The 115,343-nt window shown below is 38.4% G+C and carries 108 protein-coding genes, 1 riboswitch and 4 other annotated features (1 of these 113 running past the window's edge); of the genes, 21 read left to right on the top strand and 87 right to left on the bottom strand.

Going from position 1 to position 115,343, the window contains the following annotated elements:
* Together sdhA and ACFFHF_RS02860 are read right to left on the bottom strand one after the other, a co-directional pair.
* Positions 1-959: the 5' portion of a succinate dehydrogenase flavoprotein subunit gene (sdhA, locus tag ACFFHF_RS02865; RefSeq protein ID WP_340904824.1), read on the bottom strand. 802 nt of this gene lie to the left of the window's left edge; only the first 959 of its 1,761 coding nucleotides appear in the window; its start codon is at positions 957-959; the stop codon falls past the left edge of the window.
* 69 nt (positions 960-1,028) lie between these two features.
* Complete coding sequence (locus ACFFHF_RS02860; RefSeq protein ID WP_066050245.1) at positions 1,029-1,637, bottom strand: succinate dehydrogenase cytochrome b558 subunit; 609 nt, start codon at positions 1,635-1,637, stop codon at positions 1,029-1,031.
* A 327-nt stretch (positions 1,638-1,964) separates the two neighbouring features.
* Here ACFFHF_RS02860 and ACFFHF_RS02855 point away from each other — a divergent pair, with 327 nt between their 5' ends.
* Positions 1,965-2,417: a YslB family protein gene (locus tag ACFFHF_RS02855; RefSeq protein WP_377057579.1), complete on the top strand. Its 453-nt coding sequence runs from the start codon at positions 1,965-1,967 to the stop codon at positions 2,415-2,417.
* Between the two features lie 69 nt (positions 2,418-2,486).
* On the opposite strand, the gene ACFFHF_RS02850 is transcribed toward ACFFHF_RS02855, so the two are convergent.
* The 13 genes from ACFFHF_RS02850 to zapA all read right to left on the bottom strand — a co-directional run bounded on the left by ACFFHF_RS02850 (position 2,487) and on the right by zapA (position 17,417).
* Positions 2,487-3,716, bottom strand: a complete 1,230-nt coding sequence (locus ACFFHF_RS02850) for an aspartate kinase (RefSeq protein WP_377057578.1) — start codon at positions 3,714-3,716, stop codon at positions 2,487-2,489.
* Positions 3,717-3,831: 115 nt separating this feature from the next.
* Positions 3,832-4,012, bottom strand: a riboswitch (Lysine riboswitch).
* A 64-nt stretch (positions 4,013-4,076) separates the two neighbouring features.
* Positions 4,077-5,849 carry an excinuclease ABC subunit UvrC gene (gene uvrC, locus ACFFHF_RS02845; RefSeq protein ID WP_160546680.1) on the bottom strand — a complete coding sequence of 591 codons (1,773 nt, stop codon included), beginning with the start codon at positions 5,847-5,849 and terminating at the stop codon, positions 4,077-4,079.
* A 116-nt stretch (positions 5,850-5,965) separates the two neighbouring features.
* Positions 5,966-6,280: a thioredoxin gene (gene trxA, locus ACFFHF_RS02840; RefSeq protein ID WP_160546679.1), complete on the bottom strand. Its 315-nt coding sequence runs from the start codon at positions 6,278-6,280 to the stop codon at positions 5,966-5,968.
* A gap of 215 nt (positions 6,281-6,495) precedes the next feature.
* Complete coding sequence (locus ACFFHF_RS02835; RefSeq protein WP_160546678.1) at positions 6,496-7,473, bottom strand: electron transfer flavoprotein subunit alpha/FixB family protein; 978 nt, start codon at positions 7,471-7,473, stop codon at positions 6,496-6,498.
* 49 nt (positions 7,474-7,522) lie between these two features.
* Positions 7,523-8,296: an electron transfer flavoprotein subunit beta/FixA family protein gene (locus ACFFHF_RS02830; RefSeq protein ID WP_377057577.1), complete on the bottom strand. Its 774-nt coding sequence runs from the start codon at positions 8,294-8,296 to the stop codon at positions 7,523-7,525.
* Between the two features lie 69 nt (positions 8,297-8,365).
* Complete coding sequence (locus tag ACFFHF_RS02825; protein WP_160546676.1) at positions 8,366-9,139, bottom strand: enoyl-CoA hydratase; 774 nt, start codon at positions 9,137-9,139, stop codon at positions 8,366-8,368.
* Positions 9,140-9,169: 30 nt separating this feature from the next.
* Positions 9,170-9,754 (bottom strand): fatty acid metabolism transcriptional regulator FadR, encoded by a 585-nt coding sequence (gene fadR / locus ACFFHF_RS02820; protein ID WP_160546675.1) that lies wholly within the window; start codon positions 9,752-9,754, stop codon positions 9,170-9,172.
* Between the two features lie 191 nt (positions 9,755-9,945).
* The gene (locus ACFFHF_RS02815; protein ID WP_377057576.1) at positions 9,946-11,649 is read right to left on the bottom strand and encodes a long-chain-fatty-acid--CoA ligase; all 1,704 of its coding nucleotides are present in this window, start codon (positions 11,647-11,649) and stop codon (positions 9,946-9,948) included.
* 249 nt (positions 11,650-11,898) lie between these two features.
* Positions 11,899-12,306: a DUF350 domain-containing protein gene (locus ACFFHF_RS02810; protein ID WP_160546673.1), complete on the bottom strand. Its 408-nt coding sequence runs from the start codon at positions 12,304-12,306 to the stop codon at positions 11,899-11,901.
* A gap of 17 nt (positions 12,307-12,323) precedes the next feature.
* Entirely contained in the window at positions 12,324-14,678 is a 2,355-nt protein-coding gene (locus tag ACFFHF_RS02805; protein ID WP_160546672.1) for an endonuclease MutS2, read from the bottom strand.
* Between the two features lie 29 nt (positions 14,679-14,707).
* Complete coding sequence (polX, locus tag ACFFHF_RS02800) at positions 14,708-16,438, bottom strand: DNA polymerase/3'-5' exonuclease PolX (RefSeq protein WP_377057575.1); 1,731 nt, start codon at positions 16,436-16,438, stop codon at positions 14,708-14,710.
* Positions 16,439-16,605: 167 nt separating this feature from the next.
* Positions 16,606-17,133, bottom strand: coding sequence for a CvpA family protein (locus ACFFHF_RS02795; protein WP_160546671.1), 528 nt, complete (start codon positions 17,131-17,133; stop codon positions 16,606-16,608).
* Between the two features lie 14 nt (positions 17,134-17,147).
* The gene (zapA, locus tag ACFFHF_RS02790; RefSeq protein ID WP_160546670.1) at positions 17,148-17,417 is read right to left on the bottom strand and encodes a cell division protein ZapA; all 270 of its coding nucleotides are present in this window, start codon (positions 17,415-17,417) and stop codon (positions 17,148-17,150) included.
* A 108-nt stretch (positions 17,418-17,525) separates the two neighbouring features.
* Between zapA and rnhC the strand changes: the two genes are divergently transcribed.
* Positions 17,526-18,464 (top strand): ribonuclease HIII, encoded by a 939-nt coding sequence (gene rnhC / locus ACFFHF_RS02785; protein WP_377057574.1) that lies wholly within the window; start codon positions 17,526-17,528, stop codon positions 18,462-18,464.
* 36 nt (positions 18,465-18,500) lie between these two features.
* On the opposite strand, the gene pheT is transcribed toward rnhC, so the two are convergent.
* The 3 genes from pheT to ACFFHF_RS02770 all read right to left on the bottom strand — a co-directional run bounded on the left by pheT (position 18,501) and on the right by ACFFHF_RS02770 (position 23,087).
* Positions 18,501-20,915, bottom strand: coding sequence for a phenylalanine--tRNA ligase subunit beta (gene pheT / locus ACFFHF_RS02780; protein WP_160546668.1), 2,415 nt, complete (start codon positions 20,913-20,915; stop codon positions 18,501-18,503).
* A 13-nt stretch (positions 20,916-20,928) separates the two neighbouring features.
* Complete coding sequence (pheS, locus tag ACFFHF_RS02775; RefSeq protein ID WP_160546667.1) at positions 20,929-21,966, bottom strand: phenylalanine--tRNA ligase subunit alpha; 1,038 nt, start codon at positions 21,964-21,966, stop codon at positions 20,929-20,931.
* 49 nt (positions 21,967-22,015) lie between these two features.
* Positions 22,016-22,263 (bottom strand) — a binding site (T-box leader).
* A 77-nt stretch (positions 22,264-22,340) separates the two neighbouring features.
* Positions 22,341-23,087 carry a TrmH family RNA methyltransferase gene (locus ACFFHF_RS02770; protein WP_160546666.1) on the bottom strand — a complete coding sequence of 249 codons (747 nt, stop codon included), beginning with the start codon at positions 23,085-23,087 and terminating at the stop codon, positions 22,341-22,343.
* A 117-nt stretch (positions 23,088-23,204) separates the two neighbouring features.
* On the opposite strand from ACFFHF_RS02770, the gene sspI reads away from it, so the two are divergent.
* Complete coding sequence (gene sspI, locus ACFFHF_RS02765) at positions 23,205-23,411, top strand: small acid-soluble spore protein SspI (RefSeq protein WP_377057573.1); 207 nt, start codon at positions 23,205-23,207, stop codon at positions 23,409-23,411.
* A 163-nt stretch (positions 23,412-23,574) separates the two neighbouring features.
* Here sspI and ACFFHF_RS02760 read toward each other — a convergent pair whose 3' ends face one another.
* On the bottom strand, positions 23,575-24,660 hold the full coding sequence (locus ACFFHF_RS02760) for a M20/M25/M40 family metallo-hydrolase (RefSeq protein WP_160546664.1): 1,086 nt from the start codon (positions 24,658-24,660) through the stop codon (positions 23,575-23,577).
* Positions 24,661-24,731: 71 nt separating this feature from the next.
* Positions 24,732-25,226, bottom strand: coding sequence for a dUTP diphosphatase (locus ACFFHF_RS02755; RefSeq protein WP_377057572.1), 495 nt, complete (start codon positions 25,224-25,226; stop codon positions 24,732-24,734).
* Positions 25,227-25,359: 133 nt separating this feature from the next.
* Here ACFFHF_RS02755 and ACFFHF_RS02750 point away from each other — a divergent pair, with 133 nt between their 5' ends.
* On the top strand, positions 25,360-25,740 hold the full coding sequence (locus ACFFHF_RS02750) for a sigma-w pathway protein ysdB (RefSeq protein WP_160546663.1): 381 nt from the start codon (positions 25,360-25,362) through the stop codon (positions 25,738-25,740).
* Positions 25,741-25,770: 30 nt separating this feature from the next.
* On the opposite strand, the gene ACFFHF_RS02745 is transcribed toward ACFFHF_RS02750, so the two are convergent.
* The 26 genes from ACFFHF_RS02745 to ACFFHF_RS02620 form a co-directional block, all read right to left on the bottom strand.
* Complete coding sequence (locus ACFFHF_RS02745) at positions 25,771-26,358, bottom strand: TVP38/TMEM64 family protein (protein WP_160546662.1); 588 nt, start codon at positions 26,356-26,358, stop codon at positions 25,771-25,773.
* A 77-nt stretch (positions 26,359-26,435) separates the two neighbouring features.
* A complete protein-coding gene (locus tag ACFFHF_RS02740) occupies positions 26,436-26,702 on the bottom strand; it encodes a DUF1294 domain-containing protein (protein WP_160546661.1) in 267 nt (88 codons plus the stop codon).
* A gap of 73 nt (positions 26,703-26,775) precedes the next feature.
* On the bottom strand, positions 26,776-27,135 hold the full coding sequence (gene rplT, locus ACFFHF_RS02735) for a 50S ribosomal protein L20 (protein ID WP_066050323.1): 360 nt from the start codon (positions 27,133-27,135) through the stop codon (positions 26,776-26,778).
* Positions 27,136-27,158: 23 nt separating this feature from the next.
* Positions 27,159-27,359 carry a 50S ribosomal protein L35 gene (gene rpmI / locus ACFFHF_RS02730; RefSeq protein WP_119709345.1) on the bottom strand — a complete coding sequence of 67 codons (201 nt, stop codon included), beginning with the start codon at positions 27,357-27,359 and terminating at the stop codon, positions 27,159-27,161.
* 16 nt (positions 27,360-27,375) lie between these two features.
* On the bottom strand, positions 27,376-27,879 hold the full coding sequence (gene infC / locus ACFFHF_RS02725) for a translation initiation factor IF-3 (RefSeq protein WP_119709346.1): 504 nt from the start codon (positions 27,877-27,879) through the stop codon (positions 27,376-27,378).
* Between the two features lie 79 nt (positions 27,880-27,958).
* Positions 27,959-28,088: a sequence feature (ribosomal protein L20 leader region), on the bottom strand.
* Positions 28,089-28,259: 171 nt separating this feature from the next.
* Positions 28,260-30,191 (bottom strand): threonine--tRNA ligase, encoded by a 1,932-nt coding sequence (gene thrS, locus ACFFHF_RS02720; RefSeq protein WP_160546660.1) that lies wholly within the window; start codon positions 30,189-30,191, stop codon positions 28,260-28,262.
* Positions 30,192-30,241: 50 nt separating this feature from the next.
* Positions 30,242-30,482 (bottom strand) — a binding site (T-box leader).
* A gap of 66 nt (positions 30,483-30,548) precedes the next feature.
* Positions 30,549-31,412, bottom strand: a complete 864-nt coding sequence (gene ytxC, locus ACFFHF_RS02715; protein WP_160546659.1) for a sporulation protein YtxC — start codon at positions 31,410-31,412, stop codon at positions 30,549-30,551.
* A gap of 147 nt (positions 31,413-31,559) precedes the next feature.
* Entirely contained in the window at positions 31,560-32,498 is a 939-nt protein-coding gene (gene dnaI, locus ACFFHF_RS02710; protein WP_340904853.1) for a primosomal protein DnaI, read from the bottom strand.
* 11 nt (positions 32,499-32,509) lie between these two features.
* A complete protein-coding gene (locus tag ACFFHF_RS02705) occupies positions 32,510-33,916 on the bottom strand; it encodes a replication initiation and membrane attachment family protein (protein WP_377057654.1) in 1,407 nt (468 codons plus the stop codon).
* A 36-nt stretch (positions 33,917-33,952) separates the two neighbouring features.
* Positions 33,953-34,408 (bottom strand): transcriptional regulator NrdR, encoded by a 456-nt coding sequence (gene nrdR / locus ACFFHF_RS02700; protein WP_119709350.1) that lies wholly within the window; start codon positions 34,406-34,408, stop codon positions 33,953-33,955.
* Between the two features lie 79 nt (positions 34,409-34,487).
* Positions 34,488-34,892, bottom strand: a complete 405-nt coding sequence (locus ACFFHF_RS02695) for a hypothetical protein (protein WP_160546657.1) — start codon at positions 34,890-34,892, stop codon at positions 34,488-34,490.
* A 142-nt stretch (positions 34,893-35,034) separates the two neighbouring features.
* Positions 35,035-35,415, bottom strand: coding sequence for an adenosylmethionine decarboxylase (gene speD, locus ACFFHF_RS02690; RefSeq protein ID WP_160546656.1), 381 nt, complete (start codon positions 35,413-35,415; stop codon positions 35,035-35,037).
* 286 nt (positions 35,416-35,701) lie between these two features.
* Positions 35,702-36,745: a glyceraldehyde-3-phosphate dehydrogenase gene (locus ACFFHF_RS02685; RefSeq protein WP_160546655.1), complete on the bottom strand. Its 1,044-nt coding sequence runs from the start codon at positions 36,743-36,745 to the stop codon at positions 35,702-35,704.
* Positions 36,746-36,862: 117 nt separating this feature from the next.
* Positions 36,863-37,468 carry a dephospho-CoA kinase gene (gene coaE / locus ACFFHF_RS02680; RefSeq protein WP_160546654.1) on the bottom strand — a complete coding sequence of 202 codons (606 nt, stop codon included), beginning with the start codon at positions 37,466-37,468 and terminating at the stop codon, positions 36,863-36,865.
* Between the two features lie 49 nt (positions 37,469-37,517).
* The gene (gene ytaF / locus ACFFHF_RS02675; protein WP_160546653.1) at positions 37,518-38,156 is read right to left on the bottom strand and encodes a sporulation membrane protein YtaF; all 639 of its coding nucleotides are present in this window, start codon (positions 38,154-38,156) and stop codon (positions 37,518-37,520) included.
* A gap of 65 nt (positions 38,157-38,221) precedes the next feature.
* Positions 38,222-39,049 (bottom strand): DNA-formamidopyrimidine glycosylase, encoded by an 828-nt coding sequence (gene mutM, locus ACFFHF_RS02670; RefSeq protein WP_160546652.1) that lies wholly within the window; start codon positions 39,047-39,049, stop codon positions 38,222-38,224.
* A 21-nt stretch (positions 39,050-39,070) separates the two neighbouring features.
* A complete protein-coding gene (gene polA, locus ACFFHF_RS02665; RefSeq protein WP_160546651.1) occupies positions 39,071-41,704 on the bottom strand; it encodes a DNA polymerase I in 2,634 nt (877 codons plus the stop codon).
* Positions 41,705-41,818: 114 nt separating this feature from the next.
* Positions 41,819-42,754, bottom strand: a complete 936-nt coding sequence (hflC, locus tag ACFFHF_RS02660; RefSeq protein WP_160546650.1) for a protease modulator HflC — start codon at positions 42,752-42,754, stop codon at positions 41,819-41,821.
* Positions 42,747-43,712, bottom strand: coding sequence for an FtsH protease activity modulator HflK (gene hflK, locus ACFFHF_RS02655; protein ID WP_160546649.1), 966 nt, complete (start codon positions 43,710-43,712; stop codon positions 42,747-42,749). The genes hflC and hflK overlap by 8 nt, the downstream gene beginning before the upstream one ends.
* A 222-nt stretch (positions 43,713-43,934) precedes the next feature.
* Positions 43,935-45,704 carry a two-component system histidine kinase PnpS gene (gene pnpS / locus ACFFHF_RS02650; RefSeq protein WP_377057569.1) on the bottom strand — a complete coding sequence of 590 codons (1,770 nt, stop codon included), beginning with the start codon at positions 45,702-45,704 and terminating at the stop codon, positions 43,935-43,937.
* Entirely contained in the window at positions 45,701-46,417 is a 717-nt protein-coding gene (locus ACFFHF_RS02645) for a winged helix-turn-helix domain-containing protein (protein ID WP_160546647.1), read from the bottom strand. Before ACFFHF_RS02645 ends, pnpS begins: the two co-directional genes overlap by 4 nt.
* Positions 46,418-46,541: 124 nt before the next feature.
* Positions 46,542-47,018 carry a MaoC/PaaZ C-terminal domain-containing protein gene (locus ACFFHF_RS02640; RefSeq protein WP_160546646.1) on the bottom strand — a complete coding sequence of 159 codons (477 nt, stop codon included), beginning with the start codon at positions 47,016-47,018 and terminating at the stop codon, positions 46,542-46,544.
* Positions 47,019-47,133: 115 nt separating this feature from the next.
* Complete coding sequence (mdh, locus tag ACFFHF_RS02635; RefSeq protein WP_160546645.1) at positions 47,134-48,072, bottom strand: malate dehydrogenase; 939 nt, start codon at positions 48,070-48,072, stop codon at positions 47,134-47,136.
* Positions 48,073-48,180: 108 nt separating this feature from the next.
* On the bottom strand, positions 48,181-49,449 hold the full coding sequence (gene icd / locus ACFFHF_RS02630) for an NADP-dependent isocitrate dehydrogenase (protein WP_160546644.1): 1,269 nt from the start codon (positions 49,447-49,449) through the stop codon (positions 48,181-48,183).
* A gap of 186 nt (positions 49,450-49,635) precedes the next feature.
* Entirely contained in the window at positions 49,636-50,754 is a 1,119-nt protein-coding gene (gene citZ / locus ACFFHF_RS02625; RefSeq protein WP_160546643.1) for a citrate synthase, read from the bottom strand.
* 241 nt (positions 50,755-50,995) lie between these two features.
* Complete coding sequence (locus ACFFHF_RS02620) at positions 50,996-51,454, bottom strand: DUF441 domain-containing protein (protein WP_160546642.1); 459 nt, start codon at positions 51,452-51,454, stop codon at positions 50,996-50,998.
* A gap of 248 nt (positions 51,455-51,702) precedes the next feature.
* Between ACFFHF_RS02620 and ytvI the strand changes: the two genes are divergently transcribed.
* Positions 51,703-52,782, top strand: a complete 1,080-nt coding sequence (gene ytvI, locus ACFFHF_RS02615) for a sporulation integral membrane protein YtvI (RefSeq protein ID WP_377057567.1) — start codon at positions 51,703-51,705, stop codon at positions 52,780-52,782.
* A 29-nt stretch (positions 52,783-52,811) separates the two neighbouring features.
* Here the strand turns inward: ytvI and ACFFHF_RS02610 are convergent, their stop codons facing one another.
* The 8 genes from ACFFHF_RS02610 to dnaE all read right to left on the bottom strand — a co-directional run bounded on the left by ACFFHF_RS02610 (position 52,812) and on the right by dnaE (position 63,670).
* Entirely contained in the window at positions 52,812-53,198 is a 387-nt protein-coding gene (locus ACFFHF_RS02610; RefSeq protein ID WP_160546641.1) for an FxsA family protein, read from the bottom strand.
* Between the two features lie 91 nt (positions 53,199-53,289).
* Positions 53,290-55,047, bottom strand: coding sequence for a pyruvate kinase (gene pyk, locus ACFFHF_RS02605; RefSeq protein WP_160546640.1), 1,758 nt, complete (start codon positions 55,045-55,047; stop codon positions 53,290-53,292).
* 33 nt (positions 55,048-55,080) lie between these two features.
* Entirely contained in the window at positions 55,081-56,040 is a 960-nt protein-coding gene (pfkA, locus tag ACFFHF_RS02600) for a 6-phosphofructokinase (protein ID WP_160546639.1), read from the bottom strand.
* A gap of 293 nt (positions 56,041-56,333) precedes the next feature.
* The gene (accA, locus tag ACFFHF_RS02595; RefSeq protein WP_377057566.1) at positions 56,334-57,314 is read right to left on the bottom strand and encodes an acetyl-CoA carboxylase carboxyl transferase subunit alpha; all 981 of its coding nucleotides are present in this window, start codon (positions 57,312-57,314) and stop codon (positions 56,334-56,336) included.
* The gene (gene accD, locus ACFFHF_RS02590) at positions 57,299-58,180 is read right to left on the bottom strand and encodes an acetyl-CoA carboxylase, carboxyltransferase subunit beta (protein ID WP_160546637.1); all 882 of its coding nucleotides are present in this window, start codon (positions 58,178-58,180) and stop codon (positions 57,299-57,301) included. Before accD ends, accA begins: the two co-directional genes overlap by 16 nt.
* 143 nt (positions 58,181-58,323) lie before the next feature.
* Positions 58,324-58,947, bottom strand: coding sequence for a FadR/GntR family transcriptional regulator (locus ACFFHF_RS02585; RefSeq protein ID WP_160546716.1), 624 nt, complete (start codon positions 58,945-58,947; stop codon positions 58,324-58,326).
* 13 nt (positions 58,948-58,960) lie between these two features.
* Positions 58,961-60,199 (bottom strand): NADP-dependent malic enzyme, encoded by a 1,239-nt coding sequence (ystJ, locus tag ACFFHF_RS02580; protein WP_160546636.1) that lies wholly within the window; start codon positions 60,197-60,199, stop codon positions 58,961-58,963.
* A gap of 111 nt (positions 60,200-60,310) precedes the next feature.
* Entirely contained in the window at positions 60,311-63,670 is a 3,360-nt protein-coding gene (gene dnaE / locus ACFFHF_RS02575) for a DNA polymerase III subunit alpha (protein WP_377057565.1), read from the bottom strand.
* 138 nt (positions 63,671-63,808) lie between these two features.
* Between dnaE and ytrH the strand changes: the two genes are divergently transcribed.
* Both ytrH and ytrI read left to right on the top strand, forming a co-directional pair.
* Complete coding sequence (ytrH, locus tag ACFFHF_RS02570) at positions 63,809-64,150, top strand: sporulation membrane protein YtrH (RefSeq protein WP_160546715.1); 342 nt, start codon at positions 63,809-63,811, stop codon at positions 64,148-64,150.
* The gene (gene ytrI, locus ACFFHF_RS02565; RefSeq protein WP_160546634.1) at positions 64,151-64,651 is read left to right on the top strand and encodes a sporulation membrane protein YtrI; all 501 of its coding nucleotides are present in this window, start codon (positions 64,151-64,153) and stop codon (positions 64,649-64,651) included.
* A gap of 33 nt (positions 64,652-64,684) precedes the next feature.
* Here ytrI and ACFFHF_RS02560 read toward each other — a convergent pair whose 3' ends face one another.
* The gene (locus ACFFHF_RS02560; protein ID WP_160546633.1) at positions 64,685-65,617 is read right to left on the bottom strand and encodes a DHH family phosphoesterase; all 933 of its coding nucleotides are present in this window, start codon (positions 65,615-65,617) and stop codon (positions 64,685-64,687) included.
* Positions 65,618-65,732: 115 nt separating this feature from the next.
* Between ACFFHF_RS02560 and ACFFHF_RS02555 the strand changes: the two genes are divergently transcribed.
* Positions 65,733-66,041, top strand: a complete 309-nt coding sequence (locus tag ACFFHF_RS02555; protein ID WP_160546632.1) for a YtpI family protein — start codon at positions 65,733-65,735, stop codon at positions 66,039-66,041.
* A 38-nt stretch (positions 66,042-66,079) separates the two neighbouring features.
* Here ACFFHF_RS02555 and ACFFHF_RS02550 read toward each other — a convergent pair whose 3' ends face one another.
* The 3 genes from ACFFHF_RS02550 to ACFFHF_RS02540 form a co-directional block, all read right to left on the bottom strand.
* The gene (locus tag ACFFHF_RS02550; protein WP_160546631.1) at positions 66,080-67,399 is read right to left on the bottom strand and encodes a CBS domain-containing protein; all 1,320 of its coding nucleotides are present in this window, start codon (positions 67,397-67,399) and stop codon (positions 66,080-66,082) included.
* 111 nt (positions 67,400-67,510) lie between these two features.
* Positions 67,511-67,753, bottom strand: a complete 243-nt coding sequence (locus ACFFHF_RS02545) for a hypothetical protein (RefSeq protein WP_160546630.1) — start codon at positions 67,751-67,753, stop codon at positions 67,511-67,513.
* 101 nt (positions 67,754-67,854) lie between these two features.
* Positions 67,855-68,535, bottom strand: a complete 681-nt coding sequence (locus ACFFHF_RS02540; RefSeq protein ID WP_160546629.1) for a metal-dependent hydrolase — start codon at positions 68,533-68,535, stop codon at positions 67,855-67,857.
* 116 nt (positions 68,536-68,651) lie between these two features.
* Between ACFFHF_RS02540 and ACFFHF_RS02535 the strand changes: the two genes are divergently transcribed.
* The gene (locus tag ACFFHF_RS02535) at positions 68,652-69,749 is read left to right on the top strand and encodes a M24 family metallopeptidase (protein ID WP_377057564.1); all 1,098 of its coding nucleotides are present in this window, start codon (positions 68,652-68,654) and stop codon (positions 69,747-69,749) included.
* A 409-nt stretch (positions 69,750-70,158) separates the two neighbouring features.
* Here ACFFHF_RS02535 and ald read toward each other — a convergent pair whose 3' ends face one another.
* Positions 70,159-71,277: an alanine dehydrogenase gene (gene ald, locus ACFFHF_RS02530; protein WP_160546628.1), complete on the bottom strand. Its 1,119-nt coding sequence runs from the start codon at positions 71,275-71,277 to the stop codon at positions 70,159-70,161.
* Between the two features lie 151 nt (positions 71,278-71,428).
* On the opposite strand from ald, the gene ACFFHF_RS02525 reads away from it, so the two are divergent.
* The gene (locus ACFFHF_RS02525) at positions 71,429-73,507 is read left to right on the top strand and encodes a transglycosylase domain-containing protein (RefSeq protein ID WP_377057562.1); all 2,079 of its coding nucleotides are present in this window, start codon (positions 71,429-71,431) and stop codon (positions 73,505-73,507) included.
* Positions 73,508-73,552: 45 nt separating this feature from the next.
* Here ACFFHF_RS02525 and ACFFHF_RS02520 read toward each other — a convergent pair whose 3' ends face one another.
* Positions 73,553-73,723 carry a hypothetical protein gene (locus ACFFHF_RS02520; RefSeq protein ID WP_377057561.1) on the bottom strand — a complete coding sequence of 57 codons (171 nt, stop codon included), beginning with the start codon at positions 73,721-73,723 and terminating at the stop codon, positions 73,553-73,555.
* 112 nt (positions 73,724-73,835) lie between these two features.
* Here ACFFHF_RS02520 and ACFFHF_RS02515 point away from each other — a divergent pair, with 112 nt between their 5' ends.
* Complete coding sequence (locus ACFFHF_RS02515) at positions 73,836-74,282, top strand: universal stress protein (protein WP_377057560.1); 447 nt, start codon at positions 73,836-73,838, stop codon at positions 74,280-74,282.
* 48 nt (positions 74,283-74,330) lie between these two features.
* On the opposite strand, the gene argH is transcribed toward ACFFHF_RS02515, so the two are convergent.
* Both argH and ACFFHF_RS02505 read right to left on the bottom strand, forming a co-directional pair.
* Entirely contained in the window at positions 74,331-75,704 is a 1,374-nt protein-coding gene (argH, locus tag ACFFHF_RS02510) for an argininosuccinate lyase (RefSeq protein WP_377057559.1), read from the bottom strand.
* On the bottom strand, positions 75,701-76,906 hold the full coding sequence (locus tag ACFFHF_RS02505; protein WP_160546625.1) for an argininosuccinate synthase: 1,206 nt from the start codon (positions 76,904-76,906) through the stop codon (positions 75,701-75,703). The genes argH and ACFFHF_RS02505 overlap by 4 nt, the downstream gene beginning before the upstream one ends.
* A gap of 211 nt (positions 76,907-77,117) precedes the next feature.
* Between ACFFHF_RS02505 and ACFFHF_RS02500 the strand changes: the two genes are divergently transcribed.
* The gene (locus ACFFHF_RS02500; protein WP_160546624.1) at positions 77,118-77,432 is read left to right on the top strand and encodes a hypothetical protein; all 315 of its coding nucleotides are present in this window, start codon (positions 77,118-77,120) and stop codon (positions 77,430-77,432) included.
* A 28-nt stretch (positions 77,433-77,460) separates the two neighbouring features.
* Here ACFFHF_RS02500 and ACFFHF_RS02495 read toward each other — a convergent pair whose 3' ends face one another.
* The 10 genes from ACFFHF_RS02495 to sppA form a co-directional block, all read right to left on the bottom strand.
* Positions 77,461-78,600, bottom strand: coding sequence for a metallophosphoesterase (locus tag ACFFHF_RS02495; protein WP_377057558.1), 1,140 nt, complete (start codon positions 78,598-78,600; stop codon positions 77,461-77,463).
* A 100-nt stretch (positions 78,601-78,700) separates the two neighbouring features.
* Complete coding sequence (locus ACFFHF_RS02490) at positions 78,701-79,213, bottom strand: MogA/MoaB family molybdenum cofactor biosynthesis protein (protein ID WP_160546622.1); 513 nt, start codon at positions 79,211-79,213, stop codon at positions 78,701-78,703.
* Positions 79,206-80,048, bottom strand: coding sequence for an EcsC family protein (locus ACFFHF_RS02485; protein ID WP_160546621.1), 843 nt, complete (start codon positions 80,046-80,048; stop codon positions 79,206-79,208). Before ACFFHF_RS02485 ends, ACFFHF_RS02490 begins: the two co-directional genes overlap by 8 nt.
* A 103-nt stretch (positions 80,049-80,151) precedes the next feature.
* Complete coding sequence (locus ACFFHF_RS02480) at positions 80,152-81,339, bottom strand: acetate kinase (protein ID WP_160546620.1); 1,188 nt, start codon at positions 81,337-81,339, stop codon at positions 80,152-80,154.
* 222 nt (positions 81,340-81,561) lie between these two features.
* Positions 81,562-82,545 carry a class I SAM-dependent methyltransferase gene (locus ACFFHF_RS02475; RefSeq protein WP_160546619.1) on the bottom strand — a complete coding sequence of 328 codons (984 nt, stop codon included), beginning with the start codon at positions 82,543-82,545 and terminating at the stop codon, positions 81,562-81,564.
* A 112-nt stretch (positions 82,546-82,657) separates the two neighbouring features.
* Positions 82,658-83,158, bottom strand: a complete 501-nt coding sequence (gene tpx, locus ACFFHF_RS02470) for a thiol peroxidase (protein WP_160546618.1) — start codon at positions 83,156-83,158, stop codon at positions 82,658-82,660.
* A 130-nt stretch (positions 83,159-83,288) separates the two neighbouring features.
* A complete protein-coding gene (gene ytfJ / locus ACFFHF_RS02465; RefSeq protein ID WP_377057557.1) occupies positions 83,289-83,744 on the bottom strand; it encodes a GerW family sporulation protein in 456 nt (151 codons plus the stop codon).
* Between the two features lie 12 nt (positions 83,745-83,756).
* Complete coding sequence (locus tag ACFFHF_RS02460) at positions 83,757-84,452, bottom strand: DUF2953 domain-containing protein (RefSeq protein WP_377057556.1); 696 nt, start codon at positions 84,450-84,452, stop codon at positions 83,757-83,759.
* Between the two features lie 83 nt (positions 84,453-84,535).
* Positions 84,536-85,003 (bottom strand): RDD family protein, encoded by a 468-nt coding sequence (locus tag ACFFHF_RS02455; RefSeq protein WP_377057653.1) that lies wholly within the window; start codon positions 85,001-85,003, stop codon positions 84,536-84,538.
* 46 nt (positions 85,004-85,049) lie between these two features.
* Positions 85,050-86,060: a signal peptide peptidase SppA gene (gene sppA / locus ACFFHF_RS02450; RefSeq protein ID WP_160546614.1), complete on the bottom strand. Its 1,011-nt coding sequence runs from the start codon at positions 86,058-86,060 to the stop codon at positions 85,050-85,052.
* A gap of 146 nt (positions 86,061-86,206) precedes the next feature.
* Here sppA and ACFFHF_RS02445 point away from each other — a divergent pair, with 146 nt between their 5' ends.
* Positions 86,207-87,007, top strand: a complete 801-nt coding sequence (locus ACFFHF_RS02445) for an NAD kinase (RefSeq protein WP_377057554.1) — start codon at positions 86,207-86,209, stop codon at positions 87,005-87,007.
* Between the two features lie 47 nt (positions 87,008-87,054).
* Entirely contained in the window at positions 87,055-87,567 is a 513-nt protein-coding gene (locus ACFFHF_RS02440) for a nuclease-related domain-containing protein (protein ID WP_377057553.1), read from the top strand.
* Between the two features lie 55 nt (positions 87,568-87,622).
* Here ACFFHF_RS02440 and rarD read toward each other — a convergent pair whose 3' ends face one another.
* The 6 genes from rarD to ezrA form a co-directional block, all read right to left on the bottom strand.
* The gene (rarD, locus tag ACFFHF_RS02435; RefSeq protein WP_377057552.1) at positions 87,623-88,549 is read right to left on the bottom strand and encodes an EamA family transporter RarD; all 927 of its coding nucleotides are present in this window, start codon (positions 88,547-88,549) and stop codon (positions 87,623-87,625) included.
* A 123-nt stretch (positions 88,550-88,672) separates the two neighbouring features.
* On the bottom strand, positions 88,673-90,259 hold the full coding sequence (gene mbcS / locus ACFFHF_RS02430) for an acyl-CoA synthetase MbcS (RefSeq protein WP_377057551.1): 1,587 nt from the start codon (positions 90,257-90,259) through the stop codon (positions 88,673-88,675).
* Positions 90,260-90,417: 158 nt separating this feature from the next.
* Positions 90,418-90,618 carry an alpha/beta-type small acid-soluble spore protein gene (locus ACFFHF_RS02425; protein ID WP_119709401.1) on the bottom strand — a complete coding sequence of 67 codons (201 nt, stop codon included), beginning with the start codon at positions 90,616-90,618 and terminating at the stop codon, positions 90,418-90,420.
* An 84-nt stretch (positions 90,619-90,702) separates the two neighbouring features.
* Positions 90,703-91,914: a tRNA uracil 4-sulfurtransferase ThiI gene (gene thiI, locus ACFFHF_RS02420; RefSeq protein WP_340904907.1), complete on the bottom strand. Its 1,212-nt coding sequence runs from the start codon at positions 91,912-91,914 to the stop codon at positions 90,703-90,705.
* Positions 91,914-93,056 (bottom strand): cysteine desulfurase family protein, encoded by a 1,143-nt coding sequence (locus tag ACFFHF_RS02415; RefSeq protein ID WP_160546988.1) that lies wholly within the window; start codon positions 93,054-93,056, stop codon positions 91,914-91,916. Before ACFFHF_RS02415 ends, thiI begins: the two co-directional genes overlap by 1 nt.
* A gap of 125 nt (positions 93,057-93,181) precedes the next feature.
* On the bottom strand, positions 93,182-94,873 hold the full coding sequence (ezrA, locus tag ACFFHF_RS02410; protein ID WP_160546987.1) for a septation ring formation regulator EzrA: 1,692 nt from the start codon (positions 94,871-94,873) through the stop codon (positions 93,182-93,184).
* Between the two features lie 219 nt (positions 94,874-95,092).
* On the opposite strand from ezrA, the gene hisJ reads away from it, so the two are divergent.
* Positions 95,093-95,884, top strand: a complete 792-nt coding sequence (hisJ, locus tag ACFFHF_RS02405; RefSeq protein ID WP_377057550.1) for a histidinol-phosphatase HisJ — start codon at positions 95,093-95,095, stop codon at positions 95,882-95,884.
* On the opposite strand, the gene refZ is transcribed toward hisJ, so the two are convergent.
* Positions 95,881-96,513, bottom strand: a complete 633-nt coding sequence (gene refZ, locus ACFFHF_RS02400) for a forespore capture DNA-binding protein RefZ (protein ID WP_160546985.1) — start codon at positions 96,511-96,513, stop codon at positions 95,881-95,883. The genes hisJ and refZ overlap by 4 nt on opposite strands.
* Before the next feature lie 148 nt (positions 96,514-96,661).
* Between refZ and msrC the strand changes: the two genes are divergently transcribed.
* On the top strand, positions 96,662-97,144 hold the full coding sequence (gene msrC, locus ACFFHF_RS02395; protein WP_160546984.1) for a free L-methionine (R)-S-oxide reductase MsrC: 483 nt from the start codon (positions 96,662-96,664) through the stop codon (positions 97,142-97,144).
* 25 nt (positions 97,145-97,169) lie between these two features.
* Here msrC and megL read toward each other — a convergent pair whose 3' ends face one another.
* From megL to ACFFHF_RS02380, 3 genes are all read right to left on the bottom strand, one after another.
* A complete protein-coding gene (gene megL, locus ACFFHF_RS02390) occupies positions 97,170-98,360 on the bottom strand; it encodes a methionine gamma-lyase (protein ID WP_377057549.1) in 1,191 nt (396 codons plus the stop codon).
* A gap of 118 nt (positions 98,361-98,478) precedes the next feature.
* Positions 98,479-100,347, bottom strand: a complete 1,869-nt coding sequence (locus ACFFHF_RS02385) for a sensor domain-containing diguanylate cyclase (protein ID WP_377057548.1) — start codon at positions 100,345-100,347, stop codon at positions 98,479-98,481.
* 64 nt (positions 100,348-100,411) lie between these two features.
* The gene (locus tag ACFFHF_RS02380; RefSeq protein ID WP_377057547.1) at positions 100,412-100,990 is read right to left on the bottom strand and encodes a hypothetical protein; all 579 of its coding nucleotides are present in this window, start codon (positions 100,988-100,990) and stop codon (positions 100,412-100,414) included.
* Between the two features lie 321 nt (positions 100,991-101,311).
* On the opposite strand from ACFFHF_RS02380, the gene rpsD reads away from it, so the two are divergent.
* Positions 101,312-101,914, top strand: a complete 603-nt coding sequence (rpsD, locus tag ACFFHF_RS02375; RefSeq protein WP_377057545.1) for a 30S ribosomal protein S4 — start codon at positions 101,312-101,314, stop codon at positions 101,912-101,914.
* A 39-nt stretch (positions 101,915-101,953) separates the two neighbouring features.
* On the opposite strand, the gene floT is transcribed toward rpsD, so the two are convergent.
* From floT to tyrS, 4 genes are all read right to left on the bottom strand, one after another.
* Positions 101,954-103,465, bottom strand: a complete 1,512-nt coding sequence (gene floT / locus ACFFHF_RS02370; protein WP_160546954.1) for a flotillin lipid rafts scaffold protein FloT — start codon at positions 103,463-103,465, stop codon at positions 101,954-101,956.
* A 203-nt stretch (positions 103,466-103,668) separates the two neighbouring features.
* Positions 103,669-104,202 (bottom strand): NfeD family protein, encoded by a 534-nt coding sequence (locus ACFFHF_RS02365; protein WP_160546953.1) that lies wholly within the window; start codon positions 104,200-104,202, stop codon positions 103,669-103,671.
* A 913-nt stretch (positions 104,203-105,115) separates the two neighbouring features.
* Positions 105,116-106,021 carry a nuclease-related domain-containing protein gene (locus ACFFHF_RS02360; RefSeq protein ID WP_377057543.1) on the bottom strand — a complete coding sequence of 302 codons (906 nt, stop codon included), beginning with the start codon at positions 106,019-106,021 and terminating at the stop codon, positions 105,116-105,118.
* A gap of 117 nt (positions 106,022-106,138) precedes the next feature.
* On the bottom strand, positions 106,139-107,398 hold the full coding sequence (gene tyrS / locus ACFFHF_RS02355; protein WP_377057542.1) for a tyrosine--tRNA ligase: 1,260 nt from the start codon (positions 107,396-107,398) through the stop codon (positions 106,139-106,141).
* A gap of 56 nt (positions 107,399-107,454) precedes the next feature.
* Positions 107,455-107,683, bottom strand: a binding site (T-box leader).
* Between the two features lie 144 nt (positions 107,684-107,827).
* On the opposite strand from tyrS, the gene ACFFHF_RS02350 reads away from it, so the two are divergent.
* Positions 107,828-110,707 (top strand): transglycosylase domain-containing protein, encoded by a 2,880-nt coding sequence (locus tag ACFFHF_RS02350; RefSeq protein WP_377057541.1) that lies wholly within the window; start codon positions 107,828-107,830, stop codon positions 110,705-110,707.
* A 39-nt stretch (positions 110,708-110,746) separates the two neighbouring features.
* Here the strand turns inward: ACFFHF_RS02350 and acsA are convergent, their stop codons facing one another.
* Positions 110,747-112,465 carry an acetate--CoA ligase gene (gene acsA / locus ACFFHF_RS02345; protein ID WP_377057652.1) on the bottom strand — a complete coding sequence of 573 codons (1,719 nt, stop codon included), beginning with the start codon at positions 112,463-112,465 and terminating at the stop codon, positions 110,747-110,749.
* Positions 112,466-112,670: 205 nt separating this feature from the next.
* Between acsA and ACFFHF_RS02340 the strand changes: the two genes are divergently transcribed.
* The 3 genes from ACFFHF_RS02340 to ACFFHF_RS02330 are packed head-to-tail and all read left to right on the top strand — an operon-like array spanning position 112,671 to position 115,166.
* Complete coding sequence (locus tag ACFFHF_RS02340) at positions 112,671-113,303, top strand: GNAT family N-acetyltransferase (RefSeq protein ID WP_340904921.1); 633 nt, start codon at positions 112,671-112,673, stop codon at positions 113,301-113,303.
* Between the two features lie 49 nt (positions 113,304-113,352).
* Entirely contained in the window at positions 113,353-114,000 is a 648-nt protein-coding gene (locus ACFFHF_RS02335) for an acetoin utilization AcuB family protein (protein WP_160546948.1), read from the top strand.
* Positions 113,997-115,166, top strand: a complete 1,170-nt coding sequence (locus ACFFHF_RS02330; RefSeq protein ID WP_377057540.1) for an acetoin utilization protein AcuC — start codon at positions 113,997-113,999, stop codon at positions 115,164-115,166. The genes ACFFHF_RS02335 and ACFFHF_RS02330 overlap by 4 nt, the downstream gene beginning before the upstream one ends.
* Positions 115,167-115,343: the final 177 nt, after the last annotated feature.

The raw sequence follows: 115,343 nt of genomic DNA, 5'->3' as shown, positions 1-115,343 counted from the left end.
TCTTTTGGATCTTTGTGAGAAAGATCCAGATAAACCATGTTTTCCCCATTAATACCAAGCTTCAAGTCAACACAGACGTGAAAGATTTCGCGAGTAGCAATATCACGCGGTACAAGATTTCCGTATGCTGGATACTTTTCTTCTAAGAAATACCAAGGCTTTCCATCCTTGTACGTCCATACTCGTCCACCTTCCCCACGAGCAGACTCACTCATAAGTCTCAATTTATCATCCCCAGGAATCGCTGTTGGATGAATTTGAATGAATTCTCCATTTGCATAGTACACACCTTGTTGGTATGCAATAGACGCTGCAGAGCCTGTATTTATCACTGAGTTTGTTGACTTACCAAAGATAATCCCAGGCCCACCAGTAGCTAAAATAACAGCATCTGCTGCAAATGACTTAATTTCCATTGATGTGAGGTTCTGAGCAACGATCCCACGGCAAACCCCTTCATCATCAATTACTGACCCAAGAAATTCCCAGCCTTCATATTTTGTAACTAAACCAGCTACTTCGTGGCGACGTACTTGCTCATCTAATGCATATAAAAGCTGTTGTCCTGTTGTTGCACCAGCAAAAGCGGTACGGTGATGCTGTGTTCCACCAAAACGACGGAAGTCTAAAAGCCCTTCTGGTGTACGGTTGAACATAACACCCATACGATCAAGCAAATGGATAATTCCTGGTGCTGCTTCTGTCATCGCTTTAACTGGTGGTTGATTCGCTAAGAAGTCACCGCCATATACTGTATCATCAAAGTGCTCCCATGGAGAGTCACCTTCACCTTTTGTATTTACAGCTCCGTTAATACCACCTTGGGCACAAACAGAGTGCGAACGTTTTACTGGAACTAATGAAAATAATTCGACCGGACTCCCTGCTTCTGCAACTTTAATTGTTGCCATTAAGCCAGCTAGACCGCCGCCGACTACGATCACCTTTCCTTTACCCATCGTGAGTCACTCCCTAACTAATATCAATGTATATCCCGTTCGTTTCTATGAGAATTAGATCCTATTAAATTATATGAATGCGATAATAGCGCGCACACCAACTATTGATAAGGCGATAAAAACCCCTAATGTAACATAAGTAGAAATAAGTTGAGAACGTGGTGTAACCGTAATTCCCCAACTTACAAAGAACGACCATAGTCCATTTGCAAAGTGGAAAGTGGTTGAAATCACACCGATGATGTAGAACCATAGCATGAATGGATTTGAAAGAATGCTTTCCATCATATCGAAGTTAACCTCTGCACCAAATGCTGCTGCAATTCTAGTTTCCCACACATGCCATGTTACGAATACTAGAGTTACTACTCCAGATATACGCTGAAGCATGAACATCCAATTGCGGAAAAAGCCATAATTACTAGTATTATTTTTTGCTGTAAACGCAATATAAAGCCCATAAATTGCGTGGAATAATAAAGGTAGAAAAATCACGAACGTTTCTAATACATATCGAAACGGCAAACTCTCCATAAAGTGAGACGCTTTGTTAAATGATTCTTCCCCCCCAGTTGCGAAATGATTGACTACAAGGTGCTGCACAAGAAATAGACCAACTGGAATGACTCCAAGCAGCGAGTGTAATCTTCGATAAAAAAACTCTCGGTTTCCTGCCATGAACTTTACCCCCCTAAAAATTAAACGGAATGATTAGATAGTATCCGTTTTTTTTACAATAATTTTTACAATTATGTGACATGTTCATTTTACTCCCAACATGAAAGAGCGTCAAGAAAACGGATACATAAAATGCACCTTAAATACGAAATATTTTTAATATATTGATATTACTCCAAACACCTATGTATAAACATTTTATAGAGCCACCTCTTATATTGGTATAATAATTAACGTGAAAAATTTTTAAAATCAGTTTTTTTTGTTTTCATGCGTATTTCCCCGGAAAATGTATATAATAGAATAATAGAAAGTGGGGGACATGCTTTGAGTGAATTGAAATTAGAACAACCTATTTCGGCCACAGATCCTGCACTTGTTCCATCCTTTGGGTATGAGTTGCTAAGAGAAGTACTTATTCCAGACATTCTAGGAAGAGAAACGGCTTCTATTTTATACTGGGCAGGTAAGGCTTTAGCCAGAAAGTACCCTTTGCAGTCGGTCGAAGATATCATTGCTTTTTTCCAACAGGCAGGTTGGGGCACACTACAAATTAAAACTGAAAAAAAGAATGAACTTGAATTTGAATTATCGAGTGACCTAATCAGAAATCGCTTTAAAGAGTATCCAGAATGTCACTTCCAGTTGGAAGCGGGATTCTTAGCACAACAAATGGAAACGCAAAAACAAGTGATTGCTGAAGCGTATGAACACCCCAAGAAAAAGCTTGCTACGGTTTCCTTCACCGTGCGTTGGGATAAAAAGGATTCAATTGATTAATACATAAAAAGCTTTCATATTTTTTTATGAAAGCTTTTTAGTTTGACCTTTTTTCTTCAAGTCGTTGGTTTATGCCTTAACAGACTTTCCAGACAACTCAAATGCTTCATGAAGAGCTTCAACTGCTTTCAGCATCTGTGCTTCCTCTATCACTGTAGAGACCTTAATTTCAGAGGTACTCACCATCTTTACCTGAATTCCCCCTGCGGCTAACACTTCAAACATTTCTGCTGCAACCCCAGGATTAGAGATCATCCCTGAACCAACAATGGACACTTTTGCAAGGTTTGGCTCTGCTTCAATACCTTCATATTGCAACTCACTTTTATGAGACTGTAAAACTGCCATCGTTTCTTCCAAATCAGAGCTTTTAATAGAAAAAGATAAATTTGTCGTCGATTCATTCGTCATACTTTGAATGATGATATCAACGTTTAAATGATTCTTTGCTAAAATGCTGAAAATGGTTGACAGATTGGTTAATCCATTTGGAAGTCCTAACACACTCACTCTCGTAATTTCATCTTCAAAGGCAACCCCACGTACAACTAAACTTTGTTCCATTGATACTTCCTCCTCAATTATCGTTCCATTTTCTCGCTCCATACTTGACCTTACTTCAAGTGGGACTGCGTAATTTTTTGCATATTCAACGGCCCTTGGATGTAACACTCCCGCACCTAAGTTAGCTAACTCTAACATTTCATCATAAGAAACTGACTTAAGCTTTCTTGCCTCTTTTACATAACGTGGATCTGTTGTAAATACTCCTGTTACATCGGTATAAATATCACATTTATCAGCTTTCAATGCGGCTGCTAATGCCACTGCAGTTGTATCGGATCCCCCTCTACCTAAAGTTGACACCGCTCCGTCAATCGCAATTCCTTGAAATCCTGCAACCACAACTATTTTCCCTTTATGTAGCTCTGTTTGGATTTTACTTGTATTAATGTGTAAAATCCTAGCATTTCCATGAACTGCCTCCGTCTCAATTCCCGCTTGCCAACCTGTAAAGGAGATTGCTTCATAGCCTTTTTCTATTAACACCATTGAGAGTAATGCAATAGTCACTTGCTCACCTGTTGTAAGAAGCATATCCATTTCACGTTTATTTGGACGACTTGAGATTTGACTGGCTAGACCCACTAATTCGTCTGTTGTTTTTCCCATGGCAGACACAACCACCACTACATCGTTCCCTCTCAACTTTTCTTCAATTACTCGATCGGCCACATGCTTAATACGATCTACATTTCCTACCGAAGTACCACCAAACTTTTGGACAACCAATCCCATATTTTCCCCTACTTTCTTTTCATCTCTTTCATGGGCTTTTTTTGAAAATACAAAAAAGCCATGAGAGATATCTCATGGCTGCGTGAATGCACGTACATAAATACGGACTTATACACAGTGAGATAGCTCTCCAAGACATACCGTCTTGACAATCCAGTATTTATTCAACACAGGACCAGCAGATATGGCAATTCAGAGACCTATCCACTTCGGCGAACATCCCCTTTCACAGCTTTTCATTGAATCTCAGTATTCTCAAAGCTGGTACTAATGGAGCTCGCACCTCTACCTTCACTTAACAATTAAGTGATTAATATAAAATTTTCCTAATTATAGCACAGCCTCCTGGTGACGGCAATGCTATTCTTGTAGTTTTCTCATTAATAAATCTACTGTATTTTGTGGAAGTCCTATGGATAAAAAGTCCTCTTTGGTTGCTTCCTTCATTTTTTTTACCGACCCAAAGGCTTTTAATAATTGCTTCTTCCTTTTCTCTCCGATTCCTGGAACGTCATCCAAAATCGACTGAAACACGTTTTTTCCTCGAAGTTGCCTGTGAAACGTGATGGCAAATCGATGTACTTCGTCTTGAATTCGTTGAAGCAAATAAAACTCCTGGCTATTCCGTTCAAGCGGAACCACCTCTAATGGCTTTCCGTACAATAACTGCGAGGTTCTATGTTTATCATTTTTCACCAGTCCAGTTATCGGAATGTCTAGACCTAGTTCATTTTCCAAAATATCTCTTACTGCTTCTACATGTCCCTTTCCACCGTCTATCATAATCAGATCAGGAAGCGGAAGATTTTCTTTTAGTACACGAGAATATCGGCGTCTTGTTACTTCCCTCATTGATTCATAATCATCAGGACCCTCAACAGATTTAATCTTGTATTTTCGATACTCTCTTTTGGCTGGCTTTCCGTCAATAAATACAACCATCGCTGATACAGGGTCTGTTCCTTGGATGTTTGAGTTGTCAAATGCTTCAATTCGGTGAGGGGTATAAATGGCCAGTTGCTCTCCTAGTTGCTCGACTGCTTTAATCGTTCTCTCTTCATCTCGCTCAACAAGTGAAAATTTTTCTTTTAAAGCAATGATTGCATTTTTAGTAGCTAACTCGACTAGGTCCTTTTTCTGTCCACGTTTCGGCTGCAAAACTTTTGTTTGTAGGAGTTGTTCCGCTAATTCTAGATCGACTTCATCACGTAACAAAATCTCCTTTGGTTTAAAATGACTAGATTGATCGTAAAATTGACCTAAAAACGTTAAAAATTCCTCTTCCGCTTCTCCGTAAATAGGGAACATGGAAATGTCTCTCTCAATCAGCTTGCCTTGGCGAACAAAAAATACTTGAACACACATCCACCCTTTATCAACCGAATAGCCGAACACATCTCGGTCTGTAAAATCAGTGGTTGTCATTTTTTGTTTTTCCATGGTTGCTTCGATGTGGGCTATTTTATCCCGGAAATCCTTCGCTCTTTCAAAATCAAGTTCTTCTGCAGCAGCTTGCATCTTAAGTGTAAGGTCTTTTTTTATGTCCTTGTAACCACCATTTAAAAATCTTGTAATTTCTTCTACAAGTTCTTTATAAGTGGATTCTTTTACTTCCTTCACACAGGGAGCCAAACATTGACCTAGATGATAATATAAGCACACTCTATCAGGCAAAGTTGAGCATTTTCTTAAAGGATAAATCCGATCCAAAAGCTTTTTGGTTTCGTTCGCAGCCGAGACATTTGGATACGGTCCAAAATATTTCCCTTTGTCCTTCTTCACCTTACGGGTTGTAATCAGGCGAGGATGCCTTTCTGCCGTTAACTTAATAAATGGATACGTTTTATCGTCCTTTAGCATCACATTATACTTTGGATCGTGTTTCTTTATTAAATTTAACTCTAGAATTAATGCTTCAATATTGGAAGATGTAACGATATATTCGAAATCCTCTATTTCAGAAACAAGCCTTTGCGTTTTTCCATCGTGAGACCCAGTAAAGTACGATCTGACACGGTTTTTCAATACTTTCGCTTTACCAACATATATAATGGTCCCTTGCCGATCCTTCATCAAATAACATCCAGGTTGATCAGGTAATAAAGCAAGTTTATTTTTTATCATCTCATTCAAAAGGGTCACCTCCAACTACAAAACTCTATGATTTTATTATAAAGTTTTTTTGAGGGGATAAATAGTAGGAGCCAACTGGAAAAGAAAAAACCACTCAGATGAGTGGTTTACGCATTTTATAAATGTGAGTTTAAGCGCTCTTCTAAAGCTTCTTTCGGTTGGAAGCCGACAACTTTATCAATTACTTCTCCATCTTTCATGATAAGAAGTGTTGGAATGCTCATTACTCCATACTTCGCTGCAGTTTCTTGGTTTTCGTCAACATCAATTTTAACGATTTTGACTTTGTCTCCCATTTCAGAATCAAGCTCTTGAAGAACTGGAGCAATCATCTTACATGGACCACACCATGGAGCCCAAAAGTCTGCAAGCACTAGGCCTGTACCTGTTTCTGTTGAAAAGTTTTGATCTGTAGCATTTGAAATAGCCATTTTCATGCCTCCTTAAGTATTGCTTCGAGAAGTAAATCTCGATTGCGTTTAGTAGTAAAATACTATCGTCAGTATATCACCGTTTTTCAGTCGATGCTAATAAAATGTCTCGCTGTTGTTTTCTTATGTAATTTGCCCAATTTATAAAACGATATTCTTTCATTGATACAGCATGAAAGTTGAAAGAGCGGCTCTTTTAAACCGCTCTTTGACCGTTACGCATTGATTTTCAATTTTTTAAATTCCTCTGTTAATAGTGGGACCACTTCAAACAAATCTCCGACAATTCCATAGTCAGCCACTTTAAAAATATTTGCTTCCGGGTCTTTATTGATAGCCACGATAACCTTTGAGTTAGACATTCCAGCTAAATGCTGAATCGCTCCAGAAATTCCACAAGCAATATAAAGGTCCGGTGTCACGACTTTTCCTGTTTGACCAATTTGTAAGGAATAATCGCAGTACTCTGCATCACATGCACCCCTTGAAGCTCCTACTGCTCCTCCTAATACAGTAGCAAGTTCTTTTAAAGGTTTAAAGCCCTCTTCGCTCTTCACACCACGTCCACCGGCAATAACAACTTTTGCTTCAGAAAGATCTACACCCTCACTTGCTTTTCGTACAACCTCTTTAATAATGGTACGTAGATCTTTTATGTCAACCGTTAAAGAATTGACTTCTCCTGAAAGCGATTCATCCTTTGGAAGGGCAGGAATGTTATTCGGTCGGACGGTAGCAAAAATAAGTCCTTCCGTCACTATCTTCTTTTCAAAAGCTTTACCTGAGTAGATAGGTCTGGTAAATACAACATTTCCACCAGCCACTTCAATAGCTGTTGCATCAGAGATTAATCCAGAATTCAATTTCCCAGCAATTCTTGGAGAAAGATCTTTCCCCAGTGCTGTGTGTCCAAACACAAGTCCCTCTGGCTTTTCTTCTTCAATCACAGCCAAGAGTGCTTGCGAATAACCATCAGATGTATATTGAGCAAGCTCGGCATGTTCAACCACCACCACGCGGCTAGCTCCATACTGAATGAACTCCTGTCCTAAAGCGCTTACACTTTTACCAACTAAAACACCAACCACTTCTCCACCTTCAGAAATTACCTTCCCCGCAGACAATGCTTCAAAAGACACATTACGTAAAGCTCCGTCTCTAACTTCCCCTAAAACTAACACTTTTCTAGCCATCAAGTTTCCCTCCTGTAAAATTTATTTCCGCTCGTATAAAAAAGAATGATTATACTACCTTTGCTTCTGTATGAAGAAGAGAAACAAGTTCTTTTACTTGATCGTTCAAGTCACCTGCTAACACCTTACCAGCTTCTTTTTTTGGTGGTAAGTAAATTTCAATTGTCTTTGTTTTAGCTTCTACATCATCTTCTTCTAAGTCAAGATCTTCTAATTCTAACTCTTCTAACGGTTTTTTCTTTGCCTTCATGATTCCAGGTAAAGAAGGATATCTTGGTTCATTTAATCCTTGCTGTGCCGTTACTAATAGGGGAAGACTGGTCTCAATGACTTCTGAATCGCCTTCAACATCGCGAACAACCGTTGCATTTGTCCCCTGTATGTCAAGCTTAGTAATAGTTGTTACATAAGGGATTTCAAGTAATTCTGCCACACGTGGGCCGACCTGACCTGAACCACCATCAATAGCTACATTTCCAGCGATAATTAAATCAACTTCTTGATCTTTTAAGTATTGAGCAATGATTTTGGCTGTTGTATTCTGGTCAGAAGCTTCAATCTCTTCTTCAATATTTATAAGTACCGCTTTATCTGCTCCCATAGCTAAAGCAGTGCGAAGCTGTTTCTCCGATTCTTCACCACCAACAGAAATAACGGTTACTTCGCCACCATGTGCATCACGAACTTGAATGGCTTCTTCAACCGCATATTCATCATAAGGATTGATGATAAATTCAGCACCATCTTCATTAATCTTTCCGCCAGCAATCGTTATTTTCTCTTCCGTATCAAACGTTCTCTTTAACAATACAAAGATATTCATAAGTTCCCCTCCTATATATCTAAACATTTAGTTGGTTCTAAAGATTAAGAAAATTTAATGTAAAAAAATTTATTTTCCCGTAAACTTAGGTTCTCTCTTTTCGATGAACGCAGAAATACCTTCTTGCCCATCTTTCGATAAGAAAACCCTTTCAAATAACTCTACCTCTTTTTTTACACCTGAATAATACTCATCTGTCTTACCAAAGTTAAGTAATTCAATTGCTGCGCTAAGTGCAATAGGACTCTTCTTTGCGATTTTCCTTGCCATTTTATAAGCCTGATCAAGTAACTCTTCCTCACGATAAGCATGATTTGCAAGTCCGTATTGAACCGCTTCTACTCCCGTGATTGCCTCACTTGTAAACAACATTTCTGCAGCCCTAGCTACCCCCACATATCTAGGCAGGCGTTGAGAACCAGCAAAGCCAGGTACCAAACCAAGTTGAAGCTCCGGTAAGCCTAGTTTGGCATTTTCTGTGACAAGTCGGAAATGACATGCCATCGCAAGCTCCAAGCCTCCGCCTAAAGCAGCCCCATGAATGACGGCAATAATTGGTTTTGGGTAACGCTCCATTCGTTCAAACAAATCTTGACCAAGAGTGGAAAGACTACCAAAATCCTCACCTGTAGAAATCGTTGTAAACTCTTTAATATCTGCTCCTGCTGAGAAAAATCTCCCCTCACCACGCAATACGATAACTCGAATATCCTGATGAAATTCGATTTCATCAAGAATATCCGACAGTTCTTTTAACACTTGAGATGATAACGCATTCGCTGGAGGACGTTCAATTTTAATTGTTGCAATGAACTCTTCATGAGACCAATGCAAAAAGCCCATGGGTTCTCCCCCTCATTCGTATAGTAATGATTATCTCTTTTCACACCCGTTAATTAATAGTTTCTGAACCGGTTCTGCAAGTGCTGTTAAATCATATTTTTGCTCATTCATGACCCAAGTTGTAACAGTTTCATCCATTGTTCCAAAGATCATCTGCCTTGCCAAGCGAATATCAAGATCTTCTGAAAATTCACCAGAATCTCTTCCCTCAATAAGTATATTGTCAACCACATGTAAATAACCTTTTAATACTTCATTAATTTTTAAGCGAAGGTCTTTATTTGATTGTCGCAATTCTAGCTGTGTGACGATTGCTAAATGACGATCCTTTGATAGCATTTGGAAATGCATATCAATCATAAGTAATAACTTTTCTGCTGCGCTTTTCTTCCCCTCTAACTTCTCTTCCATCTTTTCTATAAAAGCCCCCATTTTTTCTTGAAAAAGAGAAATGAGGATATCTTCTTTGTTTTTAAAATACAAATAAATGGTTCCATCAGCAACTCCTGCTTGTTTTGCAATTTTAGATACCTGAGCTTGGTGATACCCATTTTCTGCTATTACAATGACAGCTGCATCGATAATCTGTCGATACTTTGGTTTGTCTTTTTTCAAAATCATACCCTCCTTTCAAGAAGGTTATTGCATTTATGAATGAATCATCATTCATAAATTTATAATAGTTGGTAAACGAATTTCTGTCAAGGATTTCACGTATTATTTACACTATTATCATGCCATAACTAAATGGACTGTACAAGCCTGCTTTCGCAAAAATAAACAGCCGACGAATCGGCTATGGAGAATTAAGCCTGTTTCTCTTGCTTGTCATCTCTTTTCCTTTTTTCTTCTTCGACTAATGCTCTCCTTAATATTTTACCCACTGCTGTTTTTGGAAGTTCTGATCGAAATTCATACATTCGAGGAACCTTATAAGCAGCAAGATGCTTTCTTGCAAAAGCATTTAACTCTTCCTCTGTAGCAGAAGCACTTTCCTTCAACACAATATATGCCTTTACCGTCTCACCCCGATATGGGTCGGGAACTCCAGCAACAACAACCTCTTGCACACTAGGATGCTCATACATCACTTCTTCAATTTCTCTTGGATAAATATTAAAGCCACCAGCGATAATCATATCTTTTTTACGGTCAACAACAAAGAAATATCCTTCATCATTCATATATCCTAAGTCTCCCGTAAGAAGCCAGCCATCTCTTAACACTTGGTCGGTCTCTTCCGGCTTGTTCCAGTATCCCTTCATGACTTGTGGTCCCTTTACAGCAATCTCGCCAATTTCACCAGGTGGTAATGGCTCTCCGGTTTCAAAGGATAATATGACCGAATCCGTATCTGGCCACGGTACCCCAATACTTCCTTTAATGCGAGGACGATCCCATAAAAAATTTGAATGAGTCACTGGAGAGGATTCTGTCAATCCATAACCTTCCACAAGCTTTCCGCCCGTTATTTCCTCAAATTTCTCTTGTACCTCTACTGGAAGAGGCGCGGAGCCTGAAATACATGAATCGATGGAAGAAAGATCGTATTTGGAAAGGTCTGGGTGATTTAACAAACCGATATATATAGTTGGTGCTCCTGGAAATAAAGTTGGCCTTTGTTTCTCTATTGTCTTTAATGTCTGTTCTGGATCAAACTTCGGAAGCAATACCATCTTTTGTCCTTGCATGACGGAAAGGATCATAACAGCAGTCATACCGTACACGTGGAAAAATGGGATAATGGCTAAAATGGTTTCTTCCCCCCGTTTGCATTTATATAACCAAGCGTTACTCATTGATGCATTAGAAACAAGGTTCTTATGAGTAAGCATAACCCCCTTAGGTGCACCGGTCGTACCACCTGTGTATTGAATAATAGCTAGATCTTCTTCAAAATCGACTGAAAAGCTTTTTAGCTCTTTATTTGATTGCTTAATAATCTCTGTTAATAAATGATGACATCCCTCATGCTTAACAGTCACGGTAATTCCATATTGTTTCTTTTGGATAAATGGATAAATGAGATTTTTTGGGAAGGGTAAGTAATCCTTGATAGCGGTTACAATAATATGTTCTAAATTGGTTTGTGTGAATACTTTGCTGACGCGTGGAAATAAAATATCTAGGGTCACGATGGCTTTTGCACCAGAATCCTTCATTTGATATTCGATTTCTCTTTCTGTGTACAACGGGTTTGTCGGAACCACAACTCCCCCGGCTAGTAAAATCCCGTAGTACGTAATAACAGCTTGAGGACAATTAGGAAGCATCATTGCGACTCGGTCACCTTTTTCTAACCCGAGCTTTTGTAAATAAGAAGCTAGTTTACACGCATGATCATTTAACGTTTCATAGCTCATTTCCTTGCCCATGAAATGAATCGCCGATTTATTCGGAAACTCCTTTGCTGCGTTCGTCAAATAGGTTTGAACAGGTTCTGACTTGTACGCCAAGTTAGCCGGTATTTCCTCTGGATAATTAGCAAGCCACGGCCTATGTTCACTCATTCTCCATCCCTCCTACAAAGAAATTGTATAGAAATTTCTGATTACTCATCTTAATTATAATATAGTGAATAATATGTGACAATTTAATTTCTCCTACTATATGTTTATGGACATAATAAATTGTCCTACTACAAAAAAAATCGCCTATAAAAGGCGATTTTAAAAGACTAAATAAAAAATTCCTATAAACATAAAGATCCCACAAAGGATTAGAAGTATTTTTGCTAGCTTTTCCATTTACGTACTCCTTTAAGATATGCCTGCGCCAATCACATACGATAATCCAACTGATATAACCATTGAAATGAATCCTACTGCTCGATTGTCATTCTGAATTTCTTCATCAATTCTAAATTTAGGTGTTAAAAACTCAAAAATAAAATAAGCTACCAATAGTAAAAAGAAACCAAATACTCCCCAACCAATCATGGTTATGAGTGAATCGTGCTGCTCAATCGAATGCCTAAAAATATTGGCGATCCCAAAAATTTTCCCACCGGTCGCCATAGCAACAGCCACATTTCCATTTTGAATTTCTTCCCAATTACGGTACTTCGTCACAAGTTCAAAAATAGCAAGAAATACGATCATACATAAAATAACGACACTGCAATAAGCGGCTATATGAACATATTCATTCTCCCAGAAACCGTTCAACTTCCTCTTCCTCCTACCTACTTGAACTCAACGACTGTTACTCCCGAACCGCCTTCGCCAGCCTCACCAAAGCGAATCTTTTTCACCGACCGATGGTTTTTCAAGTACTCTTGTACACCTTGCCTTAATGCCCCAGTGCCCTTTCCATGAATGATCGACACTCTTGGATAATTAGATAATAAAGCATCATCGACGTATTTTTCTACTCTTAAGAGAGCATCTTCGTACCGTTCCCCTCTCAGATCTAGCTCTATGGAAACGTTCGAGTCTCTTCCCTGTATCGTTGTCACATGCTTTTGTACCTTTGGTTTTTCCGATTGGATAAATTCCAAATCCTTCTCTTGGACTTTCATTTTTAAAATACCTATTTGAACCTGCCACTCCTCATCAGATACCTTTTCAACTAAATGTCCCTTTTGGTTAAAAGTTAATACTTTTACTTCATCACCAGCATGGAATTTATGCTTCTGTTTTCTTGACTCATTATTCAATGATTTTTCGGAAACAGGTACGGCTTCATTTAGTCTCTTTTTGGCATCAATTAATTCGTGTTCTTTGACATCGGCTTTTTTCTCGATTCTCATTCGACGGAGCTCTCGAATGACTTCTTCCGCCTCTTGTTTGGCCTTTTCAATAATCGCTTGCGCCTCACGTTCAGCTTTTTCACGTAATAAATCTTTTTCTTTATAATAAGTGACAATCTCTTCTTGAAGATCCTTATGAAGCTTTTCAGCCTGCCTTAATGTGTCATGAGCCTCTTCTAACTCATTTTCGGCTTGTTTTTTACTTGCTTCAAGTGCTGCAATCATTTGATCGACTTCGTTACTCTCCGAGCTAACATGTGATCGTGCCAAATCTATGACTTTTTCCTTCAACCCAAGGCGTTTGGAAATTTCAAATGCATTGCTTCGACCCGGAACCCCAATTAGAAGCTTATACGTTGGACTTAGTGTTTCAATATCGAACTCAACACTGGCGTTTATTACCCCTTCCCGATTATAGCCATATGCCTTTAATTCAGGATAATGGGTGGTAGCAACCACTCTTGCCCCTGTTTTATAGACAGTGTCTAATATGGAAATAGCAAGTGCAGCTCCTTCCTGTGGGTCTGTACCTGCACCTAGCTCGTCAAATAGAACCAGACTATCAAAGCTTACCTCATTTAAAATGTCTACGATATTTACCATATGAGAAGAAAAGGTACTCAGACTCTGCTCAATCGACTGTTCATCGCCAATATCTGCAAAAACTTGGCCAAAGACTGCCATTTCTGATCCATCAAGGGCAGGTATTTGTAAACCAGCCTGAGCCATTAACGTACATAAACCGACGGTCTTTAGTGTAACCGTCTTTCCCCCGGTATTCGGTCCAGTTATAACAATTGTAGAATAAGTCTTGCCGAGTAAAATATCATTGGGAACCACTTCATCCATGGCGATCAAGGGATGTCTTGCTTTAAACAAGGAGATGATCCCTTCATTATTCATTTTCGGTTTAGAACCCTTTATCCTTTTACTATACCTTGCCTTCGCAAACATAAAGTCTAGGTCTGTTAATACCCCCACAATTGTACCTAACTCGCTCTCAAACAAACCTACTTTTCCGGATAATTCAACCAAAATACGTTCTATTTCCTGCTTCTCCTTCACACGAATCGCTTGCACATCATTGTTTAACTGCACGATTGCTTGCGGTTCAATGAACAGGGTTTGACCTGAGGAACTTTGATCATGAATGATGCCTCCATAATGCCCACGATATTCTTGTTTAACAGGTATAACAAACCGGTCATTTCGAATCGTGATAATGGCGTCTGAAAGCATTTTAGCCGCATTGGAAGACCGAATCATTGATTCAAGTCTTTCACGAACCCTTGCTTCTTTAGTTCGTAGCTGACTTCTAAGAGAGCGTAGGGTTTCACTAGCCGTATCAAGTACTTCTCCACTCTCCTCAATTGCCATTCGAATGGGCTCTTCTAGTTCAGCGAGCACAATGATGTTACTTGCATATTCATTTAAAATAGGAATCTCAATTCCTTGTTCAACCATATCTTCTATAAAGCGACGCATCATTCTGCTCGCATGGATCGTACTAGCTATTTGTACAAGTTCAAGTGGACTTAGCACCCCACCTATTGCGGAGCGTCTTATTTGCATTCTGATATCATAAATCCCTGTAAGTGGAACATTGCCTTTTAATCGAAGAACCTTCGCCGCTTCATCGGTTTCTTCCTGGCTACGCACCACCTCTTCGAAATCAGTTGAAGGAATCAGTACCCTTACCTTTTCTTTTCCTAAGCTTGAAGAAGCATGTTCAATTAACTGTTCTTTCACTTTTGTAAATTCCAATACCTTTAAAACTCTTTCTTGCATGGAGTGTGCCTCCTATTTCAAAATAAGGTCTATCTTCTATCTTCTTTTCGCTTTTTTAATAGCTCAAGAAATTCTTCCTTAGCTAGAGTGTTGATCACAGATTGCCTTTGAACCCATCCTTTTTTCGCTGCAGAGATACCCGTGTCCATATGAGCTAATGTTTCAACCATATGAGCATCTGTATTAATTACAAGTTTGACACCCGCTTCTTGGGCCATACGTACATGCTCTGAGGAAAGATCAAGCCGATTGGGGTTCGCATTCAATTCTAACCAAGTATTTGTCTCTTTTGCTAGTTCAATCAATTGCTCGATATTTACGGAATACCCCTCACGCTTGCCAATCTTTCTACCTGTCGGATGAGCAATCATATGTACATGTTTATTTTTCAAAGCTGTTTTAAGACGTTGCATAATCTTATCCTGCGGCTGTGAAAAAGAGGAATGAATAGATGCAATAACAAAATCCATTTGTTCTAGAATCTCATCTTCATAGTCGAGGGAGCCGTCAGGTAAAATATCCATTTCAACACCCGCTAAGATCGTAATATCATCATATTTACGATTCAGTTCATCAATTTCTTGCCGTTGTTTCTGTAAGCGCTCGACCGTTAGCCCATTGGCCACCTTTAAATATTGTGAGTGGTCCGTAATCGCCATATATTTATACCCTTTTGCTCGACAAGCTTCTACCATTTGCTCAATGGAATGCGAACCATCACTCCATGTCGAGTGCATATGCAGATCACCTTGAATATGGTCAAGAGCAATAATTTCAAGCTCTTCTGTATAATGTTCCACTTCAGTGCCATCCTCACGCATTTCGGGTGGAATAAAAGGCAAACCAAAGTGAGCAAAAAACTCCTCTTCGCTATGAAACGTAACAATTTCCCCGGATTCGATATGTTCAACACCATATTCGCTTATTTTTTCACCACGTTCCTTCGCTAACTGACGCATCCTTACATTATGGTCCTTTGAGCCAGTGAAATGGTGTAATGTCGTAGTAAATTCCTCGTCCTTTACAAGACGAAAATCAATGGATACGTCAAACTCTAATTCCAGGATAATGGAAACCTTTGTATCTCCTTTTGAGACAACTTCTTTGATATGCTCCATAGAGAGCAGCTTCTCCTTCACCAATTGAGGATCAGCCGTGGAGATAATGAAGTCTAAATCCTTGATCGTTTCCTTCATTCTTCTAATACTACCTGCTCTTGAAAAGCGAACCACTCCATCCATTTCAGAAAGAGCAAGCTCAATCTTCCGTGCAACTGGTAGCATATATGCAAGAGGTAGTCGATCTGGTTGGGAACCAAATTCGTTGATGGATTGAAGAATTTTCTCCTCTGTCTTTCCACCAAAACCAGTAAGTTCTCTCACCTTTTTGTCCACGCACGCCTGCTTTAACTCTTGTACATTCGTTATTGAAAGCTCTTTGTATAGCTTAGCAATCTTTTTCCCACCAAGGCCAGGCAGTTGTAGTAGGGGAATCAGTCCCTTTGGTACTTCTTCCTGTAGCTCTTTTAGAACAGAGGATTGCCCCTCTTGAATAAACTCTATAATAACAGAAGCAGTCCCTTTACCAATGCCTGAAATGGTGGTAAAATCATCGATTTGTGATAGATCCTGCTCATTTATTTCAAGGCTATTTGCTGCTTTTCTAAAAGCAGACACTTTAAATGTATTCTCACCTTTTAATTCCATATATGTAGCGATCGTCTCAAGTAAACGTATCACATCTTTTTTTTGTATTGCCACACTAACCACCTACTTTCACTAAATCCCATTATGAATGATTCACTTCTATTTCACCAATCATTTAGATATTTGAAATCCTACTATGTATTATGTACGTATTGGAATCCAAAAAGTTTTTAAGAAAAAACAAAATAAAACTTCTCTTAAAAAAGAGAAGTAATAATAAGTTATCCCCAAAGCTCTTTCACAAAATCAGATAAAAATGGGGTATTTTCAACTATCCCCTTTGCCACAGAAGAACTAGCTAAAGGAGATTGCACGGCTTCAATTGGTAGAAGTGCTGCTATGTATAAAATGATAAACAGAAGTAAATAGACCTCTAAAAATCCAAGTATACCTCCAGCCCAACGATTAAAAGTCTTTAAAATTGGTAGATTGGAAACAAAATCTAGCATACTTCCAATTATTTGTAGAATAATCTTAACTGCAAAGAAAATAGCTACAAAAGCAATTCCACGGTAATATGCATCCTCCATATTTCCTTCTGAAAAGATGATTTGTAAATTTGATGCATCACCGAAGCTTGGATATGGAATCCAAAGGGTTAATTTAGGAGCAAGTTCGGAATAATAGACCTTTGCAACAATAAATGCGATAATGAAGCCAGTAAGATGAATAAATTGAAGGATAAACCCTCTACGAAGTCCAACAAGTAATCCTATTAATAATATAATGATAATGGCAATATTTAGCATATTCGTTCAATCCTTTACTTCTTTAGTTCACTTTCTAAGCGGTCAAGATGATCCTTTATTTTCAGATAATCATTTACAGCATTTACTGCTGTAAGAACTGCAAGCTTTGTACTATCGAGTGAGGGATTCTTCTGACCGATTTCGCGCATTTTATTGTTTACCAAAGAGGCAACCAATCGAACATGTTCAACACTTTCATTACCTACAATTACATACTGTTGCCCGTATATTTCAACTGTTGTGCGCTTCTTTTCTGCTTCAGACACAGCATTGCCCCCATTCATAAGAATCCTACACTATATCATAACATGAATATTATTTGAGTGGGAAGTTAAGAATGTCTAAATCAGACGAATCAAGGAAAAATATGTATTTTTATTGGAGAGTGTAAAATGAGTCAAGTTGTATTAAAACAGTCTGGGGAACAAATAAAGAAGATGCAGGAATACTATCAACAAAGCATTTCACCTAAAATCCCACCCGGTGGAGTTTTTGCAGCAAAATTATCCGGTTGCTCCATAACCGCATATAAATCAGGTAAAGTGCTTTTTCAAGGTCCTTCATGTGAGATGGAAGCAAAGAAATGGGGTGCTGCGGATCAACCTCCAAACAAAAAAACTCCGAAACCTTCACCAAATAAAAGTCATCTACCTGAGCATTTTGAGTCTCTTTCTGTTGTTGGATCAGACGAGGTTGGTACTGGCGATTACTTTGGGCCCATTACCGTCGTTGCAACGTATGTTAATAAACAGCATATTCCCCTATTAAGAGAGCTGGGCGTAAAGGATTCAAAAGGTCTAAAGGATGAGCAAATTTCAGCGATTGCAAAGGAAATTAAGCATGTGATTCCTTATAGCCTATTAACTTTACATAATGAAAAATACAATCAGCTTCAGCAGTCTGGAATGTCACAAGGAAAGTTAAAAGCGCTGTTGCATAACCAAGCCATTGGACATGTACTGAATAAAATTGCACCAGAAAAGCCTGATGCCATCTTAATCGATCAGTTTGCAAAAGAAGATGTGTATTATCAGTATCTTAAGGGGCAAAAAGTCATTCACCGTGAAAATGTTTTTTTCTCAACAAAAGGAGAAAGTGTTCACTTAGCTGTTGCAGCCGCATCCATTCTAGCTCGTTATGCATTTGTTCAGCACTTTGAAAATCTTTCAAAGGAGGCTGGATTTGTCATTCCAAAAGGAGCAGGTGCCCAAGTAGACGTAGCCGCAGCTAAATTGATTAAAGCAAAGGGAAAAGAAAGCCTTCCACATTTTGTTAAACTACATTTTGCTAATACAGAAAAAGCATGGAAACTGATTACGAAAAAACAATAAAAAAAGGAGCATTCCATTGGATGCTCCTTTTCTATTTTATCCTCTTAAAACTGCTCCAGCCTGATCCTTCAAAGCATCTAGTACCTTTTCGTGAGCCTTTGTTACTTCTTCGTCAGTTAGTGTTTTTTCTGGATCAAAATATCTTAATGAAAACGCAATGGATTTCTTACCTTCTTCCATGCGATCTCCTTCATATAGATCAAACACAGAAACTTCCTTCAGTAAGCTGCCACCAGCTTTTGCAATAATGTCAGAAAGCTGACCAGCAACCACTTCCTTGTTAACAACCAATGCGATATCACGCGTAATAGATGGGTAACGAGGAATTGATTCGTATTGTAACGGAGCAATTTCTGCCTCTAGTAAAGCCTTTAAAGATAGTTCAAATACATACGTATCTTTCAAATCTAGTTCTTTTTGAACGTTCGGATGGATTTGTCCGACAAAACCAATTCTCTCCTTATCTAAAAGAAGATCAGCGGTTCTTCCTGGATGCATTCCTTCCACGGTTGCTTGACGGAACTCCACTCTACCTGTCAACCCTAAGCGAGCAAGTAACCCTTCTAGCACACCTTTAAGAACATAGTAATCAACAGCTTTCTTTTCCCCTTGCCATGGGTGCTGATACCATAAGCCAGTAATTGCTGCTGCCAAATGTTCCTTCTCCTCTGGAAGCTTATCTTGTTCAGTCGATAAGAACACGGCCCCTGTTTCATATAATGCAATGCTATCATTTTGACGAGCAGAATTGTATTTTACGACCTCTAGTAACTGTGGCAAAATGCTCAGACGTAATACACTACGGTCTTCACTCATCGGCATCGCAAGTTTAACAGGTTCACGCTTATCTAATGCAAATTGAGAGGCTTTTCCTTCATTCGTCAAAGAATAAGTGACTGCTTGAAATAATCCAGCACTTTCTAAGTAGCGACGGACAATTCTACGTTTTTTCTGGTAATCACTTAAATTCCCTGGCGTAGAAGCACCCTTTGGAAGAGTTTTAGGGATATAGTCGTAGCCGTAAATTCTTCCAACTTCTTCAACTAAATCTTCCTCAATCGTAATATCACCACGACGAGTAGGTACGGTTACTGTAATTTCGTTTCCTTCCACCTTCGTAGTAAATTGTAGACGGGCAAAAATATTTTTCACCTCATCCATGGATATTTCGGTACCAAGGACACCATTGATTTTATCTAATGTAATCGAAACAACCGCAGGCTCCACCTTAAGCGCATCTGCCTCAACAGATCCTTCTAATACTTCTCCGTTTGCATACAGTGCTAATAGCTCAGCCGCTCGTTCTGCTGCTGCTCTAACACGATTCGGATCCACGCCTTTTTCATAGCGTGCACTTGCTTCACTGCGCAATCCATGATCCTTTGAAGCTTTACGAATGGGTGCTCCTACAAAATATGCAGACTCTAATAATACGGTTGTCGTTGTTGTTTCTACCTCAGAGTTTGCTCCACCCATAACTCCTGCTAATGCAACCGGCTCATTTCCGTTTGTAATTACCAGATGGTCTGTTGTTAATGTACGTTTGGCATCATCAAGCGTAGTAATCGTTTCCCCTTGATGCGCACGGCGTACAACGATCTCTTTTGAACCAAGACGATCATAGTCAAAGGCATGTAGCGGTTGACCGTATTCCATTAAAATGTAATTCGTTATATCGACAACATTATTATGAGGACGTACTCCTGCAGCCATCAGACGCGTTTGCATCCATAATGGAGAAGGTCCAACCTTTACATTTTTAATCACTTTTGCAACGTAAAGTGGATTATCTTCTGGAGCATCCACAGTAACAGAGATATATTCGCTAGCCTTTTCGCTAATGGATGAAACCTCAGGCTTTGGAAGCTTTACTTCTTTTCCTAGAATAGCCGCAACCTCATATGCTACACCTAGCATGCTTAGGCAATCCGCTCGGTTTGGAGTTAAACCTAGCTCTAAAATTTGATCATCACGATTTAACAGTTCAAGTGCATCGTCCCCAACTGTTGCCTCATTCGGGAATACGAATATCCCTTCAGAGAATTCCTTGGCAACAAGCTTGCTTTCTACCCCTAGCTCCTGCAAGGAACAGATCATTCCATTTGACTCTTCGCCGCGAAGCTTTGCTTTTTTAATCTTGAAGTTTCCTGGGAGAACCGCTCCCACCTTTGCCACAATCACATGTTGCCCTTTATCTACATTCGGAGCGCCACAGATGATTTGAACGGGCTCTCCTTCTCCAACATCTACTAAACATTTGTTTAGCTTATCGGCATTTGGATGTTGTTCACGTTCTAACACATGACCGACGACGAGTCCTTTCATTCCTTCATTAAGAATCTCAACGCCTTCCACTTCTATCCCACTTTTTGTAATTTTATCGGCTAGTTCAGAAGCTGTGACACCAGAAAGGTCCACGTATTCTTGAAGCCATTTATAAGAAACAAACATTCTTGTTATCCTCCTATTCGTGTATCGAAAATTGCTTTAAGAAACGTACATCGTTTGTATAGTAATGACGAATATCATCCACGCCGTATTTCAGCATGGCAATTCTCTCAGGCCCCATCCCGAATGCAAAGCCAGTATATTTTTTTGAATCATAGCCAGCCATTTCAAGTACGTTTGGATGCACCATTCCAGCTCCAAGAATTTCAATCCAACCCGTTCCTTTACAAACGCTACATCCTTTTCCGTTACAAATTTTGCAAGAGATATCCATCTCAACAGAAGGTTCTGTGAATGGGAAGAAGCTAGGACGTAAGCGAATCTCACGGTCTTCACCAAAGATTTTTTTCGCAAATACATCTAGTGTCCCTTTCAGGTCACTCATTTGGATGTTTTCTCCTACCACAAGACCCTCGATCTGCATGAATTGATGGGAATGCGTTGCGTCGTCATTATCACGGCGATAAACTTTTCCTGGGCAGATAATTTTAATAGGTCCCTTTCCTTCTTTCTTTTCCATCGTTCTTGCTTGCATTGGCGATGTGTGTGTACGAAGAAGGATTTCTTCCGTAATATAAAAGGAATCTTGCATATCACGAGCTGGATGACCTTTTGGTAAATTTAAAGCCTCAAAGTTATAGTAATCACTTTCTACTTCAGGACCTTCTGCAATCGTGTAGCCCATACCAATAAAGAGGTCTTCGATTTCTTCAATGATTCTTGTTAGTGGGTGATGGTTTCCTGTTTTTACCGGTCTTCCTGGAAGTGTTACATCAATGGTTTCGGAGGCAAGCTTTTTAGTCACCTCTTCTTCTTCCATAACTGCTTGTTTTTCTTCAATTGCTTTTGCAATAACGTCTCTTACCTCGTTCGCCAATGCCCCCATTTTAGGACGTTCCTCAGCACTTAGCTTCCCCATCCCTTTTAATACCTCAGTAATGGGACCTTTTTTCCCTAGATAAGATACACGAATATCATTTAATTCTTTTAAATCAGTCGCTTTCTTTATTCCTTCAAGCGCTTCTTGCTGAAGCTCTACTAAGCGTTGCTCCATGTTCTTTCCTCCTTATGATTTTTAGACAAAATAAAAAACCTCATCCCTGAAAAGGGACGAGGTTTCATTATTCGCGGTACCACCCTTAATTAATGTAGACATTCTTTCTCCTACATTCACTTCATTGTTGATAACGGCTTTAAACCGGTGCATCTTTACACTTCTTAAAGAAATGGTCCCGATGCCAACTCGGGAGGTGAACTTCGTTTACTTTTTCTATAAAAATGCTTTCAGTCTAAGGCATTTTCTCCCTAACATAGATGGTAGCAAACTACTTTTCTCCGTCATCGTTTTTTAGTATGTAATTTTTGCTGTTATTATAGTATACTTTCTTACTTATTTCAAACCCATTTTCGGGAGGCTATGTGCCTATTTTATCCACGTAAGTAATATAACAAAATTCCTGCTGCTACTGCAACATTTAATGACTCACTTTTTCCATGAATCGGAATAAAAAGATTAGCTGTCGTTTTACTTAATAGCTCTTTACTTACCCCGTTCCCTTCATTTCCGACGATTAAGGCATAGGATCCAGGTGATTGTATTTGATGGAACGGTTCGGCATTCTCCAATGCTGTCCCATAAACAGGGATTCCTCGGTCAAGAAGATCGCTTGTCCAAGCAGAGATATCACCTTTAATAACTGGAAGATGAAAATGGCTTCCTTGGGCAGACCTAAGCACCTTGGAATTATACATATCCACACTTCCATTTCCAATCACCACAACGTCCACACCGGCAGCATCTGCCGTACGAATCATTGTTCCTAAATTTCCAGGGTCTTGGACAGCATCAATTAAAAGATAAGATGTTCCTTCTGTACGGGATGACTTTTCTTGATGACATACTGCAAAAATGCCTTGTGGTGTATCTGTTTCAGCCAATAGCTTAATAATATCTGCAGGTACAGTGGTAATTGAAGTTGCCCCGTAATCAAAACTTGAAGGGAGTTCAATATCTTCTTGTACAATGATTTCTTCTAATCGACCTGCTTTTAGCGCTTCCTCCACTAGATGGAACCCTTCGACTAAAAATAGGCCTGTTTTATCTCTTTCCTTTTTCGTTAATAGTTTCTTCCATTGCTTCACCTTTGGGTTACTACTCGAGTGAATATGCTTCAAGGTAAAACCCCTTCTTTCCTTTTTTCTCGGGTTTTCTAATTATAGCGTAACTTAAGTACATAATAATAACAAAAATAGAAAACATATTAAAGAAAATGAAGAAGGAGTGGGTAAAAAATGAATCTTAACTTAAGAAATGCAGTTATTCATAATGTATCAGGAAATACACAAGACGAGCTACGAGACACGATCGTAGACGCCATTCAAAACGGCGAAGAAAAAATGCTTCCAGGTTTAGGAGTACTTTTTGAAGTCATCTGGAAAAATGCATCCGACCAAGAAAAAAACGAAATGCTCCAAACCCTAGAAACCGGCCTAAAATAGGGTGTCTGTCACCGCTCGTGGACAAATTCTTTGGTTTGTCCACGGAAGGTGACAGACACCACCCGTGGACAGTTGGGGTGGTTTTGTCCGCCTGAGGTGGACACTTGTGCCCGATTAGCCAAACAAAGACAGCATGCCTTGGCATGCTGTCTTTGTTTGGTCTCTATTCGAGAGTAATACGGTCTACTGTTTCACGGTCTAGACGTTTGATGACTTCAACGATTAGCTTAACTGCGTTTTCGTAGTCATCACGGTGCAGCATTGCTGCATGTGAATGGATGTAGCGAGTTGCAATCGTAATGGCTAATGAAGGGACTCCTTTATGAGATATATGGATGGAACCCGCATCCGTGCCACCTCCAGCGATTGCATCGAATTGATATGGAATTCCAAGTTCATCCGCTGTATCCGTTACTAAATCTCTTAATCCTTTGTGAGACACCATACTTGCGTCATACAAAATGATTTGAGGTCCTTTGCCCATTTTACTTTGCGCTTCCTTCTCCGACACACCAGGAGTGTCACCAGCAATTCCAACATCTACTCCAAACCCAATATCAGGCTCTATTGCTGCAGCTGAAGTACGTGCTCCACGTAAGCCTACCTCTTCTTGTACACTTCCAACTCCGTATACAATATTTGGATGCTCTTCATTCTTTAATTGTTTTAAGACATCAATTGCAATCGCACACCCAATCCGATTATCCCAAGCTTTTGCTAATAAAAGCTTTTCATTGTTCATCACAGTAAACTCAAAGTATGGAACGACCATGTCACCAGGACGGACTCCCCACTCTGTTGCTTCCTCACGACTTGATGCACCAATATCAATAAACATATCTTTAATTTCTACTGGTTTTTTTCTAGCTTCAGGAGACAAGATATGTGGTGGTTTTGACCCGATAACTCCTGTCACATCTCCCTTTCTGGTAACAATCGTCACTCGCTGTGCTAACATAACCTGTGACCACCAGCCACCAACCGTTTGGAAGCGTAGGAACCCTTTATCATCAATTTGCGTGATCATAAATCCTACTTCATCCAAGTGACCCGCAACCATTACCTTGGGACCGTTCGCATCTCCCACTTTTTTCGCAATTAAGCTGCCAAGTCCATCAGTTGTTACTTCATCCGCATACGGAGCAATATGTTTGTTCATCACTTCTCTTGGCTCACGCTCATTCCCTGGAATCCCCTTTGCATCTGTTAATTCCTTGAGCATCGCTAAAGTATCATCAAGTTTTGTCATTTATTTCGACTCCCTTAATATGTATTCTGTTTATAGTATACTAGGTACAACTTAATTGCACAAAGTATACGTTAGTACCCTTCCTTCTGCCTTTTATAATTTACTTCATTTTTAGAGATATATGCTTCTTTTATTTCATCTGATGTAAACCCTAGCATCTTGCCTAAAATAAAATAACTTTCTAGCATGCTACGATACGTATCCATACTCCTTTCTGCAGAAAAGCGATGAACCGTTTCATACATAGATAAAAACTGATTTGTCACATTTTCCTCTTCTATTACCAATTCTTCTACCTGTACATCACGCTCTAATCCACAATCAAGACCAATTGATAAAATAAAATGAACTCCATCTACAAATTCCTCTAAAATGACTTCTTTCGGAGAAGCACCTTTTACACTCCAAAACTTAAAACAACGCGTCTCATTTGCTAGTTCACCAAGTTCAACCAACAAAGCTAGAACCTTTCTACTTATAAGACTATCTGTTTGTAATTGGTGTTTTTCTGCGATATGTATATCCAAACCTTTTTGCATTTCAAATAACTCTCGTAAATCCATCATTTCACTCTTTTCTATTTATATTACTTTAATCATAATGAAATTAAGAAAAAAATTCACTTAAAAGCAATATTTAATGAAACCTTTTTCAAATAAAGACGTATATAAAGAAAAATGAAGAGTGGAGGGCTTAAGTATGATGTGGCTACTACGCATGCTTCTAATAGCATTTATCTTATTTTTAATATACAGCGCCTTCAAATTTGTGTTAAACCCAAAGCGTAAATTGGAGCTAGCTCACGAGCAAAAGCAATTCTTTTTACTCGATGATATAAAAAATGTTCGTAAGAATTTCCTTTTAACCTATAAAGGCGTTATTTTCGAAGGCGAAAAATACTTAGGTACAACCGATCACACCTTCGAGGTTGTTTCGATATTCATTTGGCCACATAATACCTCTGCGCTAAATGGTTTGTCAAAGGAAGATTTCCGTAATATCGAGATGGAAGTAGCTGTTTTTTATCCGAATGCAAAAATTGACTGGAAAAGTCCCATTCATGAATTTATGAAAAAATAAACGTTCAAGGGTTTTCCCTTGAACGTTTTTTTATCCCTGCTTCTCTAGCTTTGTTTCCTTAAAAAAATCTCTCCACTTAATAATCGTCATCTTCTCTCTTAGAACATACACAAGAATCGATAAAGAAAACAATATAATAACAATCATCGTCGGTGTAAATTGACTAATAAATTGACCAAAGACCGTGTAAAAGAAAGCTAATGGAAGATTCGTAATAAAGGCTGCCTTTGAATACTCTTTAAAAGCACGGTGTCTTTCCATTAAACAAAAATTTAATAGCTGATAGTGTACAAAAGGAACTAGGCGTAAAATTGAAATCTGACTAACTGTTAAATTACGATACTCTCCAAACCACTTTTTCCGAATCGAAGACAATTTTTCTTGTGTTCGCGGAAACTTAGACACGAGAGCAAAAAACAGTAGACTGCTAATCATTAACCCAATCAGCGAGTATACCGTACCTGCCACTGTGCCAAAAAGAATTCCACCTGCAATACAGATAATGACTACTGGAATAAATAAAAACTGACGTAACGAATGGAACAAGACGAATATTATCGGGGTGAAAACTCCACCAGCCTGAAACATGACAAGCAGTAATGCTAACTCCTCATCCATATGACCACCCCTTAAGCAGTTTCTTGATGTCTATTACAGCTTATCGAGGCAGGACCATTTCTATGACAACTATTCCCTTAATTCCATACATAGTAAAGCAATAGACCGATTTGAAGAACAGTCAAAAAAGGCAATCCCCATTTAAAGTTAGGATGCTTCGTTTTATGACGAAAGGACCTCATTCCAATAAATGCGCCTAAGGCTCCTCCAAAAAAGGCAAATTGCCACAGTGTCGCCTCTTTAATTCGAAATTCATTTTTCTTAGCCTTCTGTTTATCTGCATACATCAACGTACAACTAACGATATTTATCACCAATAAATAAATCCAAATATATGTAAACATACCATACCTCCTTGAAGGACTTAAAAAAGCCACCCTCTTGTAAGAGAATGGCTTCTATTGACTAATAAGTCAATTATTTTGCTAGGCTTTGCTTAGCAGCATCAGCTAATTGAGCAAATGCTTTTTCGTCGCTTACTGCAAGTTCAGCAAGCATTTTACGGTTTACTTCGATACCTGCAACGCTTAAACCGTGCATTAAACGGCTATAAGAAAGACCGTTCATACGAGCTGCTGCATTGATACGAGTGATCCAAAGCTTACGGAAGTCACGCTTCTTTTGGCGACGATCACGGAATGCATACATTAGAGATTTCATAACCTGTTGGTTAGCTACTTTGTATAATGTATGTTTTGAACCATAATAACCTTTTGCTAATTTAATAACTTTTTTACGACGTCTGCGAGTTACTGTACCGCCTTTAACACGTGGCATATGTTTTCCCTCCTAATTTGCAATTACTTAAGATTTACTAGTAAGTTACGAATGCGCTTGTAATCGCCTGAAGAAACTAGAGTTCCTTTGCGAAGCTTACGCTTTGCTTTTGTAGATTTGTTAGCGAATAAATGGCTTCTGTATGCGTGTGAACGCTTCAGTTTACCAGATCCTGTTCTCTTGAAACGCTTTGCTGCGCCGCGGTGAGTTTTCATTTTTGGCATTAGGGATTCCTCCTCATTACTTGTCGTTTTTAGGTGCTAATGTCATAAACATGCTTCTGCCATCCATTTTCGGATGAGATTCCACTGTTGCTACTTCTTTACAAGCTTCTGCAAAGCGGACTAAAACACGTTGTCCGATCTCTTTATGTGTAATTGCACGACCTTTAAATCGAATCGATGCTTTTACTTTATCGCCTTTTTCCAAGAATTTAATCGCATTACGTAACTTTGTATTAAAGTCATGCTCATCAATGGTTGGGCTAAGTCGAACTTCTTTAGTGGTTATGATTTTTTGATTTTTACGTGCTTCTTTTTCTTTCTTCTGCTGCTCAAACTTAAACTTACCGTAGTCCATAATACGTGCTACTGGTGGTTTCGCGTTTGGTGCAACAAGAACAACGTCAAGATTTACACGCGTAGCAATCTCAAGTGCTTCGATTTTTGATTTAATGCCTAGTTGTTCGCCATTTTGATCAATTAGACGTACTTCGCGGGCACGAATACCCTCGTTCAACAACATGTCTTTGCTAATAGCTGGACACCTCCAAGGTTTAATGCGAATACAACGTTTGGGTTAAGAAGATTTCATTTTCATAAGAAAAATAAAAAAAGTGCGGATGAATGCACCCACACTTTACGATACCCATACGGTAATAAGCCTTTTCGTAAAACCTGCCAACTGCGCTTTGGCGTCAATCAGGTGAGAAGCGGGTGCTTCTTCTTTATCTCAAACTCGTATTCAATTTACCTTAGCAACTATACCACAATAAATAATTCATGTCAACGAAACACTTATTATCACAACGAAATGAATTGTATCAAAAATATACGTTTGTGGCAATACCTTTTCAAAAAATAAACATAAAGAGGATGATTAGACATCCTCTTCTGTGAAAAACATTAGCGCTTTACTTCCATTTTTAAGTTTTCAACAAACGTTTCAAAGGAAACAACCTCTGATTTTTGCTCCCCATATTTACGTACATTCACTGCCTTTTCAGCTACTTCATTGTCACCAACGACTAGCATATAAGGAGTTTTTTGCATTTGTGCTTCACGAATCTTGTAACCGATCTTCTCATTACGATCATCAATTTCGACGCGAATACCTTCTGCCTGTAGAAGTTCTTGCACTTGCTTTGCATAGTCAAAATGAACGTCAGGAGAAACAGGAATCACTTGAACCTGTACAGGTGCTAACCAAGTAGGGAAAGCTCCTTTGTATTCTTCAATCAAGAACGCGACAAATCGTTCCATTGTTGAAACGACCCCACGGTGAATAACAACAGGACGGTGTTGTTTCCCATCCTCACCCACATAACTTAAATCAAAGCGTTCTGGCAACAAGAAGTCTAACTGGACAGTAGATAGGGTTTCTTCCTTCCCAAGAGCTGTCTTCACTTGAACATCAAGCTTTGGACCATAAAAAGCCGCTTCACCCTCTGCTTCAAAATAATTTAGCCCGAGGTCATCCATCGCTTCTTTTAACATGCTTTGAGCTTTTTCCCACATTTGATCATCATCAAAATATTTTTCTTTATCTTCAGGATCACGGTAAGACAGGCGGAAGGAGTAATCATTGATATTAAAATCTTTGTACACTTCTAATACCAATCCTACCACTCGCTTGAATTCATCCTTGATTTGATCTGGACGAACAAAAATATGCGCATCGTTTAACGTCATTCCACGTACACGTTGAAGTCCAGAAAGTGCGCCAGACATTTCATAGCGGTGCATCGTTCCAAGCTCAGCAATACGAATTGGAAGCTCACGATAACTATGAATACCGTGCTTATAGATCATCATATGATGCGGACAGTTCATAGGACGTAGAACAAGCTGCTCATTATCCATTTCCATAACTGGGAACATGTCTTCTTGATAGTGATCCCAGTGCCCTGATGTTTTATATAAATCAACACTTCCCATCACAGGTGTGTACACGTGATCGTAACCAAGTCGTGACTCCTTATCCACGATATATCTCTCGATAATACGACGAATGGTCGCACCCTTTGGTAACCACATTGGCAGACCTTGTCCCACTTTTTGCGAGTTCATAAATAAATTTAATTCTTTTCCTATTTTTCTATGATCACGCTCTTTTGCTTCTTCCAGTAGACGAAGATGTTCAGCCAAGTCTTCTTTCTTGAAGAAAGCTGTTCCGTATATACGTTGAAGCATTTTATTATCGCTATCGCCTCTCCAATAAGCACCCGCAATACTCAGAAGTTTTAATTCCTTCAATTTCCCTGTCGATGGAACATGAACTCCACGACATAAGTCGAAGAAATCCCCTTGTTCATAAATAGTTACTGTTTCTCCTGCAGGAATGGCTTCAATCAGCTCAAGCTTGTATTCATCGCCAATCTCCTTGAACAGCTGAACAGCCTCCTCACGACTAACTTCTTTTCGAACAATCTCAATGTTTTCGTTAATAATTTTTTTCATTTCTTTTTCAATTAAAGGCAGATCTTCTGGTGTTAATGATTCCTCAATATCTACATCGTAGTAAAATCCACCTTCAATAACTGGACCCACACCAAGCTTTACGTTTTTGTATAGACGCTTAATCGCTTGTGCCATTAAGTGGGCACTACTATGTCTAAGGATTTCAAGTGCATCCGCACTATCCTGAGTGACAATTTCAATTGCTCCATCTTGCTCAATCGGACGTTTAAGATCATACAACTGGCCATCTACTTTTCCAGCCAATGCCTTCTTTTTAAGCCCTGGGCTAATGGAGGCAGCAACATCTTCTGTTGTTGTTCCAAGCGGAAACTCCTTTACTGCACCGTCTGGGAACGTTAACTTTACAACATTTGACATAACCATTTTCCTCCTAAATATAAAATAAAAATAAAAAAACTCGTCCCTCGGAAAGGGACGAGTTTATAAACAACACGTGGTTCCACCCTAATTTTCACTTTAATCAATCATCAAAAGTGACTTTAGATAAATAGATAACGGACTTTAGCCGTCAGCCCATACTTAATCAATTGTTCAAGGCTGATGTTTAGAGGTGGTAAGCTGTTCATTCGTGTTAGGAAGTTTCCAGCCAATGCCTTCCCTCTCTGATAACCGTAAATAAAACGCTCATGTCCTCATCGTAACATTTATATCATGAAGTTGTACCTTATTATGTACGTATTATAGTTTGTTCATGAGGGAAAAGCAAGTATCTATCTAGAAATTCTCATCAGCCGCAAAGGCGAATTTCCTTTTTCGATCATGAAATAAGTTCATGGCTGCCACCACTACTCTTTCCTCAAAAAGATTACAAATCGTTCGAACCAAAGGTTGCTCCGGTTCGTCAGTGTACAAATAAATCCTTTGGGGAGCCATCGAAAGCAACGGTGCAATGGTGACACTATCAATGTAGACTGGGTGATTAGAAAGTAGTTTTCGATCAATTAGCTGCAAAATTTCTTTTCTTTTTAGTTCAAAGAATTGTTCATCAAAAAAGGTGATCGTATCAGACACAATTAAATGAATGACCTTCTTGATTGAACTCCGTTCTGCTAAAAACTCTCTGAGTGTATGAACAAAGATTTGGTATTCCTGCTCAAGTTTATACTCATCAATCGCAACCTCCACCACACTCTCTATAAGAGTCGTAATGGAACGCAGTCGAAAGCGCTGGAAAGAGTCGAACGAAAAAGACAAGCGCTGTGAGAATAATTCATTAATAGCTGATTCTACCAAGTTATTTAGTGTGTTCACATCGACAAACGATAAGAGTTCTCTTCTGTTTCCGTCAACAATTGCAGTAATAATATCTAATATCTGTTCCTGTTCATGTTCGTCATCATAACAAAAATGATTCTTTAAGATTTCTCGAGACCAATCCACTAATTTAATTTCCTGAATAAATTGTCCAAATGCTTTTTTCACAACCACTTCTTCCAGTTTTCCATCGCATTTTACTATATGTTTATCTTCTATAAGAAGAGTCTCATGATTCAAATGGTGTGAGGATTGTGCGTGATTCTTTAGCAATTGGTGAAATCTTTTCGCATCCTCTTTATTTTGGAAAATGATCTCAAACAACCAAATCCCCCCTTTTGGTGAAATCAACGTTTGAAATGTCCATGCTACTGCATGTTCTTTTTCACAGTCTCTGCTTTCATGTATATGGGGAACTTGGTCAAAATAGAATAAGAGCCAGCGGACTTTTTCCACTGGCTCTTTTATTTCCTATTTCCTTCTATTTGGACCATCCACTTGGACTGGATGAGCTAGGTATCTAATCCTCTCTAGAAGTCTTCTTGCTTTCATCTTCTCTTCTTCTCCACGTTGACTATACGTTAAATGATGCTCTAACTCGTTAAAGTTAAAGTTCGATGTAAAGAAGGTAGGCAGATTTTCAAGCATACGGAATTGAAGAATCGTTCCTAGCACTTCATCTCTCGCCCAACTTGATACCGTTTCAGCACCAATATCATCAATCATAAGCACTGGTTCTCGTTTCACTTTTTCAATTTTATCATTGAGTGTCGAGTCACCAATTGATCCTTTTAACTCCCTAATCAACTCTGGGAAGTACACAATCATAGAAGATACCTTCTTTTTTGCGAGTTCATTAGCAATTGCTCCAAGCAAATATGACTTGCCAACTCCGAACTCACCGTAAAAATAAAGTCCCTTTTGCTTTACACTTGAATTGTAGTTTTCTACAAACTCCTCTGCTAATGAGATTGCTTCAATTCTACCTGAGTAATCACCTGACATGTCAAGGTCCGCAAAGCGAGCGTGTAAAATCTCTTTAGGCATATACATACTCTGAATGAGCTTCTCACTTTTTCTTCTCTCGTCTGACATTACCTTTCTAGGACAGCGGTCGTAATGAATCTCAATAGACCCACGGACAAGAACTAATTGAGGCTGATACCCCTGCATAATATTTTTACAGCCCTCAAGGCTCGGACATTCGGTACATTCCGTGCATTGAGTCGAATACTCATAAAGCTTGGACAAATTTCTTTCAATCATTTGGCTCGTAAGGATGTCACTATGCTTAATAATAAATTCTCGAATGTCCGGGTGCTGCATAACTTGCCGCTTTTGACGCTCATACCGTTCCTGAAAATTTGAGCTGGCAGAGAGTTTTTTTAAAGTATCATTAATTCGTTCCATTTAACCACCTCCTACTTTGTATATTTTTTTAATCTTTCCTGTAACGCACGCTTTTTCTCTTCGAGTTCATTATTTTCTGTGCCTGTTTGAATAGGTTTTTCCTCAGCCTCTTTATCAAACCAATCCGGTAAGCTTTCTGTTCGTATGGCCTTTTTTCTAGCACTAGTCTTTGGAGTTTGATTTGCTGTTTGCTTCCCCTCTGCCCAGTCTAAGTATTGACGATGTTCTTTTTTGGCAAGTTCCATTGCCTCAGACACCGTCTGGACCCTTTTACGCGCCCAATGAGAAGCAATCTTATCCACATAAGCCTTCGTCAACTTCATATCTGTTTTCAATAATACGTACTGTATAAGCACGTTCACCACACCAGGAAGAAGCTTTTGTTGAAACATCACATCTTCAATAATTTGCAAATCACTTTTCGATGGTTCTCCCCCACCAGAAATATCAATTAACAATTGTCGAGGAGACGTTTTCTCCAGGTATTGAACCAATTTCTCTTCTTGAGTTTTAGGCTCCACCGTTGTTGTAACATGTGGAAGTGGTTGTATTTTATCTATTAATAACGGGAGTTGGTCAGAAAAGTTAAGCTGATACCAATCTCTTGCAGATTTTCTAAGTTCATCAATCTGTATCTCACTTGATTCATCAACTGCACTAATCACAATATTTTTCATTTGGATCGGGTCAATCCCATAGAGGAAGGAGAGTTTCGCAATGGCTTCTCGAACCTTTTTATTGATTGCACGTTTAGGAACAAGATTTTCTGAAAGCCCTGCAAATAGCAGGTCAAAATCAAAATGTGCTTCATCAACCTTAATTGTCTCAGGATTCACTCGATCGAAGTACACACGTTGCTCTTCAAGTTTTAGGTCATCTACCAGATGTGACGAAGGGTTACCCGGAACAGCAGAATCAAATACTTCTTGAAACGATCTTGTAACATTCTCGTACCCATTTTCTTTTTCCAAGAAATGCTCGTCACTAAAAAACCTTTTAAGTTTTAAAAATTGATTTTTACCTACTTTTCGATACAAATACACGTTAAGCATACCGTCTAGAAAAAACTGACTAGGTGTTAAGGGAGGTGTAATTTCATATACAAATGATCGAAGCCCTTCCTCTGTTCGCACATACGTGGAGAGAAGACCAATTCCTTCTAACTTAAGACGGGCATCGTAAATTTGTTTTAAATTACTGTCCATCACGTTCATAAGAGCATGATGTGAACTACCATCCGAAGATAAACGGTTCTCGTCTATTTGCGACCAAAGAGTCATATAGAGACTGTATGCTATCGGACCAATCAATGGCTGATATAAAAGAGTCAGCACCTTTCGATCATACTCAAATAACAACCCATTTGAGGCTACCTCATAGCGATCCACAGGTAGCATTTCCTGCCAATGCTGAGCCATAGGCTTCATTTCCTCTCTTAACATCAAACTTCCCTACTAATCCTTTTTTATTAATTCCTTCAATTCTTCAATAAAGACGTTTATATCTTTAAATTGTCTATATACAGAGGCAAATCTTACGTACGCAACCTCATCTAATTTTGCTAAACGATCCATAACCATTTCTCCAACTGCTTCACTCTTTATTTCCGATACTCCATGACTGCGAAGTTCTTTTTCGATATCGGATGTGATTTTTTCTAATTCAGGCAAAGCAACGGGTCTTTTTTCACATGCTTTAATCAGGCCACGTAGAATCTTATCACGGCTAAACTCTTCTCTAGTTCCTTCCTTTTTTACGACAATCAAAGGTATTTCTTCTACCTTCTCAAAGGTTGTAAAACGAAAAGAACATTTCTCACACTCTCTTCTTCTGCGAATCGATCTATTTTCATCGACAGGTCTTGAATCGAGAACACGAGTATGATTATTTTGACATGCAGGACATTTCATAACATCAACTCCGAAACAGAATGGATTCTGCTGAATCTAACACTATCTTATTAAAACTTCAATTGTTGTACAAGTAATTCTATTCTCCTGCGTGTTTTCCAACACCTATATACGGATGCTTTTTATCTAATTCTTGATAAATACGTTTGATTTCAGCTTTTAAGCTTGGATATGCCCCCAACAGAACCGTTTGTTCGGTTGAAACATTGATATCTACAGCCGTCTCATATGGCTTTACCGTTATGATCGTAATAATAGCAAACATTTTCTTTCCACGATTGATTTCAACCGCAATTTCTCCGTGGTCAATTGAATCACTTACCACTTTTGCTTGCTTATCATTCTCAAGGATTTCTTTTACAGATTGAAACAAGGATTGAAGATTTACACGATAATATCTCGTTCTAAGCTCTTCCTCCACATGATTCTCTTTTGTTTCACATTGCCTATTAAATTGTCTAAACACCTGTTTTACAAATGACATAATGATTCCTCCAAACCGAAAGATGTATGTACATATATTTTAACCTAAAAGGACTGGCAATGTTAATGTTTCAATAAAAGAGAAATTAAAAAGAGGTGTATAATATACACCTCTCGAATTTCATAAGTTTAGTAAGCTACGATTATAGTACTTTCGCTTTTGCTTGTTTAACTTGAACAGGACCCATTCCACGAGGAATTTCGATGTTCTCACGAGTTTGAGCACCTAATGCTTCTGCAATATAGTCTGCAGCGATATTAGGATCCATGTCTCCACAAGTATACACATCAATACTAGCATAGCCATGTTCAGGAAAGCTGTGAATAGTTAAATGTGACTCGGAGATGATTACCACTCCACTCACACCTTGTGGTGCAAATTTATGAAAAGCAACCTCACGAATTTCAGCACCTGATTTTAATGCTGCATCTGCAAAGATTTGCTCAATTTGCTCCATATCATTTAACTTTTCAAAATCACAACCCCATAACTCAGAAATAACGTGACGACCCATAGTTTCCATATTCAAATTTCCCCCTTTAACCATTTTTACTACAGTAACTGAATTTCCCTATTTTTTTGGGTTATAACTACCACGGGGGAAAGTTAGTCCAAAGAGGTCCTAACCCTTTAAGTAGATATAGATTCCAAATTTCAAGAAGTTCACGATGACTAGTATACTTTGTTTGTTTTTTTTTTGCAATAATGTATTTAAAAAATCTTTACAAAAAAGAGGAAAAAGGAAATTCCTTTCTTCAAATGCACACAAAAAATCAGTCTTCTGAGAGTTTTCCCAGAAGACTGTCTCCTTACAACGAGCTCACTCGTTTTATATTATCTGAAGCTAAAGAAAGTTGATTAGCCACATGCTTCGTTAGATCAACAACACGGCAAGAATAGCCCCACTCATTGTCGTACCATGCGAGTACCTTTACCTTATTCGCACCTATAACCATTGTAGACAACCCATCGACAATCGCAGAGTGTTCATTGGTATTAAAATCAACTGATACTAGTGGCTCTTCTGTAATCGCAAGTATTCCTTTAAGTTCATCCATGGAGGCTGTTTCGAATACATCATTTACCTCATCTATTGTTACTTCTCGCTTTAAATCAACTACTAAATCAACTAATGAGACATTGGTTGTAGGAACCCTTAATGACATTCCATGCAGCTTGCCTTTCATATTAGGGAGCACTAGTGAAAGAGCTTTAGCCGCACCCGTGCTTGTCGGAATGATCGATTGACCACAAGCTCTCGCTCTTCGAAGATCTTTATGCGGATTATCAATGTTTTTTTGATCATTTGTATAGGCATGCACGGTTGTCATTAACCCATTAATGATGCCAAACTTATCTTCAAGTATTTTTACAACAGGAGCTAAACAGTTCGTCGTACAAGACGCATTTGAAATAATATCATGCTCATAAATATTTAACTCGTGCTCATTCACACCCATGACGATGGTAATATCTTCTCCTTTTCCAGGTGCTGTTAATATGACCTTCTTTGCGCCAGCATCTAAGTGGAGACTCGCTTTCTCTCTCGCATTAAATTTCCCAGTTGCCTCGATAACAATATCAATATTAAGTGAATGCCATGGAAGCTCCTCTGGATTACGATGGTTAATCAGCTTCACCCTTTTTCCATTTACCAATAAGGAATCATCTTCAGCTACTACCTCACCATCAAACTTTCCGTGATTTGTGTCATACTTTATTAAATGTGCTAATGTTTCCGCAGGATAACTAGCATTAATGGCTACTATTTCTAATGTTTCATCACATATTGCCTTTCTGAAAACCATTCTTCCTATTCTTCCAAACCCATTAATCGCTACTCTAGCCTTCATGTTACGGCTCCTCTCGAAAAGTGTTATACTTTATTTCCGTAATTTACAATTAGTATAACATATTAGTTACGAATTGTGTTGATATAAAAACCTATTTTCAATAAAAAAACCATCACATTAATTTGTGATGGTTTTCCAATCCGCAAGAAGCTCTATCAGTTGCTTTTTCGTATTGTCTATCGACCCATTATTATTAATCACTTTATCAGCAAGCTTCCGTTTATCTTCAATCGGCATTTGAGATTGAATTCGAGCAAGTGCTTCCTGCTTTGTTAACTGATTTCTTTCCATCAATCTCTGCAGCTGTACATCTTTCTCTACATAAACAAGCAGAACTACATCAACCATATGCTTTAATCCACTTTCAAATAAGAGTGGAATATCCAACACAACTACTTGGTCTCCTCGCGAAATAGCTGCTTCCTTCTTCTCATTCATCCTTCTTCTTACATCCGGATGAACAATTTCATTTAACTTTTGTCTCTTCGCACTGTCATTAAAAATGATTTCACCTAATCGGGATCGATTAATCGTATGATCATCATTCAGAACATCTTCACCAAAATATGTAACGATCTGTTCGTATGCTACTTCGCCTATCTCAACGGCCTTTCTTGCTTCTATATCAGCGTCAATGACCTCTATTCCCATTTCTTTAAACATATTTGCCACTGTGCTTTTCCCACTAGCAATACCACCCGTTAATCCAACGACTAAAGTCATATTCAACCCCTCCGTTTAACGTAAAAGCCTCCACAAAAGGAGGCTTTTTTCAAATTTTCCATATTCCAATAATGATTAATAATACCCCAGGTAAAAAGGCGAAGCGCTGAAGCCAGCTATTCTCAGAAAAATGTTTACCAAGCTGTAACCCCGCATAAATAAAGAGAAAGCTCATTAATGCCACAGCAGTCCCTAATATGCTTGGAGAAAAGTCTAGCATGGCCGCCCCGATTCCTGCACCAAATGCATCTAAAGATAAGGCTAGACCCAGCATATAAGCTTCAATCCCATTGATCGTACCCGATTGATCAAAGTCTGCTGACATCGGCTTTCGTAATATTTGAATCACAATCCCAAGAGATTTAATCTCAAAATCAATGATCGTTTTTGGATGGGGAAGCATGGATGAGGCGGATTTCTCCGACCGAAAAAATTGAGCGAGAATCCAAGCCCCTAATAAAATGAGTATGATTCCCCCAATACTCTCAGCAATATCAGGTGATAAAACAGACTCAATGAAATGACCAATGATCATCCCTACAGTGAGTGTTCCTGCAGAGCATAAAGAAATAACCGCGATTGACTTAAAAGGAATTCGCATTTTCCTTAGACCGTAAGTGAAACCTACACTAAAACTGTCAATGCTAACTGCTAATGCAAGTAGTAATAATGGAACAGATAGTACCATTGGAAAGACTCCTTCCTAACAAAAAGCTAGGATAGTATATGATAGGAGCCCATCCAAGGTTCAACTTACTTCTTTTTTTGACATTTTGGACAAAATACGGTTCCTCGCCCACCGACGACAATTTTTTCTAGAGGTGTACCACATACTTTACAATTTTCACCTTTCCGACCGTAAACAAATAATTCAAGCTGAAACATCCCCATTTGTCCTTGAGAATTTACGTAAGATCGGACCGTACTTCCACCCTTTTCAACCGCTTCACCTAGTGTTTCCTTTATTTGCTCATAAAGAATGATCCACTCTTTTTTCTTCAATGAGCTCGCAATTCTCTCGGGATGAATTCTCGAACGAAATAGAGCTTCATCAACGTAAATATTGCCTAATCCAACGACCACTGTTTGGTCAAGCAAGGCTGTTTTGATTGATCTTTGTGTTTTGGATAACCTTTTCTGCAAATAAGATGATGTAAAATCCGGATCAAATGGTTCAGGTCCAAGAGTCGATAAAGGTGGCTGATCAAACTCTTTTCCCTTTTCAAATAAGTGCATCGTTCCAAATTTACGTACATCTTTGTAGCGGAGCTCTGTTCCGTCGGTAAAAGTAAAAATCACATGTGTATGGAGAGCAACTGGTTCCTCAGCCTCAAAATGTGCATATCTACCTTCCATTCGCAAATGAGAAATTAACGCAAATTTTTCAGTATATAAGATAAGAAATTTCCCTCTTCTCCCTAACTGAATAAATCTCTCGCCAATTAAAGCATCGCAAAACTGATCGATTTCAGGATGTTTTATAATTTTTGGCCAAAGAACTGTTACTTTTTTTATTTCTTTATCTAAAATAAGCATTTCAAGTGTTCGTCGAACCGTTTCGACCTCTGGAAGTTCTGGCAATATTCTTCCTCCCTACTGCCTTTATTTCGCGTCAAACCAAGTCGGACCGTAGGAATAATCAACCTTAAGTGGTACCTTTAACTCCACTGTATGTTCCATTACGTCAGGGACGATTTCCTTCAATCGCTCGATTTCTTCTTCTGGAGCTTCAAATATTAATTCATCGTGTACAGATAGCAACAATCGTGATTTTAGATTTTCCTTTTTGAGCCTGTCCGCCATATCGATCATCGCTTTTTTAATAATATCCGCTGCACTTCCTTGAATCGGTGTATTCATCGCCGTACGTTCCGCAAAGCTCCGCAGATTGAAGTTCCTGCTTGTTATTTCTGGGATATATCTTCGGCGATGCAATAGCGTGGACACAAATCCCTTTTGTTTTGCATCTTTTACGATTTCTTCCATATATTCTTTTACACCTGGATAACTTTGCAAATATCTTTCAATAAAGCTACCTGCTTCTTTTCTGGTAATGTTTAAGCTTTGGGACAACCCATAATCACTGATACCGTAAACAATTCCAAAGTTTACCGCTTTTGCATGTCTTCTCATGTTGGAAGTGACTTCTTCCTTAGATACATGAAACACATCCATCGCTGTTTTTGTATGAATGTCCAGACCCTCTTGAAAGGCTTCGATTAGCTTTTCATCATTTGCAATATGTGCCAATACACGTAATTCAATTTGTGAGTAATCTGCTGCAAAAATGACCCAGCCTTCCTCTGACGGGATAAAGGCTTGACGAATTTTACGACCTTCTTCCAGTCTTATGGGAATATTTTGTAAATTCGGATCTGTAGAGCTTAATCTTCCAGTCTGAGTTAAAGCCTGATTAAATCTTGTATGAACTTTATTTGTTGTAGGATTAATTACTTTAAGTAAACCTTCAATATAAGTGGACTGAAGCTTACCAAGCTGACGGTAATTTAATATTTCTCGAATAATTTCGTGTTCTTCTTCCAGCTTTTCCAGTACATCTGCAGATGTCGAATAGCCCGTTTTTGTCTTTTTCGCTACCGGAAGCTTTAATTTCTCAAAGAGAATCACGCCTAACTGCTTTGGTGAATTAATATTAAAGCTTTCGCCCGCAAGATCATAGATACGAGCTTCAATGGTACTTAATTGCTCAGTAATTGCTTCTCCCATCGCATGAAGTCGATCCATATCAACCTTAATTCCACACGATTCCATATCCGCTAAAATCAAAGACAAAGGAAGCTCCAAATCATAATAAAGTTCAAATTGTTCATTCGATTTTAACTCTTGTTCGAGCTTATCGCGAAGGTCCTGTAACACAAGTCCTTTTCGAACGAGATGCTCTCCAAGCTGTTCCGGTTCAGGTATCTTTCTCTTAGCACCTTTTCCGTAAAAAGCCTCATCCGAACTAATACTCGTAAAGCCATAACGTTTAGCAGTCGTTGAAATATCATCAACAGACTCTGCTGGATTCATAATATAAGCAGCTAACAGTAGGTCAAATTCAATACCTTTTAGATGGATATGGTGGTGTCTTAGTGATACCTCTGTCCTTTTCGCGTCATACACAATTTTTTTAGAAGCTTCATTTTCAGCCCAAGCTTTAAAAACGGATGATTCTATTGCTACATTGGTAGGAATGAAAAAGTTCCCCTTTTCATTCACTAGTGATATACCCACAAGATCAGCATAATGATAATTATCATCTAATACTTCAATGTATAAGGCATTCTCCGTTGCAAAAAGTTCTTCCGTTACTTCTTTAACCGTCGTGTATTCCACATTCTCCAAGGGTTCTTCCACTGAAGCACCTTCATTGTCTCCTAATTTATCAAGCAATGAGTTAAAACCTAGTTCTTTAAATAACTGAACAACCTTATCACGGTCAAATTCGTCATATTCGAATTCATCGAGTTGTACGGTCACTGGAGCTTCCAGCGTAATGGTTGCCAGCTCTTTACTCATGATTGCTTGGTCTTTAAATTCCTCTAGCTTCTCTTTTAGTTTCTTTCCACTCACTTGGTCAATCGACTCGAGTAGCTTTTCAAGCGTCCCAAACTCCGTTAGCAACTTGATAGCTGTTTTCTCTCCAACTCCAGGAACCCCAGGAATATTGTCTGACGTATCCCCCATTAACCCTTTCATATCAATAATCTGCTTGGGTGTTAAACCGTATTTTTCTTTGATATGCTCTGGAGTGTATTCCTCAATTTCTGTGATCCCTTTTTTTGTGATGGCAACAGTTGTTTTTTCAGAACTCAACTGCGTTAAATCTTTATCTCCTGAAATGACCTTCACTTCATAGCCATCTTCCTCGGCCTTCTTCGATAACGTACCAATGATATCATCCGCTTCATAGTTTTCAAGTTCGTACCTTTTGATTCGGTATGCGTCCAATACTTCTCGAATAAAAGGAAATTGTTCGGATAACTCAGGCGGCGTTTTTTGACGTCCTCCCTTATACTCACTAAATGTTTTATGACGGAAGGTTGTTTTCCCAGCATCAAACGCAACCATTATATGTGATGGCTTTTCATCCTCCAATATCCTCAAGAGCATCATTGTAAATCCATAAACAGCATTTGTATGAATTCCTTTATCATTGTTTAGCAACGGCAGAGCAAAAAATGCCCGGTAGGCAATGCTATTTCCGTCAATTAATACGAGTTTCTTATTCAAAGGAAGCCTCCCTTTCTACTTAAAGCTTGTCTCATGTCATATGTAAAAAAGCCAGTGTTTTCCTTCTTTATTCTACCATGACCATGATAGGAAAGGAAAACGCCGGCTTCATATTTACTCCGTATATCCCATAAGCAAACGGGCATAAGGTGAATCTGATGGCAGAACAATCACGGTTTCTCCGTTAATCGTCTTTTTATACGATTCTAATGTTCTAAATAATTGGTAAAAGCTCAGGTCTTTGGAGAACGCCTCATTATATACCCTTGCTGCTTGAGCTTCTCCTTCCGCACGAATCGTTTCGGCATCTGCTTGCGCCTTCGCTAGTGTTTCTTTCACCTGGCGATCCGTATCCGCAATAATAATATTTTTCTGTGCATCCCCAATTGATAAATACTCCTGTGCCTTTGATTCACGTTCTGAGATCATCCGAGTGAACACCGACTGTTCATTTTCCTTCGGGAGATCTGTTCTTTTCATACGCACATCCGTTACCACAATTCCGTAATTATCTTGTGAGAGGAGCTCATTAACCTTCTCTGTAATTTTATCATTTAAGGAACCTCTAGTTGACGCCTCATCATTAATGATTTCTTCGTAGTTTAACTTTCCAAGCTCTGAACGAACAACCGAGTAAATAAACTCCTCCATTCTTCCCTCAGCATTTTCAAGCGTTCTCGCATTCGAAATCATCTTTTTAGGATCTTCAATTTTCCAAACAGCATAATTGTCAATTAACATACGTTTTTTATCTTTTGTATTAATTTCAGCTTCATTCACATCATAGGTCATTTGATATTTTGGTAGAGTCGAAACACTTTGAACAAATGGGATTTTATAACTAAGACCTGGAGTACTTTCAATTCGAACCACTTCACCGAATTGGCGAATAACTCGGTACTCTCCTTCCTTAACGATAAATAAATTCGTAAGGGTGATCCCAATCAATAGAAGGATTAAAAGCGCAATCAATCCAAATTTGGTATAATTCCTCCACTTAAAACCATCTCCAGAACGCTCTTTCATATCGATTACATTTCCATCACTCATTGTTTCCACTCCCCTCTGCCTGAGGCTTTGCTTCTTCTTTTTCTAGAGGTCTAATCGGGAAATACTTCAATGTATCACCATCATCATTCATGATATAAATCTCTGTTCCTGGTAATACTTCCTCTAATGTCTCTAACACAAGCCTTTGTCTAGTTACTTCAGGATTGTTTTTATACTCATCATAGAGCTTATTAAAAACCGCTACATCCCCTCTAGCAATCTCGATTCTTGCTGATTGGTCCCCCTCAGCTCTCGAAATAAGGGCTTTCTTTTCCCCTTCTGCTTCATTGATTTTTTGATTTTGGTATTTCTTTGCCTCGTTGATTTTAGTATTCATCGTTTCACGTGCATCTGTGACATTGGTAAATGCTTTACGAACTTCTTCATTAGGAAGCTCAACATCTTGCAGTTTCACCGCCATAATAGTAATCCCTATATCATATTTGCCCATTAGCGTAGACAGTAGCTCTCTGACACTTGCTTCTATTTCAGCTTTCCCAGAGGTTAAGGCATCATCAATTTTGGAGCTTCCTATAATGCTACGAAGAGACGCTGAAGTGGCATCACGTAAAATCTCCTCTGGATTATCCGCATTATATAAGTATTTTGAAGGAGTAGTAATTTTCCATTGAACAACAAGATCTGCGAGAACGATATTTTCATCTCCGGTAATCATTTTTGTTTCACTATCGAATCCAACAATTTCTCCATCCTTTTCTTCATATCCAAACTGTAAACTAAATGTTTCCTTCGAAAGCTTCTCAACATTTTGAATAGGCCAAGGCATTTTAAAATGTAACCCAGGTTCTGTTATTCCTTCTTCTACCTTCCCAAAGGTTAATATAACAGCCTGTTCTGATTCATCAACGGTATACCACGTCGTAAAAACTACAAAACTTAATACTATGATTAAAAGTATTAGACCTACCAGTGAATAAATTCTTTTTAAACTAAGCAACAACCTTCACCTCTTTCCCTTTATTAAGACATTTAATTGTTATACGAATGGGCGTGAAAAAGGTTTCAATAAAAAAGAAAAGGTGAAAGCGGGGTTAGCTTTCACCTTTTCTTTAGGTCCTTGGATGAAGGGGTTTTCCCTTATGATATTACAGAACATTTATTAAGGAAAAATATAATAAATGTAAATGTACTGTAAAACTTGTATCCAAGGAACCTGAATTTATTTAGGAATTTCTTTTAAAAGTTCAATGATGAACGTGGTCCCTCTTCCAACCTTACTTTCTACTCGAATATTCCCCTTATGAGCTTCAATCAAATGCTTCACGATGGCTAAACCTAGACCCGTACCACCAGAGTTTCTACTTCTTGCACGATCTACTCGATAAAAACGTTCAAAGATTCGGGGAATTTCCTTTCGCTCAATTCCAATACCCCTATCTATGACCTTTATTCTTATCTTGCTTGTCCTCTCTCGAACTTCAACCTTCACAGTCCCTCCTTCTGGAGTATAGGAAATGGCATTGGTGATTAGATTAATAAACACTTGTTTTAATCTATATACATCGCCTTCAACAAAGATCGCTTCTTGCTCGGCTTCAAATTGAAGGTCAATTTTCTTTTCAAGTGCTTTTCCTGCTAATATAGGAAGAACTTCATGCAACACAGCAACAATATCTATTTTTTGAATCGACAATTGAAAACCTTGCTTCTCCATCTTCGAAAGGTCTAATAAGTCTTGTATTAATGTTTGTAAACGATCGCTTTCTTTCAAGATAATCGTCAGGAAAGCTTCTAAGGTTTGCTTGTCCTCCATGGCTCCATCTAAAAGGGTCTCGGAAAACCCTTTTATGGAAGTAATAGGTGTCTTTAGCTCGTGTGATACATTTGCCACAAAATCTTTACGCATTTGTTCAAGCTTCTTTATCTCGGTGATATCATGGAAAACTAATAAAATCCCTTTCCAAACATCGTTTAAGCCGATAATTGGGACACCATACACTTCAAAGTGTCTTCTCTCAATCCCTACAGGTACAATTAGTTGTTTTCTAATTTTGTGCTCAGTCATAAAAATTTCTTCTATCAAATCACAAATGTCTTTTTGGTCAATTACTTCATAATAGAGCTTTTCTAAATACTCATTTGATTCTACTTGAAAAATTTCTTTATACGTCCGATTGACCAAATTTATGTAGCCACGACTATCAATTAATATAAGTCCGCTTCCCATATTTTCAATCAAGGTCCCTAATCGATCTTGTTGAATTTCTTTTGACTTCATGAGCTCCTGTAGGTTTCTAGCTAAAACATTAATTGAACTACTCAGCATACCTGTTTCATCTGCATGATCCTCGTACGTTCTTGCACGATAATTTCCTTTTGCAAGCTCAATAGCTACATTGGTCGCAGATTCTATCGGCTTTGTGTACATGGTCGTTATTTTATAACCTAATAAAATAATCACAAATAACGCGATACCAAGTGAAACCGTTAAGATCCACCAGATTTGTTCGTATGCATTTTTTATTTCTGTAAGTTTCGTGCTTAATACAATGATGCCCTCTGTCTCACCATTAATAGTTATTTCGTCCCAATAGTAATGAAGATTATATCCTCCACCTACTTCAATGATTTCATCTTCTTTTTCTAATTGATTTTCGAAGATGGACTGGAGAACACTGTCATGCCTCTTATTACTCGTATTTTCAAGGGCACCACTATCATAAATAATATCCCCTTTATTTCCTAGTATTGTAATTCGAGAACTTAGCGTATCGCTAAAATCATTTAATCTATCTTTAGAAATATGACCTATGCCGCCAGTATCTTGAATATACGTAGAGACTAATTTGGTTTCCTGCTTCATCCTCCCATCAAAGGAATCAATGTAGTATCCTTTGAACAATTGTCCTAACAATAGGCCTAATCCAATAAGAACAATGAAAATAAGCATAATTAGGGCAAACAAGAGTCTTGTTCGAAATTTTATCATTCTCCCTTAGGCTCCTCCATCTTATAGCCTAAGCCTCGAATGGTTTTTATATATACTGGTTTCTTTGTATTTTGTTCGATTTTCTCTCTTAAGTGACTAATATGAACATCCACAATTCGTGTATCTCCTGCAAAATCATAATTCCATACCGCACTAAGAAGCTGATCTCGCGTTAGAACTCTTCCTTTGTGTCTTGCTAAATAGAGTAATAATTCGAATTCCTTTGGAGTGAGCTCTAGCAATATATCTCCAGAGTAAGCCTCGTATTGTTCAGGATAAATCTTCAGTTCTGCTATCTGAAGCAGGTCTTTTTCCTCTTCTTGTACGACAACTGGTTCTGGCTGTAATTGGGTTCTTCTAAGAATAGCTTTGACTCTAGCTACGACTTCTCTTGGACTAAACGGTTTTGTCATATAATCATCTGCACCTAATTCAAGTCCGAGAACTTTATCAAATTCATCGTCTTTTGCAGTTAACATAAGAATAGGCGTCAAGACTTTTTGTTGACGAAGCTGCTTACAAACCTCAATTCCATCAAGCTTCGGAAGCATTAAATCCAAAATAATTAAGTCTAGTTCCTGTTCCAAAGCTATATTCCGTCCTTCTTCGCCATCCGCAGCCGTTAGCACTTCATAACCAGCCTGTTTTAAATTGTACTGCAGGAGCGTTACAATGGACTGCTCATCATCGACTACAAGTACTCTTTTTTCCATAAAAGCCTCCACATTCACTTATTACCCCATCATCCACATCCATTATAATACATATTCATTTAATAAAGATAACAAAAAATTCATAAAAAATAGACGTACTTTTAAAAAGCACGCCTATTTCCTGTTAAAAATTTTCCAATGCATGACCATCTAATGCCTCTAATGGATGAGGTGGACATACTAAAAGGAGACCTTTTATTACTTGTTCTCCCTCTTCATTTTTACCATCAACAGTAATCTCAATTGTATGATTGCTTATACTTACTTCAGACACTTCGAACATGAATTCAATCATCTCATAATGATAAACTGGTTTCACATATTCGATTTCTTGTTTTAGGATATGACTACCTGGACCAGGCATATATTTTGATACAGCAGCTGTAACGATTCCAGTTAGCATAATGCTTGGAACCAGCGGCTTCTTAAAAGGAGTTTGTGATGCATAATCATGCTGAATATACAAAGGGTTCGCATCATTCGTTAGACCAAGATATAATAGTAAGTCCTTATCTTCAATCTTTTCTGTCAGGGAAAGTTTTTCTCCTCTAGAAATTTCATTAATTTTCCGGCCTAATTTTCTCTTTTTACCTAACAACATGGTAACGATACCTCCAATAAATGAAATCGGTCTCATATCAACTCTAATACATTTATTATATCAAAAGCATAGAAGAACAAAAAATTCGGGGAAGAACCCCGAATTTTCCATTTTATTAAACTAAAACATCCATTACATTTCGTACAGCCGCTGCTGATTTATCCAGAGCACTTTTCTCTTCATCTGTTAACTCAAGCTCAATCACTTGTTCTATTCCGTTAGCTCCGAGGATCGTTGGCACCCCTAAGTAAATACCTTTATATCCATATTCTCCTTCAAGGTAAGCAATAGATGGAAGAACCCGACGCTGATCTTTCAAGATGGCTTCACACATTTCTACTAGAGAAGCAGCAGGTGCATAGTAAGCACTGCCATTTCCTAATAGATTAACAATCTCTCCACCACCCTTTCTCGTACGTTTAACAATAGCCTCTAAACGTTCTTTAGACAGTAGTGTCTCAAGTGGAATCCCACCAGCATACGAGTAACGAACAAGAGGAACCATATCGTCACCGTGGCCACCTAGAACAAAGCCTGTTATGTCTTTAACAGATAAGTTTAACTCTTGAGCCACAAAAGTACGGAAGCGTGCCGTATCTAGAACACCTGATTGACCAATGACACGATTTTTCGGGAAACCAGTTTCTTGGAAAACAGTATATGTCATGGCATCCACTGGATTTGTCAAAACGATAATCGTACAGTTTGGTGAGTACTTAGCTACTTCAGATGCGACCGCTTTCATAACCTTTTGATTGGTTTGAACGAGATCATCACGACTCATTCCTGGTTTTCTCGCAATTCCAGCGGTGATTACAACAATATCAGAATCCTTTGTATCTGCATAATCTGCTGTACCTGTAATATTTGCATCAAACCCTTGAACCGGACTTGCTTCAAGCATATCTAGAGCCTTTCCCTTTGTTGGATTTTCCATTTGCGGTATATCCAGCAAAACAACATCTCCAAGTTCTTTTTGTGCAAGTAGAAAAGCTGTTGTAGCTCCAGTAAAGCCCCCACCAATTACCGAGATCTTTTTACGCTTCATTGACATAACCTTTTCCCCCTACATTTTAAAAGTCATTGTCCTAAGTCAATTCTTATTAAAGGTATACAAATGATAAAGAGGCTGTTCTAGAAAAGAACAGCCTCTAGAACAAAATTATCCCATGTTCTTAATAAGCACATCTCCAAATTCTGAGCACTTCACTTCTGTTGCTCCATCCATTAAACGAGCAAAGTCATAAGTTACCACTTTAGAAGCGATTGACTTCTCCATTGAATCGACGATTAGTTTCGCTGCTTCATTCCAGCCTAGGTGTTCAAGCATTAATACACCAGAAAGAATAACAGATGAAGGGTTTACTTTATCTAATCCAGCATACTTCGGTGCTGTACCGTGTGTAGCTTCAAAAATTGCATGACCTGTTACATAGTTGATGTTTGCTCCAGGTGCAATACCAATTCCACCCACCTGCGCAGCAAGTGCATCAGAAATATAGTCTCCGTTAAGGTTCATCGTTGCAACTACATCAAACTCACGTGGGCGAGTTAGAATTTGTTGAAGGAAAATATCTGCAATTGCATCCTTCACGATGATTTTCCCTTGAGCTTCTGCATCAGCTTGAGCTTGATTTGCAGCCTCTGTGCCTTGTTCATCTTTAATACGGTCATACTGTGCCCATGTGAACACTTTATCGCCGTATTCTCTCTCAACAAGCTCATAGCCCCAGTTCTTAAACGCACCTTCAGTGAATTTCATGATGTTACCTTTATGAACAAGAGTTAGAGATTTACGTCCCTCTTTAATTGCATACTCAATTGCAGCACGAACTAGCCGTTCAGTTCCTTCTTCAGACACTGGCTTGATCCCAAGTCCAGATGTTTCAGGGAAGCGAATTTTATTTACTCCCATTTCAGTTTGAAGGAAAGAAATAAGCTTTTTCACTTCATCTGAACCTTTTGCATATTCGATACCAGCGTAAATGTCTTCTGTATTTTCACGGAAAATGACCATGTCTGTATCTTGAGGACGTTTAACTGGTGAAGGAACTCCTTCAAACCAACGAACAGGACGTAAACATACATATAAATCAAGCTCTTGGCGAAGAGCAACATTTAGTGAACGAATTCCGCCACCAATCGGTGTTGTTAAAGGCCCTTTAATAGCAATCAAATATTCGTTAATTAATTCTAACGTTTCACTTGGTAGCCATTCTCCCGTTTGATTGAACGCCTTTTCACCTGCTAGTACTTCTTTCCAAACAATTTTCTTTTCACCGTTATAAGCTTTTTCAACAGCAGCATCTAGCACTTTAGAAGCCGCAGCCCAAATGTCAGGACCCGTACCGTCTCCTTCAATAAAAGGTACTACTGGATGATTTGGTACATTTAAAACTCCATTTGTTACAGTAATTTTTTCACCTTGCATAGTATAATTCTCCCTCCATTTTGTCTAACAAGATGCGCCCTGCTTCAGGTCAATCAATATGTATAAAAGATTTCTATCCATAGAGGGCAACATCAGAATCAAAGGTTAGAGCCAAATGCCTCTAACCTCTCCTCTCTATTACAGCAATATTTTAGCTAAAAGTAAAATGCTGTATTCTATTTAATTTTATCCTCTTTGCTCAACCGCTACATATTTTTGCATTCCAGGACCAGTATAATCGGCTCTTGGACGAATCAATCGATTATTTTCATATTGTTCTAGAATATGAGCTAACCAACCAGAAACGCGGCTGACTGCAAAGATTGGAGTAAATAAATCGTGGTCAATTCCTAAGCTATGATATACAGAAGCAGAGTAGAAGTCTACATTTGGTGGAAGATTCTTTTCACCGGTTACAATGTTCTCAATTTTTGTAGACATTTCAAACCAATGTGGTTCTCCTGTTAAGTTAGTAAGTTTCTCTGCCATAAGCTTTAAGTGTTTTGCACGAGGGTCTCCTTTTCTGTAGACACGGTGACCAAAGCCCATGATTTTTTCCTTGTTCGCTAACTTTTCACGAACATAAGTATCAACATTTTCTAATGTTCCAATCTCAGTTAACATCTTCATTACAGCTTCATTAGCTCCACCATGTAATGGACCCTTTAATGCTCCAATAGCTGACGTTACACCAGAGTATACATCCGATAAAGTGGCTACACATACACGTGCTGTGAATGTTGAAGCATTTAATTCGTGATCTGCATGAAGGACAAGTGCCTTGTTAAAGGCTTCAATTGCAATAGGCTCCGGCTCTTTGCCTGAAAGCATGTAAAGGAAATTTGCGGCAAAGCTTAAGTCCGTTCTAGGAGGGATTGGCTCCAACCCTTTTCGAATACGCGCAAATGCTGTCACAATTGCAGGCATCTTAGCTTGAAGTCGAACTGCCTTGCGATAGTTTGCTTGCTCTTCCATTACATCGCTTTCTTCGTCATACAAGCCTAAGAGCGAAACAGCCGTTCGAAGTGCAGCCATTGGGTGTACTTCATTAATTGGATATAACTTAAAATGCTCAAGCACTTGTTTGGGTAGCTCTGCATTTACCGACAATTGGCATTTTAACTCTGCTAGTTCTTGTTGTGTAGGAAGTCTTCTATGCCAAAGAAGATAGATTACTTCTTCAAAGCTGGCATTCTCTGCTAAGTCATCAATATCGTACCCTACGTATGTTAGTGTATCATCAATGATTGAACTGACAGAGGAAGTCGTAGCTACTACCCCTTCAAGACCACGTGTTGCTGTCATATTGACCCTCTCCTTTACAAAGTGATTCGCTAACCCTTCTAATTCTCTGAGTTATTAAAATATTAACATTATAGATAACTATAAGACTATAAATTTTTTCACACCCATAAAAAGGATGCGCTTACAAGTCCTATTATAAACAATTATCTGACATTTGTGAACGAAAACCGCCTAAAATGTGAAAAAATTAATATTTTATTAGAAAAACTTAAGCCTAGTTATTCAGAAAACTTATCACCCATTAGAAGAGTTCAAAAAATTTCATTGCTAGATAAGCGATACCTGCACCAATTAGTGGTCCTACAGCCACTCCCTTAAAAAGTGAAACAGCCAAGATCGTTCCTAGCACAAGAGCGGTGGTTATATGGGGATCCTTTGCCAAAAGGGTTATACCACCTTTTGCGATCAACGCAACTGCCATTCCAGATATTAAAGCAATCCATGCATAGGGTGATTTAAAGGCAGCTGTTAGGTCTTTAAACCCAATTTCACCACTTGCAATAGGGGCTAGTACGGCAAAAGTAATAACAGTAACTCCCCAGTTAATTCCTTTGGATTGAATATAAGAAAAGATTTTTGAATCCACGCCGATTATTTTTAGTAACAAAAGTACCCCAACGGCAAGGATTAAAGATTGGTTTTTTGCGATAAAACCAATTACTAATAAAATGAACAAAAATAGGTTAGCTTGTGTTATCAACCTCAAGGCCTCCTTTATATAAACGTTATTTTACCATAAGAAAACTCAGCATATAAACAATGGGACTTTCACTTCAGAAAAATCACTCTATTTGTCGAAAGTTAACGAGAACATTATTCACATTAAACAAAACTTTCCATAATCTTCATACGTAGGTAAAATAAAGAGTAAACAAGTCTACCATTCATTCTACTATTAGGAGGACGATTAATCTGAATCTCACCTATTTATTTAGAACTATGCGCTTTATGATCGTAATTGTTAGTGTGCTTTTGTCCGTTTTTATCCTGATTCAAATTTCAAAGGTTACATACCCCTTTATCATCGGCCTTTTAATTGCTTTTATGCTAAACCCATTTGTAAATTTCTTAGAAAGCAAAGGTCGGTTACCTAGAGCACTTGCCGTTTTAATCGGTATTATCTTTATTTTTGCTTTATTTGCAGGTTTCATTACTTTATTAATTGCAGAAATTGTGTCTGGTGCAGACTATTTAGCTGATGTCGTCCCAAGACATTTGGATACTCTTATTGGTTTCATCGAGGACTTTATCACTGCTCAGATTATTCCACTTTATAATCAATTAACAAGCTTATTTAATTCATTAGATACCGGTCAACAAGATACGATAATAACCAATATTCAAAATGTAGGAAGAACCATTGGATCCACGATAGGTGATTTTGTGCAAAGCTTCTTTGGAAACATACCTAATATCCTATCATGGTTTCCAAATGCTGCAACAGTAGTCATATTCTCCTTGTTGGCCACTTTTTTCATTAGTAAAGATTGGTATCGCCTGTCACGGTTTAGTAATAAGATTATTCCCCCCCGTGCCAAAAGCAGCACAAAGAGAGTACTTGAAGACTTAAAAAAAGCGCTATTTGGCTTTATAAAAGCTCAACTTACCTTAATATCTATTACAACTGTAATCATTCTTATTGGGCTTTTAATTTTACGTGTAGATTATGCGATTACCATCGCACTTGTAACAGGATTAGTCGATATTATTCCTTACTTAGGAACAGGCGCTGTGTTTGTTCCGTGGATTATTTATGAGGCTATTGCAGGAGAGATGAGTTTAGCTATAGGTTTAGGAGTTTTGTATATCATTGTGCTTGTTCAACGACAGGTCATGGAGCCAAAAGTATTATCCTCTAACATAGGTCTTGATCCTCTTGCCACATTAATTGCGTTATTTGTTGGCTTTAAATTAATTGGCTTTTTAGGGTTAATTGCAGGTCCTGTTACCCTTGTCATCATCACAACCTTGCACCGTGCAAATGTATTTAAAGATGTTTGGTCCTTTATTAAGGGAAAAGAAGCATAAAAGTCCATTCTCCTGAGAATGGACTTTTCTTATTTTATTATCTTAATTTTCCCTTTGTTCATCCAGTTGTCGAATGCCTTGCTGAGTAAGATTTTGAATAATTTTCTTGTTGGCGGTACCAGTAATAGGAAGCCTGTTGCATCTGTTATAAAACCTGGTGCTAATAGAAGTGTGCCACCGATGATAATACAAATTCCATCCAATAGTACATCACCAGGCATTTGACCAGATTGAAGGAGATGTTGAGCCTTTCTTATCGTATCAAGTCCTTGTTGCTTTGCTAGGTAGGCACCAAGCAAGCCTGTTAGAACGATAAGGGTGATGGTAGTCCAGATGCCAATAGTCTTGCCTGATAAGAGCAAAAGACCGATTTCTGCTGCCGGTATTATAATTAATAGTAAAACGATATAACGCAAAATAATCGCCTCCTAGTTGTCCTTTTATTATATGTGTATTCCATAAAATCAGCAAAAAAGAAGCAACCATTAGGCTACTTCTTCACTTATATTATAGAACGCTTGCGTGACCGTTATAAATAACACCATGTGAAGCGTCAATCGTAACTTCTTGACCATCCTTTAAGCTAGTAGTTGCACCTTCAGCGCCTACAATTACTGGAATCCCAAGACTCAGTCCTACTACTGCAGCATGACTTGTTAAGCCGCCTTCTTCCGTAACTAACGCACTGCATTTTTCAATTGCTGGAACCATCTCAGCATCTGAGCCAATCGTAACAAGGATAGAACCTTCTGTTACTTTATCTAACGCTTCTTTCGCTGAGTTAGCAATCACCACTTTACCAAAAGCTGTTTTTCTTCCAATTCCTTGAGCTTTTAGTACTACATCTCCAACAACATGAATTTTCATTAAGTTTGTTGTGCCTTTAACATTGACCGCACCTGCAGTAATTACCACTAAATCTCCGCGAGAAACGATTCCACTGTTTAAGCTTTCCTCTACCGCTGTATCAAGCATTTCATCAGTAGTATTGGCTTGTTTTCCGATTTGAGGATACACACCCCAAGCTAGTGATAGACGTCGGGCTACACCGTCATCAGAAGTAACAGCCACAATTGGAGCCTTAGGACGGTATTTAGAGATCATTCTAGCCGTATGTCCACTTTCAGTAGGAGCAATGATCGCATTTGCATCCAGATTTAATGCTGTGTGCGCAACTGATTGCCCAATTGCATCTGTAATATTATGATCATTTTCTTTGCTACGGTTAGATAAGATTTCTTTATGATCCAATGCAGATTCTGCACGAGATGCAATGTTATGCATCGTTTGAACCGCTTCTACAGGATACACACCAGCAGCTGTTTCCCCTGAGAGCATAATAGCGTCTGTTCCATCAAAGATAGCATTGGCTACGTCACTTGCTTCCGCTCTTGTTGGACGTGGGTTACGTTGCATAGAATCAAGCATCTGTGTAGCCGTAATAACTGGCTTCCCTTGTGCGTTACATTTTTTAATTAAACTTTTTTGAACAAGAGGTACCTCTTCCGCAGGAATTTCTACTCCAAGGTCTCCACGTGCAACCATTAGCCCGTCAGAGATTTCAAGAATTTCGTTGATATTATCAACACCTTCTTGATTTTCAATTTTAGGAATAATGTGGATATGTGTTGCATTTTGTTCCTCTAATAAACGGCGAATTTCTAGTACATCGGATGCACGACGTACAAAGGAAGCTGCAATAAAGTCAATTCCTTGCTCGATACCAAAAACAATATCGTTCGCATCCTTTTCTGTGATTCCTGGCAGATTTACAGATACACCTGGAACGTTTACACCTTTTTTATTTTTAAGTGTGCCTGTATTTAAAATTTTTGTATAAATTTCCCCAGCATCACGGTCAATCTTAGTTACTTCTAAGCCAATTAAGCCGTCATCTAGTAAAATTTTTGAACCTTCGTTCACATCATCAATTAGCCCAGGATATGTAATGGAGAATTTATCAACCGTTCCTTCCACCTCGGTCATAGAAACAATCACATGGTTTCCTGCAACTAACTCAATTGCACCATCAACCATATTATTTGTACGAATTTCTGGACCTTTTGTATCTAACAGAATAGCAACTGTTTTTCCGGTTTGCTTTGCAGCTTCACGGATATTTCTAATACGTACACCATGCTCTTCATGGTCACCGTGAGAGAAGTTTAGACGAGCAACATTCATCCCAGCCTCAATCAGCTGTGTTAATTTTTCTACGCTTTCACTTGCTGGGCCTATAGTACAAACAATTTTCGTTTTACGCATACAGTTGTGGACCTCCTAATATTTTAAAAAACGTTAAATGGATAGCTCTTTTGACAAGTTGTACATACTTTGATTTACCGAATGCTTTCTCGTTAGAATTTCGATGATATCGTGGTCAATAAGCTCATTCTTTTCAATACCAACCGCTCTTCCACCCTTGCCTTGTAACAATAACTCAACCGCAAATGCACCTAGACGACTAGCAAGCACTCTATCTGCTGCGGTAGGAGATCCACCACGTTGAATATGTCCTAACACAGACACACGAGTGTCAAGGTCGGTTGCTTCCTTGATTTGCTTACTGAATTCAACACCACTGCAAACACCTTCTGCAACCATGATGATACTGTGCTTTTTGCCACGCTCATGGCCACTTTTCAAACGAGCTGCAATCTCATCCATATCATAACCAACTTCTGGTATTAAGATTGTTTCAGCTCCTCCTGCTAAACCAGCCCAAAGAGCAATGTCTCCTGCATCTCGCCCCATAACTTCAATGATAAAAGCTCTATCATGAGAAGTAGCCGTATCACGAATTTTATCTACTGCATCAATTACCGTATTTAGAGCAGTATCAAATCCAATTGTATAATCTGTACCTGGTATATCATTATCAATTGTTCCTGGTACACCAATACAAGGGAAGCCGTGCTCTGTTAATGCTTTTGCCCCTCTATAAGATCCATCGCCACCAACGACAACTAAACCTTCAATACCGAATTTCTTTAATTGTTCAATTCCTTTTTGCTGACCTTCTTTTGTTTTAAACTCCTCACAACGAGCAGAATAAAGCATGGTTCCCCCGCGATGAATAATATCACCAACAGAACCTAGTTCTAACTTTTTGATATTTCCGCTAATTAAGCCAGAGTAGCCATTGTATACTCCATAGACTTCCATATCATGAAAAATTGCTTTACGAACGACCGCACGTACAGCAGCGTTCATACCTGGTGAATCTCCACCACTTGTTAACACACCGATTCTTTTCAAAGCAAATCACCTCTGTATTGGATTGTTGAAGTATTATGTATAGTTAGAAGATGAATAATACGACATGTGATGCACTACTATTATTTACAGAATACCCGGGAATATTTCTAAAATACCATGAAGAAACAATGTTCTCAACTCTATCATAAACATAAAATCAATAGACGAAATAGTTTTTTTATTGAAAGCGCTTAATTCTATCTTTTTTTTCTAAAAATGTTCATAATTCGATATTTACTGTCATTTTATTGGGATTTCTCTAAAAAAATAAGAAAGAGTGTGTTGAAACACACTCATCCATTTACACCTATATATTCGTGTAAAAATGTATATTTACCCATATTCTTGTATTTTTCATATCTTAACGCAAGCAGTTCATTTTCTGTTAGCTGTAACAACTGCTTTAGTGACTGCTGAATCGTATTTCTTATGCTTTCGGCTTGTGTATTTACGTCCTTATGGGCTCCACCTCGAACTTCAGGAATAATTTCATCGATCACTCCAAGTTCCTTTAAGTCTGGTGCCGTGATTTTCATGGTTTCAGCGGCCTGTTTCGCAAGAGAAGCATCCTTCCAAAGGATAGCTGCAGCTCCTTCAGGGGAAATAACCGAATATGTTGAGTTTTCAAGCATATGGATATGATCACCTACACCAAGTGCAAGGGCACCACCACTTCCTCCTTCTCCAATGACAATACAAACAATAGGTACGGTTAAGCTAGCCATTTCAAAAAGGTTCCTTGCAATCGCTTCGCTTTGCCCTCTTTCTTCTGCAGCTTTCCCAGGATACGCACCCTTCGTATCAATAAAACAAATAATCGGACGATTAAATTTCTCCGCTTGTTTCATAAGTCTTAATGCTTTACGGTACCCTTCAGGATGTGGCATTCCAAAATTTCTACGGATATTTTCCTTCGTATCTTTCCCACGCTGATGGCCAATAATAGTAATAGGCAACCCTTGAAACTTCGCTACTCCTGCTACAATGGCTTCGTCATCCCCAAAAAAGCGGTCCCCATGACATTCAATAAAATCAGAAAAGATAATCGATAAATAATCATGAGTGGTTGGCCTGGCAGGATGTCTCGCAATTTGCACTCTATCCCATGGCTTCATGTTGTCATAAATATCTTTTTCAAGCTTTTGAAGTCTTGCCTCAAGCTTTTCAATTTCGTCTGTCAAATCTACTTCCGCACTCGCTGTAAATTCTTTTAATTCTGCAATTTTCTTTTTCAGTTCAATGACTGGTTTTTCGAATTCTAGTTCTCCAACCATTCTACTTCACCTCCAGGCGTATGAATATCAAGTAATGTTGAAATTTTCTCTCTCAAATCATCCCTAGAGATTACCGCATCTAACTGACCATGCTTTAAAAGAAATTCTGCTGTTTGAAAATCCTCAGGAAGCTCTTCTCTAATGGTTTGTTCGATAATTCTTCTCCCTGCAAATCCAATTAAAGCACCTGGCTCAGCGAAATTAAAGTCACCAAGAGAAGCGAAGCTAGCAGATACTCCGCCAGTAGTCGGGTGTGTCATGATCGATATGATTAGGTTACCTTCGTCGCTAAACTTTTTAAGGGCAACACTCGTCTTGGCCATCTGCATCAGGCTCAATACTCCCTCTTGCATCCTTGCTCCACCTGAAGCTGTAAAGATGATAAATGGGATGGATAGCTCACCTGCTTTTTCGATCGCTCTCGTAATCTTCTCACCAACTACAGAGCCCATGCTTCCCATTCTAAAAGTAGAATCCATCACGGCAACAACCGCGTCATGTCCTTCGACCTTACATACACCAGTCACAACAGCTTCATTTAAATTTGTTTTCTGACGATCCTTTTCAAGCTTTTCAATATAATCGGGGAATCCAAGTGGGTTCTCAGATATCATATACCGATCTAGTTCAACGAAGCTTCCTTCGTCAACAAAGCTTTTCAGCCTCTCCTGTGAATTCATTGGATGATGGTATCCACAGTGAACACAAACCTTAAGATTCTTTATTAATTCCTTAGAATACATGATTTTTTTACAGCTTGGACACTTGGTCATAATCCCTTCTGGGACATCTTGCTTTGCAGCCTCGGTTGGAATAGTTGCATATTTTTTCTTCTTTGATTTTGTAAATAGATCTTTAATTGGCAAGCTTAAACCTCCCCATAGAATTCTAATAATCTCAGTGGTCAGACCACTAAAATGAAAAATAATGCCTTTTATATATGAAGGCTCGTCTAGTTCTTTTTATCATGTTAGTATAATGTCACAATAAATTCTGCAGATATTTGTCGTTAAGCATTCGACAGTTTCCGTAGTGAATAGTACGACCGTAGAACATCCGCCTCATTTCCACCTAGTAAGGCTTGAACGATTGCGAAGTAGAACGGATCGTTCCTTTCCATCTTCGGAAGCTTTAGCGCATCGTAATAATCATTTAAAATCGACCAAATACGATAGAAAAGATGATTATCAGCCAGCTCAATAATTTTTATAAAAAACTGATCGTCCGTAAATTCGCAAGATTCGAGCCACTCTTTTAAATCTTCTAGTTGCTTTACATTATTTCTACGGAGAATGAGTCTTAAACAATCTAATTCGATTAAATACTTCGTTTCAATCACATCTTGTTTTGCTTTTGAATCTTGAAGCACAAATGTGCCAAGTAGCTGCACAAGCTGATTACTGCGAAAATCTCTTATAAAGGTACCTTCTCCTCGACGGGTCTCAATTAGTCCTAAAAGTTCTAAAGCTCTTAATGCTTCACGAACAGAGGAGCGTCCTACATTAAGACGCTCACAAAGTTCTCGCTCTGATGGAATTTTATCACCGGGTTTTAAACCATCTTGTTCAATCATACTTCGAAGCTGCTTAACAATTTCCAGATAGACTTTTGAGCCTCGTTTCACTGGTTCCATGCTCACTTTAAAATCACTCGCTCTTTCCAATAACGGAAAGCTGGCTAGTTCTAGTCTTAATCTCCAATGGGTCAACCTTTATTCTGGCTACACCTGTTTCCATTGCTGCCTTCGCAACTGCTGCCGCTACCTCAGGCGCTACTCTCGGATCGAATGGTGCTGGAATAACGTAGTCAGCACTTAGCTCCTCTTCTGAAACAAGACTAGCAATTGCTTCAACCGCTGCCACCTTCATTTTTTCATTAATATGAGTGGCTCTTACGTCTAAAGCACCTCTGAAAATCCCAGGGAAAGCTAGTACATTATTTACTTGATTCGGGAAATCAGAACGTCCGGTTCCGATAACCTTCGCTCCAGCTTTTTTCGCTTCTTCAGGCATGATCTCCGGTGTTGGATTCGCCATAGCGAAAATAATTGGATCCTCATTCATTGTTTGAATCATTTCACCCGTTAATGCACCTGCAACAGAAACTCCAATAAACACATCTGCACCTTTAAGTGCATCTACAAGACTACCTGTTTCTTGATTACGGTTCGTATATTTGGCTATTTCATTTTTAATATCATTCATTCCAAACGGTCTACCTTCATATATAGCCCCTTTAGTGTCACACATAATAATATCACGTACACCATAGGTATATAGAAGTTTCATAATCGCAATCCCTGCAGCACCTGCTCCGTTAGCTACGACTTTAATTTCATTCATCGATTTGCCAACAAGCTTTAGCGCATTTACTAAACCAGCAACTGTAACGATTGCTGTACCATGCTGATCATCATGAAACACAGGTATATTGGTTTCCTTTTTTAGTCTCTCCTCAATCACAAAGCAATTAGGAGCAGCAATATCTTCAAGGTTTATTCCGCCGAATGTTGGTTCTAATAACTTGACGGTTTCAATAATTTTTTCGACGTCAGTTGTACCTAAGCAGATTGGAAATGCATCAACTCCAGCAAAGCTTTTGAACAAAACAGCCTTTCCCTCCATAACAGGAAGTGCCGCTTCTGGACCAATATTTCCTAGTCCAAGGACAGCTGTTCCATCAGAAACAACAGCAACCATATTCCCTTTCATCGTGTAATCATAGACCGTTTCAGGCTTGTCATAAATTTCTTTACAAGGCTCGGCCACTCCTGGCGAATAGGCAAGGCTTAGGTCATTTGCATTCCTAACTTGAACTTTCGATTTTGACTCGAGCTTACCTTTGTTTACTCTGTGCATATGTAATGCTTCTTCACGTAAAGTCAAAATGCATTCCACCCCTTAGTTAAAATAACTTACTTTTCTCCATCCCCTTTTAGTGGTCAGACCACGTACACTTACACAATATAACATAATACAAATGGATGTAAAGGCTAATTATTTCAAAATGACGTTATCTGAACCAAGCAACTCCTGGATTTCCCTAATGAGTATCGTTGTAGGTTGTACATAATCCTCTTTACCAAGCCTAATACTTCTCTTAGACTCCTCGTAGTAAAGAATAACAGGTGTTCCTCCATAATGCCTGTTTAGCAGTTTCTTTAGTGCATGCAAGAATTCACTTTGTTCTTGATGCTTTTGTATTTTTAGATATAATATGTTTTTACCATCCACCGTTTCTTCGTTTTTAACTACTTCCTTGGCCGATGATATTATGAGTTGCTTTACTCCATTTCGTTCCTCGATTTTCCCATCAACAAACACAATATTACCTTGTTGTAAGAGCAGCGAATATCTTTTTAGAACAGCAGGAAAGACAACCGACTCCATATCCCCGCTTTGATCGGATACTGTCAAGAAAGCCATCGTTTCTCCCTTTTTTGTACGAATTTTCTTCAATTCAGTAATATAGACCAAAACCCTTACATTTCTACTTGCAGTTGAAATATAAGAAATCGCCATTGCTTGTTCCAACTTAGCTTCTTTCTCATAAATGGAAACGGGGTGGTCCGAAAGATATAAGCCTAATGCTTCTTTCTCCTGCCTTAGTTTATCTTCAGCCCTTATCGGATCAACGGTTACATATTTTGGTTTCAGGAAAAACTCATCATCTGTAAATAGATCTCCTTGCTGTGAGTCATCAGGATTTACTAGCTGCGCATGATCTAAAGCCACGTCAAGGCTAGCTAATAGCACGGCACGGTCTTCTCCGAATTCATCGAAGCTACCGGAATGGATAAGCGATTCTAATGCCTTCCGGTTAACTGATTTAGCAGACACTCGGATACAAAAATCAAAGAGATCCGAAAATTTCTTGCTTTTTCTAGCGGAGAACAAGCCCTTTAAAGCTGCAACGCCAATCCCCTTTATGGCTGTAAGACTGTATCGAATTGCATGATTTTCCACTAAGAAAGTATAGCCGCTTTTGTTAATGGATGGAGGCAAAACTTGAATACCCATTTCACGACATTCTTTTATATATTGAGCAATCTTTGACTCATTACCAATACTTGAGGATAATAACGCAGCCATAAAATACACTGGATAGTTCGCTTTAAGGTATGCGAGTTGATACGCAATCACACTATATGCAACGGCATGACTCCTATTAAATCCATAGTTTGCAAATTTTACGATCAGATCATATACCTCATTGGCAATGCTTGACTCGTACCCCTTTGTCATTGCACCTTCAACGAAATGCTGTCTTTCTTTATCAAGAATTTCTTTTTTCTTTTTTCCAACTGCTCGCCTCAATAAGTCAGCTTCACCTAAACTAAACCCCGCCATCGTTGAAGCAATTTGCATGATTTGTTCTTGATACACGATGATTCCATACGTATTTTCAAGAATCGGCTTCAAATCTTCATGCAAATACGAGATATGTTCTTTTCCATGCTTTCTATCTATAAACATCGGAATATTTTCCATAGGTCCGGGACGGTATAGAGCGTTTACCGCAACAATATCTTCAAAATTTGTTGGCTTTAACCGTCTTAATACATGTCTCATCCCTTCAGACTCTAATTGAAACACACCCGTTGTTTCTCCACGGCTTAACATCAAAAACGTATCCTTATCATCTAAAGGAATCGTTTTAATATCAAAATTAACTCTTACTCTCTTTTTTATCAAATCAATAATAGATTCTATGAGGGTTAAATTCCTTAAACCCAGAAAATCCATTTTTAATAGTCCAACCTCTTCCAAATCGTCCATCGCATACTGAGTGAGATAGACAGATTGACTTCCCTCACTTATGGGAACAGTGTTAACAAGCGGTTCTTCAGAGATCACTACCCCAGCTGCATGTGTGGATGTGTGCCTTGGAAGGCCCTCTAACTTTACTGCTGTCTCAAACAGCCTTTGGTTTGTAGGAGATTCATTAACAAATGCACGGAGCCTTTCTGACTGAGCGTAGGCATCTTTTAATGATATTCCAAGTTGCGAAGGTACCGCTCTTGACAGACCTTCGAGTTCCTTCGTATTTAATCCAAAAGCTCTTCCAACATCACGAAGGGCCGCTTTTGCTGCCAACGTACCAAAAGTAACGATTTGAGCCACATGTGCTTCTCCGTACTTGTTAGCGACATACTCGATCACCTCATCACGACGGTGATCCGGAAAGTCGATATCGATATCTGGCATTGTGATACGTTCTGGATTTAGAAACCTTTCAAATAACAAATCATATTTTAATGGGTCAACATCCGTTATGTACAACACATATGAAACCAACGATCCTGCTGCCGAACCTCTACCCGGACCAGTTAATATATGCTGTTCTCGTGAAAACCTCATAAAATCCCAAACAATTAAGAAGTAATCAGCAAATTTCATTTTCTCTATTACGCTTAATTCGTATCGTAATCGCTCTTTATGCTCTTTGGTTGCAGAGCTGTACCTTTCAGAAAGACCTTTCATGCAAAGCTTTTCTAACAATCCCTCTGCCGTTTCACCCTCAAGTGTTGGATACTTAGGAAGCTTTTGTTTATGGAGCTCAACCATAACATTGCATTCTTCAGCAATTCGCCAAGTATTTTCTAACGCTTCAGGGAAGTCCGCAAAAAGTTCAACCATCTCTGCACTCGTTTTTAAATAATATTGGTCGGTCCCCAAACGTTCCCTGTCATCATCGTGTAACTTCTCTCCATTTTTTATGGCTAATAAACACTCATGGGCAAATGAATCCGATTGTTGTAGATATCGAACATTATTTGTGACGACTGTTTGTACTGAATGAGAATTCCCTAAAGAAACGAGTTTGTTTAAAAGACTGGTTTCTGTTGGAACATTATGATTTTGCAAGGAAAGAAAGAAGCTATCTGCTCCAAATATATGTTTATACAATTCCGCACATCTCGCTGCTTGTTCATCGTTATCCTCTAGTAAGTACGACTCGATTTCCCCCGCATCTCCCGGAGAAATCGCAAATAATCCAGCTGCGTAATGTCTAAGCCATTTTAACGGAATACCTTCCTTGGATTTCGTTTGTACAACACTTGAAATTTTCATTAAGTTTTGAAATCCCACCTGATTTTTCGCTAAAAGAATAAGTGGGAACGCCATATTAGAAGTTATCTCACTTTGAACATCCACTGTAAGTCCAATGATCGGTTTCATCTCATGCTTTAAGCATTGCTTATAAAAGGTGACAGCACCATGCATGACATTGTAATCAGTTAATGCGAGCATCGTAAATCCCTTTTCTTTTGCTCCCTTTACCAATTGTTCAACGGAAGCTGTGCTTGATAATAAACTAAACGCACTTTGCACTTGAAGGTGAACAAAAGACATATATATCACACCCTAACTGCTTCATTCTTCTTTTATTATAGGGGCATAGACGAAAAAAAGAAAATATGTTCGCTTCAAGAAAGCTCATATTTTTTAGAGTTTGTCCATATGATGTATCAATACTTTATTGATGTGAGGATGATTGTTGTGAGCGAACAACCGTATATATCGATTTTAATAGATGCCTACTTTATTGCTCTAGGTGTTTTATTAGGCGGAGCGCTCATCGGTGGGCTATCTGCATTCTTGACTGGAAAACCAATGCTCACGGAAATTTACCGTATATCAACTTCTATACGGATATGGGCAATCATTGCTGCGATAGGCGGAACATTTGATACAGTTTATAGCTTTGAAAAAGGGTTCTTAGATGGAGGAACAAAGGATATCTTTAAACAATTCCTGCTCATTCTTACTGCTATGGGTGGTGCGCAAACAGGAGCAACGATCATTAACTGGTTAACTCAGGAGCATATTTAAATGAGAATTCCGCCTTTCTACCGACTTCGTGCTGTCCAGCAGTTTATTGCAGGTATGGCGTTAGGTGGTGTCATCAGCTGGTGTGTATTTCTATATATTTACGGCGATTGGCAAGAAAGATACTCAAAAGAGCTAAAGCTGCAAGAGGAAACCATTAAGGATTTGAAGAATGAGAAAAATATTTGGCAAAATGACTATCGGGAGTTAAACAAGAAAAACGAAGAACTTCTTATTGTCCAAGACATTAAAATTAAAATCAGCCAAAAATACCAAATAGACTCATTTAGTATCTATGAAGTGGAAGAAGCCATTAAAGAGGATATCAACCCTTTGTTAAAAATGGATATTGATACAGCCTATAAAAGTAGTGATTGGGTTAAAAAGGTTATTGAAAATCGGACACACAGGATAAACGATAAAAGATACCAAGTCAAAGTAAAGGAAATTGTGTTTTATACGACATTATCCATTCAACTTGAGATGCAATTAGCGAATAATTAGGGTAGGAACAAAACTAAGTTCCTACCCCTTCTTTTACTTACAAACTTCTTCAATATCCTTCATAACATGTGGAACTTCATCCCATGAATAGATGGATGCTCCAGCTGCAAGAGGATGACCGCCACCTTTATATTTTTTAGCCACTCCATTAATAACCGGACCTTTTGAACGAAGGCGAACACGAATTTGATCACTTTCCTCAATAAAGAAAGCCCATGCTTTAATTCCTTGTACACTTCCAAGAGCACTCACAAGCAGGGAGGCATCTGCTGCCCTTACATCATATGTAGCAAGCAGTTCCTTTGGAAGGATCATAGATGCAACGCCATTTTCGTTCATTTCGAAATTTTGAAGAACATAGCCATTTAACTTAACCACATTCATTGGTAGTTCGTACATTCCGTCATAAACTTCTGTACGAGAGAAATTATATTTTATTAACTCTCCAGCATATTGGAATGTTCGATCATTTGTACTAGGGTAAAGAAATCTCCCCGTATCTCCAACAATTCCTGCATACAATAATCTTGCCGCTTGATCTGACATTTGTAAGCCCTTATCTTGACCATATAAGTAGAGTTCATAAATCATTTCACTTGTTGAGCTAGAAGTCGTATCAACCCAGACAAGATCACCATATGGATCCTCGTTTGGATGATGGTCTATTTTGATCAACTTGTCCCCAGAGAGGTATCTTTGGTCACAAATACGCTCTTGATTTGCCGTATCTGTCACGATAACTAGAGACCCATTATATGTATCATCACTTATTTCATCAAGCCGTCTCAAATATTGTAAAGACCGCTCTTCTTGTCCAACTGTGTAAATCGTTTTGTCTGGGAAAGAAGCCTTTAAGATTTCTGCCAGTCCTCCTTGTGACCCATACGCATCCGGATCTGGGCGAACATGTCGATGAATAATAATGGTATCGTACTGTTTAATCGTTTCAATTATTTGATCTTTCATTGCTGATCTCCTTTTTTCCTAATACTCTCTTTTTAACACAAAAAGAGAAAAAGTAGAAATTATTTTATATACAAGGTAGAATAATGGAAGAATGTCGAAGCTTGGAGGGAATTATATGCCTATATTTGTCATTATTATTGTCGTATCTATTATGTTTTATCTTTTTTATAAAATCCAATTTTTTCGTTCCAACCGACCAGCAGAAAAGAAATGGATTTCTGCTAAAAGCAATATTGCTCTAGGATTATTTATTGCATCCTTTGGAATGAATCGTATCATGATTTCTCAATCAACTGTAGTGTATATCATAGGTGCTATTTTTATCGCCCTTGGAGCATACAATATTTTGGGTGGAATAAAAGCTTATAAGTATTTCCTTCCTCTTGCAGCGAAGGAAGCAACTGAATTAAAAAAGCATATGTAAGAAGGGGAGTTGTTCATTCATCGAACAACTCCTTTTTCCTAATGTCTGTCAATCAGCTGACACATCATCATCGCTTTACCAACTAAAACATTTTCGTTATATACTTCCACATCGACCTTCCCAAATTTTCGACCAACCTCTAGCACTTTCGGATAAATTTCTAATACACTATCCATTTGAACGGGTTTTAGAAAATAAATGGTCATATTTTCAACGACTAGATCACCTTTTTTATATCCTCTTAGAACACCATTGGCTGCTTCTGTCACAATAGTAGTGAAAACACCATAAGAAATCGTCCCAATCGAGTTAGTCATTTGAGGGCTTACTTCACAGCGAAGAACGTCCTCGTTCTTTGTTTTCCCTTTCGTTACTACAAGCTGATTTGTAACGATGTCATCAATCGTTTCTCCGACTTGAGGCTGCCGTTGGATCATCTGTAGAGCTTTTAGTACATCCTGTCTGCTTATGATTCCCTCTAAGCGATTATTGTCGTCAACAACAGGAAGGACCTCAATCCCTTCCCATACCATCGAGTGGGCACAGGAGGCAACACTCGTTTTCCCAGTAACAGTCATTGGATTTTTTGTCATGATTTTTTCAATACTCGTCGTATCTGCAATTCCCATAACGTCCTTTGAAGTAACCATCCCTTGCACCTTCATCTGGTGGTCGACTACTGGAAAACGACTATGCTTTGTTTCACGATTTTTTTCATGCCAAACTTCTATTGTATCCGTTGTTTTTACATAGATTGTCTCGTTAATAGATGTTAGAATATCTTCAACAAGTACAATTTCTTTCTTTATTAACTGATCATAAATGGCACGGTTAATCATCGCAGCAACCGTGAAGGTATCATAGCTAGTTGAAATAATGGGCAACTGAAGGTCATCTGCCAACTTTTTCACTTCATCTTCCGTATCAAATCCACCAGTGATGAGCACGGCTGCTCCAGCATTCAATGCATACTCATGCGCTTTTGTCCGGTTCCCGACAATGAGTAGATTACCTGCTCCAGTGTACCTCATCATTTGTTCAAGCTTCATCGCACCAATGACAAACTTATTTAATGTTTTATGTAAACCCGCACGTCCACCGAGAACTTGTCCATCAACAATATTTACTACTTCAGCAAATGTTAGCTTTTCAATATTCTCCTTTTTCTTTCTTTCAATTCGAATCGTACCAACACGTTCAATCGTGCTCACATAGCCTTTATTTTCTGCATCCTTTATGGCTCGATACGCAGTACCTTCACTAACATTAAGCGCCTTGGCAATTTGCCTTACTGATATTTTTTCACCAATTGGTAGTTCATCAATATATTGTAGAATTTGTTCATGTTTTGTAGCCAAGACCTTCACCCTTTATAAATTCTGTATTTTCTATTAGTTTGGTATCTATCCTTTTATTATAAAGCGTGAAGGGGCTTGATTACAATTTGATTTCATTTTGCGAATAGGTAATTAATAGGCTCGCACTTTTCTTCGCACCTGTTTTTTTGATAATTTAGCTTCTGTAACCCTTCTCTTTTTAGGTGCATACATAATAGCAGATAAATTCCCTGCTATTACGAATACGGCTAACACAAGCCAGGCCACTGAGTATATTCCTGCAGTTCCCGCGTTATACGCTGATAGTTCAGGTACTCCGTAATAAAGCATCACTCCCGTTGCCAGTAAGCAAAATAGGTATCGATTTTTCTTCAATTTAAGCAATCTCCTTTCTTGTCCAACTAGTAAAATGTATGCAAAAAAATAAAAAAAAGTCGATGAAATCGTCTAGTGACTCTTTCATCGACAAACTTTTTCTACAACTCTATCGACTGTCCTACATCAAGGACAACGCCCACTCCATCAGGAAGCATCTTTACAAACGTTTTAGGGTCTTGCTGAAGCAATGGGAAGGTATTAAAGTGAATCGGTACTACCTTCTTTGCTTGTAATAGTCCTGCAGCATAAGCAGCATCATCTGGACCCATCGTAAAATTATCACCGATCGGCAGGAAAGCTATATCTATTGGATGTCTGTCCCCAATTAGCTTCATATCCGAAAATAATCCCGTATCCCCCGCATGATAAATGGTTTTCCCATCAATCGTTAAAAGGACACCTGCAGGCATACCAAGGTAAACGATTTCATTATTCTCGTTTATGTACCCTGACCCGTGAAACGCTTGGGTTAGCTTAACTCTACCAAACTCGAAATTAAATCCTCCTCCAATGTGCAATCCGTGTGTTCTTACCCCTTTTGAACCTAAATAATCTGCTAATTCTGCCGTTCCGATTACAAGTGCATTATTCTTCTTCGCCAGTTCAACTGTATCCCCAAGATGATCATTATGTCCATGAGTTACAATAATCACATCTGCTTTTACATCCCCTACTTTTAAATCCGTTACTGGGTTTCCATTAATAAAAGGATCAAAAAGAATTCTCGTACCGTTTGCCTCAACTAAAATAACTGAATGTCCATGAAAGCTAATTTTCATCTCTCAACACTCCTTTTGACTTTTCAATTTCCTTATACCCATATTTTACTATCAATATAAGTTTACTTTCAAAAGTAATGTTGTTACTCTAAATTTATAGTAAAGGGGGAATCATTGTGACAAGTAAACTGAACACAATAGCTGAATGGCTTAAACAAGAACAAATTGATTTTTGCTTTTTAACAAACCCTGACAGCGTGTTTTATGTAAGTGGGTTTTTAAGCGATCCCCATGAAAGACTACTAGGTGTAGGTATTTTCCAAAGTGGAGACCCCTTCCTCGTTTGTCCTTCCATGGAAAAGGAAGATGCAAAGAAGGCAGGCTGGGGCTATGATATTATCGGTTATACGGATATCGAAAATCCATGGACATTGATACATAAACTTTGTAACGATCGAACGAAGTCTTTAGAAAAAATAGCAATTGAAAAAGAACATATGAATGTGGAGCGCTACGAGCTTATAGGTTCCTTATTTTCACAAGCTACTTTTCTTCCTGCAGAGGAAAAGCTCCGCAAATTACGGATGGTAAAAAGCGAGAGTGAAATTGCTACGATTCGCGAGGCGTGTGCCCTAGCTGATTACGCAGTTGAAGTAGGCTGTTCCGAAATAGCGGAAGGAAAAACAGAACTGGAAGTATTAGCAGCCATTGAATATGAATTAAAGAAAAAAGGCGTTTCGGAGATGTCTTTTTCTACTATGGTTTTGACAGGGCAAAATGGAGCGTCTCCACATGGAAATCCTGGATTGACAATAATGAAAAAAGGCGATCTGGTTCTCTTTGATTTAGGAGTCGTCGTTGATGGATACTGCTCAGATATTACCCGTACAGTAGCACTTGGTGATATAAGTGAGAAGCAAAAAGAGATATATGATACCGTTTTAAAAGCTCAAGCCGCAGCTATCGAAGCGAGTAAGCCTGGGGTAACTTGCCAATCGGTCGATCTTACTGCAAGAAATATTATTTCAGCAGCCGGCTACGGAGAATATTTTCCGCATCGGCTCGGTCACGGGCTAGGAATTAGTGTGCATGAATATCCTTCTCTAACAGAAACGAATACACTTCTACTTGAAGAAGGCATGGTCTTTACAATCGAACCAGGAATCTACGTTCCTGGAGTAGCAGGTGTCAGAATTGAAGATGACGTACTCGTTACCTCCAATGGGGTTGAGATCTTAACAAAGTTTCCAAAGGAATTACAAATAATAAGATAAAGAAAAGCTATTTGAACATTTTTTATAGGGATCCGTTTTGAGGTACTTTTCTTAAAATACATGCCGAAATGGCGTCGTATTGGCATCGTTATTGGTAGAATAAAGGAAAACTCGCTCCCTTTTAAATTTGATGTCTTGTCCTTATTCGAGTAACTAGTAACCAGCAAAATTAAGCGGAGTTTTTCCGGTTAATTGCAGAATGAAGCCCGTTTTGGGTTAAATAAGTGGAGATTTTCCGTTTATGCAAGGAAAATCTCCACTTTATCACGTTTTTTGAGACAATAGTCGGAATTTCTCCGCCTATGTAAGCTATTTTTTATCGTATTTGCTAATTAAGCGAAATTTCTCCGTCTATTATGAACTCAGATGCTTAACCGTTGAACATTTTCATGGAGCTTTTCTTGAATTTCTATTTTTCTAATAATTCACGAGAAGCTGCATATTCTAATCCATGAGCTTCCGCCACAGCCTCATATGTAACATAGCCTTCAAGGGTATTGATTCCTTTTAATAATGCTTCATTTTCAAGACAAGCTTTTTTATAGCCTTTGTTTGCAATTTGGAGTGCATAAGGCACGGTTACATTTGTTAAAGCCATCGTTGAAGTACGTGGTACTGCACCGGGCATGTTTGCTACTGCATAATGCACAACACCATGCTTTTCATATGTTGGCTTATCATGTGTGGTAATACGATCAGTCGTTTCAAAGATCCCACCCTGATCAATAGCAATATCAACGACAACCGAGCCTGGTGACATCGACTGAATCATTTCTTCTGTAACAAGCTTAGGTGCTTTTGCTCCTGGTATTAACACAGCGCCAATGACTAAGTCAGAGCTTTTTACTTCTTCAGCAATATTGTAGTGGTTAGACATAAGAGTCGTCACATCACGGCCGAAAATATCATCAAGTTGACGAAGTCTATCAGGACTCAGATCGATAATCGTCACACTTGCCCCTAGCCCAATTGCCATTTTTGCTGCATTGGTTCCTGCCACTCCCCCACCAATGATGGTCACCTTTCCTCTATTCACACCTGGTACACCAGCAAGAAGGATTCCTTTCCCGCCATGTACTTTCTCTAGGAATTGAGCACCAATCTGTGTAGCCATTCGTCCAGCTACTTCACTCATAGGAGTTAATAGCGGAAGGCTTCCATTGGAGAGTTGGACCGTTTCATAGGCAATTCCAACTACTTTGTTTTCAATTAATGCCTTTGTTAATTCTGGCTCTGGTGCTAAATGTAAATATGTAAATAAAATCAATCCTTCTCGGAAATACTGATATTCCTCTCGAAGTGGTTCTTTAACTTTCATTACCATATCCATCGACCACACTTTTAAAGCGCTTTCAACAATGATAGCACCAGCATTCACATAATCATCGTCACTAAAACCTGATCCAAGACCAGCCCCTGTTTCAATATGTACTACATGCCCAAACTTCACTAAATTAATAACACCAGCAGGAGTCATAGCGACTCGATTTTCGTTATTCTTTATTTCTTTAGGAACTCCAATACGCATGCCTTACCCTCCAAAATATGTAATCAGTGATCATGAAGCCGATAATAAATATACCACTTTTTTATTATAGGAATAAAGAGATTTCTGTCATCCTTTGACATAATTTCCTGTTATAATGGTCATAATTTCATTTTTAAAGGATAGGTATTCAATGGAACGATTTGAAACATTTCGTAATGCAATCACTCGATTTTGGAGAAACACTCATATTATCCAATTTTTATTATTACTTCTATTAGTTTTTGTATTATTTGCGATCCTTTATTTTGCTTTCCTCGCAAGCCAAGCAAATGTACAAACCTTAAAGGAAGGGTTAAAACAATCAACAGTTATATACGACAAGGACGGAGACGTCGCCACAGAGATTAGCACAAACCGAAATAAAGGCGTAGAGATTTCAGAACTCCCTGATTATGTTGGCAACGCAGTTGTTGCTATAGAGGATCACCGTTTCTATGTGCATAACGGATTTGACCTGAAAGGTATTACACGGGCTTTCTTTAAGAATTTATTTGCTGGTCGTATTACGGGAGGCGGTAGTACATTAACCCAGCAATTAACCAAAAATGCTCTACTCTCTCCTGAGAGAACGTATAAAAGAAAAATTGAAGAATTATTTCTCGCCCTTGAAATCGAAAAAAAATACGAAAAAGATGAAATCCTTCAGATGTATATTAATCAAGTATATTTTGGACATGGGGCATGGGGAATTGATCAAGCTGCCGCCAAGTACTTTAATAAAAGTGCTAGTGAATTAACTATTAGTGAATCCGCATTGCTTGCCGGATTACTTCAGGCTCCTTCTGCACGTAACCCATTTCAAAATTATGATGCAGCAATTGAACGCAGAGATGTTGTTCTCGCAAAAATGAAGGAAAATGGATTCATCACTGAGCAGGAGTACAAGGAAGCCATTGGCGAAAAGATTGTTCTTGAGGAGGGGGGCGGTGGCTTCCTCGACCGAGAATATCCTTCCTATACGGATGCGGTTCTTGACGAAGCGATTTCAAAATACGGATTAACACAGGAAGAAATCTTAACTAGAGGTTACAAAATTTATACTGAGATGGATCAAAACCTTCAGTCCTCACTTGAAACGATCTATTCAAATAACAGCAATTTTCCAAGAGGCAAGAAGGATGCGATGGTTCAAAGTGGTTCAGTACTTCTAGATCCGGCAACTGGAGGAGTAAGAGCGCTAGTTGGAGGACGAGGGGAATCCGTTTTCCGTGGATTTAATCGAGCGACCCATTTAAAAGCTCAACCAGGTTCGACTTTAAAGCCATTAGCTGTTTATACGCCTGCACTAGAAGAAGGATATGCCTTATCCTCTGTGTTAGAAGATAAGCAACAATCATTTGGTGACTACCAACCCGAAAACTATAATAAAACATATGCTGGTGAAGTCCCTATGTATGTTGCAATGCAGGAATCTCTAAATCTTCCAGCGGTTTGGCTTTTAGATCAAATCGGTTTGAACAAAGGAATAGAATCGTTAAATAAATTTGGCATTCCACTTCAAGAAGAGGATGAACATTTAGCGATCGCACTTGGAGGTATGAACGAAGGTACTTCCCCACTCCGATTAGCGGCAGCTTATTCTGCCTTTGCCAATAAGGGGAAACGAGCTGATGATCATCTTATAACAAAAATTGAAGGTCCAACAGGAAATATTATTGCTGAACATAAAAAGAAGGTCGTACAAGTAACAACCAAAAAAGTCGCGAATGAAATAACATCCATGCTTTTAAATGTTGTGGAATCTGGAACAGGTACCGCTGCACAAATTAGTGGATCACCGATTGCTGGGAAAACAGGTTCCACCCAGCTAAGCTTTTCAGGTGTTGATGGAACAAAGGATCAATGGTTTGTCGGCTATACTCCTGATCTAGTGGGTGCCATATGGATTGGTTATGATCAGACCGACCAAGATCATTATTTATCGGGATCAAGCTCAGAAACAGTCGTCCCAATCTTCAAGAAAATAATGGAGTCGGCCATTCCATATACGGATCAAACATCCTTTACGGTAAAATCCGTAAATGCTAGAATGCAAGGCGAACAAGACGCGGAAGAAACTCAAGAAGCGATTAAGGAAAAAGCAGAAAAAATTGAGCAAGTAATTAAAGAAGAGAGCTCAAAATGGAGTCAAGTGATTGATAAAATGAAAGAAGATCTAAAAACTGTCGGAGGATTATTGAAAGACAAACTTCAAGAACTTAAACAGTAATGGTCATAAAAAAAGGAAGCCTCCCGAGCTTCCTTTTTCCATTACTTATTCGGCTTCATTCCCAAACATATTATCATACTTTTCATTGTCGAACTGACCGTTTGGCTGATCAATGACACCACTATTATAGGCATCCATAATTTGTGCACTAACACTGTTCTCGCCCTGCTGGTCGTAAATATAATGTGATTGCCCTTTCATCTCTTCCTTTTTCATTGATGATTAGCTCCTTTAAAGTGTATTTTCCCGCCTCTATTATTTTTCGGAAAATTGCTACAGATATACATGAATTGGGTATTGTATAATAAAAGTTAAGGAGGAGATGAACATGAGTTTAACGTATAAGAAGATATTAGTTGCAGTAGATGGGTCTAAAGAAGCAGAATGGGCTTTTAAGAAATCCATAGAAGTGGCCAAACGGAACGATGCAACAATTCTACTAGCTCACATCATCGATACTCGAACTTTTGCAACCGTAGAAGCATATGACCGAACGATAGCGGAAAGAGCAGACAAGTTTGCTACAGAGCTAATGGAAAGCTATAAAGAGCAGGCATTCAATGCAGGAGTTCAACATGTAACCTATGAGATCGATTACGGCTCTCCAAAGGTGAAAATTCCTAAAGACTTAGCGAAAAAACATGAAGTAGATTTAATTATTTGTGGAGCAACTGGATTAAATGCGGTAGAACGATTTTTAATTGGAAGCGTTTCCGAACATATTACCCGTTATGCACGCTGTGATGTTTTGGTTGTTCGTACAGAAAAAGAATAAATAACGCAGGAAAGCACGCTATTAGTCATTAGCGTGCTTTTCTTGCTTTTACTTTAACTTTGATTTTGCTTTAACGATGGCCTCTTCTACCTGTGCAAACCCTGTTCCTCCTGCTGAGTTTCTACGTTTCACTGCAGTGACCGGGTTTAACACCTCGTATATATCATTCTCAAATAATGAATTTGCTTCCTTATATTGCTCGAGTGGTAAATCAGCCAAATAACATTGACTTTGAACACATGTAAGCACGAGCTTTCCTACGATTTCATGAGCTTCGCGGAATGGAATTCCTTTCCCTGATAAATAATCGGCAAGCTCGGTCGCATTAGAGAAGTCCTGCTTTGTAGCAACTTCCATTTCGTTCTCATTTACTTTCATCGTTTCAACCATACCAGCAAAAATCTTCAATGAGCCAGTAATCGTCTTTACCGTATCAAACATGCCTTCTTTATCTTCCTGCATGTCCTTGTTGTAAGCAAGTGGTAGCCCCTTTAATACCGTTAGTAAACCAAAGAGATTGCCATATACTCTTCCAGTCTTCCCACGGATTAACTCAGCCATATCAGGATTTTTCTTTTGCGGCATGATGCTTGATCCAGTTGTAAAGCTATCATCAAGTTCAATAAATCGAAATTCTTGACTTGACCATAAAATAAACTCCTCAGCTAGTCTTGATAAATGCATCATCAAGATCGAGCTTCCAGACATAAATTCCAATATAAAATCTCGATCACTAACAGCATCTAAACTATTTTCATAAATACTTGAAAACTCTAAAAGGCTAGCTGTAAGTTCACGGTCAATAGGGAATGTAGTTCCGGCTAAAGCACCTGCACCTAGTGGAGATTTATTAATTCTCTTAAGACTTTCTTGGAATCTTTCTTTGTCACGCTCAAGCATCCAAAAATAGGCAAGCAAGTGGTGAGCAAACGAGATAGGTTGTGCTCTTTGTAAGTGTGTATAGCCCGGCATGACAGTTTCGACATGCTTTTCAGCTTGCACTAATAAACTTTGCTGCAGTCCTTCAATCAGTTCAACAACATGCTGAGTCTCTCTTCGTAAGTACAAATGCATGTCGGTTGCCACTTGGTCATTTCTGCTTCTAGCTGTGTGGAGCTTCCCACCAACAGGGCCAATTAATTGAATAAGCTGACTCTCAAGATTCAAGTGAATATCCTCTAATTCTACAGAGAATTCAAGTTCATCATTGATCGCTTTTTCTTGTAAAATTTTCAGTCCATCTGTTATTTGAGCTGCTTCCTCGTGCGATATAATACCGCACGAAGAGAGCATGCTTACATGTGCTAAACTACCTTGAATATCTTCTAGGACTAGCTCTTTATCAAAGGAAATGGAGGCTCCAAATTCGTCTACCCATTCCTCTGCTGTTTTGGTAAAGCGTCCTCCCCAAAGCTTTTTCACACAGTCACCTTCTTTTGTTGCACTTGAGATTGTACCTTAGTTGGAAGACCCCATAGTTGGATAAAACCAACTGCAGATTGATGGTCAAACTGATCTTCTGCTGTATATGTTGCTAACTTTTCATCATACAAAGAGTAAGCTGACTTTCTTCCTTCAACAATCGCATGGCCTTTAAATAGCTTCACACGAACAGTACCTGTTACATACTTTTGTGTTTCCTTAAGGAACGCTTTTAAAGCAGTAGTTAGTGGTGAGAACCAAAGTCCATCATAAATCACTTCAGCAATCTTCTTGCTAATAACTGGCTTAAAATGAGCTACTTCCTTCACAAGTGTTAAGTCTTCAAGCTCTTTATGTGCTTTTAATAATGTCATCGCTCCTGGACACTCATACACTTCACGAGACTTAATACCCACAAGTCTGTTTTCCACATGGTCGATACGGCCAACCCCATGCTTACCAGCCATTTCATTTAATTTTAAAATCAACTCTGAAAGTGGGTAGCTTTTTCCGTTTAGGCTAACAGGAACTCCGCTAACAAACTCAATTTCAACAACATCCGCTTGATCTGGTGTTTGCTCAAGTGGCAATGTAATATCGTATGCTCCTTCAGGCGGTGCTGCCCAAGGATCTTCTAGTACACCACATTCAGCTGCTCTCCCCCAAAGGTTTTGATCAATTGAATATGGGCTATCTAAGTTAATCGGAATAGGAATTCCGTTTTTCTTTGCATATTCAATTTCTTCTTCACGAGACCAGCTCCACTCACGTACGGGAGCAAGAACTTTTAAATCAGGGTTTAACGCAGAAATGGATACTTCAAAACGAACTTGATCGTTTCCTTTTCCGGTACAACCATGCGCTACTGCAACAGCTCCTTCTTGCTCAGCAACTTCCACTAATTTTTTCGCAATTAGAGGACGAGATAGAGCTGATACAAGAGGATACTTTTCTTCGTACATCGCTTGAGCTTGCAATGCAATTAATGCATATTCATGCGCGAATTCTTCTTTTGCATCAATTACGTATGATGAAACCGCACCCACCTGCAATGCTTTTTGTTTAATAAAATCTAGATCTTTACCTTCTCCAACATCCAAACAGCATGCAACTACTGCATACCCTTGATCTTGAAGCCACTTTACTGCTACTGATGTATCTAAACCTCCTGAATAAGCAAGAACAACTTTTTGAACTGACATGGTAATCCTCCTAATATCGAATAAATATTCAAATGATTTATATTTTTATTCTTTAATAATATGTATACAAATGTAACAAGTTTTCTTCCTATTTTCAATACTTATTCTTAAAAATGTATAAAAATTTATTAAAATATTTATCAAGCTTTCGTCTGGAAGGCATGAAAAGACTGTAGTAGAATGATTATAAGATGAAAGGGAGGAGCTTTTAATGGAGAAATACTTTGAATTAAATGAAAGATTAGGTATCAAGCTCCCTGCTTTGCATAAAAACTGGGAGGATTATACCTTTCATACTCAGCAAAGCATTCTATTGGAGTGGGAGAAAATTAGAGGATACATTCCAGATCGAATTGCAGAACTCGAAGAACATATTAATATGAAGCAAGCCTCTTTATCAGATGAAAGTGATTTTCGGAAATCATGCCAATTAAACACCGAAATTGCTGAACTTGCTTCCATCATTAATGATTTATGGCTGTGGTATCGAACAAACCAGGATATAGGCGGGAAAGCCCACCATTAAAAGAACCTTCAGAAGGCTGAAGGCTCTTTTATTCTTTATTATTTTTTACATACTCTAGCGTGTTTGAATGATCGTTTCTTAAGGCATCTATAATTTCCTCATCCGGCTGGACAACTGGTACTTTTTCATCTTTTCCAGATTTTTTATATATCGATCTCACTTCAGATCGAGAGTCTACTACTTTCCATTTATCATTTACCTTTCTGATTGACAAATCAATAATCCCAAGATGATTCCCCCAATACCCAGCTTGTACTAATGGAATACTACGGATTGTACCTTTTTCGATATTGATAAATTGTTGCTGTAAAAAATAATCATCGTTGGGAAATAGAGAGTGACTATGACCGTAAAGGATGGCATCAATTCCTTCCACTTCTGTTAATGCCATGACACTATTTTCACTTTTATTTACTACACCCTCATCGGCTGCCAGACCGGCATGGGCTAGAACAATTATGATATCAGCACCTTCGCTCTTCATAATCGGTATGAAATGCTTAAGTGTTGACACCATGCTTTTTATTTTAATTTTCCCCTTAAAATGCTCCTCATCCCACTTTGCTGCAATGGGCGTAATTAACCCAATGACACCAACCTTGACATTCTGCTCAACCCCCATTGTATCTGTGAATCTTTTATCCAATATCATGTAAGGATTAAAATAATTGATATCATCAAATGCGTGTAAATTATGATCTTCCACATAAATATTAGCATTTACATATGGAAAATCAGCTCCCCGTAAGCTCGTTTGCAAAAAGTCTAACCCGAAATTAAACTCATGATTTCCAAGCGTTGCCCCGTCGTATTGGAGGCGATTTAACGCCTTAAATGCTGGATGGATGAAGCTTTGGTCAAATTGATACGTCTTAGAAGCAAGCTCAGCTAGTGCACTTCCTTGAATTAAATCACCATTATCAAAAAGAAGTACATTTTTTGCTTCCTTTCTTGCCTCTTTAATTACACTCGCTGTCCTTGCAAATCCGAATTCCACTGTTTCTTTATTGTTTCGATAGTCATAATCCATCATGTAACTATGTAGATCTGTCGTCTCAAGGATACGAAGCTCAATGGACGGAGGAACTGGCTCTTCTATTGCAATCACTTGTTCAGCAGGTGATGCAATAAGACAGGCAATAATAACGAAAAGTAATAAATTTCTCATCTACCCACCACCTTCTAATGTAAGAAGTGATTGATTTATTACTCTTCCCAAACTGCCCCTTATTTAACCAAAAAAAGTGAGAACTAATGTCTCACTTTTTTTACAGATCTTTTTTCAGTTCTCTTACGATATGACCGAGCTCAGGCAAGATTAATTTATTCATCGCAAGCCTTACAGCACCAGTTGAACCTGGAGTAGAAAAGACCGCTTTATTTTGAATAACTCCTGCAATCGCTCTTGATAAAATAGCAGCAGAGCCAATATCTTCCGTATAGCTAAGCATCCGAAACAATTCCCCGAACCCACTTATTTCTTTCTCAAAAAGCGCTTGAACGGTTTCGATCGTTACATCACGTTTCGCAATACCTGTACCACCATTTGTTAAAATAATATCGATTGAATCATCGATACAGCCCCGAAGAACTTCCCTAGTAATTTCTTCTCGTGAATCTTTAACAATCACGTAATCTCCAATCACATGATCATGTTCCTTCAATAAGGATATCATGAGCTGACCACTTTTATCGGTTTCCTCTGTTCTTGTATCACTCACAGTAATTACTTTACACGTCACAGAGCGAGGTGCAGTTTGCTTATGCTCATCTTTACTCATCGTATGTGTTCTCCTTTTCTGTTAGATAACGCAATTGATAATAGGAGTGAGCAAAATCCGTCACTTTTCTTGTTAATTGATAATTGCTACCTGCTCCAATGGCCATGGATATAAGGGGAATTCCTTGAAGGGTTTTATTTTTAAAGAAAAGAATGGCAATCGACTTAAAAATCTGTTTTAGAGGTTGTTCCATCCATGTAATATCTGTAAGTTCCTCTTTTCCCTCATAAAAGTATTCTCTATGTTTGCCAATATCCTGCTTTAATTCCTCCCAGCTATACACCTGCATTCGGACAGGATGGGTAGCAGCATGAAAAACTTTCAAAGAATTCATCATTTCAAATGGGGTATTAACTTCGTATCCATAGGTCATTGCAATAAGTTGAATCACTCTAAGATTGATGACGGTAACAGCAGGAAGATCCACACCCAATAAAAGAGCGCCACCAGTTCCAGACATTCCTCCTTGAGCAAAGGAATACAGTCTATGTCTCGAAATTTGTTGTTCAGCAATGTACTGAAGCTGATCAATGCTTAAATGTTTTAAATCCTCAATTTGTGTAATGCTTTGGTCAAATACTCTTCCAGCTGATAAAATTCGCTCTTTTGCATCGAACTGAAGTTGACTTCCTTGTATTAATGCATGTAAATGAAATAACCAGGTATCTAAGGCTATGTAAAACTGCTTCTGTGTTTCTTCTGGTAATAGGGAAAAAACTCGCTCTACGTATTTATCATACGTTACTTCAAGATCATTAGGAGAATAGCTGTAAAGACTCTCTTCCCATTCTTTAATCGAGGCCATCACTTGTTTTTCACGACTTGTTAAAGCCATTGCCTTCCCTCCTTCTTAACTAGCTTAAGTATAGCATACTCATGGTTTTTGGAGAAAAAGCAACAGGCAAATGCCAATCAGCATTTGCCTGTGTATAAGAATATTATTGAGCTAATTTTACAACATCACGTGCAATCATAACTTCTTCATTCGTTGGAATAACGATTACTTTTACTGGTGAATGCGGATAGTTAATAAATGCTTCTTCTCCACGTGTTTTGTTTAGAGCTGGATCCCAATATACACCCATAAACTCTAAGCCCTGAAGTACACGTGCACGAATGGCTTGGCTGTTCTCACCAATTCCTGCTGTAAAGATGATTGCATCAACACCATACATGCGAGATGCATAAGAACCAATATACTTATGGATTCGGTTACCGAATACTTCTAACGCTAATTCCGCACGTTCATTCCCTTTCTCAGCTTCCAACTCGATATCACGAAGGTCACTTGAGAATCCAGATACTCCTAACATTCCACTCTTTTTATTAAGGATATCCAATACTTCATCAGCACTGTTTCCTGTTTTCTCCATAATGAAAGGAATTAACGCTGGGTCAATATTTCCTGAACGAGTTCCCATTGTTACACCAGCAAGTGGGGTGAAGCCCATAGATGTATCAATAGACTTACCACCTTCAATCGCCGCAATACTTGCACCGTTACCTAAGTGACAAGAGATCAAGCGAAGCTGTTCAAGTGGACGACCTAATAGTTCTGCTGCACGCTCTGACACGTACTTGTGTGACGTACCATGGAAACCATATTTACGAATACCGTACTCTTTATAATATTCATAAGGCAAGCTGTATAAGAAAGAGCTTTCTGGCATTGTTTGATGGAAGGCTGTATCAAATACAGCAACCGCTGGCACATTTGGAAGTACTTGTTGGAATGCACGAATTCCAGTAATATTAGCAGGATTATGAAGAGGCGCTAGCTCTGATAACTCCTCGATCTTAGTTAACACTTCATCTGTAATTAAAACAGAGTCATTGAATTCTTCTCCACCATGCACGACACGATGACCAATACCATTAATTTCTTCAAGTGACTTAATAATTCCAGATTCAGTTAACTTATTTAAAAGCATTTTAACTGCAACCGCATGATCAGGTATATCTGTAACTTCTTCAACCTTTTCACCATTCACAGAAATCGTGAAAATAGAATCCTTAAGACCAATACGCTCAATTAGTCCTTTTGTAATAACATCTTCATTCGGCATTTCAAATAGTTGAAATTTCAGTGATGAACTTCCTGCGTTAATCGCAATTACCTTTGACATATGATAAGTACCGCTCCTTTTTTAAAGAAACTCTAAAATACGCTAATACAAATTTATTTTGCACTAAGACGCTCGTTTCTATCTCTCCATTCCCCATTTAATCACTGCCTCACATACATTTCAAGAACAAGCTAATTTTGGTATCGGTTACAGAATAAAGTAATTATATTCTGAAAATAAGACAAAAAACCGATAGCCTTTTTATAAGCTATCGGTTCCCTATTATTTGTTCTCTTTTATCCATATATCAATGTTTCTAAGCATTCGCTCGACATCTTGTCCTTTCGAAAGTGTCGGAATATTGACAAGAAGTACCTGCTTAGGTGGCAAAATGTCCCCGCCAAGTTTTTGCAGGATTAAAATGCTTTTTGCTGCCTGTTTATTTTTAAACATCGTCATAGGTAATTGTAGAATTCCTTGGATATGGGCTTGTTCCTTTAAGAAAGCATGAAGCTTAGGCGCCTCTTCACTTTCAAATAAACCATTGGGAATAATAAAAAATAAATATCCGCCCGCCTTCGTATGCTTGACACTTTGCTCAATAAACAGATGATGGGCGTATGAATGTCCTTCAGATGACTTTAACTCATAATCTTGTGCTCGAACGTCATTTGGGTAATATCCAACAGGTAGATCAGCGACGACTGCATCCACTGGATCTATAAATAACGGTTCTAAACTATCCTGATTAAACAATTCAATTTGATGTTCTTGAAGATTAGCATTTACGAATGAAAGGTGGATTAATAAATCGTCTATGTCTACTCCAATTGCAGTTACCTTTTTATTCACTTGATGGTTCATTACCGTAGTAAGTAAATTCCCTGTACCTACCGCTGGGTCAAGTAATCGGAAGTTTGTCGATTGAACAAATTTATCCACTAAATATCCTACCAACATTCCCACTGCGTCTGGAGTCATTTGATGGTTTGGTTGTACACTTTCCTTCATTCCTTTTAAAATAGCTAATTGATACGCCTTACGTAATTCCTCAGCTGTATATTTGTCCGGACGAAACGATTCGTAGCTTTTCTTTAATCTCTTAAGTGTCAATTCACTTAACTCTTCTTGTAATACAGATTGTTGAAAAAGGTTTTCACCTGTTTCAGCTAATGCCTCTAGGTATGTACAATTTAGCTCCTCCTGTAAAATAGAAGCCGTCTCATTAAACAATGTAAATAAATCTTCTAAAGTAGAAGGTGACATAATTCTTCCTCCTGAAAAATTCATATCTTCTATTGTATCTAGCATAGGGAAAGAAGGCAATTTTAAAGAGATGTAAAAAAGCCTCGAAGGTGATCGAGGCTTCTCGTTTTTATTATTGTGCTGATTTCGCCGCTTCCACTGCTGCTTCATAGTTTGGATGATCCGTTGCTTCACTTACATACTCTACGTAAGTTACTTTGTCATTAGAATCAACAACAAAAACAGCACGAGCAAGAAGGCGTAATTCTTGGATTGCCACGCCATATGCTTCTCCAAAAGAAAGATCTCTATGGTCAGAAACAGTTTGTACCTTATCGATACCTGCAGATGCACACCAACGCTTCTGCGCGAATGGTAAATCAACGCTAACCGTAAGAATTTGTACATTATCCAACTTCGCTGCTTCTTCGTTAAAACGGCGAGTTTGAGCATCACATACGCCTGTATCAATGGATGGTACGACACTGATTAGACGAACTTTCCCTTTGCTATCAGCTAACGTAACTGGTGATAAATCATTAGCTAAAACGGTAAAATCAGGTGCTGTGTCACCCACTTTAACTTCTTGACCTAAAAGTGTAACTGGATTCCCCTTAAAAGTAATTGATGCCATAAAAAAAATTCCTCCCATTCCAGAATATGTACACAAAAATCATAGCCCGTTCAACTTGATTTTGCAAATAATTACACTTATCTTTCACAGAAAAAAGTTAACTTCCTAACCGGAAGTTAACCCGTTACTTTTATATTTGTAAATCATGCTTAGGACCATCATAATCACTTGGATTCGACTGTTGGCTACTGTTACTACCTTGATCCTTATTTTTAGACATCATTTGCTGAATTTTGTCCACTGCTTGAGGAGCAAGGTCCAAAATCTTTTCATACAAATGTGTACTCTCATCAAGGTGTACCATTTTGACCTCTTTGGAATTTACAATTAAGAAAGCAATTGGAGTAATTGAAACACCGCCACCGCTACCTCCGCCAAATGGATGCTTTGAAGCTTCTTCCTTCCCATTATCAAGAGTGAATTCACTACCACCTGCAGCGAATCCAAAACCAACCTTTGAAACTGTTAAGATTACACTGCCATCAGGTGTTTCAACTGGATCACCAATGATTGTATTTACATCAATCATTTCCTTTAAATTTTCCATTGCTGTTGTCATTAACCCTTGAATCGGATGCTCAGACATATAAACTCCTCCTTACACGGATTTAGATTTTTCATTAGATAAAGCTGATAACGGCTTTGTTTTAAAATTAGGCCGTCCACCTTTCCAAAATTTAATCAGTTTAATTCCTGCTAACATAGCATGCCCGATCCGAAATTGAATCATACATGTAAAGGAGGTTTGAGAAATCGCCATTTGAAAATGGGGAGTAACGGTGATTTGCGGTAGATTCCTCATTCGCATATAGGCACTTAGAACGCCGATGAGACTACCTTTTGCTGCCCAAAATGCTCCGGTAATCATCCCCGTATATGCAGCATTCCCAACACCAATGACGGAGTCCCATTTGATATCTTTAATCGTTACTTTTTTTAGAAACTTGCGGATGATTGTATGCAATCCTACAACATGCTGTATCAAAACTTCAAAATCTTTAAAGCTATTCAGAATCTCTTTTGGTGTAAACTTGCTGGTTTCTTCATCCTTCACTTGTTCTTTTGCACCAGGTTCTTTTTTTGTTTTTACCACAACGGTTGGTGAGTCATCATCTATTTGAATGACTGGAATTTCAAGTTTGTATTGAATAAGACCAAATAAAGCTTTGAATTTTATTCTCAAATGGTCATCGTCTTGTCCATGATAGAAGTCGATAAACACCTTTAGCTTTAAAAAAAGGATAAGCAAAAATAAAAGCAATAAGATAATTAGGATTAAAAGTAGCCACTTCATTACTCTCACACCCTTCCGCCTACCATTATCGACAATATAAAAAAAAATAAACCTATCAACGGATTTGTTGACAGGTTTATTCATTATTGATCGTGAACAACAGTGGTATCTGCAAATAGATCATGTATTCCTTGCTTTTTAGGGAGAAACGCTACAAGTACATATAAAATAACGATAAACGTGGAAATAAATCGACCAACCCACTCTCGAAAAAGTACCGTACTCCAAGTTAGCTTTTCACCGTGTAAAGAAATCACCCTTAAACCAAAAACCATTTTTCCTAATGTTTGACCGAAGAATTTTGTCATTAATACAAAATATCCATAAAATGTGAGAGCTGTAGCGATTGTAATTGGAGCAAAAAAGTCACCACTATGCAAGTCTAGCCCTATCGCACGAAAGATAGGATGGATAAGGATTCGATCGATGCTTCCAATCACAAGTAGATCTAATAAATATGCCCAAAATCTCATCCAAAAGCCTGCGAACCGTGCATTGGAGAAAATGGTGTACCCTGCTTGAGGGGGGGCTGGTTGTTCCGCCCAATCCATTTGTTCCTTGTCATATTGATTGTTATCCATCTAAATGTCACCCTCCTTATTCCGCATACATATACATCAGTCTTGGAGAATTAGGCTGTGACAATAGCTTCATTAAACCAGTCATCTCTAAATCTTTTCCAACCATTTTACTTGCTGCCATACTGAATAATGAACCAAAGCCGAAGTTCTCACTGTAGCTAACTACCTGTGCTCCAGCTAATTTTTCATTTTTCTTCATAGCTACTGTTACATCTTCAAAATATCCAAAATCATCAATTAAACCAATTTCTTTTGCTTGTCTTCCATCATAAATTCGACCATCTGCAATCGATCTCACTTCTTCTTCGGACAATCCTCTGCCAGATGCAATCACATCCACAAAGCCTTCGTAAGAGTTGTTAATCATCGTTTGAAGGATATTTCTTTCCTCTTCCGTCATCTCTCTTGATGGACTCATAATGTCTTTAAACTCTCCACTTTTGATTGTTACAAATTCAACACCGTATTTTTCTGCTAATCCGGCATAATTGACCCCTTGCATAATTACTCCCAATGAGCCCGTTAACGTTTCAGGACTGGCGTAAATTTTATCAGCAGGGGCAGAAATATAATAGCCGCCTGAAGCTGCCATCGACCCCATTGAGACGTAGATTGGTTTTTTTGTCTCTTCAGAGATTTCTACTAGCTTGTCATGAATCTCTGCACTTTCAACCACTCCACCACCAGGAGAATTGACCTTTAGAATAATCCCCTTTACATCTTTATCTTCTTTCACATGTTCCAAGTTCTCCATAAAAGCTGAATGATTATAACCAGGTGACTGGAAAAATGATGTTACATCCCCCGTGTCTTGAATCGCTCCATTTACTTCTAGAACGGCAATTTTCTTGGACGCATTTCCTTCCTCAATAATTTCCTCGATAAAAGGTTCCTCTGTGGCAGAAAATACCTCTGTCCATGAGCTCTCGATGTTGCTAAAGGCCATCGAAGAGAGTGCATTTGTCACCCAAGAAAATACTAATAATACTACAGCAATACCGAGTGCTGCCCAACGCTTTCCATTCATCTATGATCCTCCTTTTTCCACTTCCCTCTACTATTACGGTTCTCCTTTTAAAATGTTTCAAAAACAGGTAAACTAATTTCTGTATCCTACATTTTAGCAAAATAAAGATATAATGGTAAATTTAAACTCGTCTGGAGGAAATTTCAATGTCTAACCGTCGAAATATTTTTTTCTATCACAAAAAAGATTCGGATATGTTAGAAACGGTTTCACCACTTTATGAGCTTGCAGCAAAGCAAGGATTTACAGTAGTCAAAGATCACAAAGACGCAAATATTGTTGTCAGTATCGGTGGAGATGGAACATTCCTACAAGCTGTTAGAAAAACCGGCTTTCGTGAGGACTGTTTATATGCAGGTATTTCTACAACTGAAAGTTTAAAAGTTTACTGTGACTTCCATATCAATGAAACAGATAAAATGATTGAGGCAACGACAAATGAACAAATAGAAGTAAGACGCTATCCAACCATTGATGTTTTGGTGGATGGAGAAATGTCCTTTCAATGTTTAAACGAGTTTAGTATTCGCTCTTCTATTATTAAAACATTCGTTCTAGAAGTATTTATTGATGACCTTCATTTCGAAACCTTCCGTGGTGACGGGATGATCGTTTCTACACCGACAGGCAGTACAGCATACAGTAAATCAGTCAATGGAGCTGTTGTTGACCCATTCCTACCGTCAATCCAAGTAAGTGAGCTAGCGTCCTTAAATACGAATTATTATCGTACGCTAGGATCTCCCTTTATCTTAAGCGGAGAGAGAAAGCTTTCATTAAGAGTTGTACAAGATGGAAACGATCACCCAACAATGGGCATGGACAATGAAGCCCTCAGTTTGCAGCATGTGGAGAGGGTGGATATCCAACTCAGTGAAAAGAGAATTAAAACAGTGAAATTGAAGGATAATTCGTTCTGGGAAAAAGTAAAGAGAACATTCTTATAACTTGATTTCGGGGGCTTTGGAAAAGCCCCTATTTAGGAGGTTATCAATTGATCATAAAACAAAGAACGGTACCGAAAGAACTCTTGATTTTAAGGTACTTGGATAAACGAATGAAATTACTAGAGGTTGATCGGCTTGAAAAATTGGAAAAAGGGTATGCCGGAGAATTGCAGTGGGATTACCTAATGACTAATGGGCTATCATCTGCCAATTATTTAATGATGAATGATTTATTACTTACAAATAGTGGTGGACATACATTTCAAATTGACTCATTGCTCTTGAAAAGGAAGTTTATCGTTTTTGAAGTGAAAAATTTTGACGGAGAATATTTTTTAGAAAATAATCGTTGGTATACGATTAAGAAAGTGGAAATCCAAAGCCCCCTCATACAACTCCAGAGAACCGAAACCGCCTTTAGAAGATTATTAAAAGACCTAGGCATAAACATCCCCGTTGAAGCTTATCTAGTATTTGTAAACCCCGAGTTCACTCTCTTTCATGCACCCATTCATTCTTCACCTCGTTCCCCGCTCAACCGGCAATTAGAACTCCATTAATTTCACAAACCACAGTAAAAAAGCTGACTACCAAGCAGTCAGCTTCCTTTTCCCATCATGCCCCAAATCTTTTTCGGACAGGTCCCAGTGTGTTTGCAAATAATTTCGTTTTTGATATCGAGTAAATGGTAAGAGCGGACCAGATAAAGATAAATGCTTGTAGGTGGTGTTTTGTAAACTGCTCTCCATATACAAGCACACCTAATATAAGCGTAATCGTTGGGGCGATATATTGCAGGAATCCTAACATGGATAACGGAATCTTTTGCGCTCCTTTTGCAAAATACAGAAGCGGCAAGGCAGTCGCTGCTCCAGCTCCGACCAATAAAAGATCAGTTGTTACAGAACCTGCAAATAACGCATGCTCTCCATTTAAAAATAAGAAAACCATATATGCTAACGCAAATGGGGTAACGACCAACGTTTCTAATGTTAATCCCACAGCAGAATCAACTTTAATCATTTTCTTCGCCAGTCCATATACCCCAAAGGAGAATGCTAATACAATCGAAATCCATGGAAACTTCCCGTACGATATTCCTAAAATCAATACCCCAACTCCAGCGATAATAAAGGAAACATACTGAGCAGGAGAAAGCTTCTCCTTTAAGAATATGACACCTAATAGAACACTGACTAACGGGTTAATATAATACCCAAGGCTAGCTTCAATCATATGATGATGATTCACAGCCCATATATAAATAAACCAGTTGGTACTAATTAATAAAGAAGCAATAATTAGTGCGTACATTTCTTTACGATTTTGCTTAAAACCTTTTAGAACGGAAATTAAATTCCTGATCTTTTTTGAAAAAAATAAAACTACCATCATAAATGCAAAGGACCAAAAGATACGATTGGCTAAAATATCTTCTGCGTTTACATGATCAAGTAGCTTCCAGTAAATCGGTAAAATTCCCCATAATAAATACGAAAGGCCCGCTTGAAACGCACCTGTTTTTATTTCATTTCTCTCCATGAGTACCCTCTATTCTTTCTAGACTCGAAACATTTACTTATTATAAAGGGTAAATTCAAATCATGCTATACATTTATTGCAAAAATAGAGAGAAGAAATTGAATTCCTCTCTCTGATATATTATTAATTTTCACTCGCCAGCTCCTGCTCTTTCCTTCTTAACTCGACTCTGCGAATCTTTCCAGAGGTTGTTTTCGGCAGTTCTTTGATAAAGTCAATTTTCCGCGGATATTTATATGGAGCTGTTAACTCTTTGACATGGCTTTGAAGGGTGCTAATCAGCTCGGGATCCTTTTCATCTACCCCTTCTTTTAGAACAACAAACGCTTTTACGATACTCCCTCGTACTTCATCCGGACTTGCTACCACAGCACATTCTTTCACAAAAGGATGCTTCACAAGAGCATCTTCCACTTCGAACGGTCCAATAGTATAACCAGAGCTGATAATAATATCATCGCCGCGCCCTTCAAACCAGAAATACCCGTCTTCATCCTTTTTCGCTTTGTCACCAGTTATATAGTAGTTTCCACGAAACTGCATGGCAGTTCTTTCCGCGTCCTTGTAATAATTTTTAAATAAAGCTGGGGTTTCAACATGGACTGCAATATCACCAACCTCACCTATCTCACAAATCTCACCATATTCATTAATAATTTCCACATTATTTCCCGGGGTCGGTTTTCCCATCGATCCAGCCTTCAACGTCATCTCTTTTGTAATTCCTACTAGTAATGTATTCTCTGTTTGACCATATCCGTCACGAACATCAAGCCCGAAATGTTTTTTAAACGTGTCAATTACATTCCTATTTAAAGGCTCACCAGCAGATACCGCACTATGAAGATTGTTCAAACGATACTCATGAATATTTTCTACTTTAGCCATCAAACGGTATTCAGTCGGAGTACAGCATAGTACGCTTATTTTGTAATCTTGCAATAAGGTCAAGTATTTGCTTGGATCAAACTTACCATTGTAAACAAATCCAGTTGCCCCTGAGCCTAACACTGATAAAAATGGACTCCAAATCCACTTTTGCCATCCAGGTCCTGCCGTTGCCCATACACGATCTCCTTCCTCAATGCATAACCAGTTAGGAGCTGCTGTTCTCAGATGAGCATAAGCCCAGCCATGCGTGTGAACAACCCCTTTTGGATTGCCTGTTGTTCCTGAAGTATAAGATAAGAAAGCCATATCATCGCTTCTAGTAGAGGCTAATTCGAATTCTGTAGAAGCCATCATCATTTCATTTTCTAACGTCTTCCACCCATCCGCTTTTCCACCAATGACAAATCGAGGGATACCTTTACACTCTTCTATCTGATTAAATTGCTCAATATAAGGATAATAACTTACAACTGCCTTTACGTCTCCGTGTTGAATACGATATTGAAAGTCCTTTGTACGCAGCATTTCTGAGCTAGGAATAACAACGAGCCCAGCTTTAAGCCCTGCAATATATACTTCATAGGCTTCAATTAATCTAGGCACAACAATTAGAACAACATCACCTTGCTTTAAACCCTCAGAAAAGAAAACGTTTCCAATTTTATTTGCATTCAATAATAAATGTTGATACGTGATTTGTTTTTTACATCCCGACTCATCTTCCCAAATCAGGGCAACTCTTTCGTGATCTTCAGAAAATCTTTCCATTTCACTTACTAAATTATATTTTTCAGGTGCTAGTAAATCTTCTCGTTTCACTGCCTCTCCCCCTAAAATATTTTCTATGTAATGTCTCTGATGTCACACATGTAATTATACAAAATTATTTTAAAATTTAAAATTGTTTTATAATAAATAAAGAGGCACCCCATTTAAGGGAATGCCTCTGTAGCCATTTCTCTATTTAGTTGGAGTGATTATTGTCTTCCGCTCATAGATTGTTGAGCAAAAGAAACTAGGCGTTTTGTAATTTCTCCACCAACAGATCCGTTAGCACGAGAAGTTGTTTCAGCACCTAAGTTAACACCAAACTCAGTAGCGATTTCGTACTTCATTTGGTCGATAGCTTGTTGAGCACCAGCTACAAGTAATTGATTTGAATTGTTGTTGTTTGCCATGTGAATCACCTCCTTGTGAGTATAGAATGTGTCAAACACATGGCCTTCATTCAAATAATCACTTGGAAATTGTTCACAATTCCGTTAGAATAATTCTCCAAATACTTGATCCTTTTTATCGTCATCGGGTTTTATTTGAATGGTTTCAACTTTATCAACCGCTTCTTGTATCAACTGTTCAAAGTCTACAAAGCTTTCGTAATATTGAACCTTTTCAAGCTTTGGTTTTGTTTTCGGAGCGGCAGGCACAAAAACAGTACAGCAGTCTTCATAGGGTTGAATGGAGATATGATGGGTATCAATCGTTTTTGCAATATTAATTATTTCAGACTTATCCATAGTGATTAAAGGTCTTAAAATTGGTGTAGATGTAACATCATTAATCGCTAGCATACTTTCTAAGGTTTGACTTGCTACTTGGCCCAAGCTTTCCCCCGTAACGATGGCTAACCCTTCAAATTTGCGGCGAATTTCATCTGTTATCCGAAGCATCATCCGTCTTGTTGCCGTCATGGTATAGTTTTCTGGTATTTGCTTTTGAATAAGCTGTTGAATAGCCGTAAAAGGAACGATATGGAGAGTAAAGTACCCACCATTTAGTAATGACAACTTTTCTGCCAATTCAACTACCTTTTGTTTGGAACGCTCACTTGTAAAAGGCGGACTAAAGAAATGAACAGCCTCTATTTCTACCCCTCTTTTCATGGCCATATAGCCAGCAACTGGGCTATCAATTCCACCAGATAGCATCAACATGGCCTTCCCACTAGATCCGATAGGCATTCCACCTGCCCCCATAATCGTTTCGATTGAGAGATAAACAGCTTCTGTACGTACCTCAACCTGAACGTCAATGGTTGGATTTTTTACATCTACCTTTAGATCAGGGACATTTTGTAAAATGTGAGAACCAAGAGCATAATTTAGTTGCCCTGTATCAAGAGGATAGTCCTTATTCGCGCGTCTAGTTGAAATTTTAAAAGTATCTCCTACTTTATAGTTGTTTAAGAATAATTGTAACGCTGCTTCTTTAACTTCCTCGAGATCCAGGCTAGTCTTAATGACCGGACTAAAGGATTGAATGCCAGGAAGGATTTTTAACTTCTCGATAATTCCCTCACCATTTTCCCCATTTAACAAAATATACATACGGTCCCTAGTTGTCTCAATAATGATGTTAGGAAATTTGGTTAGTGCACGCTTTGCACTTCTTTTCAACTTTTCAACAAACTTCGTACGATTTCGTCCCTTTGTTGATATTTCACCGTACCTTATTAAAATTCGATCGTAATTCATTAGTGCATAACCTCTCTTAGTTCAGTAGCTGTTGTTTGTATAATAGAAACCGCCTTACTTGCCTCTTCAAGAGTGTTTTCATACGATAAACTCATTCGAATCGCACTTTCTGCGACCTCTTTTGAGACATTCATAGCCAATAGTGTATGGCTTATGGCCTTCTTTTTTGAAGAACATGCGCTTGTGGTCGAGACAATTAACCCTTTCTCTTCTAACGCATGTACAAATACTTCTCCTCTAAACCCTTTTACAGAGAAATTAATGATATGAGGAGCTTGCCCCTTGCTTGGAGTATGAATAACAATATCTTCAAGCGCTTGTAGTTCTTTAAGAAGATAACTTTGAACTTCGCTAATTTGACTTAATTTTGTTTTGTAACTTTGTAAAGTTAGTCTCAATGCTTTTGCCATTGAAACCGCTCCAGCAACATTCTCCGTCCCACTTCGGAGCTTCCATTCTTGATTTCCTCCAGAAAAAAGCGGAGAAATTTGGACCCCTTCACGGACGACTAACACGCCTGTTCCCTTTAAACCATGAAATTTGTGAGCGGATATCGAGCAGAGATCAATATGATATCTTTGAATATCGAGTGCTACTTTTCCAACGCCTTGTACATAATCCACATGAAATAATATTTTGGAATAGCCTTTTAGCATGTTGCCGATTTCTTTAATAGGCTGAATCGTACCTACCTCATTATTTACATGCATGATCGACACTAAGATCGTATCGTGACAGATGGCATCTTCTATATCGGAAATAGAAACTCTCCCTTCCGTATCCACTGGAACAACCGTTATTCGAAATCCTAATTCCTTCAGCTGTTGAAACGCCTCTCTAACGGATGCATGCTCAACCGCTGATGTAATAATATGTTTCCCTCTGTTTCGATACATAAGTGCAGTACCTTTAATTGCTAAGTTATTGCTCTCCGTACCTCCAGATGTAAAGTAAACCTCTCTCGGATTTACCTGTAAAAGCTCACCTATTTGTTTTCTAGCTTGCGCTAACAAGCTCTCCGCTTCTACACCTAATCGATGAATAGATGAAGGATTCCCAAAAAATTCACTTGAAACTTTTACAAATGAATCCACAACTTCTGGAAATGGTTTGGTTGTTGCACTATTATCAAAATAAATCATGTATAAAACCCCTTTATCTTACCAATCACGGGTAAACTCAACTAATAATGTTATCATATAAATGACAATCAGGAAAACGAATAGAAAAAGACCGCTTCAAAAAAAGCGGTCTTTTCCATTTAAATTTATACCGTTTCTTGTAATAAAGCTTCAATTCGCTTTAATGCACCAGGCTCTACTTCCTCAATAGAGGTTGCTGCAACTTCCAGTGCTGCTTGATAATCATAGCTTCTAAAAGCCAGTTCCGCATCAACCAAAGCTTTTTGTACAGCCGGATAACTGCTTCTGTATCTATTGCCATACTGTATAACCTTTTCAGATAAGAGAACCGTTTCAATGAGCTGAGAGGTATGGTCGTATACTTTATCTACCGTCATAACAGCCACTTCTAAATATTTTTGAACGGTAGGTATATTTAACGGCTTTTCTTCTAGTTTTGTTTTTACATTTGAAATGCTTTCTCTCGCATCCTCTAATAAATATCGATACTCTTCTGGAAGACCTGGAATATTACTTTTATTTACAAGACGAATGCAATCAGCAATTTTTTTGGAAAGTTCAACTACTGTCTCACGTGCTGCAATTTCATCTTTTCTAAGTGTTTGTAGTTTTTCAGCGTATTCTTTTTGCTCTAGATCCAATTTTTCAAGCTCGAGCTTGAACTCAGCTAGCTCATCCTTTAGTATCGTAAGGGCCGTTTCATCAGCTACAATTTTGTGTTCTAATACTTCGAAGCGTTTCATTAACTGAGCAAGTTTCTTTTCAAACTGCACTTGCCCTTCTACTTCACTCTCTTCAAGGTGATAACTTTGTTGTACTTCCTGCACTTCGAACTTTAGTACATTATTTTCTTCTTTTACTGCGAATAACATACTTCTCGTTGGGTCTTCGTTTTCAATAACAAACCGTTTGGCATTAACCTCTTGTTCCAATTGATCATAAATAACTTCCATCTTATCCTTTACATCATCTATTTTCTTTTGAAGTTCATCAATATCGGTCTGTTCAATTAACTCTAAACATTCATTTACTTCTGAATGAAGTTTTTCTAACTCCTCTTCAAAATGAAGATGCTCGAGAGGATAGCCTTGATTTTGCATTTCACGGAATCCGTCTCTCAGATTCTCGATTTCTGAAGGAATACTTGATTGGCATTCTATAAGTAAATTTGGAATAGCATCCATCTTTTTGCTCAATTCATCTGTCTTTGATTGAATTAATAGCACAACCTCACGTGCTTGCAGATAATCGCCGTTCTCCGTTCTTTCCTCAAAATTAGTAAAACATGCTACTATTTCATCAAGAAGGACTTCTAACTTCGCTTCTGCACGGCCAAAATTATGACGGTGTGCAAGGAGAGTTTTGCGGCGCTCACGATACACCTCTTTTAACTCTTCCATTTCAATTCTATTTTTCTCTTCACTTCCAACCAATTCATTGATTTCATCAAGTAACTGTTGAATTTTATCTTCTGTATCTCTTAAATGAGAATCAATGGCACGCTGTACCTGTTTGGCTTTATTAAAGCGGTAGCGATCAATGTATTCCTCCGCATCAAATAGATACTCTTCTACCTCAGGCAGTTGACTGGTTACAATGTCATCCCAATCATTTCTCCAGTTCTCAAATAGCTCTTCTGTTTCACCCGTCATATTTAGCTGTTTGACCTTCGACATTTCATCAAGGACTGGGCGATTCGTAATATCTATTTTCCAGTTCTCCAAACGGTCAATTTCTTTATAAAGCTTTTTTTTCATCATATATCCAATCACGTACAGAGCTAGTAAAAGAACTAAGCCCCCGATTATGTACTCCATGTTAAGCCCCCTGTTCTCATCCGAGCTACATTTATGTTATCTATATAAAGGTTCATATAAATGTATTTTCAATGCTCTTATGATACCATGTAAACGACATTTTTTGACTATTAATTTCAATTTTTTTGTACTAAAATTTATTTACAAACACTTTAACTACATTACATCTCTTTTTTCGACAAATACTGCAAGAATTATAAACTAGGAGGCTTTCTCATTATGCGTGATGGTCATGTTCATTCAAAGTTTTGTCCCCATGGTTCAAAAGATGCTTTTCAAACTTATATTGAGCACGCAATGGAACTTGGTATTACCACCATCTCATTTACGGAACACGCACCACTCCCTGCTGGCTTTACCGATCCAACCCCCCTTCAAGACAGCGCCATGAAAATGGAGGATTTACCGGCATATTTAGAGGAGCTAGCTATTCTAAGAGATAAATATAGAGGAAAAATCACTATACATACTGGTTTAGAAGTAGATTACATTGAGGGATTTGAAAAAGAAACAACAGAATTTCTAAACAAATACGGTCCTTTTCTGACTGATAGTATTTTGTCAGTCCATTTTTTAAAGCATGAAGGAGAATATGATTGTTTAGATTATAGCCCTGACGTATTTGGTGATATGATTAAGCGCTATGGTGGGATAGAAAAAGTATATGAAGCCTACTTTCGAACGCTTTTATTATCCATAAAGTCCAATCTAGGATCTCATAAGCCTAAGCGTATCGGACATATAACATTGGTGAATAAATTCCAAAAAAAATATCCTTGTCCAGTTAGCTTTAACAAGGAAATCCGAAATATTTTGTTAGAAGTGCAACAAAATAACTACGAGCTCGATTATAACGGAGCTGGAACAGCAAAGCCGTTATGCCTAGAACCTTATCCGCCAACAGCGATAGCTAACCAAGCCATTCAATTAAACATTCCTATGATATATGGATCTGACGCTCATCAAGCGAAGGAACTCCTTCAAGGATATGAGCAATTACATAGAAGCTAAATCGATTCAAACACTAATTCCTTTGGATGGTGGGGAGTTAAAACTCCTTCAATCCAATTATTGATTTCACCAATATATTTCTGTGTAAAATACGGTTCATGAGGAAAAACATGAAGAACCTCTGAGAGATAATGGGTATTTAAAAAAGGCATGGATAAAAGCGATTTGAGTTGGACAATAGTAAAAGAAACAGACACTTGTCTGAACTCTCCTGTTATCATTCCTTCCTCAATAACAGCTTTAAAATAATACTTTTCCTTTGCAAAGTAGGTACTCATTATTTCTCTAACGGTTTGGGAATCAATGGACATTTCTCTTAAAATTAATCTTGTCAGCTGCATGTTCTCCGTGTGGTAATTAATAATGCTTTCAGCCATTTTCTGAAGTGTAGCCTTTGCTCCTTGGTCAATACATAAAAATGCTGATTCAAGCTCTGCAATGTACGATTCAAAATACTTTAGAAAACAATACTCAAGAAGACCATGTTTATTCTGGAAATAGTAGGAGATGTTAGAGACGTTGCTGTTTGCCTTTTGGGCAATATCTCGAATCGTTGTTCCTGAAAACCCCTTCGTGTTAAAAAGATAAATTGCTGCCTCGACAATGGAATCCTTTGAATTTTTCTTCATTTGAAACCACCTCCATCTCTTAATCACAGAAAAAAGCCTTATGTATAACATTCTTTATTCGACATTTCTTCTCCTGTATAAAAAACTCGACAAAGTCTCCTTATTTTCGCTAAAATATGATAATTACCTTTTGTTTGGAGGGAAGGAAATGTTTGAAGTAAAGAATTACGAAGGAACGAGAGAGCAAAATTATCGTCTATTAATAAAACAACTGAAGGCGCTTCTAGAAGGCGAAACGAATGCCATTGCCAATTTAAGTAATGCATCTTCTCTATTAAATCAATTTTTGTCTGACGTGAACTGGGTTGGTTTTTACTTAATGGATGAGGACAAAGAATTAGTACTAGGACCATTCCAAGGCCTGCCAGCATGTGTAAGAATTCCTCTTGGTAGAGGTGTATGCGGAACTAGTGCGAAAGAAAGAAAGACGATTTTAGTTGAGGATGTTCATCAATTTCCTGGTCATATAGCATGTGATGCAGCTTCCCAATCAGAAATTGTTGTTCCTATGATAAAAGAAGGACAACTTCTGGGAGTTCTAGATATAGATTCACCTAGCAAAAACCGCTTCGACACGCTAGATCAAAAAATGCTTGAGCTATTTGTTGAAGAATTAATTAAACACTTATAAAAAGAGGCAGATTAACTGCCTCTTTTTATATTAAAGTGCTCAATGCTTGATCCAAATCTTCCTGAATATCTTCCCATGCTTCTAACCCGACCGATAACCGTATTAAATTATCTTGTATCCCCATCTTTTCTCGTTCTTCCTTTGGTACAACGGAGTGAGTCATGGTTGCTGGGTGCTGTATTAAGGTTTCAGCATCACCAAGACTAACAGCAATCTTTATTAACTGTAACCGGTTCATGAACTTTTGTGCTTCTTCCACCCCTCCATGTAAAGTAAAAGAAAGCAATCCGCCTGCCTGACGCATTTGCTTTTTCATAATGGGAAAATCCGGATGTCTACTGTCCCCTGGGAAGAATACTTGATTCACAGCCCCATGCTCATTTAAAAACGAATAAATCTCCCTAGCATTCTCACAATGTCGATCCATTCTTACCGGCAAGGTTTTCAACCCTCTTAGTAATAACCATGCATCAAACGGGGAAATTATCCCTCCGATATCTTTTTGGGTAGTCATTGCCACTTCTTGGAGGAAATCACGCTTTCCAACAACGATACCAGCAATCACATCCCCATGCCCACATATATATTTGGTTGCACTATGAACGACAACATCGCAACCAAGCTCAAGAGGGGTCTGTAAATAAGGAGAACAAAACGTATTATCAACAACAACTGGAATCCCCTTTTCTTTCCCAACTGCTGCAACCATTTCTAGGTCAACAAGCTTCATCGTTGGATTGATTGGGGTTTCCACATAAATGCAAGTTGTTTCGGGCTTGATGGCTTGTAAAAGTTGTTCCTTTGATTCCATTTCTGAAAAAGTATATGTGATCTGATATTTATGATTTAGCATCTTAAGCAAACCAAAAGTACATCCGTATACACCTTGAGAACAAAGAACATGGTCACCTGCTTTTGTAAGAGAAACTAATACAGCAGACACGGCAGCCATTCCTGATCCAAATGCTAAAGCGGCTTCCCCTTTCTCAATTGCTGCCATTCTCTCTTCTAGTATAGACACGGTTGGATTACCCAAACGGGAGTAAATATATCCTGACTCTTCTCCAGCAAACCTCTTTTCTCCTTGCTCTGCGTTTGCAAAGCAATAAGTAGATGTCTGAAAAATAGGAGGGACTAAGCTGCCTTCAAATAAACTAGCCTCATAGCCACGATGAATCACTTCTGTATCAATCCTAAACGTTTTTTTCTCTCCCATAAGCTCCTCCTTTACGCGTAAGCGCTTACATATTTGTCAAGGACTTTTCCTTACTAGCATATGTGATACCTACCCAATTGGAGAGTAAAAAGGAACTCAAAATTTGAGCCCCTTTTTCTTAAAATGAGTTTATCTTTTCTTGCACCACAACTCGATCCTTACCCGTATCCTTTGCCACATAAAGGGCAGTGTCCGCTCGCTTAAACAAGTTTGTAAAGTTATCTGGATTGTCCACATTCCAATAAGATACACCGCAGGAAATCGTTATTGATGGTTTAGATAATTCCCTTACTTTATCTACTAATCGGTTGGCGATACTTATTCCCACCTCAAGTGGAATACGAGGTAGATAAACAGCGAGCTCCTCTCCACCCCAACGGGCGCCAATATCACTTTCTCTAATATTACTTTTTATAATATCAGCTACTTGAATAAGGATCTCGTCCCCAACTTGGTGCCCATATTTATCATTAACACCTTTAAAATTATCAATATCAATTAATAGAAAGGTTCCTTGCTGATCTTCATCAAGTGATTCATGAACCCTTGTATCTAAATAATTTCTTGAATACAGCTTTGTTAGATGATCAGTAACAACCATTTTCTCTAATTCTTCTCTAAGCATGGAATTTGTAAAAGCTAAGGTAGAATGATGAATTAATGACTGCATTAACTTAAACGTCTCGAAAGAAAAGTGATAAGGCTCCGAATGCATGACGAGAGCTAGACCCTTAATCAATCCTGATTGCACCATAGGAACCGCCATTATGGAACGAAATTTTTTTTCGTTATGGGCAAGGTTTAGATCTACATCACCAATAAAAATGGAATCATGTTCTTGTCTCAGTCTGTCGATTACATATTGAACGTATGCCGTGGAAGCTTCCGTTTCAAAAAACGGAGTCGAACCAGCTAATACACTAATGAGCTTTAGGTCGGGCGAAAGCAGCACAAAGCAAACTTCTTCTGCATCAAACGAATGTACAATTTGTTCCTTCATGTACGACATGGTTTCGGTCAATCGCAAATTAGAATTTAAACGATGAGAAGTCTCATTGATGAGTTGTAAATCAGCAATTAACCGTTTCGATTGCTGATAGAGCTGTGCATTTTCAAGTGCAGAACCAGCCGTATTTGCTAATAATTTGATAAACTCCACTTCGTTACTTGGAAACGTTAATGTGTCCGGAGCGATAACTTGAAGCACCCCGTATACACCTTGTTTTCCTTTTAAAGGTGCATAAAGAACAGATCGTCGTTCATTCAAGGAATCCTCCATTTGGATTGTACCAGTAACATAGGCTTCCATGGCTGCTATGTTTTCACTATCATATTCCAAATCCTTAATTGGCAGTTCGCTATGATTATCATTGTCATGAGAGAGCATTAAGTAGTACGTAAAACTCGGATAAACCTCCTGAAGCGTATAGATAATCTCACCTAACACAGCATCCATATCCATAGTCGAATGGAATTTTTCATTCACTCTGAATAGCTGTTTATAACGCTTCTCTTCCATAACAATTTTAAATAATTCTTGTGCCTTCTGAACAAATGAAGAGCACACAAACGCAAATTGTTCAAACCAATCCTGATTGGAAGGGGTAATAGATGTTTGATTCCCTTTTAAGCATAGAACACCTAAGTTCCTCCCCGATCTTACAAGAGGAATAAGTACTTGATAGTCCTTAAAGCTCTTATCTGTTGGGGAAAAATCGATTGTTTTCAATGAGCTTAACCAGTCACTTGAATCATTAGATGGTGTAACTTCCATTATGTTTTCGTTTGTAGAAACACCCATGGAATATTGGCTTTTCCAAGCATGACAAATGAACAAAGTCACTTCATCAAGCTCTAGCATTTTTTGAATCGTTTTAACCATTGTCTTTAATACATTTTGATAGTGAAAAACTCCCGACTCCGTGTCGATTAGATCAAAGAACTGACTTTTAAGTGTTTCAATTGATTTATCAGAGAGAAATCTCATTACGTCATCACCTAATACCTTAGCTGGTTTGAAACCATTTTGATTCCATCCCGCATGAAATATATTAATTTTCAATTGTAGAAATTATGATCTCTTGTTCAGTAATAACAAGCCATAGGGAACCGTCCTTTGATAAGGAAAATAGTTGGTTGTTTCTACTCTCTCCCACATCCAATTGCTTGTCCCCCAATTGAACGATCGTGCGGCCATCTTCTTTTATTGTGGTCAAGTTTGATGGTTCCCCAGTATTTCGATCCCTATATTCAGTTGATCGTGTAGCAAGTTCAAAATCACTTGTGAAATAATTCCACTGCCCATCAATTTTCACCCATACACCTTTACTCTCTTTATCTAAAGAAATCATCGTTGGCTTTCTATCTAGGATGATTGACCTTCTTGTCTGAAAAAGATAGTTATCTTCTATTTGAACCTCATATTCGGCTAATATATAGTTGTTTTCTTGTTTTTTTGCTAAAACAATGATAGGATTATCTTTTTTATTTAGGCTTTGATGGAGGACTGTGACAAGTGGAGGATTAATTATTTGCTTACTATATTTATAGTACAATGCTCCTGTTGTAAAACTTATACAAATAAAAAGCAAAAGATATCGTACTCTTCTTTCTTTCCTTGTTTCACGCACTTTAACCACTCTTTTTCATAATTAGATTATACCATAAGAACTACCATCCATTAGATAATAACATATACCTAAAAAATAAAATCCCCTTGACTTTCTATTAGTTTAAAACATATAATATTCTTTGTGTAAAATAGCGCAGCATATGTGAACGCCTTTATGAATACATTTTGTTCCTCAATAGAAGAATGATCTTCTAGGATGGGGTATCGGTAACCCTTGGGCTGCTAGGGCGAAGGTACATGAAAACAAAATGGTCATACTGCTTGTGAACACTACTGTTTTTATTTTACAACAAAATAAAAACACGAGGAGGAGTCATTCATGGCTCGTTATACTGGCCCAAGCTGGAAATTATCACGTCGTCTTGGAATCTCTCTAAGCGGTACTGGTAAAGAATTAGAAAAGCGTCCTTACGCTCCTGGACAACATGGTCCAAACCAACGCAAAAAGTTATCTGAATACGGTTTACAATTACAAGAGAAGCAAAAGCTTCGTCATATGTATGGAGTGACTGAGCGTCAATTCCGTAACTTATTTGACAAAGCTGGTAAGCTTTCTGGTAAGCACGGTGAAAACTTCATGGCTCTTTTAGAGTCACGTTTAGATAACGTAGTATACCGTTTAGGTCTTGCTCGTACTCGTCGTCAAGCTCGTCAGCTTGTTAACCACGGTCATATCTTAGTAAATGGAAGTCGCGTTGATATTCCATCATTCCGCGTATTACCTGGTCACACAATCTCTTTACGTGAAAAATCACGTAACCTTGACATCGTTAAAGAAGCAGTTGAAGTGAACAACTTCGTACCTGATTTCTTAACTTTCGATGCTGACAAATTAGAAGGTACATTCACTCGCTTACCTGAGCGTTCTGAATTACCAGCTGAAATCAACGAAGCTCTTATCGTTGAATTCTACTCTCGTTAATAAAAAGAGATCCAGCGAAACTTCGCTGGATCTTTTTTGTTATTCTGCTTTGCTTTCTTTTATATCTTCTGCTAACTGATCGATACTTTCACGAACATTTCCTTTACCTGCAAAAGTTTCAAGTAGGTTTTTTACATCAATTCCAGATGAAGCCTTCAACGATTCCTGTAACGACGACATCAAGCTAGTAGCATAACCCGTAACTTTGTTTGCTCCGCCACCTTCACCACCGCCTGTATCAACAACGGTAATTTTATCAATATTGGATAATGGACTGGCAATTTCCTTCGCGTATTCCGGTAGCATTCTCACAATCATATCCATAACAGCCGCTTGACCGTACATATCGAATGCCTCTGCAATCTTGCGCTTCGCTTCTGCCTCAGCCAAACCTTTCAAGCGAATGATTTCAGCTTCGGCTTCCCCTTGCGCTCGCTCTGACTCTGCTTTAGCAAGTCCGTCTAGACGTACTTTTTCAGCATCCGCTTTTGCCATTGCCTCGATCCGGTATTTATTCGCATCTGCTTCAGCAAGCTGTCTGGCTTTATCAGCAGCCGCCGCTTGTTCAACCGCATAACGATCAGCATCCGCTTTTTTCTTTACTTCCGAATCATATTGTCTTTCTCTACGCTGAATTTCTTTCTCTTCTAGTTCAATTTGTTTTTGACGCTCAATAATTTTGATTTGCATTTCATGCTCAGTAACCTCTTGCTTGGCTCTTGCTGTCTCAAGATCATATGCTTGGTCCGCACGAGCTTTCGCAATATCTTGTTCACGGCGATACTCAGCAATTTTCATTTGGTTCACTTTTTCTGCCTCAGCAATTTCTGTGGCTCTTTCAAGCTCTGCCTTTTGTGCGTCTTTGGCTGCTTCCGCTCGTTTAATTCGTGTTTCTTTTTCTGCCTCAGCAGTCGCTATGTCTGCATCTCTTTTTACCTGGGCAATTCTTGGCTTACCTAATGAATCCAAGTATCCATTCTTGTCTCTAACATCCTTGATCGTAAACGATACAATAACAAGTCCCATTTTTGCTAAGTCCTGCGAAGCCACCCTCTGTACTTCTTGAGAGAACTTATCACGATTCTTATAAATTTCTTCCACCGTCATTGACCCTAATATCGATCGTAAATGACCTTCAAGAACTTCCTTTGCTTCATTTTCCCGATCTTCCTTCGCTTTCCCTAAAAACTGTTCTGCAGCTGTCGCGATTTCTTCGATAGATCCTCCAATCTTAATAATCGCAACCCCATCAGCCATTACAGGAACCCCTTGCTCCGTATACACTTCAGGTGTCGTCACTTCTAGTTTGCTAGAAAGCAAGCTCAATGGTTCTGCTTGTTGGAATACTGGAAAAATAAATGCCCCGCCACCTCGTATAATTTTAATACGATTTCCTGACTCATCTACATGAACATTTTTACTTCCTAAATAACTCCCTGTAACAATTAACGCTTCATCAGGTCCAGCTGTACGATATTTTGTAATAAATACGGCAATTAGTGCAATTAGTAAGAAGGCAACAATGCCTCCTACAATAAAAATGGGTAACATAGACATCTCTCCTTAAGTAAAGGTTCTTTTCTTAACTTTGTTGCTTTTTGGAACATAATTGTAATGATTGTGCTAAGTTTCTGCAGAAAACAGCTTGGATCTAATAAGAAAAGAGACTGCATACTAAATTATTTAGCTTAAAATAGCTATTTCCACGTTAAAATTGGCTTTAAGATTTTAACAACATTCTTTACGAAAACAGCCTAAGTAAAAAATAGCTTTTCTGTTTTTTCATAATGTGCAACATGCAGGACTCCATCCTTCACATCAATCACTAATACCTTTTGTCCTTCAGCAATTGCTTCATTCTCAAAACTTTTCGCTGGTTTTGAAATTGTTCCACTGCTGCTTTTTATCACGACCTCACCAAACCCGTCTTGTGGAATAGGGACAAGCACCATTCCTACTCTCCCTTTTAATGAATCTGAAGTATAAACGAGTGATTCCTCCGCAGAAGACATCGGAACTAGCACAAAGATATTTAATAGAGTATTTAATATAATTGCAATGACAATGGAGATGAAAAGAATCACCAAACTACTTAGCGACGTGATTAGCTCTAATAAATAACCAGATGCTGATAAAAACGTGAGAAACGCAAGAATTAATGTTGGATTCAAAAAATCAATTGCTGCATCTGCAATATCGCCAAAAAAAATGTACAGAACCGTTAACGCACCAGAAACGATAAGTGTTGTCAAATAAACCGTCTGGATCGGAAAACCAAAGAGCTCCATTTAATCACCTCTTTTTTATTACTGAAATCTCCTTTCGTATGTAGTTAATAAGTAATACGAAAGTTGCAGGAAAAGGTTTCAAAAAATTTCCTATGGGTGGTTTGGGTATTGGTTAGTTCCTGAGGACGTTCTAGGTGAACAGCATAGCATCCTGCTGATCCCCTTTGAACGTCCTTCAATTCGCTTGATGAAAGACGTTAGCTAGCTTTTGTTCTTCTCTAACATCCTTCATACGGCTGATGAAAGACGTTAGCCACCTTCTGTTCTTCTCTAACATCTTTCATACGACTGATGAAAGACGTTAGCTAGCTTTTGTTCTTCTCTAACATCTTTCATACGGCTGATGAAAGACGTTAGCCACCTTCTGTTCTCCTCTAACATCCTTCATACGGCTGATGAAAGACGTTAGCTAGCTTTTGTTCTTCTCTAACATTCTTCATACCACTGATGAAAGACGTTAGCTAGCTTTTGTTCTTCTCTAACATCCTTCATACCACTGATGAAAGACGTTAGCTAGCTTTTGTTCTCCTCTAACATTCTTCATACGACTGATGAAAGACGTTAGCTAGCTTTTGTTCTTCTCTAACATCCTTCATACGACTGATGAAAGACGTTAGCCACCTTCTGTTCTTCTCTAACATCCTTCATACGACTGATGAAAGACGTTAGCCAGCTTTTGTTCTTCTCTAACATCTTTCATACGACTGATGAAAGACGTTAGCCACCTTCTGTTCTTCTCTAACATCCTTCATACGACTGATGAAAGACGTTAGCCACTTTCTGTTCTTCTCTAACATCTTTCATACGACTGATGAAAGACGTTAGCCACCTTCTTTCCGAACGTAACACCGTTCATAGCACTGTTAAACGACATTAATCCACCATTTACCCTTTCAAACGTCTATCATATCCACTATTCAAAAAAAGCCCATTGGTGAATCCCCACCATGTTCAAATTCTTTTTAAGAAACCTTCTTATCCTCTCTTTAGATACCGCTTCATTACACCAATAATAAAACTCATTAGTATTGATTTTTCGTTCTGGGAAAAGGAGCTTAAATACCTCTATAGTTCTAAGTAAAGCTTCTGATAGTTTTTCCTCTCCCCCACAATCACCACATATACATCTTTTCCCCTCAACAATCACTTCAAAAGAATTACATCTGTCACAGATCATTCCTTTCCGAACCTCATCATAACTATAACTCGGCAATTGCTGATAGGGTGATTCAGTTAGATGAAGAGACTTTAATTTTTCCGCTAATAACTTGTGCTTTCCGTTTAATTTGGATGGACTATTGTTTACCCTATTTAGGAATCGTTTAACTTGAGTTGGGAGAATAAGGGGTTTTCCAAGAGGAGCTTGAAACAAAGAGAATTCTGGGTTAATAAAAACGACCTTTCCGTTTATTGGAGAATGGTAGCCGAGGTGGTGAAGTAACTGTCGTAATAAAGTTTCACTTCTACTTAATTGAGGAAGAGGATTGGTCACTTCCTTTTTGTTTGTTAGATACAATTTGTCGTCTTCATAATAATAATCACCTTCAAAATTCTTGACCTCAAAAATATGAACAGTATCAGAAGTAATCATCAGTGCATCAATTTGAAAGACGGTATGATTAATTCTTAGTAATAAATCGTTCAAAATCAAACACTGACACTCAAGCTTTTCTGTCATTGAATCAAAGAGTACCTCCCCCTCGTATCCTTTTCTTAAGACCAAATAATGCTGTTTGTCTTTTTCTGTTAAACTCATTCGTTTGTTTAAGGCATTTAGTATCAGCAACTCCGCTGATTCGCTTCGGGATTTGTATATCATTGTCCACATCCTTTCGTTTTTTAAATTATATTCTTGTTTTTATTGCCTCCCACAGACATGATTGTCTATTTTATTACAAATTAAATAAAGACCGCTTAAATAGCGGTCCCCACTTCATTAGTATTTAATTAAAAAGTACTTCTTCTTCCCTCGTCGAATGACAGTAAATTCTCCGTCAATGCGGTCTTTGTCGTCTAATGTATATTCGAGTTCACTTACACGAATTCCATTTACAGAAATAGCGCCATTTGTTACATCTTCACGTGCTTGACGCTTTGACTGAACAATTCCCGCATTTACAAGTAACTCAACAATGTTTAGGCTGCTGCCTTGCTCATAAGTAAATGAAGGTACATCCTTGAAACCTTGTTTAATTTCGCTACCTGTTAAGCTTTGAATATCACCACTAAATAAAGCAGAGGAAATTCGAATGGCTTGTTGTAATGCATCTTCACCATGAATCAAACGAGTCATTTCTTCACCTAAAGCCTTTTGTGCCTTACGAAGATGTGGCTCTTCTTGAACAGCTTTTTCAAGCTCTTCAATTTCTTCTTTAGATAAGAACGTAAAGAACTTCAGGTATTTCACAACATCTGCATCACTCGTGTTAATCCAGAACTGGTAAAACTCGTAAGGTGATGTTTTTTCCGAATCTAACCAAACGGCTCCACCTTCCGTTTTCCCGAATTTCGTTCCGTCAGCTTTTGTCACTAGAGGAATCGTTAAACCAAAAGCTTTTGAGCCTTCTGGTGACATCTTTCTTATCAACTCAAGTCCAGTTGTGATATTTCCCCATTGGTCACTTCCACCAATTTGCATTCTACACTCATGATTTTTATGCAGGTAGTAGAAATCCATTGCTTGTAGAATCGTGTACGTAAATTCAGTGAAAGATATTCCCGTTTCTAAACGGGAGGAAATCGTATCCTTCGCCAGCATATAATTGACTCCTACATGCTTTCCGAAATCACGTAAAAACGTAACGATATCCATGGAACCAGCCCAATCATAGTTATTCACCATAACTGCCCCATTTTCACCCTCAAATTTAAACAGTCGGTTCAACTGTCCCTTAATTCCATCTACATTTACCTGAACTTGTTCAAGTGTTTGCAACTTTCTCTCTTCACTTTTTCCACTCGGATCACCAATTAGACCTGTCGCTCCACCAACTAATACGATTGGTCGATGTCCCGCTTGTTGAAAACGTCTTAATGTTAAAAACGGTAATAAATGACCAATATGCATGCTATCAGCAGTTGGATCGACACCACAATATAACGAAATCTTTTCTTTATCTAAAACCTCTTTAATACCCTCTTCGTCTGTTTGCTGGTAAACAATCCCTCGCCACTGTAAGTCCTGTAATAAATCCATACAAAGATCCTCCTTATTTGTGAGAAAAATAAAAAAGCCCCTCCGAATCAAAGATTCGAAGGGACGATTAATTTTATCGCGGTACCACCCAACTTGAGGAACAGAAAGCTCCTCCACTTAAAAAGATAACGGAATAACCGTTTACTGCTATAACTGACTTTAATTACAGGTTCACAGTAAATGCTCAGGGAGGTAATTCGATATTCTACTTGTACTGACTCGCATCAACCGTCAGCTTTCTTTAACAGAGATAGAACAGCTACTCATTCCCGTCAAGGCAAAATATTTAGGTGTTAATAGCATTTTTAACATAAAGAGACCTTTATTGTCAATCCAATTTTAGGTAATTTATCATAAAACGACAGGATTCCCCTTTCTGATAGCCTTTTTGTGGTATAATATAACTTGATTTTAGGGGGAATGTTGCCAATGAATGAAGAACGTAATTGGAAAGAAAAACTGAGGACATTGCTTCAACTTTTTACAAATAAAAAAACAGTAAAAGGTGCGAGCATTACCTATCAAGTAGTTTGGAACCTGACCTTAATATTACTTATTATTATTCTACTTGGTGGGGCGTTTGCAGGTGGTGTTGGAGCAGGCTACTTCGCATCATTGACAAAAAACGAACCTATCCGATCTTACGAAAGTATGAAGAAAGATATATACAACTATGAAGAAACATCAAATCTTTATTTTGCAAATGATGTATACCTCGGGAAGCTTCGAACGGATTTAGAGAGAGAAGAAGTAAAATTAGAGGAAGTGTCCGACTATTTGATAAAAGCAGTCGTTGCAACAGAGGACGAATACTTTTATGAACATGACGGAGTAGTTCCCAAGGCAATTCTACGCGCACTTTTCCAAGAGGTAACAAACTCCTCTGTCCAGTCTGGAGGAAGCACGTTAACGCAGCAGCTTATTAAAAATCAAATCCTTACAAATGAAATTTCTTTTGAGCGTAAAGCGAAAGAAATTCTTCTTGCTCTACGTCTGGAAAAGTTTTTTGACAAAAAAGAAATTTTGGAAGCGTATTTAAATGTATCGACCTTTGGTAGAAATTCCTCTGGGAGAAATATTGCAGGGGTTGAGTCAGCTGCAAAGGGACTATTCGGTATTAGCGCAAAGGAATTATCACTCCCGCAGGCAGCCTTCATCGCTGGTTTGCCGCAAAGTCCTTTCGGCTACACTCCTTTTACCAATAAAGGAGAACTAAAAAAGAACCTTGAGCCAGGGTTAACAAGAATGAAAACCGTGTTGCAAAGGATGTACCAAAATAAATCGATTACAAAAGACCAATATGACGAAGCATTAACCTATGACGTGACAAAGGATCTTATCCCAGCTGGGACAAGCTCTATAGAGCAATATCCGTGGGTTACCTTTGAAATTGAAAAAAGAGCCATAGACATACTTGCAAAAATCCTTGCCGAAAAAGATGGTTATACAGAAGAAGACTTACAAAATGACAATGCTTTGCTTGAAGAATATCAAACATTGGCAGACAGAGACATTCGTCGTAACGGGTATGAAATTCACTCCACAATCGATAAGAACCTTTATGACGCCATGGATAAGGTGAAGAATGAGTATCAAAACTATGGTCCGGACAAGGCGGAAACAGTAATAGACCCCGAAACAGGGGAAGAAGTGACCATTATGGAACCTGTCCAAGTAGGTGCGATTCTTATTGAAAACAAAACGGGTAAGATTTTGAGTTTCGTAGGGGGTAGAGAGTATTCTGAAGACTCGCAGCTCAATCATGCTACAAATGCGATCCGTCAAAATGGGTCAACCATGAAGCCTTTGCTTGTTTATGCTCCTGCTTTTGAGCTTGGGAAGGCATCACCAGGTACGATTTTACCTGACGTACCACTACATTTAGCACCAGGCATTAACCGTCCTTGGCCAAGTAACTACACCAAAACTTATAGCGGACTGGTTACAGCTAGATATGCTCTAGCTAAATCATTTAACGTTCCTGCTGTTAAACTTTACAAAGATATTATTGGTCAGAGACCAGCAGAATACTTAAAAAAGATGGGATTCTCTTCATTAACTCCTGGGGATTATGAACAATTATCAACAGCTATTGGATCATTAGATAATGGAGTTACTGTTGAAGAAAACACCAATGCATTCGGTACCTTTGCTAACAGTGGGCAATTTATTGATGCATATATGATTGAAAAAATCGTTGATAAAGACGGAAATATTCTTTACCAACATGAAGTAAAACCGGTAGAAGTATTCAGTCCACAAACTGCTTACCTCACAATAGATATGATGCGTGATGTAATCAATTCAGGAACAGCTACTTCCGTTAAAAGTAGACTGAAATTTTCTTCTGATTGGGCTGGAAAAACTGGAACTGGAACAGATTTCCACGATGCTTGGTTCGTAGCTGTAAATCCAAATGTTTCGTTTGGTATTTGGAATGGGTATGATACACCAAAATCTCTAAAATCATCTGGTCTCAATTATAGCTTACGAAATACCTATTTATGGGCTGATCTCATGAATGCAGCTTATGATGTAAATCCAGCTTTAGTTGACCCTGCCGAAAGCTTTAACATGCCTGGTGGAATTGTGAGACGTTCATTCTGTGGTATTTCTGGTTTGCTCCCTTCAGATGCATGTTCAAAGGCTGGCTTAGTTCAAACCGACTTATTTAATGCGAAATACGTACCGACGACGGTTGATGACAGCTTAGTCCAAGGAAAATACGTTACCATCGGTGATAAAAAGTATTTAGCACTAGATTCAACTCCAGCTGAATTTGCTCAAACTGGAATGATATTAAACCCTGATTATATTGAAAAACTGTTTGGAATTAAGACAGGAGTTCAAAATCTGATTCCGAAAAAGAATAATAGCAATTGGGCAAATATTCTTCTTCCAGATGATAAACTCTCAGACAATGGAAAGGCACCATCTCCTTTATCAATAGGTGTCAATGGCAATCAAATTACTTGGGGTTCTCACCCTGAAAATGATATTGTTGGATATCGTGTGTATTTGAATGGAAATAAAGTTGCTAGTATTAAAACCGGCTCTGCCCTTTCTTTTAGTGGTGGAAATGGGAAGTATTATGTAACCGCGGTTGACATTGCAGGACAAGAATCAGCACCTTCGAATGAGGCAGTAGTCGGGCCAAAGGAAGAGGAAAAGCTTGCTGAACCACCAGCAACAGACCCTGGAACTGGAACAGACCCTGGTACAGGCGGTGAAACCGGATCAGGAAACGGAAATGGAAATGGAAACGAGACAAATCCTGGAAACAACGGTGGTAATGGTTCAAACGGATAACAAAAAAAGCAATCCTCACAAATGAGGATTGCTTTTTTCTTAATCTTCCATTGTAGAAAGATCACCAGTAGGTAAATCTAACTCCCACGCTTTTAAGACGCGACGCATAATTTTACCACTTCTAGTTTTCGGAAGTTTATCACGGAATTCTATTTCACGAGGTGCAGCATGAGCCGCTAATCCTTTTTTCACAAATTGACGGATATCCTCCTTTAATTCTTCCGTTACTTCATATCCATCTCTTAATGCAACAAATGCCTTTATGATTTCGCCTCTTACTGGATCTGGCTTTCCAATAACACCTGCTTCAGCCACTGCTGGATGTTCGACCAGTTTGCTTTCGACTTCAAAAGGTCCAACACGTTCACCAGATGTCATAATCACATCGTCAATTCTTCCTTGGAACCAAAAATAACCATCTTCGTCCATATAGGCCGAGTCACCCGACACATACCAACCACCCGGCATAAAATAAGACTCGTATTTCTGCTTATTTTTCCAAATGGTATGCATCATGGATGGCCAGCCTTTTTGAATGGCTAGGTTACCCATTCGATATGGAGGCAGCTCATTCCCTTGGTCATCAACAATCGCTGCTTTTACTCCTGGGATTGGTTTCCCCATGGATCCTGGCTTGATTTCCATACAAGGATAATTACAAATTAATTGAGCACCCGTCTCTGTCATCCACCATGTATCATGAATTCTAAGCTGGAATACCTTCATTCCCCAACGAACGACCTCTGGATTTAAAGGCTCACCCACACTTAAAATATGCCTTAAGCTACTTAAGTCAAAGCGCTTTACCACTTCATCTCCGGCACCCATCAGCATTCTAAAGGCAGTTGGAGCACTATACCAGACACTAACGCCGTATTCTTCAATCATTTTGTACCATGTTTCTGGATTGAAGCGACCACCTACTACGACATTAGAAGTCCCTGTTAGCCATGGCCCAAAGATTCCATAGGAAGTTCCAGTTACCCAGCCTGGATCAGCTGTACACCAGTACACATCGTCTTCCTTAAGATCTAAAACCCATTTTGCCGTTTGATAGTGTTGAATCATTGCATTATGTACATGCAGTACACCTTTTGGTTTTCCAGTTGACCCAGATGTATAGTGGAGAATGAGTCCGTCACTAAGGTTTACCCATTCAATGTCTAGCTTGCTGCTTGACTCTTCAAATCTCTTTTTAAAATCGATAAACTTTCCTTCTTCTTTAATATTTTCTCCCACTAAGAAAATCGTTTTTAAAGCAGGAAGTTCATCTACGGGGACTCTTTCAAGAAGTTCTGGTGTTGTTACAAGAACCTTTGCCTCACTGTCTTCCAAACGATCTCGAACAGCACCTTCCATAAATGCTTCAAATAATGGCCCAACAATAGCTCCTAGTTTAATAGCACCTAAAACAGCAAAATACAATTCAGGTGATCTCGGCATAAAAATGAAGACACGGTCCCCTTTTTCCACATCTCCAAATGATTTTAATGCATTAGCAGCTTTGTTTGAGTATTGCTTCATTTCTTTAAACGTGTACTTTTCATTACGTTCTGCATCTCGGTAGTAAAGAGCTACCTTATTTTTACGGTAGGATTCTGCATGTCGGTCAATCGCTTCATACGCAAGGTTTACTCGACCTGTTTCAGACCATGAAAATTCCTTTTCCACTTCTCGCCAGTCGAATTGCTTGTACATTTGATCATAGTTTCCTAGATTAAATTCCCCATTGACTACTGATAGCGCTTCCACTTTCATCAAACCGTATCCCCCTTTGTTCATGCTTACTGTCATTATATAACAGAAAATTCTTTTTCTCAATTTTTAAAATATTTGTTTAGGAAAATATTTATGTCACAAAATCTTTTTAAATTTAACAGAAAATTTAGTGAAAGCGCTTAAATCAGGTGTTTTTCATGTATAATATTGATTACAAAAGGTATTTTCATTGGGTGGTGTATAGATGGAACATAGTAAAATATATAATGCAAAAAAATTAAAAACTCCCCATGGTGATTTAATTATTGAAGGTCCTATTTCTCCTGAAACCTTATCAGGTTATGAATTTCATCATGACTTAGTTGCTTTTCGCCCCCCAGCGCAACAGCATCAAGCACTAATTGAAATCGCTGCTCTGCCAGAAGGAAGGATTATTATAGCAAGGGACCGTCATACAATCGTTGGTTATGTTACCTACTTATATCCAGACCCCCTCGAGCGCTGGTCTGAGGGGAAAATGGAAGACCTAATTGAATTAGGTGCCATTGAAGTTATTCCTAAATACAGAGGTTGTAGTGTAGGGAAAAATTTACTTATTGTCTCTATGATGGATGATGCAATGGAAGATTTCATTACTATAACAACTGAATATTACTGGCACTGGGATTTGAAAGGTACTGGCTTGAACGTGTGGGAGTACCGCAAAATCATGGAAAAAATGATGAATGCCGGCGGTTTAGAATATTTTGCAACTGATGACCCTGAAATTAGCTCTCATCCGGCCAATTGCCTTATGGCTAAGATTGGAAAACGCGTTCCCAATGAATCGATTGAAAAGTTTGATCGATTAAGATTTATGAATCGTTTCATGTACTAACTCTTATGTTTCTAAAAGAGTGAGGTATTGATAGAAGGGGAGAAATAGTATGATAGTCGAAGAGATTATGAAATCTGACGTCTCAACTTTAACCTCTGACAGCACGATAGCAGACGCCATTCAAATGATGAAAACAAAGCGGATTAGACATCTTCCAGTAATAGATAAAAGCAATCAAATCATCGGATTAGTGACAGACCGTGATATTAAGGATGCAACGCCGTCCATCTTTTATTCGTCAGAACACAGTGATGTTCTTCAAAAACCAGTAAAAGAAATTATGAGAACCAGTATAATAACTGGACATCCTTTAGACTTTGTAGAAGAAATTTCAGCTATTTTTTATGAACACCATATAAGCTGTGTCCCAATCATAAAAGATCAAAAGCTTGTTGGAATCGTAACGGAAACAGATCTGTTACATACGTTGGTTCAATTAACTGGCGCCCATCAACCTGGTTCTCAAATAGAAGTAAAAGTACCTAATCGAGCTGGAATGCTTTGTGAAGTTACTGCAGTAATTAGTAAGCGAAAAGCCAATTTACTTAGCGTGCTTGTCTATCCAGACAAAAAGGATGAAAACTATAAAATCTTAGTATTGAGAGTACAGACGATGAATCCGGTCACTCTCATTAACGAATTAAAAAAAGCAGGATATACGGTCCTTTGGCCAAATCTGCCAGGGATTACAACATGATCGATGATTCTGTTTTTATCTTTTCTGAAGAACAGTTAAAGTACAAATTCAACTCCAATCATCCTTTTAATCAGCTTCGTCTAAAAATTACTCTAGATTTATTAAAACAATTGAATGCTCTATCTGATCATCAAATAATTCAACCAAGGAAAGCTAGCGATGAAGAATTACAACTAATTCATGATCCTAGTTATATCAATGCAGTAAAGCTTGCTGGTCTCGGTCAACTCTCTGCTGAAAAAGCAGAAAATTATGGCCTTGGCACAGATGATACTCCAATATTCCCAAATATGCATGATGCAAGTTCCTGGCTGGTTGGGGGAACATTAACTGCGGTTGACTATGTCATGACAGGGAAAGCCAAACATGCACTGAATCTTGGTGGTGGCCTACATCACGGTTTTAAAGGAAAGGCTTCTGGCTTTTGTGTCTATAATGATAGTTCCGTAGCTATAAAGTATCTTCAAGAAAAATACCATGCAAGAGTTCTTTATGTGGATACAGATGCTCACCATGGTGATGGGGTACAATGGTCTTTTTATGATGATCCAGATGTTTGTACATTGTCCATACATGAAACAGGAAGATATTTATTTCCTGGTACAGGGAATGTGAATGAACGAGGGCAGGGTAAAGGCTATGGTTTTTCCTTCAACATCCCTGTTGATGCCTTTACGGAAGATGAATCGTGGCTTGAAGCGTATACCAAGTCATTAACAGAGGTTGCAGCTTTTTTCAAACCAGATGTGATCGTAACCCAGAATGGTGCTGATTCTCATTATTTAGACCCTTTGACCCATTTATCAGCTACCATGAAGATCTATCATGAAATTCCTAAGCTTGCCCATCGTATCGCCCATCAGTATTGTGATGGTAGATGGATTGCTGTTGGTGGTGGGGGCTATGATATTTGGAGAGTCGTTCCTAGAGCTTGGTCATTACTCTGGCTTGAAATGACCAATAACTCGGAGCTTTCGAATGATCCATTACCTATACAGTGGATACAATCATGGCAGTCAAAAGCCTCTGTCCCTCTACCAAAACACTGGGACGACCCAAGTGATTTATATCCACCCATTCCTCGGAAAGCTGAAATTACTGAAAAGAATGCACAGACAGTCGAAAAAGCTTTATATCCGATCCGTAACCATAAAAAGAGTATTTAAAAAGGCTGAAATTTATCAGCCTTTTACTCATTAATCCGCTATATCATTGATGTTTTTGACACTCTTAAATTACCGAAAGTTGACGGTATTGCCTGTCCGGAAGTGGTCGAGTATAATGTCCATGAATATATTCCGGAGAAAGGAAAAGACGACTCCCATAATGTATAACTGCGCCAA

The sequence above is a fragment of the Robertmurraya beringensis genome, from assembly GCF_042433785.1.
GTDB lineage: Bacteria > Bacillota > Bacilli > Bacillales > Cytobacillaceae > Robertmurraya_A > Robertmurraya_A beringensis.
This window is presented reverse-complemented; position numbering and strand designations above follow the sequence as displayed.

Excerpts from the sequence above, each read along its gene's own strand:
- citZ (WP_160546643.1), bottom strand. The coding sequence starts at position 50,754 with ATGACAGCAACACGTGGTCTTGAAGGGGTAGTAGCTACGACTTCCTCT.
- ACFFHF_RS02805 (WP_160546672.1), bottom strand. The coding sequence starts at position 14,678 with ATGCAAGAAAGAGTTTTAAAGGTATTGGAATTTACAAAAGTGAAAGAA.
- dnaI (WP_340904853.1), bottom strand. The coding sequence starts at position 32,498 with ATGGAACGAATTAATGATACTTTAAAAAAACTCTCTGCCAGCTCAAAT.
- ytvI (WP_377057567.1), top strand. The coding sequence starts at position 51,703 with ATGATCGTAATTGTTAGTGTGCTTTTGTCCGTTTTTATCCTGATTCAA.
- ACFFHF_RS02685 (WP_160546655.1), bottom strand. The coding sequence starts at position 36,745 with ATGAAGGCTAGAGTAGCGATTAATGGGTTTGGAAGAATAGGAAGAATG.
- ACFFHF_RS02475 (WP_160546619.1), bottom strand. The coding sequence starts at position 82,545 with ATGTCACCTTCTACTTTAGAAGATTTATTTACATTGTTTAATGAGACG.
- ACFFHF_RS02385 (WP_377057548.1), bottom strand. The coding sequence starts at position 100,347 with ATGAGATTTCTCTCTGATAAATCAATTGAAACACTTAAAAGTCAGTTC.
- ACFFHF_RS02560 (WP_160546633.1), bottom strand. The coding sequence starts at position 65,617 with ATGAAAGATCAAATAATTGAAACGATTAAACAGTACGATACCATTATT.
- ACFFHF_RS02340 (WP_340904921.1), top strand. The coding sequence starts at position 112,671 with ATGGAACATAGTAAAATATATAATGCAAAAAAATTAAAAACTCCCCAT.
- ytrI (WP_160546634.1), top strand. The coding sequence starts at position 64,151 with ATGAGAATTCCGCCTTTCTACCGACTTCGTGCTGTCCAGCAGTTTATT.
- ACFFHF_RS02740 (WP_160546661.1), bottom strand. The coding sequence starts at position 26,702 with ATGTTTACATATATTTGGATTTATTTATTGGTGATAAATATCGTTAGT.
- thrS (WP_160546660.1), bottom strand. The coding sequence starts at position 30,191 with ATGTCAAATGTTGTAAAGTTAACGTTCCCAGACGGTGCAGTAAAGGAG.
- refZ (WP_160546985.1), bottom strand. The coding sequence starts at position 96,513 with ATGAAGAAAAATTCAAAGGATTCCATTGTCGAGGCAGCAATTTATCTT.
- ACFFHF_RS02445 (WP_377057554.1), top strand. The coding sequence starts at position 86,207 with ATGTCTAACCGTCGAAATATTTTTTTCTATCACAAAAAAGATTCGGAT.
- rpmI (WP_119709345.1), bottom strand. The coding sequence starts at position 27,359 with ATGCCAAAAATGAAAACTCACCGCGGCGCAGCAAAGCGTTTCAAGAGA.
- ytfJ (WP_377057557.1), bottom strand. The coding sequence starts at position 83,744 with ATGTCTGAGCATCCGATTCAAGGGTTAATGACAACAGCAATGGAAAAT.
- speD (WP_160546656.1), bottom strand. The coding sequence starts at position 35,415 with ATGGAAACTATGGGTCGTCACGTTATTTCTGAGTTATGGGGTTGTGAT.
- ACFFHF_RS02750 (WP_160546663.1), top strand. The coding sequence starts at position 25,360 with ATGATGTGGCTACTACGCATGCTTCTAATAGCATTTATCTTATTTTTA.
- pyk (WP_160546640.1), bottom strand. The coding sequence starts at position 55,047 with ATGCGTAAAACGAAAATTGTTTGTACTATAGGCCCAGCAAGTGAAAGC.
- ytrH (WP_160546715.1), top strand. The coding sequence starts at position 63,809 with ATGATTGTTGTGAGCGAACAACCGTATATATCGATTTTAATAGATGCC.
- rpsD (WP_377057545.1), top strand. The coding sequence starts at position 101,312 with ATGGCTCGTTATACTGGCCCAAGCTGGAAATTATCACGTCGTCTTGGA.
- rnhC (WP_377057574.1), top strand. The coding sequence starts at position 17,526 with ATGAGTCAAGTTGTATTAAAACAGTCTGGGGAACAAATAAAGAAGATG.
- pheS (WP_160546667.1), bottom strand. The coding sequence starts at position 21,966 with ATGGAGCAACGCTTAGTAGAGCTTCAGCAAGAAGCGCTTGAAGGAATA.
- ACFFHF_RS02645 (WP_160546647.1), bottom strand. The coding sequence starts at position 46,417 with ATGGAAAAAAGAGTACTTGTAGTCGATGATGAGCAGTCCATTGTAACG.
- ACFFHF_RS02460 (WP_377057556.1), bottom strand. The coding sequence starts at position 84,452 with ATGAAGTGGCTACTTTTAATCCTAATTATCTTATTGCTTTTATTTTTG.
- ACFFHF_RS02500 (WP_160546624.1), top strand. The coding sequence starts at position 77,118 with ATGGAGAAATACTTTGAATTAAATGAAAGATTAGGTATCAAGCTCCCT.
- ACFFHF_RS02825 (WP_160546676.1), bottom strand. The coding sequence starts at position 9,139 with ATGGGCTTTTTGCATTGGTCTCATGAAGAGTTCATTGCAACAATTAAA.
- pheT (WP_160546668.1), bottom strand. The coding sequence starts at position 20,915 with ATGTTTGTTTCTTATAAATGGCTTCAAGAATACGTGGACCTTTCTGGT.
- ACFFHF_RS02830 (WP_377057577.1), bottom strand. The coding sequence starts at position 8,296 with ATGAATATCTTTGTATTGTTAAAGAGAACGTTTGATACGGAAGAGAAA.
- ACFFHF_RS02795 (WP_160546671.1), bottom strand. The coding sequence starts at position 17,133 with ATGCTAAATATTGCCATTATCATTATATTATTAATAGGATTACTTGTT.
- ACFFHF_RS02425 (WP_119709401.1), bottom strand. The coding sequence starts at position 90,618 with ATGGCAAACAACAACAATTCAAATCAATTACTTGTAGCTGGTGCTCAA.
- hflC (WP_160546650.1), bottom strand. The coding sequence starts at position 42,754 with ATGAGTGATGGAAATGTAATCGATATGAAAGAGCGTTCTGGAGATGGT.
- tyrS (WP_377057542.1), bottom strand. The coding sequence starts at position 107,398 with ATGGATTTATTACAGGACTTACAGTGGCGAGGGATTGTTTACCAGCAA.
- accA (WP_377057566.1), bottom strand. The coding sequence starts at position 57,314 with ATGGTTGGAGAACTAGAATTCGAAAAACCAGTCATTGAACTGAAAAAG.
- ACFFHF_RS02860 (WP_066050245.1), bottom strand. The coding sequence starts at position 1,637 with ATGGCAGGAAACCGAGAGTTTTTTTATCGAAGATTACACTCGCTGCTT.
- ACFFHF_RS02815 (WP_377057576.1), bottom strand. The coding sequence starts at position 11,649 with ATGAGTGAACATAGGCCGTGGCTTGCTAATTATCCAGAGGAAATACCG.
- ACFFHF_RS02835 (WP_160546678.1), bottom strand. The coding sequence starts at position 7,473 with ATGGCTAGAAAAGTGTTAGTTTTAGGGGAAGTTAGAGACGGAGCTTTA.
- dnaE (WP_377057565.1), bottom strand. The coding sequence starts at position 63,670 with ATGTCTTTTGTTCACCTTCAAGTGCAAAGTGCGTTTAGTTTATTATCA.
- ACFFHF_RS02695 (WP_160546657.1), bottom strand. The coding sequence starts at position 34,892 with ATGTCATTTGTAAAACAGGTGTTTAGACAATTTAATAGGCAATGTGAA.
- ACFFHF_RS02455 (WP_377057653.1), bottom strand. The coding sequence starts at position 85,003 with ATGGATTGGGCGGAACAACCAGCCCCCCCTCAAGCAGGGTACACCATT.
- ACFFHF_RS02555 (WP_160546632.1), top strand. The coding sequence starts at position 65,733 with ATGCCTATATTTGTCATTATTATTGTCGTATCTATTATGTTTTATCTT.
- acsA (WP_377057652.1), bottom strand. The coding sequence starts at position 112,465 with ATGAAAGTGGAAGCGCTATCAGTAGTCAATGGGGAATTTAATCTAGGA.
- ACFFHF_RS02480 (WP_160546620.1), bottom strand. The coding sequence starts at position 81,339 with ATGTCAAAGGTAATTGCGATTAACGCAGGAAGTTCATCACTGAAATTT.
- ACFFHF_RS02415 (WP_160546988.1), bottom strand. The coding sequence starts at position 93,056 with ATGATTTATTTTGATAATAGTGCAACAACCAAACCATTTCCAGAAGTT.
- ACFFHF_RS02330 (WP_377057540.1), top strand. The coding sequence starts at position 113,997 with ATGATCGATGATTCTGTTTTTATCTTTTCTGAAGAACAGTTAAAGTAC.
- sspI (WP_377057573.1), top strand. The coding sequence starts at position 23,205 with ATGAATCTTAACTTAAGAAATGCAGTTATTCATAATGTATCAGGAAAT.
- ACFFHF_RS02640 (WP_160546646.1), bottom strand. The coding sequence starts at position 47,018 with ATGTTGTTAGGTAAAAAGAGAAAATTAGGCCGGAAAATTAATGAAATT.
- floT (WP_160546954.1), bottom strand. The coding sequence starts at position 103,465 with ATGTTACCCATTTTTATTGTAGGAGGCATTGTTGCCTTCTTACTAATT.
- ACFFHF_RS02360 (WP_377057543.1), bottom strand. The coding sequence starts at position 106,021 with ATGATATACAAATCCCGAAGCGAATCAGCGGAGTTGCTGATACTAAAT.
- ACFFHF_RS02505 (WP_160546625.1), bottom strand. The coding sequence starts at position 76,906 with ATGTCAGTTCAAAAAGTTGTTCTTGCTTATTCAGGAGGTTTAGATACA.
- ACFFHF_RS02495 (WP_377057558.1), bottom strand. The coding sequence starts at position 78,600 with ATGAGAAATTTATTACTTTTCGTTATTATTGCCTGTCTTATTGCATCA.
- ACFFHF_RS02525 (WP_377057562.1), top strand. The coding sequence starts at position 71,429 with ATGGAACGATTTGAAACATTTCGTAATGCAATCACTCGATTTTGGAGA.
- zapA (WP_160546670.1), bottom strand. The coding sequence starts at position 17,417 with ATGAATGGGGGCAATGCTGTGTCTGAAGCAGAAAAGAAGCGCACAACA.
- ACFFHF_RS02485 (WP_160546621.1), bottom strand. The coding sequence starts at position 80,048 with ATGGCTTTAACAAGTCGTGAAAAACAAGTGATGGCCTCGATTAAAGAA.
- ACFFHF_RS02520 (WP_377057561.1), bottom strand. The coding sequence starts at position 73,723 with ATGAAAAAGGAAGAGATGAAAGGGCAATCACATTATATTTACGACCAG.
- ACFFHF_RS02755 (WP_377057572.1), bottom strand. The coding sequence starts at position 25,226 with ATGATGGATTTACGAGAGTTATTTGAAATGCAAAAAGGTTTGGATATA.
- pnpS (WP_377057569.1), bottom strand. The coding sequence starts at position 45,704 with ATGATAAAATTTCGAACAAGACTCTTGTTTGCCCTAATTATGCTTATT.
- trxA (WP_160546679.1), bottom strand. The coding sequence starts at position 6,280 with ATGGCTATTTCAAATGCTACAGATCAAAACTTTTCAACAGAAACAGGT.
- ezrA (WP_160546987.1), bottom strand. The coding sequence starts at position 94,873 with ATGGAGTACATAATCGGGGGCTTAGTTCTTTTACTAGCTCTGTACGTG.
- infC (WP_119709346.1), bottom strand. The coding sequence starts at position 27,879 with ATGTTGTTGAACGAGGGTATTCGTGCCCGCGAAGTACGTCTAATTGAT.
- sppA (WP_160546614.1), bottom strand. The coding sequence starts at position 86,060 with ATGAATGGAAAGCGTTGGGCAGCACTCGGTATTGCTGTAGTATTATTA.
- megL (WP_377057549.1), bottom strand. The coding sequence starts at position 98,360 with ATGGGAGAGAAAAAAACGTTTAGGATTGATACAGAAGTGATTCATCGT.
- ACFFHF_RS02585 (WP_160546716.1), bottom strand. The coding sequence starts at position 58,947 with ATGGAACCAGTGAAACGAGGCTCAAAAGTCTATCTGGAAATTGTTAAG.
- icd (WP_160546644.1), bottom strand. The coding sequence starts at position 49,449 with ATGCAAGGTGAAAAAATTACTGTAACAAATGGAGTTTTAAATGTACCA.
- ACFFHF_RS02850 (WP_377057578.1), bottom strand. The coding sequence starts at position 3,716 with ATGGGATTGGTTGTCCAAAAGTTTGGTGGTACTTCGGTAGGAAATGTA.
- rplT (WP_066050323.1), bottom strand. The coding sequence starts at position 27,135 with ATGCCACGTGTTAAAGGCGGTACAGTAACTCGCAGACGTCGTAAAAAA.
- rarD (WP_377057552.1), bottom strand. The coding sequence starts at position 88,549 with ATGGAGAGAAATGAAATAAAAACAGGTGCGTTTCAAGCGGGCCTTTCG.
- ACFFHF_RS02705 (WP_377057654.1), bottom strand. The coding sequence starts at position 33,916 with ATGGCTCAGCATTGGCAGGAAATGCTACCTGTGGATCGCTATGAGGTA.
- ACFFHF_RS02515 (WP_377057560.1), top strand. The coding sequence starts at position 73,836 with ATGAGTTTAACGTATAAGAAGATATTAGTTGCAGTAGATGGGTCTAAA.
- coaE (WP_160546654.1), bottom strand. The coding sequence starts at position 37,468 with ATGACTTTAGTCGTTGGATTAACGGGTGGTATTGCTAGTGGGAAAAGC.
- mdh (WP_160546645.1), bottom strand. The coding sequence starts at position 48,072 with ATGTCAATGAAGCGTAAAAAGATCTCGGTAATTGGTGGGGGCTTTACT.
- ACFFHF_RS02335 (WP_160546948.1), top strand. The coding sequence starts at position 113,353 with ATGATAGTCGAAGAGATTATGAAATCTGACGTCTCAACTTTAACCTCT.
- ACFFHF_RS02365 (WP_160546953.1), bottom strand. The coding sequence starts at position 104,202 with ATGGAGCTCTTTGGTTTTCCGATCCAGACGGTTTATTTGACAACACTT.
- ACFFHF_RS02490 (WP_160546622.1), bottom strand. The coding sequence starts at position 79,213 with ATGAGTAAAGATGAGCATAAGCAAACTGCACCTCGCTCTGTGACGTGT.
- nrdR (WP_119709350.1), bottom strand. The coding sequence starts at position 34,408 with ATGAAATGTCCTGCATGTCAAAATAATCATACTCGTGTTCTCGATTCA.
- msrC (WP_160546984.1), top strand. The coding sequence starts at position 96,662 with ATGTTTGAAGTAAAGAATTACGAAGGAACGAGAGAGCAAAATTATCGT.
- ACFFHF_RS02540 (WP_160546629.1), bottom strand. The coding sequence starts at position 68,535 with ATGAAAATTAGCTTTCATGGACATTCAGTTATTTTAGTTGAGGCAAAC.
- hisJ (WP_377057550.1), top strand. The coding sequence starts at position 95,093 with ATGCGTGATGGTCATGTTCATTCAAAGTTTTGTCCCCATGGTTCAAAA.
- ACFFHF_RS02745 (WP_160546662.1), bottom strand. The coding sequence starts at position 26,358 with ATGGATGAGGAGTTAGCATTACTGCTTGTCATGTTTCAGGCTGGTGGA.
- thiI (WP_340904907.1), bottom strand. The coding sequence starts at position 91,914 with ATGAATTACGATCGAATTTTAATAAGGTACGGTGAAATATCAACAAAG.
- tpx (WP_160546618.1), bottom strand. The coding sequence starts at position 83,158 with ATGGCATCAATTACTTTTAAGGGGAATCCAGTTACACTTTTAGGTCAA.
- ACFFHF_RS02350 (WP_377057541.1), top strand. The coding sequence starts at position 107,828 with ATGAATGAAGAACGTAATTGGAAAGAAAAACTGAGGACATTGCTTCAA.
- ald (WP_160546628.1), bottom strand. The coding sequence starts at position 71,277 with ATGCGTATTGGAGTTCCTAAAGAAATAAAGAATAACGAAAATCGAGTC.
- ACFFHF_RS02760 (WP_160546664.1), bottom strand. The coding sequence starts at position 24,660 with ATGACAAAACTTGATGATACTTTAGCGATGCTCAAGGAATTAACAGAT.
- ytaF (WP_160546653.1), bottom strand. The coding sequence starts at position 38,156 with ATGGTACTATCTGTTCCATTATTACTACTTGCATTAGCAGTTAGCATT.